Genomic DNA, 115,343 nt, shown 5'->3' on the forward strand with positions numbered 1-115,343 from the left:
GCTGGTACTGCTTTTTGGATCCGTAGTCGGATCGCTGGTCCTCAACCCAGGAAGGCTTGCAGACGGCACGTGTGATGCTGATCCGGACTGCGTTCGCTTCAAGCCACATATCCGCGACAGCTGGGAGTGGCGGATTTCCAAGGGGCGTGACGGTCAGGGTCGGCCCAACCCGCCAGATCCACCTGTGCCGCCGGGCCCGCCAGCGCCGCCGGGCCCGCCGCCGATGCCTGGTGGCAGTGGGTGTGGAAACTGCTGGGGCGTTCTCGATGACGCGGCCGCCATTGCGGCCAACGAAGCCACTGAGAACGTGATCAACTGGACTCGGATCATCGATGATCGCGCCACCACCAAGGCTGAGCGTCCCGACCTCAGCATTACCATCCGCGAGGCCGCCAAGGACCTCTGGGAGAAGGCCAACGACGTCGTCAACGACATCCACCTCGGCGTCGTCGGAGACGACGGCAGCGAAGACCAGCCCTATCAGCCTGATGAGGTACCTACAGAAATTGCTGCGCCGGCACCGACGCGTGACGATAGAGACGAGGATCAAGTCCAAATCTTCCGAAACGTCGATGAAGTAGAGTTCAATGACATCGCTGCAACGCAGCGTTTCAATATTGCTCCAGGCATGATGGTGGGTAAGTGGTTCGCTCTTACGGGACCTGATGCCGAAGAGTGGGGACGTCGGCTCAATAAGGGGAACGGGATAACTGTTGAAACTAGGATTCCAAGATCTACATTCGACACGCTGCTATACCATGAGCGATGGGATGGAATAGGTCCAGCGGTGTGGGCAGAGCCGCCGCAGCTCGAATTAATAAACCAGACTATGGACGGAATACGAGTTTGGCCATGAAGGATAGTGTCGAACCCGCTATAGCACATATGAGAGTCGAATGGCGAAAGACCTATGAGGATGGAAGGGGGTTCACGCCTCCGAGCGCCCGAGTGTTCACTGCTGGATGTAGGTTTACGGGCGGGAAAGAGTCTGAACCGATGGGTGTGATCCTAGAACTGTTGGATTCGAACTTTGGCAACCGATGCTTGTACAAGGTCGACTTTCCGGATCGGCGACTCGCATACTCCTATCTTGAAGTGGGTGCCGAAGTAACAATAACTGAAGGGCCAGTTTCAATAGTAGGACGAGGAATAGTTACTAAAGTTCTTAAAGATGAAGCATACATCAGAGAATTCCCCTACCATATGTCGGACTAACATCGCGCTTTCACGCAGCATCAGCGTGAAGGCTCGAAGCCTGACGGTGAATCGATTGCAACACGGTACACGTCATCTGACTAAGGCTGGGATCTCTCCTGTATGGAGGGCAAGACGGGCCCTGCTCTGCGGCAGGCGAGGAGGTCCGGGATGACGATCCGCGATTAGTGCGGCGAGACAAGGCCCGTCGGCGTCGGGTGTGGGCGCCTCCAGCAGTGGTAATCGTGATTGGGCTGGTGATGGCGGCGGGTGCGGACTACCGGGAGATCCATTCGACGACGGCCTTCACCGACGCCGGACTACCGAACGGCACGGACCGCGCCGGTCTGGTGAATGTGACGCCGTTCGCGGCTACGGGCGGGGGCCTGCTGCGCACCCTTGCCGGACTGCTGTGGTTGGTCCCGGCGCTCTTCTGGCTCCGCCGAAAGAGGATGCAGAAGCGAGCGAGCACTGAATAGCTCCCCGACCAAGGCCGGGCGGTTCCATTCTCGTTGCTGATGATAGAAAAATCTATACAATGTTGATGGTCTGCCGTACAATGTCGTGTCTCAAGAACGATTCGATGAACTTTACCGGGACGGAATGACGGAAGTTGTACGCATGTGGGCGGAGGTTGGGCCGAACAGAATTCATAATCCGTATCGAAAGGGGTCAGGTTATCGATGATCCTCGACCCTGCCGGGGAAGTGAAAGAATTTTTGCGTGCATTATACCATGTACGTTCGGTCGTCTTCGAGGAGATTCCCGGTCTCCATGGGAGCGTCCCGTCGATGAGGTGGATGTATCACTCCAAAGCTCTGGATAAATCTGGTTCAGTAGGCGGTCGGATAGATTACAATATGCATGGAATCGGCTGCTGGTTTATCGACGAAAGTGGCGCCTTAATTGATGTCGACTTCGATTATTCAGTTGATGAGAAGGGTGTCGAGATATTCGATTGCTGGAGGGTTAAACGCTACTCTGAAAGTATTGGTTCTGAAGCGTCTCCAGTCCTGAAGAAATTATTGACGCTTGCAGGGGGCTTGTTTCTCTTGAGTGGATAACTGAGTTGCGTAATGGATGGTTTACTCCGGTCTGGGAAAAATTCGATTCCGATAGAGATGTCTGCGTGTAGCGCAAAAGGGTTCAAGGTGGAACGAAGCGCTGTTCGACCCCTCGGTCTCTAGTCTTTTATGCGCGCCAGGTGTTCACGAAGTTTTCATATCCGAGCGAGTTGGTTCGGGTCGTCGAACTGGGGCTCACTGATCTAGCATTCTGGTTGATCCTAGAGAGAGGTCAGTTGGCGGGTCGCTATCGCGGACTGCAAAATGATTCCCGTCACGCGCCGCCAGGATAACGACGATGTCGCGTGCCGGGAATTAGAGCGAAGTCGCGGGTGCGTGGTGATCGTGCGCGACTATGCCTCGCCAGAATGGGAACAGTGTTCGGAATTCGCTACTCTCAACGTCTGACGCCGATATTTTGTAGGGATCTGCATGCGTGCTGAGAAGTTGAGCAAGGTGGTGTCGTACGCGTTGCGTCATGCGCCGTGGTTGTATGAGCTGGAGCTTGATGCCGAGGGGTGGGCTCCGGTTGATCAGTTGTTGGATGCGTTGCGTGCTAAGGGGGGCGTGGGAGGCGGTGGACGGCGAGGCGCTGGCCGTCATGATCGAGTCGTCTGCCAAGCGGCGTTTCGAACTTGTCGGTGATCGCATCCGCGCTTTGTATGGCCATTCGCTGCCCGGGCGGGTTGAGCGGCAGGTGGCTAAGCCTCCGGAGGTTTTTTATCACGGCACTGCTCCCGGGACGTGGGAGGCGATCCGCGGCGAGGGGCTCCAGCCCATACGTCGTCAGTACGTGCATTTGTCTGTCGACACGGCGACGGCTGTGGCCGTTGGCAAGCGCAAGAGCACGTCGCCCGTCCTTCTCAGCGTTGCCGCATCCGAGGCGGCGGCCGACGGCATCGAGTTCTACGTCGGTAACGAGGCAACCTGGCTCGCGCTGCAGATTCCGGCCAGGTTCATTCGGCCCTGCACGTAGTGGCAGCGGTAGTGCGGCTCAGCGCTCCCAGGTCTTGCCCGTGATCCGCTCGTAGACGTCGATGTAGCGCTGCCGGGTCGCCTGCACGATGTCGTCGGGGATCTCTGGGCCTGGCGGGAATCTGGTGGTTACCGGAACGGCCGCCGTCATCGGGATCGCCGCTGTCGGGGCTGCGGCGTGGACTGCATACGCTTCGAGTCCAGCCCGGCTGGTCGGGAGGCGGCATCTGATCTCGAGGCTAGCCTGTCGTCGGTGGCTGGCGACGTGGCCGACGGGGTGGCTGATGCGTGGGACAACATCACAACAACCACTGTCGCGGGCACGGCGGTGGCTGCTCCTCCGAGGCCGGACCTGAGCGATTACGACGCGGCGAAGGCGTGGCTGTGGCGGTCCATGGCCACCGCCGCAGGTACAGCAGCGGCCGTCGATGCTATTTCCAGTTCTGGTGGTTCGCCCGGTTCTGGAAGTGGACCCGGCAACTACCTGCCACAGTGTGGATACGCCTGTGTGGCCACTCTGGGCACCGGCGCCGGTGGTGTGGCTACCGTGACCGCTACCCCCGAACAACTGCGCCAGCAGTATTGGAGTCAGGAGGTCAACGAACGCGCCAACACCAAGGCGCCACGCCCCGATCTCAATACGACCGTCCGTGAGGCCGCTAAGAGCCTTTGGAAAGCCGCCAACGACCCCGGCAACGACATCGACCTGGGCACCGTTGGAGGCGGTGATAATCAACAGGATGAGCGGTACACACCTGAGCGGGGGCCTGATACATCTGCCGCCCCTGCGCCGGTGCCCCCTGGCACAACCCCCAAGAAGTTCCGCAAGCAAGGTTGCGGAAAGGGATGGAAAGACTACGGAGATGTCCTCAAGAACGGAAACCGGACCGGGGTCAGGGCATGCTTGACCTCAAGCGACATCGGCCAGGGGCAGAAAGTGCGTGAATGGATCAAGCCGCCAGGATATGGAGGCAGAGCGCAAAAACATGACAAGGGACATCTCCTTGCGAAGAAGCTTGGAGGTACTGGCGAAATGCCAGAGAACTTTGTCACCGTCTATCAAAGTCCCAACCGAGGTCGCATGAGAGTCGGGGAAAATGAAGTTGCTAACGCGTTGGAAACGCAGGATGTGTACTACACCTCGACGCCGATATATCGAAATGGTGATCCGATACCATATAAGATCATGATCACTGCGAGGGGAACGAAGGGTCTAGCGTTTACGATTCCTGTAGAGAATACGCCATCGTAACAGGAAGGGTTCGAGATGAGTGCGCTTGATCGATTGATTTCTCTTGTGCCACCGTATTCGTACAAAGACGATAGGAGTATCGATTGGGCGGCGGTGGAATCTCAGTTGGATTCGCCGTTGCCGTCGGACTACAAGCGCCTGGTCGAGCGGTATGGTGCTGGTGTTTTCGACGACTTTATTTGGGTATATCAGCCAATGTATCCGACCGAGGCTTTGGATATAGGGTGGCGTAATCGAAATGCATTAGAAACTCTCAGGGTTATAGGTGCGGATCAAATTCCGTATTCGATTGAGGCTGGCGCTGAGGAACTTCTGGTCTGGGGTGGAACCGAGACAAGAGAAGAGTGTTATTGGGTGAAGAGCGACGCCGATCCTGAGAGGTGGACGGTAGTTCTGAATGACGCGGGGGACGATGAGTGGTTTTCATTTGAAGGCTCGATGAGCGAGTTTCTAGTTGCGGCACTGTCGGGAGAATGCGGACGTGACTTTTTCGTGGATTTCCCGTCGCCTCGACCGATTTTTTCCCCCGACCCGCTACCGGTGATCGATTCGACCGATTAACGAACTGAAAGTTGTGGAGGAGATGTTTCGACCTGGCACGTTACCGATGACGGGCTACGCTTGACGGCTGTGATGTCGATAGCAGTGCCACGCTTACGTTGGGTGAGATTGCCGGATCCGCCAGTATCCGATGGCTTGAGAATGGCGATGAAAGGCTTGTGCTTAAGCGCGAGACCGTGTCAAAGGTTTCGGCCCGCGATGAGTATGGAGGCGTCCAGTTTCTAGTTTGGTCTTACTCCGAGGGTCTTAGCGGCAAGCTGATCGTACGAGTTGGCGAGCACGTGTCAGTGCGTGACGCATTGCTCCGCACCTAACTCCGTTGTGGGTGCTTGGCAGCTGGCGAATGGGAAGCGCCGGAGTTCGCTAAGGTCAACGACCGGCGCCGACATATAGGGGAGGGTCTGATTGCGTTTACGTACTGAGAAGCTGAGCAAGGTCGTGTCGCACGCGTTGCGGCATGCGCCGTGGCTTTATGAGCTGGAGCTCGATGGCGAGGGTTGGGCTCCGGTTGATCAGTTGGTGGATGCGCTGCGTGCTAAGGGTGGGGCGTGGGAGGCGGTGGACGGCGAGGCGTTGGCCGACATGATCGAGTCGTCTGCCAAGCGGCGTTTCGAACTTGTCGGTGACCGCATCCGCGCTTTGTATGGTCATTCGCTGCCTGGGCGGATCGAGCGGCAGCCTGCCACACCGCCTGACGTCCTTTACCACGGCACTGCTCCCGAGACCTGGGAGGCGATCCGCGTCGAGGGGCTCCAGCCCATACGCCGTCAGTACGTGCACCTGTCCGTCGACAAAGAGACCGCTGTGGCTGTTGGCAAGCGCAAGAGCACATCACCCGTCCTTCTCAGCGTCGCCGCCGCTGCAGCGGCGGCCGATGGTGTCGAGTTCTACATGGAAACGAGACAACCTGGCTCGCACAGCAGATTCCGGCTAAGTTCATCCGGCGGTGTACGTCGTAGCGAATAGACACATCACCGTGCATCCCTGCTGAGCTGTATGGAGTTCGAATCGACCCCTCATCCGGCATTCCAAGCACGGCGGACTGTACTTACTCGTCCGTGGGACCGATGCGTCGCAATTGGGCAGAAGACGTCAATTATCCTCATCTACTGACTCTGGAGGGGTGTAGTGGAGGACGACGCGGTAGTTGCGGCGATCCCGGAGGCTCCGGGGCCCCGCACCGACCGGCCTGGCGCGGAGGACCCGCATACGCGAGTGGTGATCAGATTTGTCTATCGAGGTTTATGGCGGGGTGTCGGCGGATGCGCGGGGATGTGTGCGCTCGCTGGCATCGTGGCATTCTTCGGCCGGGAGACACTGGCGGCGATTACGCTGTTCATCGGGCTCGCCTTGGCGCTGCTGTTCTTCCGCCAGTTGACGTTACTTCGCGCCGTTGACAAGGCCATGGCGGCGCAGACGTGGCGCCCGGTGATCGCGCGGCCCTTGCGGGCGACTGACTGTCGCGTTGAGGTCCGTGACGGGGCCAACCTGTTCTACCTGAAGGGCGGCGTGCTCGATCCGTTCGCGCAGGTTCTCGCGCGTCACCCACGCGCGTGGCTGGTCGGGCCCGACTCGCGGGGCAGGGTGGCGCTACGCCTGCCAGGAATCCATTCCCCGATTCCGCTGCGAAAGGCGAAGAACGCCGACGGTTATCGCGAGGTGCGGCCACGTCAAACGGACATCGACCCGGCCGCTCCGGCATCCGAGGACGAGGTCGCGATTCGCTGGGCCAAGGTGGTGCGCCGCAAGACTCGTCGATGGTTCTGTTGGCCCGCACTGCTCGCCCTCGCGGTTTCGGTCGGATTCCTCCGTGGAGCGTCCGACCAGACCGCTGCGGATGAGGCGAGTATGTCGGTAGCGATCGCGGCCGCGGCCGGTGTGCTGGTGCTGCTGATATGGGCGCTGTCGCGGTGGCAGAAGGGTCGGGACGCGGTAACGTTGCCGAAGCTGCTCGCCGCTGGCCCCTGGCAGCGTTATTCCATCCGACTCACGTCTCCCTACCGTCCTGGGAAGTTCGCGTTCGGTGATGTCTCCGTCGCGGTTGAGTTCGACGGCATGGAGCATCCGTTCACCCTGCACTACGCGTCGCCGGATGTGGTGGGCTACATCGAGAACACCGGCACGATCTGGTTCGCGGCCTCACCGCATTCCGGCGGACAGGCGATCGCTGTAGGCGTACCGGGATATCCCATCATCGGAATCGTTCGTCCTGCGGCGCCCGAATCCCGCTGAGCTTGCACTAATCCGCTGCTACTTCGAGTCGAGAGCAATGCATGAGGATAAATAGGCGAAGGACGATTTGTTGTTTGATGAGACAGCTAACTCTCCGACAAGAGGTCGTAGACTCGTTCACAGCGGTAGACACGGCCGTAGTTGCCGCCCGTCTGTTCGGTGAGATACCCGAGTTTTTCCAACTTGGTGACAGCGCCGTTCGCGGTCGGGTAGGAAACGCCGAGGTCTCGCTGCACCTGCGGCACCGTCATAACCGGGTAGCCGATCAGGTTTGCAGCCAGGTCCAAAACAATGCCGCGAGCACCGGTTGTCTTCAGGGCGTCTGTCACTTCTGCGGAGAAGTCCATCAATCGGTCGATCGTTTCAGACGCTGCGGTGGCGCGAGCTGCGACGGCCTCGCCAAAGAACTTGACCCAGGGGTCGAAGTTGCCCGTCTTGCTTACGGAGAGCAAGTGGTCGATGTAGTCGTCGCGCCGAGGCTCAAGCCAAGGAGACAAGTTCAGGACAGGAAATCCCAGGACTCCCTCTTCGATGAGTTGTAGCGTGATGACCAGTCGGCCGATTCGCCCGTTGCCGTCACTGAATGGATGCAACGTCTCGAACTGGTAATGCGCTAGTGCGAGCTTCACCAGGGTGGGCATTTCCTGCTCGTTGTTCACCCACTTTTCCCAGTCGCTCACGCCTTCCTCCAGCTGATGGCCCGGAGGAGGCGGGACGAAGCGTGACTGTTCGATCCCTCGGCCTCTGTCCCCTATGCACACCAGGCGTTCACGAAGGCGTCCGGCGTCATATGTGTCTCCCCGTGTGCCGTGCACGAGGATTGCTTGCAACTCGGCGATGACCTTGAGGCAAATCGGTAGTCTTTCGATGAGTTCGAGTCCGCGAAAGGCGGCCCGGATGTAGTTCTGGACCTCGCGTACTTCGGCCGACGACGCCCTGCCATCGGCGTACTCGGCTTCGAGAACGTCCGCGTATGGAGCGAACGTTCCTTCCAGCGCCGAGGTGCTGACGGCTTCCCGCGTCAGTGACGGTCGAACCAATAGGGCCGGATTGGGAAGTCGTTTCACCCGGGCCTCGAGTGCGCCGATCGCACGGTCAGCACCGCTGATGACCTTGTAGGTCGCGGCGGTGAGCTCGACGGTTCCGGGGAGGGGCCTCGGGGCGAAGGCGTAATGGCTGAACGTGCGTCGCATCCGGGCGTCACTGCCGCTGATGGGCACGAGGTCGCCAGCGGGCGACTCCACAAAGTCATCTAGCTGCACTTTTAAAGTATATCGCAACTTACTTTAAAAGCTCGTCTGGGTATGCAAGAAGTCGTTACATCTCGCGGGGGCTTTGTAAGCAAACCCGGAAATCCTTTAAATTACAGGTTCGTAATTTAAGGCTCAGTGCTCCCAGGTGTTGCCCGTGATGCGCTCGTAGACGTCGATGTAGCGCTGCCGCGTCGCCCGCACGATGTCGTCCGGGATCTCCGGCCCCGGCGGCGTCTTGTCCCAGCCGGTGCTGGTCGACCAGTCCCGCACGAACTGCTTGTCGAACGAGTGCTGCGTGCGCCCCGGCTGCCACTCGTCGGCGGGCCAGAACCGGGAGGAGTCCGAGGTCAGGATCTCGTCGGCCAGCGTCATGGTGCCGTCTGCGTCATAGCCGAACTCGAACTTGGTGTCGGCGATGATGATGCCGCGCGACGCCGCGTGCTCCGCGCCCCTGCGGTAGACCTCGATCGACGTCTCCCGTAGCCGTTCGGCGTCGTCCTTGCCGATCATCGCGACGACGTCGTCGAACGTGATGGGCTCGTCGTGTCCCTCGGACGCCTTCGTGGTTGGCGTGAAGATCGGCTCGGGCAGCTTGTCCGCCTCGACCAGCCCGTCCGGCAGCTTGACACCGGATACCGCGCCGGTGCGCTGGTAGTCCTTCAAGCCGGAGCCGCTGAGGTAGCCGCGCACGATGCACTCCACGCCGATCATGTCCAGCCGCTTGCACCGGACCGCCCTGCCGCGGAACTCGTCGGGCACGTCGGTCGTGGACAGCACGTGGTTCGGCACGACGTCGGCGAGCTGGTCGAACCACCACGCCGACAGCTGGGTGAGCAGCGCACCCTTGTCCGGGATCGGCGTCGGCAGCGAGACGTCGTAGACCGAGACCCGGTCGGACGCGACCAGTACCAGGTCGCCCCGGTCGGTGTAGACGTCGCGGACCTTGCCGGTGTGAACGAGCTCCATGCCTGACACCCAATCACGCCGCTGGTTGCCACGCGCGACGACTCCCGGTGTGCTGTGGTCTCCGCGACGCCGTGTCCCCCGTAGCCGACGCCGTGTTCCTCACTCCCGACGCCGTGTTCCACATTCCCGCGGCAGGTTTCTGTGACCGTGCCCCGCCCTCGGTGCTCCTAGGAGGTGACAGCCCACCAACAAAGGAGCCCATCATGACCATCTCGATCCGATCGCTGTTCCGGCTGACGATGTTCGCCGTCGCCGCCATCATCCTCGTCTTCGCGTTCAGCGGGATGGCGTTCGCCGCGCCCGGTGGCGACGACGCCGTCAGCCCGACGCCGCACACCTACCAGCCGGTCTACACCGTGCCACCCAGCTGGGAACCCACCGCGCCGGAGGGTGAGCCGGAGGAGCCGGCCGAGCCGCCAGCTGACCCCGAGGAGCCAGCGTCCCCGGAGCCTGAGCCGACGGAGGCCGCGCCGACAGAACCAGAGACGCCGACGCCGACCCAGCCGCCGACGTCCGAACCGACGTCGGAACCCGCATCGCAGCCCTTCGCGACCCCGGCCACCACGACGTCCAGCGTGCCGTCGAGCCCCGACACCCCGGCCGCCAGCCAGCCGGCCAACACCGGCGCCGTGCGGGTCGCCATCGGCGCTGGACTCGCGGCCGTGCTGCTCGGCGGTGGCTGGCTCGCGACCTCGCTCGCCCGCATGATCAGGCGGGAGCGTCACCCGTGACATGGAAAATGCGGACAAGTGGGGCACTTCGCCCTACCCTCATACCATGGAGGACGCCGAGCTGGCACGACGTGCGGTTGACGGCGATCAGCGTGCGTGGACCGAGATCTACGACACCTACGCCGACCGGCTGCACGACTACTGCCACTCCATCCTGCGCGACCGCCACGACGCGGCCGACGCGCTGCACGACGCGTTCGTCACGGCGGCGTCCAAGATCGGCCAGCTTCGCGACCCGAGCAGGCTGCGGCCCTGGCTGTACTCGATCTGCCGCACCCAGTGCCTCGCCGCGATCCGGAAGCGCTCCCGGGAACGTCCCGACGAGGATGTGGCCGCGATGACGCCGCCGGTCGTCGACCGCGACGAGTACGCCGACGCCGAGCTGCGGCAACTCGTCGCGGACGCCTCGCTCGGGCTGGCGGCCAAGGACAGGGCGGTGCTCGACCTGCACCTACGGCACGGCCTGGAAGGCAAGGACCTCGCCGTCGCGCTCGACGTGACCCCGCATCACGCCACCGTGCTGCTCGGCAGGGTGCGCGGTCACGTGGAACGCTCGCTCGCGGCGTTGCTCGTCGGCCGCACCGGCAGGCGCGACTGCCCCGAGCTGGACGCGCTCCTCAGCGGCTGGGACGGTTCGTTGTCGCCGTTGATCCGCAAGCGCGTCGCCCGGCACATCGACGCCTGCACGACGTGCGGCAGGCGGCGCGAACGCATGGTCAGCCCGCTCGCGCTGCTCGGCTCGCTGCCGATGATCCCGGCGCCGGACGACCTGCGGGAGCGGACGTTGGACGACATCGCGCTCGCCTCGGCGCAGCGTTCGATGGGTTCTCGCGCGCCAGGTGGCAGCAGGGCGCTCGGGCTCGCTGCGGGCTTCGCCGCGTTGCTGCTCATCGGCGGCGCGGTCGTCGCGCTGCAGTCGCCGCCCGCTACCCCCGGCGACCCCGCGGGTGCCATCGCGGGGCCGCAGACGACGTCGACGTTGCCCACGGAGGTGACACCGGAGACGACCACCACCACACCCGAGGAACCCTCCCCGGTGACCGCGACATCAACGACGACCACGCCGCCACCGACGTCGCCTGAGACATCGGAGCCGGACGCGGGCACCGCCACGACCCCTGAGACGGACCGGGATACCACCTCGCCGAGGGTGTTCGACCTGCGGACCGACCGGCAGGGGATCGGGCCGCGTGGCAGCGGCTGCGCGACGACCACGGTGGCTCGCGCCCGCGTCGTCGACGACGGGGAGCCGACCAGCGGCACCAGCGAGCCAGCAGGGACCACCACCAGCGAGCCCGCCGAGCCGCTCGACGTCACGCTGTTCTGGCAGCACAGCGAGGGTGCGGTGCATGACGTTGCCATGGCCCACGAGTCGGCGGACGTCTACCGCGCCGATATCGGTCCGCCCGAGAGTGGCGAGGACATCGTGTGGTGGGTAGTCGCGGCCGATGCCGCGGGCAACTCCACGCGGAGTGCCGATCAGCAGCTCGCGGTGTACGCGGCCTGCCCTCGGTGATGGCGCCACTGCCGAATACGGCGTTGGGAACGTCGGACACAGCGTTGGGAACGTCGGACACGGTGTCGGGAACGTCGGACACAGCGTCGGTTCAGAGCCGATAGGGTCACGGCGTGGACATCGACGTGTTCGTCGCGCAACACCGCGCGGAATGGGACCGGCTGCGGTACCTGGTGCGGCATGCGCGGAAACTACGCGGGCCGGAGGCCGACGAGCTGGTGGCGCTGTACCAGCGTGCCGCGACGCACCTGTCGATCGTGCGCTCCACCGCGCCGGACCCTGCGCTGCTCAGCAAGCTGTCGACGCTGGTCGCGCAGGGCCGCGCCGCCGTCGCCGGTTCGCACAACCCGAGCTGGCGCGAGTTCGGACTGTTCTTCTCCCGGCGGTTCCCCGCCGCGATCTACCGCGCGCGGGCGTGGTGGATCCCGGTCGCCGTAGCGTTCCTGCTGGTCAGCGGTGCGCTCGCGGCGTGGATCGCCACGGACACCGGGGTGCGCGGCCAGCTCGCCACGCCGTCGGAGATCGAGCAGCTCACCGCGCCTGGCGGGCAGTTCGAGAGCTACTACTCCTCGGCTCCTGCCGCATCGTTCGCCTTCGACGTCTGGACCAACAACGTCTGGGTCAGCGCGGGCGCGCTGACGCTCGGGGTGCTGTTCGGACTGCCGGTCATCGTGATGCTGCTGGCCAACGCGGTCAACGTCGCGGTTGCCTGCGGCATGATGGCATCGGTGGGCAGGCTCGACATCTTCTTCGGGCTGATCACGCCGCACGGCTTGCTTGAGTTGACCGCCGTGTTCGTCGCGGCGGGCCTCGGCCTCAAACTCGGCTGGACGGTCATCGACCCTGGCCGACGCAGCAGATCGGCCGCGCTCGCGCAGGAGGGCCGCGCCGTGGTCGGGGTCGCACTCGGCCTCGTCGTCGTGCTGCTGATCTCTGGCGTGATCGAGGCGTTCGTGACGCCGTCGGGGCTGCCGACCGCCGCGCGCATCGGCATCGGCGTGCTCGCCGAGGTGGTGTTCCTGGCCTACGTCTTCGTGCTGGGCCGCCGCGCCGCGCAGGCAGGGGAGACCGGCGACATCGAGGCGAGCCACGCGGGCGCGAGCGCCCCGGCAACGGGTTGAGGCGCACGGGTCGATCGCGCCGGTCGGGAGTTGGCTGGCACCGTGCGGGCCGGGATGTGGATCAACTTGCCCTGTGCTGTGACCAAAAACGTGTCCGTTTTGCCGGATCTAGCTGGTAACAGTGCAGGGTAAGCTGATCAACTTGGGCACGAATGCTCCGAGGCGCCATACCATCACGGAATGAGCGAGCAGATTACTGAGAGCGACGCGGAGATCCTTGCCGCTTCGGGCCCAGACCTGGACCTAGATGAACTTGCCGAGTACGCGGTCGAGGTGCCTATGAGTGACCTCGGCTGAGCGCTACAACCGTCCCTCGGACTTCAGTGCCAAATATCGGTCCGCCAGCGCGGGTGGCAGGTGCTCCGGGGTCGCGTCCACGACGCTCACGCCGTGCCGGGCCAGCAGCGCGGTCGCGTGACGGCGTTCGGCCGTGGTGCGCTCCGCGGCGGCCGCCTCGTACACCGCTTGCGCGTCGCCCCTGCCTGCCGTCATCTCCGCTACCCGAGGATCGGCGATCCCCGCCACCAGCAGTTCATGCCGTGCGGTCAGCGACGACAGCACGGGCAGCAGTCCGTGCTCGATCGGCGCGGCGTCCAGTCCGGTCAGCAGCACAACCAGGCTGCGCTGCCGCACGCGGCGCAGGACCTCAGCGACCATGCCGCGCGCGTCCAGTTCGACAAGCTCCGGCTCCACCGGCGCCATCGCGTTCACCAGCGGTGGCAGCAGGTCCGTCGACGACGTGCCGGACACCGAGGCCTTCACCCGCCGGTCGTAGGCGACGAGGTCCACCCGGTCCCCGGCATGCGAAGCGAGCGTGGCCAGCAACAACGCCGCGTCCATCGCCGCGTCCAGTCTTGGCACGTCACCAACCCGCCCGGCAGACGTCCTGCCGGTGTCCAGCACGATCAGGATGCGGCGGTCTCGCTCCGGCCGCCAGGTCCGCACCATCATGTCGGCCGCGCGGGCCGACGCCCGCCAGTCGATGGACCGGACGTCGTCGCCGACGACGTATTCCCGCAGCGAGTCGAACTCGGTGCCCTGCCCCCTGATCAGCACCGCCTGCCTGCCGTCGAGCTGTTGCAACCTGGCCAGCCGCGAGGGCAGGTGCTTGCGGCTCTCGAACGGCGGCAGTGAACGCACCGTCCACGGCACATCGTGCGAGCACTGCCGCGCCGCCAACCCGAGCGGGCCGACCGAGCGCACCGTCACCCGCACCGCCTTCCGGTCACCTCGCCGCGTCGGCCGCAACGTCGTCGTCACCTGACCGCGCTGACGAGCGCCGACGTCGACGCGATGCCGGTCGGCCACCGCGCCCGCGCTCGGTTGCCATGCGTCCCGGAGTACGCCTCGCACTCGACGTCCCGGATTCTCGATGTGCAGCGTGACGTCGGCCTGCTCACCGAGCCGCACCGACGTCGCCCCGGTGCGGCTGAACCGCAACGCACGGGGGCTGCCCGCGAACACGACGTCGACAACGACCCCGAGCAGCAGCACCACGACGACCACCGCGATACCGGTAGCCGATGGCGCGGCGAGGCCGACGATGACGGCGCCGATGCCCGCGAGCAGCGGGGTCCTTCCGGTGAGCGCCATCGTCAGCGGGGGACGGGCACGGCGGCCAGCACCCGGTCGAGCACGCCATCCGAGGTCGCGCCCTCGAGCTCCGCCTCGGGGCGCAGCTCGATGCGGTGCCGCAGCGCGGGCCGCGAAACGGTCTTGACGTCGTCCGGCGTGACGTAGTCCTTTCCGGACAGCCACGCCCAGGCTCGCGACGCCGCCATCAACGCCGTCGCGCCGCGCGGCGACACCCCGAGCCGCACCGCGCCCGCCGAGCGGGTCGCGCGGCAGAGGTCCACGATGTAGCTGATGACGTGCTGGTCCAGCGTGACGTTGGCGACGGCGGAGCGGGCGGCCGCGAGCTGCTCCGCAGTGGCGACCGGCCGCACACCCGCCGCGTCAAGGTCACGCGGGTCGAATCCGGCCGCGTGCCGCGTCAGCACGCCGATCTCGTCGTCACGCGAGGGCAGCGGCATGGTCAGTTTGAGCAGGAACCGGTCCAGCTGCGCCTCCGGCAGCGGGTAGGTGCCCTCGTACTCGACCGGGTTCTGCGTCGCGATCACCACGAACGGGTCCGGCAGCGGCTTCGGCTTGCCATCCACCGACACCTGCCGCTCCTCCATCGCCTCGAGCAGCGAGGACTGCGTTTTCGGTGGGGTGCGGTTGATCTCGTCGGCAAGCAGCAGGTTGGTGAACACCGGGCCCTGCTTGAAGGAGAACTCGGCGCTGCGCGCGTCGTAGACCAGCGAGCCGGTGACGTCACCTGGCATCAAGTCCGGCGTGAACTGGATCCGGCCGGAGTCGAGGTCGAGCGCTTTCGCCAGCGCGCGGACCAGCAGCGTCTTCGCCACGCCTGGCACGCCTTCGAGCAGCACGTGGCCCCGGCACAGCAGTGCGACGATCAGCCCGGTCACCGCGGCGTCGTTGCCGACGATCGCCTTGCCGACCTCGGTGCGCAGCGCCACGAGCGCGGCACGGGTGTCGTCCACTCTGGATGGTTCGGTCATGCCTGTCGTACCTCGTTCTCCAGCCGGTCGAGTTCTGCCGCGAGCCGCACAAGGGCCGCGTCGTCGGATGGTGCCGGACCGTACAGCAGCCAGTGCACCTCGTCGGCGGGCCTGCCACTCCGGCACCCCGCCGCGACGATGGCCTCGCGGGTTTCGTGACCCGCGTCGGCGGTGAGTCCGGCACTGGCGGCGATCCGATGCCGGGCCGCGTCCCGCAACGCCTCCGCCGCGTGGTCGGCCGCGCCTGCCCGCCGGTACAGCCGGGCGCGCCCTTCGGTGGTCTCCGCCGCGTGCACGACGACCGGCAGCGGCTCGGTGACCACTGGCCCGAGGCGGCGCGCCCGCCACAACGCCAGCAGCACGGCGGCGATGGCCAGTGTGGCGATGCCGTAATGCCAGCCGCGCGGCAACAGCGACAGCAGCGATGACGTGCCGTCTCGCAGCGCGGGGTCGTTCGGCGACGGCACGTACCAGACCAGCCGCTCTCGCTCGCCGAGCAGCCGCATCGTGAGCGCCGCGTTGCCCTCCTCGGCCAACGCCTCGTTGGTCAGCGGGGTCGCGGTGCCGAGCAGTGTCACCGGCGTGCCGTCGTGGTCGTATCGCACCAGTGCCGCGCCCGCCGTCGTGGGGTAGCACAGCTCGCCGTTCGGTGTCCGGTAGCCGATGCCACCAGTTGTCGCGTCGCCCGCTTCGTCGGCCAGCGCGCAGTCCGGCGCGTGCGTGGCATCGGCGGTATGGCCGGTGACGTCGATGTCCGGGTCCACCGCGCGCGCGAGCGTCTGGTTCGGCGCGATGACGACAAGGCCCTCGGCGATCGTGCTGAGACGTTTCAGGTCGGCGGGATCGAGCGTGTTCGGATGGGTGATGAGCACGGTCGCATCGTGGGCCGCCCTGCTGGTGGCGGCGAGGGTGTGCATCGGTCTGACGTCCACGCCGTAATCGCCGAGCATCTGCGCCAGCGCGCGCGAACCGTTCGGGTCGGCCGAGCGCGGATCGAGTCTGCCGCCTTCGCTGTGGCCGCGTACCAGGGTGAGCACGATCGCCGCCGCGATGATCACCAGCAGGATCGCGAGCGGGCCGCGCGCGGCGAGCCACATGCGGCGGGTGTCCGGGCTGACCGGAGTCGTCGCGGCCGTCATGAGGCGGTCCCAGCCAACGCGGGTCGCCCGGTACGCACCGCGTCGTCGGTCTCCGCCACCACGCCGTAGGCATCCGCCGTGGCCGGTTTGCCGCCGTAGTAGACGTCGTCGAAGATCCGCGCCGCCGCGCGCAGGGCGTCGGCGCAGTCCGGGAGGGCGTCCGCCGCCTGTGCGGCGAGTTCGTCCGCGGTGCGTCCAGTCTGGACGTCCAGCACGCCTCGCTGCTCCAATTCCCGCGCCAGCGCGCGGAATCGCGCCACCACCGCGCCGTGCAGGTCGGCCGCCGCCAGTGCCGCCGCCGCCTCCTCCCGGTGCGTGCTTGCGGGGACCGTCGCGTCGCCGAGCGGGGTGTGCCTCGCGTGCGGCGACGTCGCCAGCTTGCCGGTGCGCAGCCGGATCGCCACCGCCACGATGAGCAGCACTCCCAGCACCACGAGCAGGCCGGTGACGCCGCCAGGGCCGAGCTGGGACGCGGCCTCGAACAGCTCGTTCAGCCGGTCGTTGAGCCAGCTGATCAGCCGCTCGAACCAGGACGGTTCCGCCGCGCGGTAGATCGGGTCGGACAGCTCATCCTTGGCCGCATCCCGCGCCTCGTCCCTGCCGGGTTCGACCGGGACCGCGGCGAGCCCCAGCGTCACGCTCACTGTGGCGGCGGGTTACCCGCGTTGCGTGCCAGCTCGATGTCGAGGCCTTCGCGGCGCATCCGCTGATCGGTGTAGAGCAGCGCGACGACAGCCGCGAAGAACGGCTGCGTGATCGTGGCCGCGATGATCGCTCCGATGGCGGCGATGACGAGGCCGAAGAACGTGATCCCGCCGGGATCGCCCGCGAAAGCGCTGGCGCCGCCGCCAATGATGCCGAACGGGATCTGGATGATCCCGCTGATCACGACGACGAGGATCCCGGTCAGCAGCAGGATGCCGAAGATTCGCCACCACGACCGCTGCACCAGCACTCGGGACCGCTTGACCGACTCGATCACACCGCAGCGTTCCAGCACCAGTGCCGGAGCGGCGAGCCCGAAGTACAGCACGTACAGCCAGAAGCCGACGACGATCGCGGCGGGAATGACGAGGAGCAGCAGCGGTGGCAGCACCAGTCCGACGGCGACGACGACGAGCACGAGACCCAGCGCGGGCACGATGGAGAACAGGGCGAGCCCGATCAGCCTGCCGAGCTGTGGTTTGACCTCGGCCCACACCGTCGAGAAGGGAGCCTGCCTGCCGAGCACGGCTTTGCCGACGACCGTGGTCAGGACGCCGGTCAGGAAGGCGCCCGCCACGAGTCCGAGGATGCCTCCGACACCGGTGCCGAGCGCGAGCGGCTCCAACGTCTCGGCGACGTCCGTCGGAGTCGGGTTGGGCCCGAGATCGGAGGTGGGGTCACCGATGCTCGCCTGGAACGGGAGCTCGATGATCGCGGTGATCGTGGCGACGATGGCGGCGACGCCCAGCATGACGCCCGGGTACGAGCGCATGGTCTTCACGGCGGCGTCGATGATCTCGGTCAAGCTCAGCGGGCGCAGCGCGATGACGCCGGGCTTCTGCGGCGCCTGCCAGCTCGGTGGGGGCGGCATGGGTGGCTGCTGCTGGTTGCGGTCGTTGGGCTGGTCGGGTTGGTGCCAACCGGTATCGCTCATAGGGAAGTCCTGGTCGTCGTTGGTGTGTTGTGTCCGGTTTGGAGTCTATTCAGCTCGGCGGTGTGAACCGTGTGTCACCGGGTGAGCCGGGCGTGGTGGGCTGCGACGGTTGCACGTCGTGTCGCGGAGGTTGGTGCGGCGGCGCGGGTGGTTGCTGGACCCCAGTCGCCGGTGCCGCCGTCGGCATACCCACCTTGGCGGCTTCCCGCCTGCGGCGTTCCGCGACGACCGCGGACAGATACGCCCACGGCGGAACTCCTGGCGGGCACGGCGTGCCGGTGCAGTCGGTGACCTCGGCTACCAGCCTCGAGCCGAGGATGGCGCGCGATTCGGGGGCGAGGGTGTGGAACCGGCCCAGGTATTGGCGGATGGCGAGCGCGAGCCCGTCCGGGACCCGGGACAGGTCCAGCTGCGTCGCCCATTCGGCCAGCTGCGGTGGCATTCCGATCTCGCCGACGTGCGGTTGCGGCGACCGCACGTTGATCACGACGGTGCCCGCGAGGTAGTCACCGACCCGTTTGCCGGTCTTCGAGAACAGCGACACGACCACCGCGACGAACCCGCCGAGGCCGAGTGCCCAGAAATCGACGAAGAACCCGGCCAGCCCGCGCACCAGCGCGTGGCGGAATCGGACGGGGCCGCCGTCGTCGCGCACGACCTGCAGGCCGAGGGCGAGCTTGCCCAGGGTGCGGCCCCGAGTCAGTGACTCGCACGTGACGGGGTAGCCCACCAGGACGAACACGGCGATCACGAAGATGATCGTCAGCAGTAAGGAGGTGTCGACGTCGGCACCGGTGAACACGATCGCGTACAGCACGACGAGCGCGAGGAACTGGAGTACGGCGTCGATCGCGAACGCCAGCCCTCTGCTCGCCAGCCGGGCGTGTTGCAGTTCGAGTTCAACGGCTTCTCCGGTGACGAGGTCAGACACGCGCTTCACCCTATCGCGCCGCATTGCGTACGTCCGGTTCGTCTGTAAGGTTCTTCGATTCGGCGGCGGTGGTGTTATGGCGCTGTGATGCCAGCGCGTGTCAGCGCCCTGCGCAGACGTCGTAGGCAGCGCGTCCGCAGCTGACCGACGCTGGCCGGGGTGACGCCGAGTTTCGTCGCGATATCGGCGTAGCTCATCCCTGGTGACCGTGCGATGAGGTGCGCGATGAGCCGGTCCCTGATGGGCAGGGTGGCGACGACTCGCCACAGCGTCCGATCGCGGTCGCGCAGGGAGATGTCGTCGCTTGGGCTCATGGCAGCGTCCGGCGTCATTCCGTTGGTGACGTCATCCGACGGGCTCTCGGTGCGGTGGTGGCGCAGCGCCCGCATCGCCTCGCGGATGGCGATGGTGCGCAGCCAGCCCGCCGCGCGTTCCGGGTGCCGGATGGTGTCGCGGTGCTCCAGGAACCGCAGCCACACCTCCTGCAGGACGTCCTCGACATCGGCGTCGGCGAGCTTGCAGCGCCGCAGCACGGTGCGGAGCCGGGGCGTGAGCCCGCTGACGAAGTCGTCCACTGGCTCGCCCGCCCTGGGAAGCGGTGGTGGCTGACTCGCGTCATCGTTGCTCATGTCCCTGTGACGGGGCTTACAGCCGGACGGCTCCGTCCAGGATCGCGAGTCCCCCGTTCCGGTACCGCGAGTCCCGCGTTGCGGTGCCGCGAGTTCTCCGATCTGGTGCCGCGAGTTCCGTGTTGCGGTATCAGTCGAGCTGGGCGAGCACCGTCTCCGAGATCGCGCGGAGGGCCCGCACCTGCTCCGGAGTGAGCTGGTCGAAGATCAACCGGCGCACGGTCTCGACGTGCCCGGGTGCCGCGTGTTCGATAGCGCGCCTGCCCTCGGGAGTCAGTTCGATGTAGGAGCCGCGGGCGTCCTCATCGCACTCAACGCGGTCGATCAGGCCACGACGTTTCATACGCGCCAGGTGATGCGACAGCCGACTCTTCTCCCACTGCATCTCCTTGGCCAGCTCGAAGGCCCGCACCCGCCCGTCATCGCGGTCAGTGAGGTGCACCAGTACTTCGAAGTCAGCCAGCGAGAGATCCGACTCCGCCTGGAGCTCCCGGTTGAGCTGCGCGTTCAACTTCGCCTGCAGGGAGACGAAGGCGCGCCAGGCGCGCTGTTCGTCATCGGAGAGCCATCGTGTCACGCCCTCAGTGTAGCGGAATAGTTGACGCGTCAACCATGTTGTGTAGGATTAAGATGACACGTCAACCAACTGGAGGTCTACCATGACGACAAGCGCACCGGCTTTCACTGGTGAGGTCACCGGCACGTACGAGCTGGACCCCACTCACACCCGGATCGGATTCGTTGCGAGGCACGCGATGGTCACCAAGGTGCGGGGAGCGTTCAACGAGTTCAGCGGCACCGCCGTGATCAACGGCGATGACCCGAGCCAGTCGAGCGCCACCGTTGCCATCAAGGTCGACAGCATCGACACGCGCAACGCCGACCGCGACGCGCACCTGCGCAACAACGACTTCTTGCAGGTTGAGGACTACCCGGAGATCACCTTCTCCTCGACGAGCATCACCCAGACCGGTGAGAACACCTTCGACGTCACCGGTGACCTGACGATCAAGGGCACCACCCAGCAGGTGACCGTGCCGTTCGAGTACCAGGGTGCCGCCAAGGACCCGTTCGGCTACGACCGCGTCGGCTTCGAGGGCTCGACGGTCATCAACCGCAAGGACTTCGGCGTCACGTGGAACGCTCCGCTGGAGACCGGTGGCGTGCTGGTGGGCGACAAGGTCACCCTCGAGTTCGAGGTGTCGGCGGTCAAGGTCAGCTGAGGCGTTGGTGCCGGGATCGACGAGAAGGGAGCACGACATGGCGATCAGAACCTCGGGGCTGCACCACGTCACGGCGATCGGTGGCGATCCGCAGCGCAACGCCGACTTTTACCTGCGGACCCTTGGGTTGCGCCTGGTGAAGACCACGGTGAACTTCGACGATCCCGGCACGTACCACCTCTACTACGGGGATGAATCTGGCAACCCTGGCTCGCTGCTCACGTTCTTTCCGTGGCGCAACGTCCCCGGTGGGCGGCAGGGCAACGGTCAGGCCACGACAACGTCGTTCTCGGTCCCGCCGAACTCGATCGGGTGGTGGCACCAGCACCTCGCCGACGCTGGGGTCGAGACCAGCCGCATCACCAGCACGGACAACGAGGACACGCTGTCCTTCCGAGACCCGGATGGCCTGGAGATCGCACTGGTCGCGCACCCACAAGGGGATCCGCGCGATCCGTGGGACACGCCGTTCGTGCCAGCCGAACACGCGATCAGGGGGCTGCACTCGGTGACGCTGTCCGTCGCCAAGGAGGACGCGACCGCGTCGATGCTCGCCGAGAACCTCGGCCTGACGTTCCACAGCCAGCACGGCAACCGACTGCGGTTCGAGGCCGCGGACGGCGGGCCAGGCGCGCTGGTCGATGTTCTGGTCACGCCCGACGCGCCGGACGGCCTCGTCGCCGGCGGCACCGTGCACCACGTCGCGTGGCGCGTTCCCGACGACGCGACGCAACGTGCGTGGCGGGAGGAACTGGTCGGCAAGGGCGTCCAGGTCACCGCGATCATGGACCGGCAGTACTTCCACTCGATCTACTTCCGCGAGCCGGGTGGCACGTTGCTGGAGATCGCGACCGAGGACATCGGCTTCAACTACGACGAGCCGCTGCTCGAACTGGGCCAGGCGCTCAAGCTGCCGCCGTGGCTTGAGCCGAACCGGGACCAGATCCAGGCGGCGCTGCCGAAGCTGAACCTGCCAGACGAGAACAATCCCGAGGTCGCGGAAAGGCTGCGGGCATGACGGCGGCGGAGCTGAGCCTGCGGCATTCCTACACCGAAGGCGACGCCGACACGCCGGTGCTGTTGCTGCTGCACGGCACCGGCGGCTCGCCACAGGATCTGCTGGGCGTCGCCCGTGAGCTGGAACCGGCTGCCGGGGTGCTCGCGCCCTCCGGCCCGGTGTCGGAGAACGGCATGGCGCGCTGGTTCCGGCGGCTGGCCGAGGGCGTGTTCGATCACGAGGACGTCGTCGTGCGCGCCAACCAGCTGGCGGATTTCCTGGTCGACGCACGGGAGAAGTACGGCTTCGGTGGGCGGCGGCTCGTCGCGGTCGGATTCTCCAACGGCGCGAACATCGCGGTGGCCACGGCGTTGCTGCGGCCGGACGCACTGCGCGAGGTGGTGGCGTTCGCGGCGATGCGGCCGTTGCCCGATCCGCCGGAGGGTGACCTGACCGGCACGCGGGTGCTGTTGTCCAACGGTGAGCAGGACCCGATGGCGCCGCTGCCTTCCACGGAGCAGCTCATCGCGGACCTCCGGTCGCGTATGGCCGAAGTGCGGGTTCACCGCCACCCCGGTGGCCACCAGCTGACTGTCGACGGCGTCCGGGAGGCGCGGGCCTGGCTCCGGGCGTGACGGCCGAGGTGACCATTGCCCGATGACACCGGGCCAGTGGGCGGCGAACCGCGACCGGCCCGGCGTGATCGGTGTCCACGTAGTCGCTCGTCGACGTTGTGCGGTTCCCAACGCGGGCACGATCACCCGATGGAGAGGCCGAGGCTGCCAGGATTTGTCGGTTTGCCACAGGTGATGCCGGGAAAGTTGCACACGGCGTCGGGAACGCAGGACACGGCGTCCTGAATGTCGGACACGGCGTCGGGAGCGTCGGACACGACGCACCGGAGGCTGGGGCGCGCGCCGTGGCGTGGGAGGCTCGGGGTATGTCGCTGTTCACGGTGGAGGAAGCGCGTGCGGAGCTGCGCCAGCTCCGGCCGGTGGTCGACGAGGTCGTCACGTTGCGGGCGGACGCGGCGGAGCTCGCGGTGGCGACGTCATCCGGCGGCACGCCGTCCGACCTCGGTGGGCTGCCTGAACTCAAGGCCAAACAGGCGCGCCTCGACGAGTTGATCACGCTCGTCCAGGAGGCAGGCGTGGAGATCAAGGGGTTCGCGCCGCTGCTGCTGGACTTTCCGTCCGAACTGAACGGTGAGCAGGTGCTGCTGTGCTGGCTGGAAGGCGAGGACGACATCGACTGGTACCACCGGCGTGATCTGGGTTTCGCCGGTCGCCGTCGCCTGCCGGAGTGAACCGGCTGCCCCGTACAGTTGGGCCCGTGGCGGCAGCACGTTCGACATTCCGGGAGTCCGTGCGGTCGCTGCTGCGCGAACAGCTGCTCGACGCGGCATCCGAATCCCTCGTGGCTGGCGGCTGGAACCAGCTCAAGATGGCCGACGTCGCCCGCGCCGTCGGCGTCAGCAGACAGACCGTCTACAACGAATTCGGCAACAAGACCCAGCTCGGCGAAGCGCTAGCCATGCGCGAGGCGGAGCGGTTCCTTGACGGCATCGCGACCACACTGGACGAGCACCCGGACGATCTGCTCACCGCCATCACAGCCGCCGTGGAGTTCACGCTCTCGGAAGCCGAGGTCAACCCGCTGCTCAAGGCGATCCTGACCGCCACGCGCGGCGGCGCGACCGAGCTGTTGCCGTTCGTCACCACGCGCTCCGGTCCGATCCTGGCCGCCGCGACGCGCGTGCTGCTGACCTACCTCAACGACCACTGGCCCGAGATCGAGCTCGACGAGGCCGAGCGCACGCTCGTCGTCGAGTCGATCGTCCGGCTGGTGGTCAGCCACCTCGTCATGCCGCTCGCGCCCGCCACCGAGGTGGCGCGGCAGATTTCCTGGCTGGCGAGCCGCATCCTGCACCACCCCACGCCCGAAGCCTGAGAATTTTCGCGGCGAACGCCGAGATTTCCAGGCCATCGTGGAATCCGTACCGGGGGTCTCGTACGAATAGGGTGTAACGAGCTATCACACGCGCGAGGAGTAGGACGCACCATGCCGCAGGAACAGTCCAGCACGGAAACCAACGGAACAGCGATCCCGCGCAGGGCGGCCGTCGCGGGAGTGGGTGCGCTCGCGGTCGCCGGCGTCGCGGGGGTGGCTGCTTGCGGCAACGGAGATGGCGGTAACGGCGGCGGCACCGGTGGTGACGGCCCGGACCCGGGCACCGTGGTCGGCAAGGCCAGCGACGTCCAGGTCGGCGGTGGCGCGGTGTTCGAGGACGCCGAGGTCGTCGTCACCCAGCCGAGCGAAGGCGAGTACCAGGGCTTCAGCGCGGTGTGCACCCATCAGGGCTGCATCGTGGACAAGGTCGAGGGCGGTACGATCAACTGCGCCTGCCACGGCAGCAAATTCAACGTCGCGGACGGCTCGGTCGCGCAGGGGCCAGCCTCGGATCCGCTGCCGAAGCAGCAGGTCAAGGTCAATTCGGCGGGGGAGATCGTCGTCGCCTGAGTTGTCGACGGAACCAGACGTCGCCCGCGTCACACGTCGCCCGCGTCACACGTCGATCGCCGTCTCCCGGAAGCTGTCGAGCACCCGCCGGATCACCGGTCGCGCCTTGCTGGCGTGTGACGGCGTCGTGACGCCGATGACCTGGTAGAAGGCCTTCTGGCCGTGCACGGCGGTGTCCCAGAAAACGAAGCGAATGCCGTCGCCGTTTCCCGTGTAGTGCCAGCGTATGGCGGGCATGCCGTTCACTTTCAGCGTGCGTTTGCCGTTGACCTTGACCTTCTTCAGGTCGGACCGTCCAGCGTCGCGCACCAGCTTGGCGAACGCGGGGAACCCGGCGAAATTCCGCTTGTTGGCGGTGACCACGATGACGAACTGACGCTGGGACGCGTCGCCGATCTCGAGCACCGCGTTCTTCACACCGCGGTCCTTGCCTGGCTTGCGCCAATGCTTCGGCACGGTTAGCTCGCTCTTGCCGTCCTTGGCTGTGACAACCCGAGTGTGCGGCGATGGCGGCTTCGTGGAGGCGGGCGGCTTGCTGGTCGGTGTCTGTTCGGGGCGTGCGGTCGCCGTGCTCGAGGGGAGCGAGAAGTGCGGTGACACGCTCGCCTCACCCGCCGTGGTCGGCGGCGGGATCAGCAGCGCGGCCGCGGCGACCGCGCCACCGAGCGCCAGCACGGGCACCAACGTCAGGACCAGCAGCCGGACCCGCTTGCGGCGAGGCCTTGGCGCCGGAGCCGGTGGTGGAGCCATTCCGCTGGGCGGTACCCAGCCGCTGGATCCTGGCGTGGGCATCATGAACCGTGCGTCCCCCTCTTAGGTGATCGACCCAGGGGCGGATGGTAGCGCATTGACCCTATAGGGCGAATACGAGGCGCAGGGGCCGTTCAGTCCACCGGCTGCAGGAATCCGGTCAACTCGATAGTCCCTGGCCCATACTTGTCAGCGAGCTCGTCCCGTAGCTCGTCCGTGGCGACATACACCTCGAGCCGCACGACGTTGCCTGGCTCATCGATCCCACCCGAGATGAAGCCGGGGACATCGCTGATCTCCTGCTGGACCTCCTGCAACCGCGCGTAACTGCGCTCGGCCTTGCTCACGCAGAGCGGTCCGCCCCAGACCTCGCGGATCCACTTCCGCTTGGCGGGGAGGTCGTCGGTGAAGCTCACGTTGAGCACCGCTTCCCGCGGCGGGCCGAGCGGGTCGAGCCACGCACCGCCGAACTCCGGCGCGGACCGCGCGCGGCTGATCGCGCGCTGCTGGTCTTCGGGGTTGGCCTTGTCGGGATCGACGTCGTGCCAGCCGCCATCGGGTTCGTCGCAGGGCGTCGTGCTCTCGTCGGCGGGATCAGCAGGTGGTTCCGACGGCGGCTTGGGTGCCGACGGTGGCTCGGTGAGGTGCAGCCGTTCGCCGTCCCAGGTGCCGACGACCGTGTACTCGCCCCATTGGACATCGCCTTGCGTCTGCGATTCGACCGCATCCCAGTCCCAGCCGACGAGGTCGAGGCCACCGCACTGCGGCGGGTACGACGTCGCCACGACACCGCAGAGCTGCGGGCCGTGCGACTCGTTCGCCAGCACCGTGCCGGTCGCGGTGTAGCGCTGGTCGTCGTCGCCAGCGCGGCTGACGCTGTCAGCGGGGTCGCCGCTGGTGTTGGTGTTGCCGTTCGCGGCGGGCGCTGGTGGCGTCCCGCACGCCGTGAGGGCAAGCGCACCGGCGAGGCTCGCCGCGAGGATCGCTCGGGCCGGATGTTCGATCATGGTGTCGCTCCCGTCTCGTGAGGATTGTCGCCTCCTGGACGGAGCCGCGCGAGTCATCGGTTGCACGCGGCACCGATAGAGCTACACAGCGGCACCGATAGGACCACGTCGGAAACTCGCCAGCATGGGAAGCGCCGCCCGGCAGAGTCGCCTGCTACCCGGACGTATGCGCTCGCGCGCACGACGGCGGGCAAGATGGGGGGCGACGACGTACATCGCCCCCGCGCCGACCCCGGAGCTCGCGCGGACAGGTGACTGAGGAGGTGCGGATGACGGTCGCGGGGGTGCTGCTGGCGGCGGGTGAGGGTTCCCGCCTCGGACGGCCGAAGGCGCTGGTCGAGCTGGGCGGGACGTCGCTGGTCGCACGCGGCGTCGAGATGCTGGCCCAAGCTGGCTGCGCCCCGGTGCACGTCGTCACCGGCGCGGCCGACGTCGAACTGCCCGGCGTCACACTGGTGGCCAACCCGGACTGGCGCACCGGCATGGCGTCCTCGCTGCTGGCGGGGCTGGCGTCGCTCCCAGCTGACGTCGACGCCGTCGTACTCGCCCTCGTCGACCAGCCACTGATCGGTCCGGACGCGGTGCGCCGCCTCATCGCCGCCTACCGAGACGGCGCGCTGGCCGTCGTCGCCACGTACGACGGCAGGCAGCGCAACCCGGTGCTGCTGCGTCGGGACCTCTGGGCCGCGGCCGCCGACGCGGCGCACGACGACGTCGGCGCGAGGGCCTACCTGCGCGCGCATCCCGACGTCGTCACCGAGGTGGAGTGCGGCGACATCGCGGATCCCGCCGACATCGACACCGCGGCCGACCTCGCCGCGCTGGAACGCCGCCTCAGCGCTCGCTGACCGCGCGCCCCGCGACCAGCCGCATCACGTCGGTGAGCACGCTGACCGGGATGGTCGGGTCGATGGCGCGCTGGATGCCGAGTCCGATGCCCAGGCTGAGCAGCGCGGTCGCCGCGTCGTCCGCCGACAGCGGCAGGTCGATGCCGAACTCCGCCGAGTTTGCGGCGACCAGCCCCGCGATGATGTCGCGGATGCCCTTGTCGCGGCTGGCCAGTTCGCCGCGCAGCCGCTCATCGCGGCGCGCGTTGACGGCGAACTCCACTTCGAGCGCGGTCCATGCCTGATCGCCGATGTTGCGTTCCGCCCAGCCTTGAATCCGGGCGATGCGCTCCTCGACGGTCGTCGAGCCGGTGATCACCTCGGCGATGCGGGCTGCCTGTTCCGCGTGGATGTCGTCGAGGACCGCGAGGCAGAGCTCGTCTTTGTTACGGAAGTTGGAGTACACCGCGCCCTTGGAATAACCAGCGGCGTCGGCGACTTTATCCAACGAGGTCGGGCCGTAGCCATCCCGCAGGAACAGTTCCTTCGCGGTCGCGACGAGCTGCTCGCGGGTACGCGCCTGGCTCTCAGATCGGCTGAGTCTGGGCATGGCACCTACCCTATCGACGCCGCGCGCCGACGTGACGATCACGACAGCACGTCGACGTTGACGGGCGGGAAAGACACTGCGAGGTTCAGCAAGTGAGCGATTTTGACGTAGCGACAACAGTTCGGCCCCGTTCCGACGGCGGCTTCGACGCCGAACTGGACGGCCGGTGGAGCGCTGGCGGCGTCCCGCACGGCGGTTATCTGCTCGGGGTGCTGGGCAGGGCGGCGGCTGCGGCGTCGGCCGAGCACCCGCACCTGACGTCGGTGAGCGCGTCGTTCCTGCGTACTCCGCAGCCAGGTCCGGCGCGGGTGGACGTCGATGTGCTGCGGGTCGGCCGCTCCACGACGCAACTGCGCGCCGCGCTGCGGCAGGACGATGCGCTCGTGCTGGATGCGCTGCTCACCCAAGGTGTGCTGGACGACGCGGACCCGTGGTGGTCCGCCGTTTCCCCGGCTGAGATGCCGGACGAGGCGGACTGCGTGCGGATCCCGGTTGAGGCGCCGGGCGCTGGCTTCCGGGTGGAGCTGATGGAGTTCGTCGACCAGCGGCTCGACCCAGGTGTGCTCGGGTTCGCCATGGGAAAGCCGACCGGCAGGGGCGTTATCGCGGGCTACAATCGCTTCGCCGACGGCACGGACTGGACGCCGTTGAGCTTGCTCATTCCGCTTGACGCCGGTCCGCCCGCGTCGTTCGACGTCGGCGCTGGCCGCTTGCTCACCCAGCAGTTCACCGCCTACATCCGGAGCCTGCCCGCGCCTGGCCCGGTGCGGTTCGAGCTGCGAGCGCGGCAGGTGTCCGGCGGCCGCATCGACCAGGATGCCCTCGTCTGGGACAGCAAGGGACGTCTCGTGGGGCAGTCGACGCAGCTCGCGGCCGTGCGGGTGCCGGAATGAGCGGGAAACTCGTCGCCGTTCCGCCGTGTGTCCGGCATCATCGGGGCAGCATGGTCTCGTGGCCCCGAGGGGAAGTATGTCGGCGACCGACGACGCGGCACCCGATGGGTCGGCAGCACCCGATGGGCCGGTATCGCACGACGGGCTGAGTGCCGAACCGGCACCGCGATCCCGTTGGGTCGCGCTCGTGGTGCTGTGCGCCGGGATGTTGATGATCGTCCTGGATGCCACCGTGGTGAACGTGGCGCTGCCGGTGATCAAGGCGGAGCTCGGATTCAGCCAGGCAAGCCTCGCGTGGGTGTTCAACGCCTACATGATCGCGTTCGGTGGGCTGCTGCTGCTCGCCGGACGGCTCGGCGACCTCGTCTCGCGCCGGGGGATGTTCCTCGCTGGCCAGGCGGTGTTCGCGGCGGCTTCGCTGGCGTGCGGGCTCGCGGGGTCGCCGGAGATGCTGGTCGTGGCGCGGTTCGTGCAGGGGATCGGCGGCGCGATGACGGCCGCGGTGATTCTCGGCATGATCGTCACGCTGTTCCCGGAAGGGCGGGAGCAGGCGAAGGCGATCGGCGTCTACAGCTTCGCGGCCGTCTCCGGTGGTGCCATCGGCCTGCTGGCGGGCGGGGTGCTGACGCACGTGCTCAACTGGCACTGGATCTTCTTCATCAACGTCCCGATCGGAATCGCGGCCATCCTGCTCACGCTGCGGTTCGTCGACCCGGACACCGGGATCGGGCTGCGCGGCGGCACCGACGTCTCCGGCGCGGTGCTGATCACCAGCGCGCTGATGCTCGGCGTCTACACCATCGTGGAACCCGCATCGCGCTACGGCTGGGCGGACATCGTCACGCTGCTGCTCGGCGGGCTGGCGCTGGTGCTGCTCGCTCTGTTCGTCGCACGGGAGGCCACCGCGCGCACCCCGCTGATCCCGCTGCGGATCTTCCGCTCGCGCATAGTGGTCGGGGCGAACGTGGTGCAGGCGCTCGCGGTGTCCGGGATGTTCGCGATGTTCTTCCTCGGTGTGCTGTATCTGCAGCAGGTGCTCGGCTACAACCCGCTGCAAGCCGGGCTGGCGTTCCTGCCGAGTTCTGCGGTGATGGGCGTGCTGTCGCTGCGCTATGTCGAGAAGCTGATCATGCGGTTCGGCGCACGGGCGCTGGCACTGCCCGGTCTCGGCGCGCTGGGGTGCGGGCTGGCGTTGTTCGCGCGGGTGCCGGTGGACGGCCGCTACGTCGTCGACGTCCTGCCCGGCGTGCTGCTGGTCGGCGTCGGGGTCGGCACGCTGTTCCCCGCGCTGGCGTCGCTCGCGATGTCCGGTGCGACGAAGGAGGACGCCGGGCTGGCGTCCGGACTGATCAACACGACGAACCGGATCGGCTCCTCGCTGGGGCTTGCCGTGCTCGCCACGCTGTCAGCCACCCGCACCGAGGAACTGGCCGCCACCGGTGCCGCCAGGGACGCGGCGCTGACCGGCGGCTTCCGCGCGGGCTTCCTGCTCGCCGTCGGCATCGTCGTCGTGGCGATGGTGGTCGTGCTGGTGGTGTTGCGGCCGTTCCGGCGGTGACCCTGTCACCCGAACCGGCGAGCGGCGCGCTCCTTGGCCTTCGCGGCCTCCACCTCGCGGTCCTTCGGCGGCGCGGTGGTCACCAGGGAGTCGAGCAGCGTGCGGGTGGCATCCTCGATGGCGGCGACGGCGTTGTCGAACGCGGCGGCGTTCGCGGCGGACGGCTTCGACGCCCCGCTGATCTTGCGGACGTACTGCAGCGCGGAAGCGTGGATCTCGTCGTCGGTGGCTGGCGGGTCGAAGTTGTGCAGGACCTTGATATTGCGGCACATACGGCCAGTTTTCCAGCGTTCGCCCGCCGATTCCAGGGCCGCGTCAGCCGCTGAACCCGCGCTTCGGCCGGCGCAGGCTCTGTACCCCGGTCGTCGCGAAGTACTGCGCGAGGTTGCGCAGCGGATGCCGGTGTGGCGCGGGGTCCTTGCCGTCGCCCATTCGCCAGAGCTGCACGGTGTGCCACGACAGTTCGGCCGCGCTGTCCAGCACGCGGATGCCGATGCGGCGGGGTTGGACGTCGCTGGCAGCGGTCGTGCCGGACAGCAGCCTCGCGGGCAGGTCCGGTTCCAGCGCGAGCGGCCTGCCGAGGCCAACGACGTCGACCGCGCCAGACGACAGCGCGCTGGCCATGCCCTCGGCGGTGCGAAAGCCGCCGGTCAGCATCAGGGGCAGCGACGTCGCCGCCCGGACGCGTTCGGCGTAGTCCAGGAAGTACGCCTCGCGTTTCCGCGTGCTTTCCTTCACCGGCTCGGCCGACACGCCCATCATCGCGGCGGATTCGTAGGTGCCGCCGGAGATTTCCAGCAGGTCGATACCCGCCTCGGCGAGGTCGAGCACGACCTGCAACGACTCGTCCTCGGTCATGCCGCCGCGCTGGAAATCAGCCGAGTTGAGCTTGACACCGAGCGGGACGTCGGACCCGATCGCCGCCCTGACCTCGTGGACGATCTCCAGCAGGAACCGGCGTCGCTTCTCCGGCGTGCCGCCCCAGCCGTCGGTGCGGTGATTGGACAGCGGCGAGAGGAACTGGCTGATCAGGTAGCCGTGCGCCGCGTGGATCTGCACGCCGGTGAACCCGGCGGCGACCACGGTCTTCGCGGTGGCGGCGAAGCGGCGGATGATGTCGGCGATCTCGTCGTGCTCCAGCGCCCTCGGCGTCGCGAAGGTCCCGCCGGGCAGGTCGAGGCCGACCGCGGATGGCGCCACCGGCGTGGCGTTGAGGGTGCGCGGCACCTGGCGTCCCGCGTGGTTGATCTGCACCCAGGCGTGTGCGCCGTTCGCGGTCGTCGCGGCGGCCCACTCGGACAGCGCGGCGCTGTCGCGGTCATCGGTGACGACCACGTTGCCCGGCTCGCCGACGGCCTCGTAGTCGACCATGACGTTGCCGGTGATCAGCAGCCCAGCACCAGACGTCGACCAGCGCTCATACAGCCTGCGCAGCCGGGGGCTCGGGGCGTTGCGTTTATCGCCAAGGCCCTCGCTGAGCGCGGCCTTCGCGATGCGGTTCGGCAGCGTGACCCCGCACGGCAGGGTGAACGGCTCAGCCAGCACGGACTGCGTCGACGTCGTCATGGGCACCTCTCGCGGTTTGGTTTAGACGGGCGTCTAGCAGGAAAGCTACTCAGAAGTAGAGTGGCTGGTCAACGCGGTGCACCTGTCGGGACCGCGGCGCGCGGCCGGTTGGGCGTGATGAGCACGACGAATGACCCAATGGTGATCTGGATTACTCCGTGCTATTCGTGGCACCATGATTACCTGTAACTTGCCGTTACAGGTACGACGGGTAACAGCGCTTGCGCTGACCCGCGGGCCGTTGTCACCGCATCACCCGGAGAGGAACGCCGATGTTCATCGCGCAACAGCCGCTACCCGCGCCACCGGCCGGTGGCGCCGCGATTGGCGAGGTGCTGATCGCACTCTTGCTCAGCCTCGGCGTGATGCTGCCCGTCGGGTGGTTCCTGGTGCGCGAGCGCGCGGGGAAGCCGACGGTGATCGGCCGCGCCGCCGACTGGGTCGCCAGCAAGGACGGCCTGCCGCGCTGGGCGGGCTTGCCCTCGTATCTGACCGTCACGGCGCTGCTCACCGCTGGCTTCGGCGTGTGGTGGGACGTCGCGACCCACATGCAGAACGGCCGCGACGAGGGCCCGCTCGCCAACCCGTCGCACTACCCGATCTTCCTGGCGATCCTCGGCTTCTTCAGCGCGGGCATCATCAGCATGACGCTGGCCAAGGGCGACCTGCCGCGCCGCAGCTTCCGCATCGCGCCCGGCTGGCACGCCCCGATGGGCGCCATGATCATCACGGCGGCTGGTGCGATCGCGCTGGTCGGCTTCCCCGCTGACGACGTCTGGCACCGGCTGTTCGGTCAAGACGTCACCGAGTGGGGCCCGACCCACATCATGATGATCGGTGGTGCGGTCACCTGCGTGCTCGGCATCCCACTGCTGTTCGCCGAGGCGCGCCAGCTCGGCTATCCCGGCGCGCTCGGCTTCGCGGGCAAGCTCCGTAGCGCTATCGCGCTGAGCGTGTGCATCGTGCCGTTCGCGTTCCTGATGGAGTTCGACCTCGGTGTCCCGCAGTTCCCCGCCGCGACGCAGTTCATCATCGCCGGGTTCCTGGTCGGCTGGATCTTCACCGCCGTCCGCGCGTACTTCGGCCCCGGCGGCGCGCTGCTCGCCTGGGGCATCTACATCGGCGCGCACCTGTTCCTGCTCGGCACCACCGCACTGCTGGACGACGTCCTGCTCGCGCGGTTCCTGCTGTTCCTCCCGTCGGCGGTGCTGATCGAGCTGGTCGCGTTCGTTGTCTCGCCGCGCAGGGGCATCGCCTTCGGCGTGACGTCCGGTGTGCTGGTGGGCACGGTCGGCATGCTGGCCGAGTGGCAGTGGAGCAAGGTCTTCATGCCGCTGCCGCAGCCGCTGCCCGCGTCGGCGCTGCCGCTGATGCTGGCCGTGGGCACGGCCGCCGCGATCGGCGGCGGGCTGCTCGCTGGGTGGCACGTTCGGATGCTGGCGCGCGTCGGCGCCCGCGACGGCGTCAGCCACGAGACGTCGTTCGATGGTTTCGAGTCCGGGCTGCGCAGGGGGCGGCTCGGGTTCGCGGTCGCGCCTGGCAGGGCGCTGTTCGGTTTCTGGCAGCGCCGCCAGGTCGCGCTGACCTCGCCGGACAACGGCGGCGTGCTCCGCAAGCACGGCGCTGGGCTGGCCGGTGTGCTGGTGTTCATCGCGCTGATGGCGGTGTTCGCGCCGCCGACGGCGAACGAGGGGCTCACCGGCACTGTCCAGCTCAGCGACGTCACGTATGAGGACGGCCGCCAGGCCGAGGAGTGCGACGGCGAGGCGAAATGCCTCGCACGGGTCACCGTCACCATGGCGCCCGCCGCTGCCGCCGAGGACGCGGTGTGGTTCTACGCGCTGGCCTGGCAGGGTCGGCACGAGAACGCCGAGCCGGACCTGCCGCGCGACCCCATGGGCGACGCGCCCGGCGTGCTGCGGGTCGCGTTGCGGCCGACCGGCACGCCCGGCGAGTACGTCTCCGAGCACAAGCTGCCGTTCTACGGCAACTGGAAGACGTTGATCCGGGTGCACCAGGCGCCCACGGTGCACATGGCGCTGCCGCTGCACGCACCGAACGACCCCGCGATCGAATCGGCCAAGGGGCGGCAGATCGTGACCGGCGACGGCGAGACCGTCGAGCTGATCACCGAGCACGAGTTCCTGCAGCGCGAGATCAAGGACGACGTGCCCGGCTGGCTGTGGGCCGCCGCGTACGGCGTCGTCAACACCTCGTGGCTGGTGCTGATCGGCTTCTACGGCTGGTGCTACGCGATGGCCGCCTACGGCGCGCCGAACGGGCGTCGGCGCGCGACGTCCGGTGGGGCATCTGGCGGCGCGTCCGGTGGTGCGAAGCGCCACGTGAGCAGCGGGGCCTGACGCTGCGTGCGGCGCGCGGACCAGCAGGACTGTACGCGCTGACCTAGTGGATCTTGAGACGTCGTGGCGAAATAGATCGCTGCCGTGTGTCTTGAGATGTCGGACGGTGGTGTGTCGGGACATGGCTGACACCTGAGTGCTGTGGCCAGACTTGCTGGTCATGGCGGAACAGGTGGTTGCTATGGAGATCCGGCTGTTGGTGGCGCTGGCCGGACGCCCAGGACAGGAACGGGTCAATGTCACCGCGTTGTGTGCCGAGCTCGGGATCTCGCGGGACACGTTCTACCGGTATCGACGCCGCTTCGACGGCCGTGGCCTGGAGGGGGTGCTGCCCCGGTCGCGGCGCCCACACCACTCGCCGGGCCAGACCCCGGACTGGCTGGAGGAGTTGATCGTGGCCACGCGCCACGAACTCGACAGGCAGGGCTGGGACTGTGGGGCACGCTCGATCCGCTACCGGCTGCTGCGGCGCGGCATCAGCCCCTCGCCCACGGCGCGCACGATCCATCGAGTGCTGGTGCGCCGCGGTGAGATCACCCCGGCGCCGCAGAAACGGCCCCGCTCGTCGTGGCGGCGGTTCGAGTTCGCCGAGCCGAACGGCTGCTGGCAGATCGACGGCACCGAATGGCACCTGGCCGACGGCACTCCCGCGGTGATCCTGCGGGTGCTCGACGACTGTTCCCGCAAAACGCTGGCCAGCAGGGCAGCAGTGAGCGAGAACGCCGCCGACGCCTGGGGCTGCATGCTCACCGCGCTGACCCGCCACGGACGCCCGGCGATCCTGCTCTCCGACGGCGGCGCGGCGTTCACCGCCCGCCACCGTGGCGGGTGGGCGGCATTCGAGGCCAACCTGCGCGCCCTGGCCATCACCCCCGCGGTCGCCAGCCCGCACCACCCACAAACCTGCGGCAAGAAGGAACGCGAATGGCAAACCCTGAAACGCTGGCTGCGTGCCCGCCCCACCGCGGCCAACCTGACCGAACTACAGCAGCAACTCGACCTCTACGACGCCGCCTACAACGCGCTCCGACCCCACCAAGCCCTCGACGGACACACCCCCGACGAACGCTACGCCCAACGCCACACCACCAGCGACAACAACGACGACACCCCACCCGCACCTCTGCCCCCACTACCAGTGGTGCGCGACGTCAAAGCCAGCACGACCGGCACGGTCGCCATCGGCCGCCACCAACAAGCCCAAGTCGGCATCCAATGGCAACACGCCCAGCTCACCGTATTCCGCGACGGCAACCGCGTCGCGATCTTCCACCGCGACCACCTCGTCCGCGCCCTCGACGCCGACCCCAACCGCCGCTACCAACCCCTCGGCAGCCGACCCGGCCCACCACGACGACCACGCCTGGCCCTACCCAACTCCCCACTGCCCCACCCCCAACTAGCCGAAGCGAGAAACCAACCCAACCACAAATGATCAGCGTACTGTCAGACATGTCCGGACACACGTGTCAGACATGTCCCGCCACACCACAGCGAAATAGATCGCCACGACGTCTCAAGATCCACTTTCTGCTCGGACGAAGTGTGCGTTTCGGGCGTGCGTGGGCCGGAGTCGTCGCGTGGTGCTGTGCCCGGTCCCGTGTGATTCCGCCCGTTCCGATGTTGATCAACATCGCGGAGTTCGCGCCACCAGCATCGCGGGCGAGGCCCGCGTGACCGCCGGGAAGGTGGAACCTATGCAACTAGTTGCTATGCGCCTAGTTGCATAGTAACTTGCTCCGCATGGCGCTGGAGCACGCGATTCTGGTCTCGCTGGAGGAGCGAGCCGGGTCCGGCTATGAGCTGGCACGCCGGTTCGACCGGTCGTTCGGCTTCTTCTGGGCGGCCAGTCACCAGCAGATCTACCGCACGCTCAAGCGCATGGTGGAGCGCGATTGGGTCACCGTTACCGACGTCGCGCAGGAGGGTAGGCCGGACAAGAAGGTCTACCGTGTCACCGATGGCGGCAGGGCGGAGCTGTCTCGCTGGCTCGCGGAGCCGACCGAGCCGGTCACGGTGCGCAGCGAACTCGCCGTCAAGATCAGGGGCGCGTCACTCGGCGACTCCGGCGTCGTGATCGAGGAGATCGCCCGGCATCGCTCGCACCACGCCGAACGACTCGGCGTCTATCGCATGATCGAGAAGCGCGACTTCGCCGACCCCGACAGCCTGCGTGGGCAGCGCCTGCACCAGTACCTCGTCCTGCGCGGCGGTATCAGGGCCGAACAGGGCCAGCTCGATTGGTGCGATGAACTGCTCGACGCCCTCCATCGCGACCGTGCCCGTGGCAAGGCCGACACCGAAGGATGACCATGACCGAGTACCCAACCCTGCTGCAGCCGCTCGACCTCGGCTTCACCACACTGCGCAACCGCGTGCTGATGGGCTCGATGCACACCGGGCTGGAGGACCGCGCGTCGGATTTCGACAAGCTCGGTGCGTACTTCGCTGAGCGGGCGCGTGGCGGCGTCGGGCTGATGGTCACCGGCGGCTTCTCCCCGAACCGCACCGGCTGGTTCTACCCGCTTGCCTCCAAACTCAGCACGCGGGCCGAGGCCCGGAACCACCGCACCGTCACCGACGCCGTGCACGAGGCGGGCGGCACAATCGCGCTGCAACTGCTGCACGCGGGCCGCTACTCGTACCACCCGCTGTCGGTGTCCGCGTCGTCGATCAAGTCCCCGATCAACCCGTTCCGGCCGAGGGCGTTGTCCGGCCGGGGCGTGCGCGGGCAGATCGCTGACTTCGCCAGCTCCGCCGCGCTCGCCCGCGAGGCTGGCTACGACGGCGTCGAGATCATGGGCTCCGAGGGCTACTTCATCAACCAGTTCCTCGCACCGCGCACCAACAAGCGCACCGACGCCTGGGGCGGCTCACCGGAGAACCGGCGCAGGCTCGCCGTCGAGATCGTGCGCGAGACCCGCGATGCGGTGGGTGACGACTTCATCATCATCTATCGGCTGTCGATGTTGGACCTCGTCGATGGCGGCCAGACCTGGGAGGAGGTCGTCGCGCTCGCCAAGGAGGTCGAGGCGGCAGGGGCGACGATCATCAACACCGGTATCGGCTGGCACGAGGCGCGGGTACCGACCATCGTGACGTCGGTGCCGAGGGCGGCGTTCACCAACGTCACCGCCAAGCTCAAGCCGCACGTCGACGTCCCCGTGGTGACGTCGAACCGGATCAACATGCCGCAGGTGGCCGAGGAGGTCCTGGCGCGCGGCGACGCCGACATGGTGTCGATGGCGCGGCCGTTCCTGGCCGATCCGGAGTGGGTGCTCAAGGCGGAGTCCGGGCGCTCTGACGAGATCAACACCTGCATCGCGTGCAACCAGGCGTGCCTCGACCACACCTTCTCGCTGAAGAAGGCCACCTGCTTGGTCAACCCGCGCGCTGTCAACGAGACCACGTTGAACCTGCTGCCTACCCGGCGTGCGAAGCGGATCGCGGTGGTCGGCGCTGGTCCCGCCGGGCTATCGGCGGCGACCGGGCTGGCAGAACGCGGCCACGACGTCGAACTCTTCGAGGCCGAAGCCGAGATCGGCGGGCAGTTCGACATCGCGAGCAAGATCCCCGGCAAGGAGGAGTTCGCCGAGACCATCCGCTACTACACCCGGCGGATCGAGCGCACCGGCGTCAAGCTGCGGGCAGGCACGCGTGCGACGGTCGACCAGCTGGCGAACGGCGGCTACGACGAGGTGATCGTGGCGACCGGCGTGACACCGAGGGTGCCGTCGATTCCCGGTATCGACCACTCGTCCGTTCTGTCCTATGTGGACGCCGTGCGGCACGGCAAGCCGGTCGGCGAGCGGGTCGCGGTGATCGGCGCGGGCGGCATCGGCGTCGACGTCAGCGAGTTCCTGACCCACGCTGACTCACCGACGCTGGACGTCGACGCCTGGCGCGCCGAGTGGGGCGTCACCGACCCCGCTGCCTCGCGTGGCGGGCTGGCCAAGCCTGCGCCGGAGCCATCGCCGCGCACGGTCTATCTGCTGCAGCGCAAGACGTCGAAGATCGGCAAGGGGCTCGGCAAGACCACCGGCTGGGTGCACCGGGCGGCACTGAAAGCGAAGCGGGTCGAGCAGGTCAGCGGAGTGCGCTACGACCGCATCGACGACGCTGGCCTGCACATCTCGTACGGCAAGAACCACGACGAGAGCCGCGTGCTCGACGTCGACACCATCGTGGTGTGCGCGGGGCAGGAGTCGCAGCGGGAGCTGGCGGACGCGCTGACCGAGCGGGGCGTGAGCACCCATGTGATCGGCGGTGCGGACGTGGCCGCCGAACTGGACGCCAAGCGCGCCATCGACCAGGGCACCCGGCTGGCCGCCCGGCTCTGACACCGGCGCGACCGGCCGGTGCACGGCTGGGGGTGTGCACCGGCCGGTCGCCGGTCAGTCGCCGTAGACCGTGAGGACGTCCGGGAGCTCGAGGGCACGGGTGGCGCCTTCGGCCACACAGGTCAGCGGGCGCTCCGCCGTCTTGACCGGGAAGCCGAACGACTCCTCGAGCAGCTGCGTGAATCCGCGCAGCATCGACCCGCCGCCCATGGCGAGCAGGCCCTCCGACATGACGTCGCCGACCGCCTGTGCCGGCAGGTCTTCCAGACACGCCGTCAGGGTGTGCACGATCTCCATCGTCGTCGGCCGCAGCGCGTCGACGACCTCTTCGGTCTCCAGCGTCACCAGCCGAGCGCGCCCGCTCGCGGCGTCGCGGCCCTCGACGACCAGCGGCTCGTCCTCGTCGCCCTCGTGCAGCCGCTTCTTGAGATCCTCCGCGGTCAGCTCACCGACGACGAGCTGGTGTTCCACCCGCAGGTACTGATACAGCGCGTTGGTCAGCTCGTCCCCTGCGACGCGGCAGCTGCGGTGGGTCAGGATGCCGCCGAAGCAGAAGCCGGTGATCTCGGCGGTGCCGCCACCGAGGTCGACGACGAGGTGCGCACGCGGTTCGAGCGGATCGATGCCGGAGCCGAGCGCGCCCGCGACCGGTTCCGGGATCAGCGCGACCTTGCGCAAGCCCGCCTCGTGCGCCACTTCGAGCAGCGCGCGCCGTTCCAGCGCGGTGGCGCCCGCGGGCACCGCGATCACTCCGCGCGGCCGGAGCCCGAGCCACCAGCGGTGGGCGACCTTGCGGATGATGGCGCCGATGAAGGAGCGCGCTGACTCCAGATCGACGATCACGCCATCGCGCAGCGGACGTTGCGTTTCGTAGCCGTTCGGCGTGCGCCCGATCAGCTCCCGAGCCTGCGAACCGACCAGCACCGCCTTGGTCGGTGCGGTGCGTTTCACCAGCATGACCGACGGCTCGTTGAGGACGATCCCTCGTTCCGGCTCACCGACGACCGTGTTCGCCGTACCGAGGTCGATGCCAAAACCACCCATTACGCGCTCCCCGACTTGTGTTTCATGGACTTCTTCATTTCTCTGATCCTCAATCCCGGTTCTTCAGATAGTGCTCCAAGATCCGCGTCACGACCGGGCCGGACACCGCGGAGCCGTAGCCACCGCTGCGCACCATCACGGTCACGACCAGCTGAGGGTTGTCCGCGGGGACCAGCGCGGAGAACCAGGCGTGCGTGCCGCCGTTCGGGGCGCTGGGGTCCTGCGCGGTGCCGGTCTTGGACATCGCGGTGATCGGCAGCTTGGCGAGCTGCCCGCCGGTGCCCTCCGCCGCTGACTTCCGCATGCCCTTGCGCACTGGTCCCAGTTTGTTCGCGAACGGCAGCCGCTTCGGCTCGGTGCTCGCGATCGGGATGTTCTGCGCGCCGCCATAGGACCCCGCGAGCTGCGGGGTGATCATCTTCCCGGTGCCGACGCCGACGGTCCAGCGAGACAGCTGCAACGGCGTCGCCGTGACGGTGCCCTGCCCGATACCCATCAGTACCGTCGAGCCTGGATACCAGTGCCCGCCGATCTCCGAGACCGTCTTCGGCGTGCCGAGGAAACCGGACGCCTCGCCGGGCAGGTCGATCCCGGTCGGCGAGCCGACGCCGAGGTGCCGGGCGACGTTGGCGATCTTCTGCGGCCCGAGCTGGGCGGCGAGCTTGTAGAAGTAGACGTTGTCCGACCACTGGATCGCCTGGAACATGTTGTGCGGCCCCATCGGCTTCCAGTTGTTGAACGTGTGGCCGCCGTAGGTGTAGGCCCCGCCGGTCGGGATGACCTGTCCCGGCGGCAGCGCGCCGTACTTCATGTTCGCCGAGGCCACGACGATCTTGAACGTCGAGCCGGGCGGCGCCGCGACCTGCGTTGCGTGGTTGAACATCGGCAGGCCCGGCCCTTTGCCCACGTTTCGCAGCTCGTCCATGTCGACCGGCGGGCTGTAGACGTTGTTGTCGTATGACGGCACGCTCGCCATCGTCTTCACCGCGCCGGTGCGGGCGTCCATCACGATCGCGGCGCCCAGATCACCGGGGCTGGTGCGCACCGCCTTCGCCAGTGCCTTGGTCGCCACCCGCTGCATGGACAGGTCCAGGTTGAGCCGCAGGTCGTGCCCGGCGATCGGGTCGACGCGCTCGGCCGCGGCGACCGGCCGTCCGCCGGGGTCGACGTAGACGCACTGCTTGCCGTCGACGCCGCGCAGCACGGCGTCGTACTGCCGCTCGAGGCCGGACTTGCCGACGGTCGCGCCGAGCGCGATGTTCGGCCAGCGCTCCATGTCGCCCTCATCGGCGACGCCGACGAAGCCGAGCATGGTGGACAGCATTTCCCCGTAGGGATACGACCTGCGCTCGGACGGCACCACGAGCACACCGGGCAGTTTCGCCTCGGCGACCTGCCGTGCCACGTTCGGCGGGATCCTGCCGACCCGCACCGACAACTCGGTGCCCTCCCGGATCGCCTTGTCCACTTCGGCGCGCTTGACGCCGACGACGTCCGCGAGCTGCTCGCGGGCACGTTCGTCCTTGTCGGGGAACAGCCCTGGCACGACGCGTGCCTCGTATTCGGTGCCGTTGCGCACCAGCGGCACGCCGCTCGTGTCGGTGATGACGCCGCGCTCGGCTGGCAGCCGGATGCAGCGGGTCATCTGATGCTCGCCCTGCAGCCGCAGCTCATCGCCACGGGCGACCTGCAACTGCCATGCCGTCATCGACATGCCGATCAAGCCGACGGTGAGCCCGAACGCACCAGAGCGCACCAGCCGTGGGTGTTGCCTGCGCTTGGGCGGCGGTGCCCACAGGGGGCGTTGGACGCCGTCCCGGCGGGCGGCGAGCACGAAGCCGAGTGCGGCGAGGTGCACGACCGCTGTCGAGCCGCCGTAGCTGAGCAGCGGGATCGGCAGTCCGGTGTGCGGCATGAGGCTGAGGTTGACCGCGATCGAGACGACGGCGTGCAGACCGAACAGCACCGCGACACCGGACGAGATCAACGCTGCCTCGCGGGACCGCGCCAGTCGTGCGGCGGTAGCGCAGCGCCAGACCAGCACCAGGATCGCCGCGATGGCAACGATCGCCGCGACCAGGCCCCAGCCGTGCACGAGGCTGGCGAACGCCAGGTCGTGCTCGCGTTCCGGCAGGTAGCTCGCCCGCAGCCCGTACAGTGGCTCGCGGGCCATGCCGAACAGCCCGCCCTCTCCGATGGCGATGTCGGCCTGCATCGCGGCCCAGCCTGGGCCGTCGGCGTCTCGCGCTCCGGTGAGGAAGGCGTGCACCCTGCTCAGCTGGTACGGCCGCAGTACGAGCACGGCGAGCGGCAGCGCGGCGACGCCGAGGCCGAACAGCGGCAGCAACGGCAGCAGCGGCACCCTGGCCAGCACCAGCATCAACCCGGCCGTCGCGCCGATGACGATCGCCGACGACAGGTTCGGCTGCAGCGCGACGATCACGGCAGGCACGGCCGCGATAACGAGTCCGAGCAGGAATCGGCCGATGCGATAGCTACGGGCGAGCAGTGTCGCCAGAGCGAGCACGACCGCGATCTTGGCCAGCTCGGCGGGCTGCACGGTGAACAGCCCGAAGTCGAGCCAGCGTCGCGCCCCGTTGATGGTCACGCCAAGCACCGGAACGGCGAGCAGCAGCCCGATCGCGATCCCGTAGACGGTCCATGCGATCCGTGGCAGCTCTGTCAGCCTGACCCTGCTCACCACGAACAGCAGGCCGATGCCGAGCACGACGAACATGCCGTGCCGGACCGCGAGATCGGCCATGCCGAGCGAGACCAGGTTCAGCAGGCCGAGCCCACCGAGAACGGCGGCAGCGAGGATCAGCCACGGATCTGTTACGCGGTGGTCCTGTTGCGCGCGCATGACGGCCTCAGCACAGTGCTCGGTTGGCGGACACGAGCAACGGCGCTGAGGCGGCCTTCGCCGGGGTGTCGGTCACCGCGACGACCGCGAGCGAGCGCGAGTCTGGCAGCGTCGGACGGCTGATGCCGTACACCTGCTGCCACCCCGGCGCGGCGGCCATGGTGACCCCTTCGCGTTTGCGAATTTTGTCGGTACAGCGATCAACAATGCGCAGTGACCAGCTGATCTCCCGATGCGAGGCCGACGGGTCGAGTCGCACGTCGACTCGTACCGGGCACACTTCGCCGCGAGTGCATTCACCTTCCGCGCGTTCGATCGTCACACCGTTGATCGGACCGGCCTCCTTCGGGGCGAGCCGGGGAACCGGCCCTGGTTTGTCGTCGTCCTTGTTCGTTTTCTTGTCCGCGGCCGCAGTGCTGTCGCTCTTGCCGGTGGTCTTGCCGCCGCTGCTCTCGTCCTCGGGCGGAGCTACCGGTGGCAGTTGCTGCGACGGCTGGCTTGTGGTGAACACCGCTTCCCAGCCACGGCGCAGTTCGGACCACGCGCGCGGCACGGCCCACCAGCCCGCGACCGCGACCATCGCCACGATCAGCGTGATCACCACGGCCTTGCGGCGGGGCAGCCGCCGCTTGCGGTACCAGGCCCTGCGCCGTGCGCCGCGCAGGTCACCCCTTGCGAGGCTGAACGAGCTGCTAGACGTCGCTGCGCTGGACGTCTCCGCCGCGTCGGTAGTGGTTTCCGAGTCGCCTTCCGAACCTTCGTGACCGCCGTCCGCGCCATCCGCGTTGTCCGCCGCGCCGCTACCGTGCTGCGCTGACCCGCTCACCGGCGTCGTGTCGCGCAGTGCCTTGCGGCCTTCGGTCGCGGTGACCAGCGCGATGATCTGCCTGCGGGTCGTCGTCGTCCAGTCCTGCCAGCTCGCGCCATCGCCAGCCGCGAGTTCGTTGACCGCGCCCCGCACCTTGTCGCGGAGTTCGGACAGATCGGTGCTGGTGCCGGTGAGCCGATCGGTCAGCAGCGCGGCGTCCACCTTGCGGCGCGCACTGCCGCCTCTGGTGTGGGCGGCGAGCAGCCGTACGAGCGAGTTCGCCGTGGTCGCCGCGACCGGCAGCCGCTCGAGGCCACGCTCCGCCGCGCGTGCGCTGCCGTTCGCGGAGCCGTTGCGGCGGCGGGCGGTCGTGCCGCCGGACTTCGTGCCACTTCTCGATCGAGACCCCGTACCGCGAGCTCCCGTACTCTTCTTGGTTCTGCCTTTGCCGCCATTCGAGCTCGCCTTGGTACTCGCGCTGCCACCCGCTGCGGCCTCACCCGTGTCATCGCCGCCGCTGTCCTCTTCGGAGTCGGATGCCGTGCCTGACGCGGTGTCGTTCGCGCCAGCGGCGTCCGTTGTCGCGGTTGACGCCGAAGATGCGGTGCCGATCGCCGCCTCGAGCGAGGGAGCGACCACCACGGTGCCGTCCCGCCGCACGAGTACCGAACGATCGTTCACCTGGTCCGGGCACTCGCCACGCTCCTCAAGAGTGACAAGTGTGTCCATCAGGTCAACCGCGAGTAGTCCAGCCTGCGCGGGCGTCAGCGTGGCGACCGCGAGCAGCCTGCGCAATGCGATGGTGCCCTGAAGGTCCTTACCGGTGTCCTCGGCGGCGTGATCGGGTGGCTGGCCGTTGGCAGCCGCGGCACCAGGTTCCAGCTCGCGTCGCGTGTCCTCCTCGGCGTCGCGTTGCTGTGACTGGTGAACTACGGCTTCTGCCATTGCGCATCCCTTTGCCCCGACTGTGATGTGCACCACCTATTGTCGCGCGATCGGGGGCACTTTGTGCAGGTCCAATCGTGCCCAGCCGATGATCGCTATGGGTGATCACCCTAGCCGCCGTTTGGTTCCGGGGAACCCACAATCTGATTGAGATGCGGACAAGATTCGGGTATGCGCACATATCTGGGCTTGTCCGGTAGGCTTTCCCCGCACAATGTCTCGCCGAGGTGGAGGATGCGGTGGCAGCCAAGCGACCATCCTGGGCGCCAGAGGGTGTCGACATGGAGGTGCCTAGTCCGGCACGCATGTACGACGCGCTGCTCGGCGGTTCCCACAATTTCGACATCGACCGCAAGGCCGCTGCCAACGCGGCTGGGCTGGTCCCCGATCTGCCCAAGGTAGCGCTGAGTAACCGGGCTTTCCTGCGCCGGTCAGTGCGGTACCTCGTCGACATGGGCGTGCGGCAGTTCCTCGACATCGGCTCCGGTATCCCGACCGTCGGCAACGCGCATGAGGTCGCGCAGCGCGCCGCGTCGGACAGCAGAGTGCTCTACGTCGACATCGACCCGGTCGCCGTCGCGCATTCCGAGGTCATCCTCGCCGGAAACGAGCGGGCGTCCGCCATCGAAGGCGATCTGCGTTCCCCAGCCGACCTGCTCACCGATGTCCGGGTGCGCAACATCATCGACTTCGACAAGCCAGTCGGCGTGCTGCTCGTCGCGGTGCTGCATCTGCTCGCCGATGCCGACCGGCCACACGAGGTGGTGGCTACGCTGCGTGACGCCATGCCCGAGGGAAGCTACTTCGTGATCTCGCACCTGTCGAGCGCCAGCCGGCCTGACGACGCGGCTCAACTCGGCGAGCAGGCACGCAACAAGACCGGGGTGCCCATCATCTTCCGGACACGTGAGGAGATCACGCCGTTCTTCGACGGTCTTACGGTCATTGACCCAGGTGTGGTGGAATTGCCGTTGTGGCGGCCGGAATCGGAGGCCGACATCGATGAGGAACCCGGCCGATCCCTGGGGCTCGCGGGGGTCGGGCGAAAAGACACCCCCGCGAGCTGAACGCCATGACTACAGCGCACTCGGTCGAACGGTTCGCCACGAGGTGGGCCTCCTCGCTCAAGGGCGCTGTCGCACCGGCGATGACGCGCGCCGAACTCGAGGACTTCCTGCGGGAACTGACTGAGCAGCTCGCCGAGGCGATGCGGTCGGTGCCGTTCCGTCCCGAGCTGGGCAGGGCGGTGGGCAAGGCGCTCATCGACGCACATTATCGCGACACCTCGGTGCTCAACCGCACGCTCGCGCTGCTCAGCGACGAGTTCGTCGCCGAGATCGGCAGTGAGCTGGGCAGCGAGCTCGGCAACGGGGCACTCATGTCCCGGGTCTCGCAGTTGCACGGCGCGGTCGCGGAAGGCTTCGCGATCGCGCTGCGGGATACGGTGCTCGCCGAACAGGAAACGACCCAGCGGGCCGCGCTCGCCGCCGCCCGTGCCGCCGAGGAACGCCGCCGCGCCAGCGAGGCCCGGTTCCAGGCGGTGTTCGCGGGAGCAGCCGTCGGCATCGGCGTCGTCGACCTGTCTGGTGCCGTCCTCGAGGTCAACGAGGCGATGGCAGGCATGCTCGGCCGCGCGACGGATGACATCAGGGGTCGCACCATCGGTGATGTCATCGGACCGGACAACATCGGCCACGCCTACGGCGAGTTCAAGAAGTTGATCGCGGGCGACATCGACCAGTTCCGGCTGGAGACCGCGCATCTGCGCCCTGATGGCAGAGTCGCCAATGTCGACCTGTCCATGACGGCGGTGCGCGACCGCACCGGCGCCCCGGACTTCTTCATCGGCGTCGCCGTCGACGTCACCGAGCGGCGCAGGCTACAGAACCGGCTGTGGCACGAGTCCCGGCACGATTCACTGACGGGGCTGCCCAACCGCACGTTGTTCTTCGAGCGGCTGGAGGCCGCTGAGCAGCCGCTCGGGCTGTGCTACCTGGACCTCGACGGGTTCAAGAACATCAATGACAGCCTCGGCCACGACGCGGGCGACTACGTGTTGCGGGCGGTCGCGAACCGGCTGCGCAAGGCCGTCGAGCCGGATGGTTGCACCGTGGCACGGCTCGGCGGCGACGAGTTCGTCGTCCTGATCGAGCGCTGCGGCAGTCCGGACTGGGTCGCGCGGGAAGCCGAGAAGATGCTTGCCGTGTTCGGCAGGCCGATCGAGTTCGACGATGAGCAGCTCAGCGTCACCGGCAGCATCGGCGTCGTCCACTCGGCGCTGGTCGGCCGCGATCCGGGACGGCTGATGCGCGCTGCCGACGTCACGCTGTACCAGGCCAAGGCCAATGGGAGCGGCCGCTGGGAGCGTTACGACCCCGCACGCGGTGAGCAAGAGCTGACCAGGCACAGCCTCGCCACCGCCATGCCAGCCGCGCTGGCGCACAACGAGTTCCTGCTGCACTACCAGCCGCTCGTCTCGCTCGCCGATTCAACGGTGCGCGGGTTCGAGGCGCTGGTGCGCTGGGACCACCCCCGGCTCGGCCGGGTCTCGCCGGGACAGTTCATCCCGGTCGCCGAGGAGACCGGCAACATCAACGCGCTCGGGCAGTGGGTGCTCGAGCAAGGATGCCTGCAGGCACGGCGCTGGTTCGACGAGTTCGGCGTCGACGACCTCTACGTCAGCGTCAACGTCGCCGCGACGCAGCTGCGCCAGCCCACCTTCGTCGCCGACGTGCTCGGCACGCTGGACCAGGTCGGGCTACCCGCGATGTGCCTGCAGCTCGAACTCACCGAGAGCGCCGTCGCGGGCGACACCCACGGTGCGCTGGTCGCGCTGCGGGAATTGGCCGCGGCGGGCGTCCGGCTGGCCATTGACGACTTCGGTACCGGCTACTCCAACCTCGCGCACCTCGGCAGGCTGCCGGTGCACCAGCTCAAGATCGACCGCTCGCTGCTGTCGTCCTCCCGCAAGGGCGAGGTGGTCGACCCCGCCCACGACAAGATCATCGCCGCCACGATCTCGCTGGCTCACTCACTCGGGCTGGACGTCCTTGCCGAGGGCGTCGAGACCACGCCGCAGGCCGATCGGCTGCGGCTACTGCAGTGCGACGGCGTGCAGGGAATGCTCTTCGGTGGACCCGTTCCGGTCAGTGAGGCGGCCGAGGTGCTCGCCTGCCAAACCCGGCGTGCCAATTCCGCGTAGGGCAGGGCGTAACTTTCCGCCGCGCGACGACGAATAGCCAGGCATTTAGGACATATGGGCGTGCTGTCTCCGGCAGCGAGCCCAGCCGTCACGTCGTCCGCCATCCGGCGTAACCGGTGGCGGCTGCTCAGAAGGAGTCTTCGTCGTGGTCAAACTAGCTAAACTAGCCGTAATCGGCGTATTCGCGGCCGTGCTCGCACTGTTCGGCGGGACGCTCAGTGCCTCAGCGGGGCACTGGACCAGTGTTGAAGAGATCAGTGGCAACCCGAGCTGCGATGGTGGGCTCAAGATCGAGCCAGTCGAGAGTGGCACCTATGACGGCGTCACCATCACCGTCGACGGAACGTCGTTCAGTTTCAGTTCGTCGACAGAAGTCACCTCGGTCATCGTCAAGGGCGGGCCGAACGCACTCCTGTACACCTACGACCCCGGCGTCTTCAGTGACAGCGGGCTCACCGCTCCGGTGAACGCCAGGAACGGCAAGCCGTACGGCCTGAGCCACCTGTGCTTCTTCTTCGGCGACAAGAAGAACCCCGACCCGAAGAAGTAGTTGTTTCCCACTCCCAGCCGGCCGGGCGCGCGCCGCGTGTCCGGCCTAGCGCCTTTCACTCGAGGAGGTACCGGTGTCCCGTCGTCATTGGGCAAGCGCGGCAGCGGTCGTGCTGGCGAGCGCGCTCGTCGCCCCAGCGCAGGCCGCGGCCGAACCAACACCACAACACGCCGACCTTGGCATGGCCCATCTGTCTGACCTGTACGTCGCGACGACGACGGACGGCCGGGAATTGCTGCGGTTCTCCGCCATGATCGTCAACGTCGGATCAGGGCCGTTTGAGATCGTCGCGTCCAGAGCGGACCAGTTGTCCTCGTTCGATGTCATGCAGCGGATCAGTCAGTCGGACGGATCGACAACAGACGTCCCCACGGATGCTGAGTTGGTTTACGGCGGCGATGGCCACGACCACTGGCACGTGCGGGACCTAGAAAACTACGAACTGCTGCGGCTGGACAACGGCGTCAAGGTCGGCACGGGCGCCAAGAGCGGGTTCTGCTTCTTCGACACCGACCCATACGAGCTGAGCCTGCCCGGCGCGCCAAGTGACCCGGTGTACAGCCATGAGACATGTGGTCACCTCGACTCGCTCGACGTCTCGATGGGGTTGTCGATCGGGTGGGGCGACGAGTACCCGTGGAACCTGCCTGACCAGTACATCGAGATCACCTCGGTCGACAACGGCAAGTACCGGCTGCGCGCCACTGCCGACCAGGGCGAACTGTTCACCGAGGCCAGCGAGTCCAACAACGTCACCTGGGTCGACATCCGGCTGTCCCGGCGCGGCGGCAAGACGTCGGTGAAGATCCTCGACTACGGCCCCGATGCCCTCAGCTCCGGCGATGACGATGGCTCCGGTGGCGATGACGGCGGCGGGCCCGGTAACGGCAACGGCAACGGCAACGACAACGGCGTTGGCAACGGCGGCACCCCGCCTGGCCACGAGTAAACCGCCCGGGTGTCGCGAGGGGCTTCTGTGGGACGCGAGGTGTCCCGGAGAAGCCCCTCGCGCTGCCTCACCCATTCCCTGTCTCACCGCGATGACGGATAATCATCGTTTCGTCGACAGCATGGACATTTTTCTGTGACTACCGGCCTTAGTCATGCATCACAGGAGTATCCAACGTGATGCGATAGGGACGGTGATCATATGCGCATGGCAGGTCGTGTAACAGGCACGGTGGCGGTGCTCGTGACGCTCGTGGCAGGGGCCTGCACGGCGGGTGAGCCGGTCGCGGGCGACGCGACCGGCGCGACAAGCCCGACGACCGCGACCACCGGCACGACAAGCCCGACGACCAAGTCGGAACCCACCGCGACGACGGCGGAGTCGACCACGACCACACCGGAACGGGCAGGGGCAGGGCCGTCGTCGTGCAAGCGGGTCACGACGTGGGACTTCCGGCCGGACCGAGAGCCAGGCAGCTCGTCCGACCGGCTGTTCCAGGCCCGAATCGGGCAGCACAAGTGCTTCGATCGGGTGGTCTTCGACATCGACGGCACCGACAAGCCGGGCGCGCTGGTGCGCTACGTCGATGTCGTGCGCGCCGACGGCTCCGGCGAGCCGTACCCGGTCGCGGGTGACGCCGCGCTTGAGGTGATCGTCCGGGCGTCGATCAGCGGCTACCCGGAGAGCACCGGCACGTTTGGCAGGCCGGGCAACCGGCTCTACACCGCCGAGGATCTGCGCGACTGGCGCACCCTGCGTGAGGTCCGGTTCGCGGGGTTCTTCGAGGGGCAGTCCACGATCGCACTCGGCGTGCGGGAGAACCTGCCGTTTCGCGCGTTCACTCTCGTCGACGCCGATGCGGGCATCAGCAAGCTGGTCGTCGACATCGCACACAAGTAAACGGCCACACGAATAACCGGGGGTGTTGCCATGGCATCATCACGCTGAATCGCGGGACGAGAGCTGGAGGAGCATGTCCGAGGACGTACTCGCCCACGGCAGCGGTGGGCGAGAGGACCTGCTGCTGCCGTTCGCCGTGGTCGTGATGGGTGCGCTGCTCGTCGTCGCGGTGACGTTCGTGGCGCTGAGCTATACCTGGCGGCGGCCACGACTCCGCGGTGCCGCCGCGGGCACGCCGTTGCCGACGCCGCTGGCCGCCGCGCTCGACTCCGCCGCGCTGCACTGGGTGATGCGGGCGTTTGGTCTGCTCGCCGCCGCGGGGCTGGTGCTGATGCTGCTGTTCGGACCGGAAACCGCCCGGTCCAACCCGGCTGGCGGCATGGTATACGGGCTGCTCTGGGTCTGGCTGCCGCTGATCTCGGCGGTGGTCGGGCCGGTGTGGCGGCGGATCAACCCGCTGCGCACGGTCCACGCCGCCATCGCGCGGCTCAACCGCACTGACCCGGCGAGCGGCCACCTTGACTTGCCTGAGCGGTGGGGCTACTGGCCAGCCGCCGCGCTGCTGTTCGGGTTCGTCTGGCTGGAACTGGTGCCGGACGCGCGGGCCGATCCGCCGCTGCTGTTGCTCGGGGTTACCTGTTACGCGGTGGCGATGCTGATCGGGGCGTTGCTGTTCGGCGCTCGCTGGTTCGACCAGGCTGATCCGTTCGAGGCCTACTCCGGCCTCGCCGCGCACCTGGCTCCGCTGGGACGTCGTGAGGACGGCACGCTCGTGGTGCGCAACCCGCTCGACGGCCTTGCCGCGCTGCGCCAGCGGCCTGGCGTGGTCGCGGTGCTGGCGATCCTGCTCGGGTCGACCGCGTTCGACAGCATCACCGACACAGTGTTCTGGCTGGAGTTCACCCGAGCCACCGCGTATCCCGGCCTGGTCGCCGTTCTTGCGTTGCTCGTGGTTGTCGTCGTGATCGCCATGGTCTACGTGCTCGCGGCCCGCACGACAGGGCGTGGCGAGGGGCTGCCTGGCCGGTTCGCCGCCGCGTTGATCCCGCTGACGCTCGGCTACATGATCGCGCACTATTACACCGTCGCGGTTTACGAGAACCAGCGGACCGTGCTCCGCACCCTGGCGACGATCAGCGACGGCGGTCTGTTCGGCGCGAGCGCGTCCGATGCCAGTGCGGTCATCGCCACGCCGACGATCGTCGCCAGCGTCAAGGTGATCGCCGTTGTCGTGGCGCACGCCCTCGCCGTCGTGGTCGCGCACGATCGCGCGGTACGGCTCCGCGCGCGCGAACGCGGCGCACTCGGCGAAGCTCCGCTGCTGGTGTTCCTCGTCGGCTATCTGGTCGCCGGGTTGTGGCTGTTGTTCCCATGACGGCGGGCCCGGGTCGGTGCGCTGCTCGTCGTCGCCCGCTTGGCTGGCGTCGTCGCGTTTGGACGTTGAAGCTGGCTGTCGGAGTGTCGATCTTGAGGCGTTGAGGCGACACATATCGCCACAACGCCTCAAGATCGACACCTCGGAGGTCGCTCGGTGCGGTGTAACGTACGCTGCCGTAGCCGCCGTTCTCACCCCAGCATCACGGGCAGCGATTCCACGCTGTAGACGATCGACGTCTCGCGGAAGTCCAGCTCGTCCTCCGGCGTGGCGAGCCGCATGTCAGGAAACCGTCGCAGCAGCGCGGGAAACGCGGCGCGCAGCTCCATCCGCGCCAACTCCGCGCCGATGCAGCGGTGCACGCCGTGGCCGAACGCGAAGTGCTGCGTCGGCTGCCTGCTGGCGTCGAAGCCCTCCATGCTCGGTCCGAGCGCGGCGTCGCGGTTCGCGCCGCTGAGCGAGCACACCACGACATCGCCCTCCTCGATCCGCGTGTCGCCGATCTGGATGTCGCGCCGGGCGAACCGGGGGAACGCCACCTGCACCACCGTGAGGTAGCGCAGCAGCTCCTCCACCAGGTCGCGCACCGAGTCCTCGTCGTGCGTCGCGCGTTTGCGCGCGTCCGCGTCGCGCAGTAGCACGAGCGCGCCGAGCGCGAGCATGCTCGCCGTCGTCTCGAATCCGCCGGTGAGCACGCCGTCGGCGAGCCCGGCCAGCTCGCGGTCGCTGACCTCATCGCCATGCTCGCGGATGATCATGCCGATCAGGCCGTCACCCGGCTGTTCACGTTCCTGCTCGACGATGCGCTGCAGGAACTCCAGCGACTGCGAGATCGCGCCGAGCGAGGCGTCCGCACCGCCGAACAGGTCGAACCGGCGCATGCTGAGCTGCTGGAACTCGTGCCGGTGCTCGTAAGGGACGCCGAGCAGCTCGCAGATCACCAGCGAGGGGATGGGTAGCGCGAACGACTCGACCAGGTCGACTGGGCCGTCCGCTGCCGCCATGGCGTCGAGCTGTTCGGTGACGATCCGATCGATGCCGGGCGTCAGGCGCGCGAGGCGACGCATGGTGAACTCCGGCGTCAGCAGCTTGCGCAGCCGCGTGTGGTGCGGTGGGTCGGCGAATCCGAGCCCGCCCGGGTTCTGCTCCGCGTGCGCGCCCGCCTTGCCGACGACGTTGCCGAAGTCGTTGCTGAAGTTCTTCGCGTCCGCGAGCACCGCCTTGGCCTCGGCGTGTCCGGTGACCAGCCAGACATTGACGTCGAACGGGATGTCCAGCTTGCTCACCGGCGCCTGTTCGCGCGTCGCGCGCAGCTCGGGGATCGGATCGAGGCCGTGACGTCGCAACGGGCGCAGCGCTGTCTCCGGCAGGAACGGCAACTTCGCGAGGTCGAAGCCCCGCTTGCGCGCTCGGTGGAGGTAGACGCGTGCCAGCGCCGACCTCAGCCACGATCTGATATCCAACACGCGCGTGACCGTATCGATCGCGGCTGAACACGTGCTGAGATATCGCCGCGATGTGAGCAAACTCAAGGCGTCGAGCCGCACGGAAATGGCCCCCTCGATACCCCCATGGGTATAGTACGGTTGAGTGGCAACATGGAGGTGGACGTCGTGGAGATCAAGCCGGAGTCGATCGGGGATGCGCTTGTGCGGCTGCGCCGTGCGAAGGGTCAGTTGACCGGAGTGATCGAGGCAATCGAAGAAGGCAGGGATTGCTCGGAGGTGCTGACGCAACTCGCGGCGGTGTCGCGCGCACTTGACCGTGCCGGGTTCAAGATCGTGGCGAGCGGAATGCGGCACTGCCAGCAGGCCCGCGACGACGGTGATGAGCCCGAGATGACCGAGCAGGAACTGGAGCGGTTGTTCCTCGCCCTGGCGTGACTCGTGTTGCGGACCCGTAGTTTCCGAGAATACCCCTGCGGGTAACCCTCGCGGGGTCGAAGGGAGTGGGAACGGTGACGTCGAATGTGGTGTCAGGCCAGGGCGGAGACCCCGCTGGCGGACTCACTGTCGAGGTGATCGAGACGTCCTCGCTGGGGGACCGCAGTTATCTCGCGACAGACGGCGAGGTCGCCGTCCTCGTCGACCCGCAACGCGACATCGACCGGGTGATCGCCGCGGCGGGTAGGCACGACGTCCGGATCGTGGCCATCGTCGAGACCCACGTGCACAACGACTACGTCTCCGGTGGACTCGAGCTATCGCGGGTGACCGGCGCGGAGTACGGCGTCGCGGCGGCGGACAACGCACCGTTCCGGCATCGCCCGCTTGCCGACGGCGAGGTCATGACGTTGTCGGACCAGATGCGACTGCGTGCGGTCGCCACACCGGGCCACACCTTCCATCATCTGTCCTATGTGCTCGAAGGCGGGCAGGGCGCCGTCGGGGTGTTCACCGGTGGCTCGCTGCTCTACGGCACCACCGGCCGCACCGACCTGCTCGGCGAGGATCACAGCGAGGAACTGGCCCGCCACCAGCACGCCTCGGCGCGCAAACTCGCCGACATGCTGCCGGATGGCGCGCGGATCTGGCCGACGCACGGCTTCGGCAGCTTCTGCGCGGCGACGCCGTCCTCCGGCGAGTCGGCCACCATGGGCGAGCAGCGCGTGGTCAACCCCGCGCTGACCCTCGGCGAGCACGAGTTTGTCGAGCAGACCCTCGCCGGGCTGGACGCCTATCCGGCGTACTACGCGCATATGGGCGTGAAGAACCTGGCAGGGCCGGAGCCGATCGACCTGCGCGAGCCCGACAGGGCGGACAAGCACGAGCTGGCCAAGCGGCTGGACGCTGGCGAGTGGGTGATCGACCTGCGTTCCCGCAAGGCGTACGTCATCTCGCACCTCGCGGGCATCATCAGTCTCGGTCTCGACGGCGCCATGGTGACGTGGCTCGGCTGGCTGATCGACTGGGGCACGCCGATCACGCTGGTCGGCGAGACCCGCGATGAGGTCGCCGAGGCACAGCGTGAGCTGGCGCGCATCGGCATCGACAAGTTCGCCGCGGCGGCGACAGGCAAACCGGAGGAACTCGCCGCCGACCCTGCCCAGCTGCGTAGCACCGCCACCGCGAGCTTCACCGACCTTGCCGCCGCGCAGTCCGGTCAGCAGCTCAGCGGCCTGCCGCTGCCCGAGGTCATCCTCGACGTGCGCACCAACAACGAGTACCGCACCAGCCACGTCGACAGTGCCGTGCATATCCCGCTGTACGAGCTGACACGCAGGGTGGAAGAACTTCCGCCCGGCACGATCTGGGTGCACTGCGGCAGTGGCTACCGGGCCGCTGTCGCCGCGTCCCTGCTTGAGCGCACCGGGCGTACCGACGTCATCGTGGTGGACGACTACTTCGATGACGCCGCCGACTCCGGCGTGCGTATGGCTGACGCGTGACTGGGATCGCGCTGGGCTGAGCCGTCAGCGCTGGCTCAACGCGTCAGGTTCGCTGCCCGCCGACCACCCACGCCGCGATCTGCGCCCGGTTAGTGAAGCCCAGCTTGGTCAGGATGTGCTCGACGTGGGTCTCGGCGGTGCGCTGCGCTATGACCAGCGTCGACGCGATCTGGCGGTTGGTCATGCCCTTGGCGACCAGCTCCGCGATCTCCGATTCGCGCTTGGTCAGCGGGGTCTGCGGGGCGTGCTGCTCGGCCGGTTCCTCGCCGAGCGCGTAGCCGATCGCGGCGTCGGTCGGCAGTGCGGCGCCGACGGTGAATTCCGCGCCTGCCCGCTCGCTGCCCAGCTCGCCGGTGACCCGCTCGGTGTCCCGGTACAGCGGATCGACGAACGCCCCGTAGTGCGTCGGCGACGCGCCGAGCGTGTGCCACACCGTCGTCGCGGCGCCGAGCAGCCTCGCGGCCCTGACCGGGTCGTCGTGGTGGGTGGCGCAGCCGGCCATCACGGTCAGCGCGAACGCGATGATCACCTGGTCGTCGACCCATTGCTGCAACCGCAGCACCTCGAGGCCCGCTTTCTTGGCCGCGTCGATGTCGCCGCGCAGGTACTCGACGGCGGAACGAGACCACAACGCCCATGACCGCCAGAACACCTCGCCGCGTGCGACGAACGTGTCGATGCAGTCGCCGAGCACCGTGCGTCCGCCGTCGAGGTCGCCATCCAGCCCGAGCGCGAGGCCGTAGTTGAACGTCGACCACAGCTCGGCGCTGAGATCGCCCTGTTCCCGGAACATACTCCCCGCCGTGCGGAATAGCTCGACGGCGGTGGACACGTCGTTGCTGATCAACGCGGCGTAGGCGCGCACGTGGCGCACATAGGCGCGAGCGCTGTCGTCGTCGGTCGCCTCCGCGACATCGGATGCCTTGGCCAGCGCGGTTTCGTAGGCGGCGAGGTCGTTCTGTACCAGCGCGAAGAAGGCGTAGATCCACAGCGCGTGCCCTCTGCCAGCGGCATTGGCTGGGGCGGCGTCGATCAGCTTGGTCAGCCAGATCCTGCCCTCGCAGATGCCGCAGATGATCCAGTACTCCTTGAACGCGAACACCATCCGCAGCCCGATGACGGCCTCGGTGGGGTCGGTGGCGCAGAAGTCGAGCGCCACCCGCAGGTTGGCGTTCTCGCGGCGGAACCGGTTGATCCAGTACACCTGGTTCGGCCCGATCCAGTCGGCCTCGAAGCGTTCGCTGAGCGCGAGGTAGTAGTCCCGGTGCCTCCGCTTGAAACGCAGCAGCGCGCTTGCTTGTCGCAGGCGGTCCTCACCGTACTGGCGCATCATCTCCAGCATCCGGTAGCGGACCTCGCCGTCGCGTTCCTCACGGAGCAGGATCGACTTGTCCAGTAAGCCGTCGATGACGTCGAGAATGGCGGCGCTGTCCAGGCCGTCGCCGGCACAGACCTGCTCGGCGGCGTCCAGGTCGAAGCTGCCGGAGAACACCGACGCCCGCCCCCAGAGCAGTCGTTCCGGCTCGGTGCAGAGGTCGTAGCTCCAGTCGATCAGCGCCCGCAGCGTCTCGTGGCGACTTGGCGCGCTGCGGTTGTTGCCGGTGAGTAGCGCGAACTGGGCGTCGAGCCGGTCGGCGAGCTGGCGCACCGACAGTGCCCGCAACCGCACGGCCGCCAGCTCGATCGCAAGCGGCAGCCCGTCCAGTCTGCGGCACAGGCTGATCACGTCGTCCACGTTGTCCTGGGTGATCTCGAACGACGGCACCACGGCGGTGGCGCGGTCGACGAATAGCCGCACCGCGTCGTAGCGTTCCAGCGCCTGTGGCCGCTCGCCGTGCTCTGGGACCGCAAGCGGCGGCACCGACAGCACGCGTTCACCAGCGACGCCGAGTGACTGTCTACTCGTCGCGAGCACGACGAGGTGATGGCAGGCGGTCACCAGCGTGCCGACGAGCCTCGCGCAGGCGGCTACCAGGTGCTCGCAGTTGTCCAGCACAAGCAGCATCCGTTTGCTGCGCAGTGCGTCGACGATGACGTCGACGGTCGGCCGCGCCGACCGGTCGCCGGGTGCCAGCTGATTGGCGATCGTGTTGACAAGCAGGTTCTCGTCGCGCAGTTCGGCGAGCGGGACGAACAGGATGCCGTCGCGAAACGTCGTGCTTGCCGTCGCGGCGACCCGCAGTGCCAGCCGTGTCTTGCCGACGCCGCCTGGCCCGGTCAGCGTTACGACGGATGCCGCGCCGAGTAGCCGTTTGACCTCGCGTATCTCGGTGTCGCGGCCGACGTAGGTCGTCACCTCAACGGGGAGGGGATCGACCGGCGATCGGTGCGCCGTCGGACTCAGCGCCGTCACGTCATCACCAGTCCCGTTCGCGCGTGCAGCTGTCCGCAGGTGCACGGTGGGTCCTCATTGTGCCTCATTATTTCGGAATCGATACATCGCGCCAACGAAGAAGGTTCGGTTCTCCTGGCGGGTCGCCGCTCAGCGGATCGGGGCTGACGTCGTGGTGCGGTGGGGCCAGCCTGCCACGATGGCGGGGATCGCGAGTACAAGCAGCGTCGCGGGGAGCAGAAATCCGAGCACGGGATCGGCGCGATACAGCCCGGTGAACGCCGCGGGTGCCGCGGCCATGCCGAGGAACCGCGCCGAGGTGACCACCGAGATCGCCGAACTGCGGGTGGTGCCGTCGCCGGTGAGCGCGGTGGTGTTGACGCCGACGAGCACGAGTTGCGTGGCAAGCCCCGAGAGCGCCCACGCCGCGATGATCAGCGGGAGCGAGTCGGACAGGGCGATGCCGCCGATGGTGAGCCCGCCGAGCAGCAGGCCGCCGCTGACCGCGGCCCGGGCCCCGAACCGGTCGGCCGCCCCACCGACGAACCGCGCGCCGAGGATGCCCGCGACGCCGTAGGCGGTCAGGATCGTGCCGCGCAGCGACGGGCTCAGCGCGAAGGCGTCGTCCAGCCGGAACGCGACAAGGAACGGCAGCCCCGCCAGGCAGGTGCCCAGCAGCAGTGCCGCTCCGATCGGCCACCGCACCACCGGGCGGAGCATGCTGCGCAGCGTCGCCGCGATCGAGGTCGGGGCGGCGGGTGTGTCGCCGGGCAGCGGGCTCGCGGTGAGTGCGAGGGCGACCACGGCGATCCCGGCGAACGCCCAGCGCCACGACGCCTCGGCGGCGAGCCCGCCGATCAGCGGGGCGGACGTCTGCCCGATGGCCTGCATGGCGCCGAACGTGCCGACCGTGCGGCCGAGCCGGTGCGCTGGGGTGATCGCGGCGAGCTTGGTCAGCAGCAGCGGCGTGGTGAAGGCGTTCGCCGCCCCCTGTAGGCCTCTGCTGACCTGGAATAGCCAGAACCACGGCGCGATGACCGACAGCAGTGCGGCGAGCACGTAGACCAGGTAGGCGACGCGGATCGAGCGGCTGAGTCCCCACCGTTCGCCCAGCGTGCCGGAGACCAGCATGACCAGTGCGAACGGCAGCAGGTACGTCGTCAGCGACGACGCGGCGAGCGCGGGTGAGACGCCGAAGCTGGCGCCGAGTTCCGGCAGCATGGCCGCGACGACGCCCCCGCCGAACGGGCCGAGCAGTCCACCGATGTACAGCGCGGCCTTGGTGTTCACCGAACACCCCGCTGCGTCATCGCGTTCGCTCCCGTCGCTGTTCCGCTGCTAAAAAGTTCGCGTTGCTAACTAGGTAGCCGCTCATACGGTAATGGCGTCGGGCTGGCCTGGCAGCGCAGCCGTCCGTCGGTGGTGCGTCGGGTCATGCTCTTGCACATCTCGCGGCAATCGGTAAGGGTGTTCACTCACTCGGATGACGTGATCGCAGGGCTACCCGCCGTGCGAACTGGAGTCCGACCCGACGGAATCGACACAAGGAGCACAGATGTCGCACTCGCGCCGGAAGTCATACGCCGCCGTTGCCGCGCTGGCCGCCGCTGGCGGTCTGCTGCTCGGGGTCGCCCCCGCCGCGGCGCACGGTGGTTCTGTCACCCCGCCGAGCGAGCAGCAGGACTGCCGCAACCTCTCGCTGCACGAGAAGGGCGAGGGCAGCAACGCGCAGGACGGTACCAACACGGCAGGCGAGAACGGTGCTGCCGTCGAGGGTGGTCACTGCGACTGACCGATCTCTCGTAACGCTGTCCGGGTGAGCGCGTCCGTTCGCCCGGACAGCGTGCCGTGACCCAGCCGCGTCGTCTCCGGCGCGCCGGGATCATGCCTGCCCCAACGAGCATCCCGATTGGACGCGCCACCAGACTGGGGCCGTCGCCGGGATGTCGCTCGGTGTCGTCACCGTCCTGCTCGCGACCGGCCTCGCGGGGTGGCCGGGTGTTGTTCACGCTCAGGATGGGTACACCCGGAGGAGGCCATCGGCCTAGTCCGGCGGGACGAGAGACACCCGTTCGGCGCAGCGCACACGGTCGATGACCCGTTTAAGCGGCACACATCGATCATCTAGGCATATCCTGGACGTCATGGGCGGGAGCAGGGCATCGTCGACCTACGGTGACGCGGTACGCGACCTGCGGCAGCAGCTCGCGTCCGCACCGTCGGACGCGCCACCCAGGCTGGCCAAACGCACCTCGAATCTGTTCCGCTTCCGCGAACCGCCAACCGGGCCCACGCTCGACGTCAGCGCGTTCAGCCGCGTGTTCAACGTAGACCCAGACGCCCGCACGGCCGACGTCGGCGGCATGACGACCTATGAGGACCTGGTCGACGCCACGTTGCCGCACGGGCTGATGCCGCTGGTCGTGCCGCAGCTCAAGACGATCACGCTCGGTGGGGCCGTCGCGGGGCTTGGTATCGAGTCGACGTCGTTCCGCAACGGCCTGCCGCACGAGTCGGTGCTGGAGATGGACGTTCTCACCGGCGACGGCGAGGTGGTGCTCGCCAGGCCGGACAACGAGCACAGCGACCTGTTCTTCGGCTTCCCGAACTCCTACGGCACCCTCGGCTACGCGGTGCGGCTGCGGATCGAGCTGGAACCGGTGCGGCCAACGGTGGCGCTGCGGCACCTGCGGTTCGCCAACGCAGCCGAATGCGCCGAGGCGATCGCCGAGATCAGTAAGCGGCACGCCCACGGCGACGACGCCGCGCCGGTCGACTTCATCGACGGCACGGTGTTCGGGCCGGACGAGTACTACCTGACGCTCGGCCGGTTCACCGACGACGACGTCCCGCACAGCGACTACACCGGCACCCGCATCTACTACCGCTCGATTCACGAACGCACCACCGATGCGTTGAGCGTTCGGGACTATCTGTGGCGCTGGGACACCGACTGGTTCTGGTGTTCGCGGGCGCTCGGCGCGCAGCATCCGCTGATCCGTCCACTGTGGCCCAAGCGGTATCTGCGTTCGGACGTCTACCGCCGCATCGTCGCGCTGGACCGCCGGTACCGGCTCAGCGATCGGCTGCGCGCGCTGACCCGATCACCACGGCAGGAACCGGTGATCCAGGACATCGAGGTGCCGGTCGACCGGCTCGCCGAGTTCATGGAGTTCTTCCATCGCGAGGTCGGCATCACGCCGATCTGGCTGTGCCCGTTGCGGCTGCGCGGCACGCGGACCTGGCCGCTGTACCCGCTCGAACCGGACACGCTCTACGTCAACGTCGGATTCTGGTCCGCTGTGGACCTGCGCGACGACGAACGGGTAGGCGACCGCAATGCCGAGATTGAGCGGGTGGTGACCGCGCTCGACGGGCACAAATCGCTGTACTCGACGTCGTTCTACTCCGAAGATGAGTTCCGCAAACTCTACAACGGAGCTGAACACGACCAGCTCAAACGCCGCTACGACCGGGATGGACGGTTGCCCGGGTGGTACGACAAATGCGTACGAGGGAGGTAGGCAATGCGGCTTGCCGAACTGTTCATGCGAGCCATCGGGGACAGCGAGCTGTCCGAAGTGCACGCCTATGACGGCAGCCATGCCGGAACCGATGGTGCCCCTGTCCGGTTCGAGGTGCGTTCGCCGTACGCGGTGTCGTACCTGGCGTCCGCGCCGGGCGAACTCGGGCTGACCCGCGCCTACATCACCGGCCATCTCGATATCGCCGGTGACCTGCACGGCGCGCTGACCAGGATGCACACGCTGCGGGTCTCGGACCTCTCGCCAGCGCTGCGCGCGCGGATGATGGTGCGGCTGCTCGCGACGCGGTTGCGATGGCCGGTCAAACGGCCCGCGCTTGAGGCGCGGCTGCGCGGACGTAAACATTCACCGGAACGCGACCAGGCCGCCATCGCGCACCACTACGACGTCTCGAACCGCTTCTACGAGTGGATCCTCGGTCCGTCGATGACCTACACCTGTGCGGTGTATCCCCGTGAGGACGCCACGCTGGAGGAAGCGCAGTACACGAAGCACGACCTTGTCGCGCGCAAGCTCGGGCTGAGTTCCGGGATGCGGCTGCTCGACGTCGGTTGCGGCTGGGGCGGCATGGTCATGCACGCGGCCAAGGAGTACGGCGTGCGTGCGCTGGGCGTGACGCTCTCGCGCAAACAGGCGGAGTGGGCGCAGAAGGCCATCGCGCAACGCGGGCTCGGTGACCTCGCCGAGGTGCACCACCTCGACTACCGCGACGTCGCGGAGAGTGGCTTCGACGCGATCAGCTCGATCGGGCTGACCGAGCATATCGGTAAGTCGCAGTTGCCCAGCTACTTCCAGTCGTTGTACGAGAAACTACGGCCTGGCGGCAGGCTGCTCAACCACTGCATCACGCGGGCGGACAACTCGCGGCCATCGAGCGTGAAGGGCTTTTTCGACCGCTACATCTTCCCGGACGGCGAACTGCTCAGCCCCGGCTTCATCATGTCGACGATGCACGACACCGGTTTCGAACTGCGCCACGACGAGAACGTGCGTGAGCACTACGCCAAGACGCTGACCGCCTGGGCGGACAATCTCGACGCGCACTGGGACGATGCGGTGTCCGAGGTAGGCGAGCAGCGCGCGCGGACGTGGCGGCTGTATCTGGTCGCGTCCCGGATCGGGTTCGAGACCAACAACATCCAGCTGCACCAGTCGCTCGGCGTGAAGCTGGACGGGGCACGCTCCGGCATGGCACGCTCCGGCATGCCGCTGCGGCCGGACTGGGACTGAGCTGGCGCGCCGCCACCGGCGGAACCGCCTGTGGTCGATCCGGAGTGCCACTAGCGTGCGCTGCTGTCCAGACATGTGATCTTGAGGCGTTTTGGTCGCTATGACGACCACATCGCCTCAAGATCCACCGAACATGTGGGCAGTATCGCGTTGCCGATGCCTGGAGAACATCAGCGCCGCATGGGACGGTGGAACGCGTTCTCTTCGAGGAGGTGCCGTGGATCGAGAACATGATCGCGAGCGTGACGTCGAGGAGTCCACCGATGTGCTGGCTGATCGGCGCGCTGCGGTCGCCGAGCTCGGCGCGGAGCTGCGCGCGCTGGTCGAGGCAGCCGTGCGCACCGAGGTCGCGCCCGATGAGTTGCGGCACGTCGCGAAGGAAACGCGGCGGCTGACCGAGCGGCTCGGCGAACGGCAGCGCGAGGTCACCGAGGTGGCGGCGGTCGACGACCTGAGTAGCAGGGTGCGGATGTACAACCCGGTGATCGGGGACGGTCATCCTGTCGCGCCGCCGATCGATTTCGTGCGCGACGGCGACGAGGTCACTGGCCACTTCACGCTGGGTGCGATGCATGAGGGGCCGCCGTCGTGCAGTCACGGCGGCATGAGCGCGCTGTTTCTGGACCAGGCGCTCGGCCACGCGGCGGCGACCATCGGCGCGCCCGGGGTCACGACCGATCTGAAGGTTCGCTACCTGCGGCCGGTACCGCTCGGGGAGCCGCTGCGCATCTGGTCGAAGGTGACCGAGGCGAGCGGCAATCGCACGCACGTCAGGGGTGTCATCACCACGGCAGCCGAACCGGGCACCGCGCTGGTTGAGTCCGAGGGACGCTTCATGCGGCTCAGCCGCGCGCAACTGGAGCGCATCTTCCCGGACCTGGTCGGCAAGCACGTGTCGCCGGGCAGCGTGCACGACTGAGCGCCGCCTAGGCGAACGGGTGCGGCAGCAGCAGTTCCGTGTTGCGGTCGGCAGCAGAGCCGGTTCCGGTGCCGAAACCCTTCTGCGGGTCGTTGGCCATCAGCTCCCGCGCGAATGACGCGACGTCGTCGTCCGCGTGGTCGACCATGGTCGTGAATAGCGACACTGTCCCGTCGTGGTTGTCCAGCACGTCGATCAGCCGTGCCTGTGATGGCCAGTCGATGTGCGCCGCGGAGCCGATGTCCCAGAACGGCCCTTGCCTCGGCGTGATCACGTTGTTGTGGGTGTGGCCGTTGACCCAGCCGATCACGCTCGGGTGTGCCGAGACGACGGCGAGCACGTCGTCAGCGGTGTGGCGGGGGAGGTCGTTGCCGTCCGCTTTCGCGAACGGGTCCGGTGCCTGGTTGGGGTTGGTCAGCGAGCGCGGGCCGTGGTGGCTGAACAGCAGCACCAGTGTGCGCTCGGCGTCGGCTTCATCGAGCCGGTCGTCCAGCCAGGCCAGTTGCCGATCTCCGACGGAACCGTCGGCCAATCCACCCGGATTGACGGTGTCCAGCACGATCCAGCGCACCGCGCCGACGTCTCGCACGTAATAGGCCACGTTCTCGTCGACGTTGCGCTGCGCGAACCCGTGCCCGGACGGCGCGCCTGGCGAGTCGAGGTGTGCTCGCATCCACCCGCGTTTGCGCACGTACTGCCGCTGCTGGTCGGCGGTCACCGGCAGAGCGGGTGCGCCAGGCGTGGTCAGCTGCCCCAGTGCGGCGGCCGGGTCGGTGAGGCTGTGGCAGGTCGCGTGCTCCGGCGTGCCGACCACCTTCACTCCGCCCTCGGCGATCACCCGGTACGGGAGCAGCACCGGCGAGTTGCCCTGGGCGAGGCCATCGTGGTTGCCGTAGCAGCTGAACCACGGCATGCCAGCGCCCGCCGCGTCGAACGGCGCGAGCGCTCGCTCCAACCAGCCGGGCGCGTCCGGGAAGCCGAACAACTCCTTGTACTGGTCGGGCGTCCCGGTGACACCGGGGTCGGGATGCCAGTACGCGCGGTCGCCGGACCGCTGCACCCCCTCGTAACGGGCCAGGTCACCGGACTGCGCCACCAGCGGACGCCCGGTGAGCGCGGAGCCGTCCATCAGATCGAGGAACGTCTTGAGCTCGTTGCCCTGCTGGTTGTCGGTGTTGTCGCCGGTGCAGATCGCGGCCTGCAGTGGGGCGCCACTGACTGGAGACGTACCGATCGCGCGGATACGGCGCAGCATCGCGTCACCGATGCGGGCGCTCGCGGCCTCCTGCGGGCGATGCGCCGACGACAACGGCGTGATCGCGCCGCACTCGCCGTCGGCGTAGCGGTCGGTGAACTCCACCCGCGTCGTGGACTGGGCATCGATGATGTGCTGGTCGGTGAGGTGCACGAACGACACCAGGCTGCTGCGTCGTCCCCTGCGGCCGGGTAGCGCGCTGGCCAGCTCCTCGCGGAGCAGATGCGGCTCGCCCCGGTCCGGTGTGACGGCGCGGTAGTCGCCGATCTGGCCCTCGCGCAGCACCCTGCCGGGACGCAGCGTGCGGGCGAGCGTGGTCAGTCTTCGCGCTCGCCTCGCGGCGTTCCTGCCCGGCGTGACCTGCGCGGACGCGGCGTCCGGTAGCCCAGCCGTGACCGCGGCGGTGCCGATGATGCCGAGGAAGGCTCGGCGGCCGATGCTCACAGCCGGAGAGCGTAGACCTTGGCGCAACCCCGCACTACCGATCAGCCCGGCCGTACCTTCCGAGCGGCTTCGTCGTTAACGCCAGCAAGAGAACACGACACGTATTCAGCTCCTGCCGCCGGGAGGTGCCGCGATGCGTCGCATCATCGCGTTGATCGGATCAGTCGTCGTTGTCGCCGCCGCACTGACGCTCGTTGGCGCACCGCAGAGCGCGGCCACCCCGGTCGCCACGACCGAGGAAACCTATCAGCAGTTCAAGCGGGCATTCCCCGATCCGCAAGGGTGTCTCGACGGCGAGGCGGGCACCAGCCCGTGGGCCAAGGGCGACGTCTGTGCGGCCCAGTTCATCCAATACCAGGAAGCGCTCGACGGGCTGAAGTTCCTGGAGAACCGCTTCCCCCGGTACTTGCGGCTGTTCAACCTGCGCGAGCAGTTCGGCGACCAGTTCCGTGAGGAGATGCGTAGCGCGGGGCTGCCGCAAGAGGACCTGTCGCGGCTGCGTAGCGACCTGCGGGTGGTGAAGGTGACCGACAGGGAGTCGCCGGTGCCAGAGCCCGACCGCAAGCACTTCGCATACGTGCTCTCCATCCACGGCATCGAGAAGGCAGGCCTCGAAGGTGGCATCAGGGCAGCCGAGGAGTTGGTGACCTGGGCTTCCTGCGAACAGGACGCGGATTCCGCGCCCGCCTGCGCCGAGGAGGGGCCGTTCCCCAAGCCGATCCTGGAACCATCCAACTCGGGCCCGACGGCGACCGAGACGTTGCGCGAATCCGTCATCTACTTCGTGCTGGCGAACCCGGACGGCTGGCGGCGCGGCGACGTCACCGACGGCGGCGTGTCCTATCAGCGCTACAACGGCAACGGCATGGACCTGAACCGGGACTGGCCCACCATGGGCTACACCGAGCAGCAGTACACCCCGGGGAGCGAACCGGAGACCAGGAGTTTCGCCGAGTACCTGACGGCGGTGAAGGACCGCACGTCGGCGGGCAGGTTCGCGGGTGCGATCGACCTGCATGGCATGGTGACGGCGCCGTCGTTCTCCTTCACGCTGCTCGGTGCTGGTCAGCGCGACTACCAGCGCAACGAGCTCACCGTGGACACCGCGATTCGCACCTTCCGGGACTCCGAGAAGCGGCTGTCCTGGTCGAACCTGATCGCCACCCAGGAGGAGGGCTGTCCCGGCGACATCGAGGAGCCCGTGTTCGGTGGCGGCATGCCGATGTGCTCCGACCAGTGGGGCACCGTGTGGGACACCATCAACTACCAGATCACCGGCGGGTTCGCCGACTGGATGGAGTCGCCACTCGGCCTTGACGCCGTCGGTATCGACAACGAGATGGCGTTGTCACACCTCGCGCCGAATACCGTCTACGACCCCGAGCTGGAGCAGCTGCACATCGACGGCAACAAGGGCCTTATCTACTCGCAGATCGCCTCCATGCTGGAAGAACGCTCCGCCGAGTTCCAGCCGGACGGCAAGGTCGGCTATATCTTCGACCCGGAGCGCATCACCAACCCGGGCGGCGAGCCCGTCGACGGTCCGGAAGGGATGCCGACCCAGGACACGATCACGCACATCTCGCCGACCGGTATCCAGGAGTTCCAGTTCGACGTCAAGGGCGTGCCGGACGGGTTCTTCAACGGCGGGCTGACCGTCGAGGCCACATTCGGCAACCTCGACGGCATCTCCACCAACTCCGCCGCCGAGCTGATCTTGGATTACTGCGGCCCGCCGCTGCACCCCGGCGGTGAGGAAGGCTGCCGTGAGGTGGCGCGGTACTTCAACCAGAGCCCGATCTACCTGCAGGCGGGCGCGCGGATCGACCTGAACAGCCCGCCTGCCGGGCCGTACCGGATCCGCGCCAACCCGACGCGGGCGCTGCCGACGAGCTACGAGATCTCGTTCAGCTCGGATCAGGCCTATGACCAGCCGGATCAGGCTGGCTACGACGTGTCCAGGATGGACTTCTTCCGCGATCTGAACGAGTACGTGCCCGATGGCAGCGACTTGACGGCGATCCCGGTGGACGACGTCCTGAAGGGCAAGGGCAGGAAGCTGGACCGGTTCGACACCGTCGTCGTCGCCGGTGACCTGATGCCTGGTTTCGTCAGCAACGGCGAGCAGGACCAGGGTGAGCCGCAGCCGTCGGAGTCGTTCAGCTTCGGCCCGGACGCCGCTCCGTTGCCGGGGACGTCGAGCCCCGCTTACGAGTTCACCGTGGCGGATGGTTTCGACAACGACCGCATGGTGGTCGAGGCCAGCTGGGCGAACACCAGCGACTACGACCTGCGCGTTGAGCGGCTGAACCCGGCCACCGGTGAGTGGGAGGATCGCGGCTGCGAGTGCGTGTTCGTCAACACGGGTGAACAGGTGACGGTGTTCGGCCCTGAGCCGGGCGACTGGCGAGTGCGGGTGGAGAACTTCCTCGCCGCCCCGCAGCAGGTCGACGGCACGATCGAGTTCGTGTCCGATCCGGCGCCGGAGGCGGGTGGCGACAGCGAGTACAGCACGCGGCAGTTCGAGCGGTATGCGTCCGGGCTCTCCCGGTTCGCCGCGCGCGGCGGCAACCTGGTGCTGACCGACTCGAGCATCTCGGGCCTGCCCGCACTGGGTACCGGCATCGACCAGGATGCGGTCACCGGCGGGTTCTTCTACGCGGGGTGGATGGACTTCCACGACGGCTCCGATGGTGAAGGCCCCACCTACGACCGGCACCCGCTTGCCGAAGGTGTCAACAAGGAAGGCACCGCGGAGGGACAGGCCACTGTGGACGGTCACGAGTTCAACAACCGGCACCAGACGTACGAGCCGGTGCCGATCGGGTACTACGTGAGCCCGTCCGGATCGGGTAACGCCGACTGCGACAGTGACCGGTGCGACTCGCCGAACTGGATCGTGTCGCAGGAGGCGTGGGAGTCTGCTGGTGGCAGCACGGCCGCGCGGACGCTGGTCCGCACCAGTAAGGGGCCGGGGCCGTCCGAGGTCGGGGTGTCGCTTGGCGAGTTGCCGGTGGGGCAGGGGCGCATCCGAATCGCCGGTGCGCTGCTGCCGGAACCGACCGAGCAGAACCCGCACCCGTACGGCCTGCGCTCCTACGCGCTGACCTACACCGGCTACCAGCTCGTGGAGAACCTCCTCGACCTGCCCTAGCCCGCCCCGGATACGTCGTGTCCGACGCTCAGGACGTCGTGTCTGGCGCTCAGGACGTCGTGTCCGACGCTCAGGACGCCGTGTCCGACGCTCAGGACGTCGTGTCTGGCGTTGTGGACAGGCTTCGCGTCTAGTCGCAAGCCGGTCACAGGACGTTGCAGGATGGTATAGGCGGCCGTCCGAGTGGGGCAGTCTCATTAGCATCGCCCAGTCGCACTATCGGATGACGACAATGGAGTAGGCATGGCCCACCCCGAATACCCGCCGCCCGCGACCCGCCCGGGATCCGTGCCGATGGGCCTGGCCATGAAACGCCGTAACCCGATCACCGTGTGGCTGGTGTGGCCGCTTCTGGCGCTGGGTATCTACCACCTGGTGTGGTACTACAAGATCCACCGCGAGATGGCCGAGTTCGACCGTCGCCGTGAAGTGCCGGTCGGGCCAATGCTGGGTGCTCCTGCTGCTGAGCTGGACGCTCATCGCGCCGCTGATCTCGTTCTACAACACCGGTAACCGAATCAGGAACGCTCAGCACGCCGCCGGACTCGCCCCGACCTGCAGCCCCGTCGTCGGCTTGTTGCTGTGTTTCGTGTTCGGCGCGAAGGTCATTTATTACCAGGCCGAGCTGAACAAGATCGCGGACCGCTACGGCGTCGAGCCGGGCACACAGATTCGGCTCGCTGCCTGATCGCAACTGGGTCGGCGTGAAGGACACGACGTCGCCAGCGCAGAACACGACGTCCTGAATGTCGAACACAACGTCCTGAACGTCAGACACAGCGTCGGGAATGCCGGACACAGCGTCGGGAATGCCGGACACGGCGTCCTGAGTGTCGGACACGGCGCTGGGTTCACCCCAGCGCCGTGTCCCACCTCCCGCGCCGCGGTTAGCTAATCGGGTCGGGGATGCCGTCCTCAGGTGGCGAGTCGTTGCCCGCACCAGAGTTGTCCTCGGTGATCGGGGTGTCGCCGATGTCGGTGACCAGCACCGGTGTCAGCGGGTCCGCCTTACCGTCCTTCAATTCCGACACTCGCAGCCCGGAGATACCCATGTGGCTGTCGCCGGAATAGCGGAACGGTGCCAGCGCGGGCCCATCGAACTCCGTGCCCGCCTGCTCGATCGCCTCGACGATGCCCTCCCGGGTCGGGTTCGGTCCCGCCGCCTGCAGCGCCTGCACGAACGTGTAAGCCTGCGACATGCCGTACACGCGGTAGTTGGTCAGCTTGGCGTCGCCGCCGTGCTCATCCCACACTTGCTGCCACAGCTCCATCCATGGATCGTCCGGCGTGTCGACGCCGGGGATGTACTCCGTGGTCAGCACGCCGTCGAGCAGGCTGCTGCCATCCTTGACCGCGCCTTCGGAGAACCGCGCGAGCAGTGAGCCGACCAGTTCGGGATCGGAGCCGACGTTGCTGTAGAACCACTTCGGGTCGAAGTTGAGCTTCTTCGCGGTGAGCTGCGTCAGTGCGGTGTACGACGGCGTGTTGAAGCCGAGCACGACGTCCACATCGGCCGCTTGCAGCGCTGCGATCTGGGGTGCGACGTCGGTGTTGCCCGAGGTGTAGCGCTCGGTGGCGACGATCTGCTTGTCGAGATACTGCCGCAGGCCCTTCTCGCCGTCCTCACCGAAGTCGTCGTCCTGCAGGAACAGTCCAACGCGGGCGTCCGGCATGTTCTGCTTGACCCACTGGCCGACGATCTTGCCTTCGGTCTCGTAGTCTGGTTGCCATCCGAAGGTGTAGGGCTTGGACTCGACGTCGTCACCCCACTGCAGCGAACCGGACGAGACAAAGAGGTCCGGCACCTTCTCGCCGTTCAGGAAGTCGACGACGGCGCTGTGCGTCGGAGTGCCGAGGCCGCCAACCATCGCGAAGATCTCGTCTGAGAGCACAAGTTCGTTCGTGACCTGGCTGGTCTGCGTTGGGTTGTAGGCGTCGTCGCGCACGACGAACTCGATCTTGCGCCCATGGATGCCGCCGTTGGCGTTGACGTATTCGTAGTACGCCTTGTGTCCGCTGGGAATCTCGCTGTATCCAGGCGCGGCGACGCCGGTGAGCGGGAAGTGCGCCCCGATCTTGATGGAGTCCTCTGTGACGCCGACGACGTCCGCCGAACCGCCTTCGCTGTCGTCCGGCCTGCCGCCAGCGCCGCACGCCGCGAGCACCGCTCCGGCTGTGAGCACGCTGGTGAACACCGTGACGCGCCGTGACCACGTCCTCATATGTTCGCCCTTTCTGTTGGTGATCTGTTGTCCGCCTGACGAGTTAGGTATGCGCACGACGCTTGCGCCATGCGATCCGCGCCGTGCCGACGATGCCCGCTGGCGCGAGAATGACGACGAGCATCGTGGTGAGGCCGTAGACCAACGGCGCGAGCTCCGCGGCCTGCAAGTCGGACAGCCCCGCGTCCAGCCCGATGCCGGTGACGACCTGGGGCAGGAACGTCAGCAAGGCCGCGCCGACCAGCGCACCGAGCAGGCTGCCGAGGCCGCCGAGCACCACCGCGCTGAGCAGCGCGAGCGAGAGTACGAGCGTGAACCCGCTTGGCGCGGCGAGCCGCACCGCGAGCGCGAGGACCGCACCGGCAAGCCCCGCGCACGCGGTGCTGACGACGAACGCGAGCACCCGCGCCCTGCCCAGGTTGATGCCCGCGAGTTCGGCCGCGACGTCGTCGTCGCGCACCGCGCGCCAGGTACGGCCGACCCGGCTCCGGGACAGGTTGGCCAGCAGTACGAAGGTGACGATCAGGCTGATCCAGCCGATGTAGGCGACGTACTTGCTGCTGCTGATGTCGTTCCCGGTGATGAAATAGGCGACGTCGGCGAACCAGTCGGGGACAGCGGGCACCGCGACGGTCAGCCCCTGCTCGCCGCCGAGGGTGCCCTGGAAGTAGAGCGCGATGCCGGGGACGGCGATCGCCAATGCCAGCGTCGCGCCAGCGATGTAGGGACCGTGTAGCCGGGCGGCGGCGACCCCGACACCCGCGCCGATCACGAGCGTTACCAGCGTGGCGGCGAGTAGCACCACAAGCAGCGGTGGCGCACTGTCCCAGTCGGACAGCAGCAACGCCGTGGTGTAGGCGCCGATGGCCATGAACGCACCATGACCGAGCGACAACTGTCCATTCAGGCCGGTTAGCACCGTCAAACCGCCAGCTGCGATCCCCATGTACGCCATCACGGCGAACTGTCCATTGCGGAACGCACTGGTGCTTTCCAGCACCAGTATCACCGCGACCAAGCCGGCTGCTGCCAGCAGCACGTGGCGCGCCAGGGTGGAGGACCAGATGCGCTGTGCGAACTCCGTCATGTCAGACCCTCCTTGCCGGTGCGTGGGAGAACAAGCCGCCTGGCCGGAGCAGCAGCACCACCATCAAGATGACCAGGGCCGCCAGCGCGACGACCTCGGAGCCGATGTAGCCGCTCACGAAACTGAGCGAGAGGCCGAGAATGAGACCGCCGACGACCGCGCCGATCGGACTGTCCAGTCCACCGAGGACGGCGGCGACGAAGCCGAACACCACGACGGAGTCCATGTAGGCCGGATGCACCAGGTTGCCGCCCGCGATCAGCAGTCCGGACAGCGACCCGACCATGGCGGCCAGCGCCCAGCCCTGGGTGAGCATGCGAGTCACCCGGACCCCCAGTAGCCGGGCGACCTCCTGGTTGAACGCGGAAGCTCGCATCATCAGGCCGACATTGGTGAACCTGAACAGCAACACCAGCAACAACATCACCGCGAGCACGGCGAGGATGGAGAACACGCCGAAGCCTGTCAGCGCGATGTTCATGTCACCAACTTTGAAGCCGCTCAGCCCGAACGGCGCCGGAAACGACCGGTACCGGGAACCGAAGATGACCGCGGCGAGCGCGTGGAGGACGATGAACAGTCCTAGCGTCAGGATCACCGCGTTGATGTGCGGCTTGTCTTCGACCGGCCGGATCGCGACGCGCTCGACCACCGCGCCGAGCAGTAAGCCGGAGAGCAACGCCGCCGCGAAACCGAGCCAGTAGGAGTACCCGGCGTCGATAATGACCAGCGCGACGTAGACGGTGATCATCGCCATCGGCGCCTGCGCGAAGTTGACGATCCGGGTCGAGCGCCAGATCAGCACCAGGGCCAGTGCGAACGCGGCGAAGATCATGCCTTGCGTCAGGCCGTTCAACGCCGTTGTGAGGAACTGCTGCACGAGGTCTCCCGTGGTCGCGAGGGGTCGGAAACCAGATCAAAAACCGAGGTAGGCGTGGCGGAGCTTGTCGTCGGCGGCGAGCACGGCCGCGTCGTCGTGGACGACGAGCTTGCCGAGGTTGAGGACGACGCCGTAGTCCGCGATGGACAGTGCGCTTCTTGCGTTCTGCTCGACGAGCACGATGGTGAGCCCGTCCGACTCCACCAAGGACTTGAGCAGGTCGAAGATCTGCGCGACGATGCGCGGCGCCAGCCCGAGCGACGGCTCGTCAAGCAGCAGCACCTTCGGCGTCGCCAGCAACGCCCTGCCGATGACCAGCATCTGCCGCTCGCCGCCGGAGAGCACGTGCGCTGTTTTGTGCCTGCGGTCGGCCAGCTTCGGGAACAGGGTGTAGATCCGTTCCATGTCAGCGGGCTTGGCGCGATCGGCCCGGCCGAGCCCGCCAAGGCGGAGGTTCTCCTCGACGGTGAGTTCGGTGATCACGCCGCGTCCCTCGGGCACATGCGAGAGGCCGAGCCGGGCCATCCGCTCGACCGGAACCCGGCTCAGGTCCTTATCGGCCAGGTAGGCGCTGCCCCGTGTGGGGCGCAGCAGTCCCGAGATCGTGCGCAGCAACGACGTCTTGCCCGCGCCGTTGGCGCCGAGCACCGCGGTGATCTTGCCCTCAGGGGCGGTGAAGGACACCCCGTCGAGCGCGGTGACCGGCCCGTAGGCCGCGGTGAGGTCACGGATATCGAGCATGTCCTCAGCTCCTCGTCGTCGCGGGGTGGTCGTGCTCGACCTCGTCGCCGAGGTAGGCGGCGAGCACGGCGGGGTCCTCCTTGACCTGCTGAGGTGGCCCGCTCGCGATGTTCTTGCCGAAGTCGAGGACGACGATGTGGTCGCAGACGCTCATCACGAGGTCCATGTGGTGCTCGACGAGCATCACCGACATCCGCCGCGACAGGCCCCTGATCAGCTCGCCGAGCTCAGCCATGTCGTCCCCGGACAGGCCTGCGGCGGGCTCGTCGAGCAGCAGCAGGTCGGGCTCGCTGACCAACGCGCGAGCTAGCGCGACCCGCTTACGCACCGGATACGGCAGGCTGGACGGCAGCTGACCGGCGTGCTTGGCCGCGCCCAGCTCGTCGAGCAGTGCCATCGCGCGGTCTCGCAGCGCACGCTCTTCCTTGGCGCTGCGCGGCAGCCCGAGCAGACCTGAGAAGAACCCCGCACGGGCGTGCCGGTCGGCGCCGACGATCACGTTTTCCAGCACGGTCATCCGGTCGAACAGCCCGAGACCTTGCAGCGTGCGACCGATGCCCAGCCCGGCGAGCTGGTGCGGTCGCAGCCGCTTCAGCTCGCGATCGCGCCAGGTCAGCGTGCCGGTATCGGGCTGGACGAACCCGCAGGCGACGTTGAACAACGTGGTCTTGCCTGCTCCGTTCGGCCCGATGACGCCGAGCACCTGGTTCGGCGCGACGTCGAGCGAGACGTCGGAAAGCGCGGCGATCCCGCCGAAGTTGACGTTGATGCCCGCCATACGAAACGTGCTGACCGCTCGATCCGTGGTGGAATGCTCCGCCGGTCCGGTCACGTGACCTCCCTCGGGACGTGCTGTGGTGCACACCACGGTGGGCTACGCGCACACATTTGGAAACGGGCGCAGTGCACAAGATGTCTCGTGCTGATCGCCCGATTTCCTGGTCAGGGCTTGGCTGGACTGTGCACTGAGTGCGATCGTGGCCTAATGAGCCTGTCTGGATCGCCGTCCGCCACCGACACCGACGACGTACGCGACGGTGCCGTCGTGGAGGAGCGCGTCGCGCGTGCGTGGGCGTCGCTGCTCGACCAGGCCGACGCGATCGCTGACAGCATCACGCTGACCCTGCTGGAAAAGGACAGGGACTTCTACGAGACGGCGCCGCCCGAACTGCGCGCCGACGTCAGGGACAACACCCGTGAGCACGTCCGGCGGGGTATCCGCACGATGGCGGGACTGGCCAGCCCCGACGAGAAGGCGGTGCACGTCTGGCGGGAGACCGGCCGCAGGCGGGCGCGGCAGGGTGTGCCGATGGAACTGGTGCTCAACGCCTACAGCCTCGGCACCAGGGTGTTGTGGGAGGCGCTGCTGCATCAGCGGGGCAACGCGGCGGTGGACATCGACGACCACGTGCTGCTGCTCGCCGGCCAGCGGATCTGGCACGCGCTCGACGTTCAGAACGCGACGCTCGTCGAGTCCTACCGGCGGGAGAGCGCCCGGCTGCAACGTCGTGACCTGCAACGACAGCAGAGCATCCTCGATGGTCTCGCGGAGGGGCGTGGGGCCGACCCGGAGTTCGCGGGCGAGGCCCGCGAGGTGCTCGCGATCGACGCTGACGAGCCGCTGGTCTGCGTCGTCGCGGCGTTCGACGATCTGTCCGGTGAGCCGCTGCACGCGCCGGAGGACAAGCTGGAACGCGCGGGCGCCACCTCGCATTGGCATGTGCGGGCTGGCACGCATTTCGGGCTGGTCGCGCTGGGCGAGCTCGCGGTGTCCGACCTGGTCGAGCTGCTGCGGCCCGCCGTGGCGGGCCGGGTCGGGGTGGCGCTGTCGGCGGACGGGTTCGCCGGGTTCGCCACTGCCTACCTGCTCGCGGCGCGGGCGGCCGACACCGTGGCACGCGGAAGCACGGAGATCGTCGCCGTCACCGATCGACTGCCCGAGGTGTTGCTTGCGGGGAATCCGGAGGTCACCTCACTGGTCGTCGATCAGACGCTCGGCCCGCTGCTCGCGCAGCCGTCGCACACTCGCGAGGTACTGGTGACGACGTTGACCGCGCTGCTCGCCCATGACGGCTCACCGACGCATGCCGCCGAGGACCTGTACTGCCATCGCAACACCGTGATCTACCGGCTCAAACAGATCGAGTCGCTCACCGGACGAAGCCTGCAGAACCCACAGGACAAGCTGCTGTTCTCGCTCGGCCTCGCCGCGACTGGGCGTTGGCGGGCGGGCTGAGTGCTGGTGCGTTGAATGACGCTGTGCCCGCGCCGCGCTGTCCCTGCCGCACGACACGAGTTCGTCTATCTGTTCACACCGCAGTACGCCGAGGGCGCGACGGCCGCGAACAGCGCTCCCGCCGCCATGGCGCAGCCGGGACGAGGACGGTCGGGGCGCTGACTGAGTTTGTCGTCCGCGTGGCGACCGGGCGGGGTGACCCATACCGGTAGGTGAGGCACTGAGTTGATCAGCTTCCCCTGCGGTGCAACCAAGTTGTATCCGATTTGTCGCGAATTGATGGTCACAGGCCAGGGTAAGTTGATCAACTAGGCGGTGGCGGCATGAGGTGAACACTTCACCACACCAGATCGCTCATGCTGCTAATATGTTTTTATGCGCACCACGGTTCAGCTGCCTACCGAGCTGCTGCGGGCAGCCAAGGCGGAAGCGGCGGCGCGAGGTGAGACGCTGAAAGAGTTCCTCACCCGCGCGGTCACCCATGAGCTCGGTGGGTCAGCGCCGCCCGGTGAGCACAAACGGGTGCGGCTTCCGCTTGTCGGTAGCTCGAAGCCGGGTGCGGTGGATATCACTAACGCCGGTATCGAGGCGATCTTCGCCGCTGAGGACGCAGAGAAGCACGCCGGTCGCTGATGCTGCTCGACGTCGGGGTATGGCTGGCTGCGGTATGGAGCGGCCATGCGCACCACCCGCGAGTGGCGGAGTGGTTCGACGACCAGCCAGATGCGCTTGTGCTGTGCCGGGTGACTCAGATGGGGCTGCTCCGCTTGTTGTCCAACCCCGCTGTCATGGGCGCTGACGTACTCAGCCGGGCTGACGCGTGGCGTGTCGCGGATGCGCTCCGTGCGGATGACCGCATTCAGTGGGCGAGCGAACCGGTGCAGTTGGAGCAGGCGTGGCGGGCAGTGTCGGCGCGCGATGACAACAGCCACAAGCTCTGGACCGACGACTATCTCGCCGCCTTCGCACAGACGGCTGGGCTCTCGCTGGTCACGCTGGACATTGGATTCCAACGCCGTTATCCAGCCATCACCGTGATCACCGTGCGGTGAATGCGGTCTTACCTGCGTTGGGCGACGTGAATGACGCTTTCGCCGCACCCAACGCGGCGAAAGCGTCATTCACCGCGGTCAGCCCTCGTCGCCCTCGGACTCCGGCTTCTCCGACGCCGCTGACTCCGACGCCGCTGACTCCGGCATCGCGCCGACGAGGCGGTCGGCCAGCAGCCGGGTGAACCGCGCCGGGTCGGCCAGCTCGCCGCCTTCGGCCAGCAGCGCCATGCCGTGCAGCAGCTCAGCGGTGTCGACAAGGCCGGCGTCGCCAGGGTGCTTGGCGTGCGCGTCGCGCAGCGACGTCACCAGCGGGTGGTCCGGGTTCAGCTCCAGGGTGCGCTTGACGGTGGGGATCTCCTGGCCCATCGCCCGGTACATCTTCTCCAGCGTCGGCGTGATGTCGTACTCCTCGCCGACGAGGCACGCGGGCGACGTCGTGAGCCGCGAGGACAGGCGCACTTCCTTGACCTGCTCGCTCAACGTCGAGTTGAGCCAAGACAGCAGGTCGGCGTAGCCCTCCCGCTGCTCGGACTTCGTGTCGTCGGACTCGGACTCGTCCTTGTCGTCGAGGTCGACGGCGCCCTTGGCGATCGACTGGAACTTCTTGCCGTCGAACTCCGGCACCGCGCCGACCCACATCTCGTCGACCGGGTCGGTCAGCAGCAGGACCTCGTACCCCTTGGCCCGGAACGCCTCGATGTGCGGCGAGTTCTCCACGATGGACCGCGACTCGCCGGTCACATAGTAGATGTGCTCCTGGCCTTCCTTCATGCGTTCCACATAGGACCGTAGTGTGGTCTGCTCCTGTGAGGAGTGTGTTGAGTCGAACGAGCAGATCTCAAGCAGCGTCTCTTGGTTGTCGAAGTCGGACAGCAGTCCTTCCTTGACCGCGCGGCCGAACTCGGCCCAGAACGTCTTGTAGCGCTCCGGGTTGTTGGCCTGCATGTCCTTGATGGTCGACAACACCTTCTTCGCGAGCCGCTTGCGGATCATCTGGATCTGGCGGTCCTGTTGCAGCAGCTCACGGGAGACGTTGAGCGTCAGGTCCTGCGAGTCGACGACACCCTTGACGAACCGCAGGTACTCCGGCATGAGCGCGTCGCAGTCGTCCATCACGTGCACGCGCTTCACGTAGAGCTGCACGCCGTGCTTCGCATCGCGCATGAACAGGTCGAGCGGGGCGTGCGAGGGGATGAACAGCAACGCCTGGTACTCGAAGGTGCCCTCCGCCTGCATGCGGATGACTTCGAGCGGGTCCTGCCAGTCGTGGCTGACGTGCTTGTAGAACTCGTTGTACTCCTCGTCGGTGACCTGGCCCTTCGGCCGCGCCCACAGCGCCTTCATCGAGTTGACCGTCTCGATCTCGGTGGTGGCCTCGGCGTCGTCGGTCGCGGGCTTGGTCACCGCCATCCTGATCGGCCAGGTGATGAAGTCGGAGTACTTGGTCACCAGCTCGCGGATCTTCCACTCCGCGGTGTAGTCGTGCAGCTGGTCCTCGGCGTCCTCCGGCTTGAGGTGCAGCGTGATGGCCGTGCCCTGTGGCGCGTCCTCGACGGTCTCGATGGTGTAGGTGCCGGTGCCTTCCGACGCCCAGCGCGTGCCCGTGGCCTCGCCCGCGCGCCGGGTCACCATGCTGACTTCGTCCGCGACCATGAAACTGGAGTAGAAGCCGACGCCGAACTGCCCGATCAGGTCGGCCGACTCCGCGTCACCCGCGTCCTTGAGCTTGCGCAGCAGCTCAGCCGTGCCCGACTTGGCGATGGTGCCGATGACCTCGACGACCTCGTCGCGCGACATGCCGATGCCGTTGTCCCGGATGGTCAGGGTGCGCTGCTCTGGGTCCCGCTCGATGGCGATGTGCAGGTCGGAGGTGTCGACCTCGAGGTCCTTGTCGAGCATCGCCTCCAGCTTCACCTTGTCAAGGGCGTCGGAGGCGTTGGAGATCAGCTCGCGCAGGAAGACGTCCTTGTTCGAGTACACCGAGTGGATCATCAGCTGCAGCAGTTGCCGCGCTTCTGCCTGGAACTCGAATGTCTCGGTCTGCGTACTCACGCGCAACTCCCTTCCCTGCGGTTTGTGCCGGTCCGCACTGTAGTAAAGCGAACCCGAACCACTATGTCTCCCGCCGGGTGCTGCTATCACCGAGCAGCCTGGCGGCGGTGTTACGGGCGTGACGAACAGCGTCGGGAACGCAGCCGGTGGCTGCCGTCACGGCGATGCCTTCGTGTAGCAACATCAACGTGGTGCCTGTCTCATCCGGCGCGGTGGCCCCGGCCGCGGTCGCCAGGCCGGTGAGGTAGTCCCGCAGCCACCGCTTCTGTTCGATGACGACCGCGTGGCCCGGATGCTCGGCCGATGGCAGCTCGGCGAGCGCGTTGATGAACCCGCAGCCACGCGAATCCTCCCGCTCGATCCAGGCGCCCATGGCGTCGAAGGTGGCCAGCACCCGCTCTCCGGCGGACGATGCGTGCTCGTCGACCCACTCGGTCAGCCAGCGTCGCCAGCGCTCGTCGCGTTCGGCCAGGTAGGCAGCCACCAGCTGGTCCTTGGAACCGAAGCAGACATACAGCGTCTTCTTGGTGACACCAGCGGTCGCGGCGATCGCCTCGACACCGACCGCGTGGATGCCCTCGTCGTAGAACAGCTGGGACGCGACGTCGAGCACTCGGCGTCCCGCCGGGGTCAGCGTGTCGGCTGCACTCATGGCGCTCCTTCCGTCCCCACGAAGTATACCGACCGGTGAGTTGACTTCGCTCACCCATGATGTAACCATACCGGTCGGTATACATTGAGGAGGCGATCATGCGAGCGGTGGTACTGACCGGATTCGGCGGGTTGGACACGCTGGACTATCGGGAGGACGTGCCGGATCCGGAGCCGGGACCGGGCGAAGTGCGGGTGTGCGTCGGAGCTGCTGGAATCAACAACACGGATATCTGGACGCGGCAAGGTGCGTATGGTGCGGCCGACGATCCGGACGCGAGCACGGGCTGGCGGCGAGAGCCGCTGAGGTTCCCGCGAATTCAGGGCGCCGACGTCGCGGGCCGGATCGACCAGGTAGGGCCAGGCGTCAGTGAATCGCGGATCGGTGAGCGCGTACTGGTCGATCCGATGCTCTACGACGGCGACGAGCGCGCGCTGGTGACCACCGAGTACCTCGGCAGCGAGCGCGACGGCGGGTTCGCGGAGTACGTCACTGTGCCAGCGGCGAACGCGCACCCGCGCGAAGGCGCATTGACCGACGCCGAGCTCGCGACGTTTCCCACCGCATACGCGACCGCCATGCGGATGCTGAACCGCGCCGACGTCGGGCAGAGCGAGACGGTGCTGGTCACCGGCGCGTCCGGTGGCGTCGGCTCGGCGCTGATCCAGCTCGCTACCCTCCGAGGTGCCGGCGTGATCGCCGTGGTGGGCAAGGGTAAGGAGGTGCGGGCGCGCGAACTGGGCGCCGCCGAAGTGATCGGCCGTGACGAGCTGACCGACGCCGTATCCGACGACGCGGTGGACGTGGTCGCGGACGTCGTCGCAGGCCCCAGTTTTCCGGTGCTGCTGCGGGCGTTGCGGCCGCTGGGGCGGTACGTAGTAGCGGGTGCGATCGCCGGGCCGTTGGTGGAGACCGATCTGCGCACGGTGTACTTGAAACAGGTGCAGCTGATCGGCTCGTCGTTCGGCAGTCACGACGACTTCGCGCAACTGGTAGCGCACATCAGGAACGGCGAACTGAGTCCGCTGCTCGCCGGGACCTACCCATTGCGCGAGTTGCGCGCCGCGCAGGAGGCATTCATGGCGAAGGATTTCTTCGGCAAGCTCGTCGTTGTCCCGGAGATCGCATCATGATCCCCGGTGGCGTCCGGCTGCTGACGTTCGACGTCGTCGGCACGCTCATCGACTTCGAAACCGGAATCCTGAACTGCCTCCGGCCGCTCACCGACGTCGACGACGCGGCGTTGTTGGCGAGCTTCGGGCGTGCCGAAGGTGTCCAGCAGCAGCTGACGCCGGAGAAGCCGTTCACGCAGATGCTTGAACCGATCTACGCACGGATGGTTGACGAGCTTGGGTTGCCTGACGGCGCACGGTTACGGGAGTCGATCCCGCACTGGCCCGCCTTTCCTGACGCTGTCGAGGGACTGCGTGTCCTCGGGCAGCGATACCGGCTGGTCGCGTTGACCAACACGGACAACTGGGCGCTCACCCACATGGCCGTCACGCTGGGCTCGCCGTTCGATGACACGGTCACCGTCGAGGACGTCGGGGTGAACAAGCCCGATCCGCAGATGTTCGCGTATTGTCTTGGCAGACAAAGCATGTACGGCTACACGAAGAGCGCCTTCCTCCACGTCGCGCAGAGCCAGTACCACGACATCGGTGCCGCACATCGGCTCGGCTACCGCACCTGCTGGGTGGAGCGACGTCACGGGAAGTCGGGTAGCGGGGCGACACCGGCCCCGGAGGTGGTGACCGCGCCGGACTATCACGTGACGTCGCTGGCCGAGTTGACGAGTCGGATCACATCCTGCTGAGCACGACGCCTTCCAGGAGCAGTTGTCATCGGTGTCCTTTTCGGTGAGCGCGGTGAGCCCTATCCGATCGAATCTCATGATCCCTGCGTATACAAGGGAATTATTTCAATGCATTCGTCCGGCGACGCGACTTTGGCGATGAAGAAATCGAGCTAGGAAAAGCGGTAATGTGTTGGCGTGAGGTGCATGAGCGATACCGTTTCAAGCGGCGCACGAGGCTGCTGTAGGCCCTCGCGGTTGCTGTTTTCCTGAGTCGCTGATTCTCGCGCTGCCGCATTCGGTGGCGATGGTAGCGTCACGATCATCTCTGCACGAACGTGCTGGAGCATGAACTGCCGACACCGCCTGCGTCACCGGTCCTGGCTGGTGCGCTGTTCGATGAGCTTCTTGTCCCTGGGTATCTCGTAGAACAGGTGGTAGCTGAGCTTGGCGACGAAGATCAGCACGACGACCGCGAAGATCCCATAGTGCAATAGGTTCATCAGTCGCCTCCCAACGGGCGTGCGGTGGTGATCGCAAGGTGTAATGCGAAATGGGGGTAGATACACAATGTTACGTCGTAGTTGTCCCCAATTCAACGACGTCGACAGTCGTTATTGATCCACATCGAAAATCTATACAGCTGAAACGCGGAAAGCAATAGGAGAATTGATCTCCTGGTGGGAGGCGGAGATGGCTGTCGGTGCCCGTCAGTAGCCTCCGGCCGCGTGATCGTCGTCTCGGCCCCGAAGCCCGCGCAGCGTAACCGCCTACCCAGCTCGTACCTCGTCTGGCTTGGCGGCGCGTTGACGTCCCAACTCGGCAGTGCGGCGATGTTCTTCGCGCTGACCTGGGCCGCGACCGCGCATGGCGGTACGGCCGCTGGATTGGTGCTGTCCTCGATCGTGGCCCCGAGCGTGTTGTTCGTGTTGGTCGGCGGCGCGGTGGGCGACCGTGCTGGCGCACGGCGGGTAATGCTGACCTGCGACGCCGTCATGGTGATCGTGGCGGTCGCGGTCGCCGTCACGGCCGGTGCGATCGGCACACCTGTCGCGTTGCTGCTCATCGCGGGTGTGCTCACGGGCGTCAACGACGCGTTCTACTATCCATCGTCCGGGTCGATGCCACGACGCATGGTCGAGCCAAAGCACCTGGGCAGGGCGGTCGCGTTACGGCAGAGCGGCGTGCACCTCGTCAGGACCGTAGGCGCCCCGGTGGGCGGAGCGCTCGTCGCTTTCGGCGGTCTTTCATTCGTGGCTTGGGTCGACGCGGGAACGTTCCTTGTCGCCTTCACCGTGCTGCTGCTGATACGGCCACGGTTCACTCCGCCGGCGCCCGAGGTGCGCAGGCACATCGCGCGGGAGACGCTCGACGGTGTGCTGGTGGTGTTCCGAACACCCGGGCTCGGCACTGTGTTGCTGCTCATCGCGGCTGTGGCTGGTGTGTTCCTGCCGGTCGGCTCGTTGCTGGTTCCACTGCTCGCGCGCGAGCACACCTGGGGTGCGCACGCGGCTGGCATCCTCGTCGGCGCACTCGGGCTCGGAACCGTGCTGGTGACGCTGGTAGTCGCACGGGTCGGCACGTACCGGCTGCCCGGGTTGGCGGCTTCCGGTGCCTGCGCGGTCACCGGGTTCGGCGTGGCGGCCATCGGAGTCGCGCCGAGCCTGCCGGTCGCGGTCGCCGGGGCGTTCGTCGCGGGCGCTGGTGTCGGCACGTTCGTCAGCCACTTGGCGCCGGTCCTGCTCAGCGCGGCACCAGAAAGTCATCTCGCGCGCGTCCAGGCAGTGTTCTCGCTGATACAGAGTGTGTCGTTGCTGGTGATGAGCGCCGGTCTGGGCGCTATCGCGCACGCGCTCGGCCCCGTGGCGACGGTCGGCTTGTGCGCCACCGTGCTCACTCTGTGTGCCGTCACGGGGTTCGCCAGCCGACAAGTACGCCACCTGAGGTGACTTTGAATTGTGGTCTAGATCATGTCGGCGCTCGGGAGTACGGTCTCGGTTGAACCGCAGGAGGTGGGCTATGACCTTCGAAATAGACCCATGGACGCGACGTAGGTTTTTCCAGCTCGCGGGCTTGGCCGGGGCTGGTGTCACGCTGGGGGCCTGCGCCAGTGAGCCGGAGAGCCCCGCGGAACAAGGCGGGGGCAAGGCTCCGAGTCCAGTATTCAACGAACCAGCAACGCAACTGTCCGGCGAATTGAGCATTTTGCTCTGGAGCCACTTCGTGCCCAGCCACGACACGTGGTTCGACTCCTTCGCCAAGGAATGGGGCAAGAAGGTCGGCGTCAACGTCCGGGTCGATCACGTCGACGTCGGCAACGTTCCGACCCAGATCGCCTCCGAGATTCAGGCGGGCCAGGGGCACGACATCCTCCAGTACATCGCGACGCTGTCCGAGTTCGAGGAGGGCGTGCTCGACCTGACCGACGTCAACGACGAGGTCGCCAACCGGCACGGTGAACAGCTCGCGATGTGCCGGGAGTCCAGCTACAACCCGCATACCGACAAGTTCTACGCGCTGGCGCCCGGCTGGGTGCCCGATCCCGGCAACTTCCGCAAGAGTCTCTGGGAGCCGGTCGGATTCCCGGATGGACCGTCCACATGGGACGAACTGTTGCAGGGATCAAGCGAGATCAAGAAGAGTCAGAATGTCCCGGTTGGACTGGGCATGTCCCAGGAGATCGACTCCAATATGGCTGGGCACGCCTTGCTCTGGTCGCACGGCGCGTCGGTGCAGGATGCGAACGAGAATGTCGTGCTCGACTCGCCGGAGACCATCGCCGCCGTCGAGTTCATGCAGAAGCTGTTCAAGAACTCGATGACCGACGAGGTGTTCTCGTGGAACGCGTCCAGCAACAACGAGGGCCTGATCGCCGGCGAGCTGAGCTACATCCTCAACTCGATCTCGGCGTGGCGGTCCTCGCAGGAGGCCAACCCGGAAGTCGCGAACGACACGTTCTTCGTGCCCGCGCTGGAAGGCCCGGAGACCGCGCTGGCGGCGCAGCACGTGATGTACAACTACGTCGTTCCGAAACACGCCAAGAACCCGGACGCCGCCAAGGAGTTCTTGCTGCACTTCACGGACAACTTCGGGCTGGCGACGTATCACTCACGGCTGTACGACTTCCCGTCGTGGTCGAGCCTGTCGCCCCAGCTTGGTGATTGGCTCAGCAGCGACCCGTTCGGCGCGAAGCCAGCCGACAAGCTGTCGTTCCTCGGCGACGTCGACACGGCGGCGGAGTGGAGTGCCAGCATCGGTCACCCTGGCCCATCGAGCCCTGCGATCGGCGAGGTCATCGGCACCTTCGTCATCCCGAATATGTTCGCGCGGGCAGCGCGCGGCGGCATGTCGCCTGAGCAGACGGTGAAGCGAGCGCACGAGGAGTGCCAACGGATCTTCAGCAGGTGGCGCAAGCGGGATCTCATCGGTGGTGGCTGAGGTCGCGGCAGCCGAACCAGTCACGGCAGCGAGGGAGTTGGGGTGTCGGTAACTGTCGAGGTCAGCAACCTCGTCAAGCAGTTCGACGGCGGCCATGTGCGCGCCATTGACGACGTGAGCCTGGCGATCGAGGAGGGCGAGTACCTCGTCCTCCTCGGGCCGTCCGGGTGCGGCAAGACCACGCTGCTGCGCACCATCGCGGGGCTGGAACAGCCGACGTCGGGCGACGTGCTCATCGCTGGGTCCGTCGTGAATGGACTGCCGCCTCGGGTGCGCAAGGTGGCTATGGTGTTCCAGAGCTACGCCTTGTATCCACACAAGACGGTACTCGCGAACATCGTGTTCCCGCTCAAGCCGGAGAAACTGCCGAAGCAGGAGCGAGAAGCCAAAGCTCGCTGGGCGGCGGAACTGCTTGGTATCGACAACCTGCTTGACCGCAAGCCACGGCAACTGTCCGGTGGGGAACGTCAGCGGGTGGCGCTCGCGCGGGCGCTGGTGCGGGCACCGCACGTCTTCCTGCTCGACGAGCCTCTGTCCAATCTGGATGCGAAGCTGCGAGCGTCCGCCCGCGACGAGCTGAAGCAATTCCAGCAGCGGGTCGGCACAACGACCGTCTACGTCACCCACGATCAGGCTGAGGCGATGGGCCTCGGCGACCGGATCGCCGTGATGGACCACGGCAAGCTGCGCCAGCTCGGCCCGCCCGTCGAGGTCTACGACGACCCCGCTGACACCTTCGTCGCGACGTTCATCGGTTCGCCGCCGATGAACCTCATCCCGCGCGACGGCACGTTGGTCGGTTTCCGGCCGGAACACCTGCTGCCCGTCGAGCACGTCGTTGGCGAGCGAGTCGACGCGTCGTTCCACGTTGATCGGATCGAGTACCTGTCCGGTGACCGGCACGTCTACGGCACGGTGAGCGGGATCGGCAAGGACACTCGCGTCATCGCGCGGCTGCCCGCCACGGTGACCGACTCGGTGACGCCGGGGGAGTCGCACGCCTTCGGCGTCAGCGTCACCCGGCTCCGGTTCTTCGATGCCGAGAGCGGCCTTCGCAGCGAACCGATCCAGGTGAATGCCGAACATGGCTGAGACACTCACGGAGACACCGCCTCGGCAGAAGCTTGACGGCGCGCGGCAGCGGCTGAGCGACCGGGACGGCTTTCTCGCGTGGATCTTCCTCGTGCCGACGGTGGTCTACATCGTCGTGCTGGTCGCGATCCCGTTCTTCCTGGCGATCGCGTTCGCGTTCAGCGACGTCACCTCGGGCAACCCGTCCTACGACTGGGTGGGGCTGGAGAACTTCTACCGGGTGTTCGACGACGCGGTGTTCTGGCAGGCGCTGCGCAACACCTTCGTGTTCACCGTGATCTCCATGCTGCTGATCGTGGTGCTCGGCAAGGTGCTGGCGATGGTCCTGGTGGCCGATTTCAAGGGCAAGTGGATCGTCCGGTTCCTGGTGCTGCTGCCCTGGACGACGCCGGTCGCGCTGTCCAGCGTGACGTGGCTGTGGCTGCTGCACTCGATCTACAGCCCGATCGACTGGGTACTGCGCAACGTCGGCCTGATCGAGGAGAACTCCTACTTCCTGGGACGTCCAGCGCTGGCGATGGGCTCGATCATCGCGGTGCACGTGTGGCGGCTGGTGCCGCTCGCCGCCGTGATCATGATGGTGGGGATCCTGTCGATCCCGGACGACATCACCGAGGCGTCTCGCATCGATGGAGCCGGGTTCTGGCGGCGGATGTTCGAGGTCACCATCCCGCTGACGTTCCCGCTCATCGCCGTGGCCGCGCTGTTCGGTGCGATCTTCACGTTCACCGACATGGCGGTGGTGTACGTGCTCACCGGCGGCGGGCCGACCAACTCGACACATGTGCTGGCGAGTTGGTCGTTCGTCAGAGGTATCGGCGGTGGTGACATCGGGCAGGGCGCGGTGATCGCGTTGTTCTTGTTCCCGCTGCTGCTGGCCGCGGCGATCTTGATCCTGCGCGCGGTTCGCAAGATGGAGACGATCTGATGGCGGCGCCGGTAGCGACCGATGCCCCGTCGGCGGCCGAGACCGCGCGGCTGCGACGTCGTTACGCGATGCGCGGGGTGTTGAGCAGGGTGAGCCTCTACCTTGTCGCGATCCTGGCCGCGCTGCTCTGCGCCGGGCCGTTCGTGTGGAGCACGCTGACCGCGACAAAGCTCAACGCCGACCTCTACAACCCGCAGCACAACCCGTTCCTCTACAACAAGCCGCCGACCGCGGACCACGTGATGTTCCTGTTCACCGACACCGCGTTCGCGACGTTCGCCTGGAACACGTTGTGGGTGGGCCTCCTGGTCGTGCTGATCACGCTGGTGCTCGGCGTGCCGGCGGCGTACTCCATCGCACGGCTGAACCGGCCATGGTCGACGCCGATGGGCATCGGGATCTTCTTCGTGTACCTGGTGCCGCCGAGCCTGCTGTTCCTGTCGCTGTCGCGGGTGGTGGTCTGGAGCGGGTTGCAGGACTCGACGTGGTCGCTGGTGCTGATCTACCCGACCATCACCGTGCCGGTGTCGACCTGGCTGCTGATCGGCTTCCTCAAGGCGCTGCCGCGTGACATCGAGGAACAGGCGATGGTGGACGGCTACAGCAGGCTGGGTGCGGTGCTGCGTACCGTCCTGCCGCTGCTGTTCCCCGGCGTCGTCGCGGTGGTCGTGTTCGCGTTCACCCTGACCGCCAGCGAGTTCATCTACGCGCTGACGTTCATCTCACCCACCAGCGAGAAGGTGGTCAGCACGGGCGTGCCGACCGAGCTGATCCGCGGCGACGTGTTCTTCTGGCAGTCACTGCAGGCGGCGAACATCTTGATCGCGGTGCCGATCGCCTTCGTGTTCAACCTGTTCCTCGCCCGGTTCATCTCCGGGTTCACGATGGGCGCGGTGAAGGGTTAGTCACCCTCCCACGGGGCGGGGCCGTCGCCGGTCCAGCGGAAGACGTCGAAGCCACGGCCGATGTCGCCCGCGTAGACGTACGGTCCGGTGTGGAACTTCGCCGCCCAGGTGTTGGCCTCCGGCATGACGGCGCTGGCGACCTCGACTGGATTCGCGGGATCGGACCAGTCGACGATCCGGGTGCCCGCGATGTACCAGCCCATCGACAGGATCTTGGTGTCCGGTGCGAACCGGCCGAAGTGCGAGGTGCACGGCCGGTCGCCAGACGGTCCGGTCACGTCGGGTGTGTAGTACGCCAGCGGCCCCCGCGGTGAGGTCTCGTCGGTGGTGTCGTAGGACGCAAGGCCCTCACCAGGGCAGACGCCGGTGCCATCGACGAGGAACCCGCCGATGACCAGGCTCTCGTTGTTGGTCACCATCAGCTTCTTGTCGGAGCTGGGGAACACGCCGTGCGCGTAGGACCCGACGTTCGGCGTCCGCGACAGCAGCTCTGGCCGCCACGGCTTGGACGAGTCGTAGATGCGGTAGTTGTTCTCCGACGCGGCGTAGGCGCGGTCACCGTCTGGGCTGAATTCGATGTCGTGCACGCCGCCCTCGGTGTCCGGTCCGCGCAGGATCTTCGGGTCGTCCAGCTCGGTGAAGTCCACGATTGGGATTTCGTTGATCCCGCCGGGCAGCGCGCCGTTGGACGCGTACCCGTATGGCTCGGTCGGGTGGAAGATGAAGTTGTGCACGCCGCCGAACCCGGTGCGCAGCCGGTACATCGATGACCACTCGTACGGGTCGGTGATGTCGAAGACGCCGATGCCACCGGAGCCCTCGCCGAGCAGCGGCGTCTCGGCGGGCGCGGTCTCGATCGTTGCGTCGACCGTGGTGCCGTCGATGACGGCATCCCTGACGTCGACCACGTGCTCGGTGCGGAACAGTTCGATCGCCGGGATGTCGGTGGTGATGGTGGTGGCGTTTCCGTTGGGCTGGGTTTCCGGGTCGGGGATCTGGATGAAGCCGACGGCGCCCGCCTCCTGCGCGGTGCGCACCTTCTGGAAGAACGTGTAGATCGGGCATGTGTCGGCTGGGTTCGTGGCGCTCTGCGAGTCGTCGACCAGTGCGATGTTGCCCTGGATGCGGTCGGCCACCGGCGCGTAGCTCGCCGCACTGCAGCCGGTACCCGCGTAGACCAGCTCGCCGGACTGCCCGTCGACGTCGCCGCTCGCGCCCCACTGCACGCCATCGAGGAACGCGCTCAGCTCAGCCGGTGCGTCGACGTTGACGCCGACACCGCCGTAGTTCGGGCACGGGTTACCGCTCTGCTGGCTCAGCGCGAGCACCACTCGCTGTTTGCCGGTCTCGGGGTCGGTGAACTTCTTGATGCCGACGTCGTTGCGGTCCTGGCGGCAGGTCACTTGGCTGACGAACTGCGGGTTCTCCGGGTCGGTGATGTCGAAGACGTAGCCGCCGCGCTGGTAGGAGCCCATGACGGCGAAGTCCCGCGTGGCCATGACCGGCTTGGCCTGCGCTTGGTTCGGCAGCGGCTCGCCAGCGCGGTTGATCAGGTTGCCTGTCTCGTAGTCGCGCAGCGGCACGCGGTGAGTGAAGAACTCGACGTCCGAGCCCGCGAACGGCTCCTCGGCCGGGTCTTCGGCGCGCGGATCGTGCTCGCGCGGATTGAAGTTGTAGACGTGTTCGAGGTTGACCAGGCTCACGTCGCCCGGCGCGGCCTGGGGCTGCGCTCCGGCGGTGGACGCCCCCACCAGGGACGCCATGGCCAGCGCAACCGCGCCCGCCGCTGCCGTGATCTGCTTCCGGCTCCGTTTCGACATCGTTGTCGCCTCCACCAGCAGAGGTCAGCACGTTCGTGATTGAAATAACGATTGTCTGACTGATCCGATGCGCGAAAGTTCACGGCGTTGGATACCGCGTTCACGACATCCGCGCGTCGTGAGCAGTGCCTCGGCAGGTCGGTTGTCGACGTGGCTTTGAGGTGGAGAACTGAGGCGGGGCCTGCGATCGTGGGGCCATGATGTCGGAACCAGCCATCGAGACCGCACTGGAGTGGGTCGAGCGGGGACAACGCCAGCTGGAGGATGCCGTCGCCGCGCTGCGACCCGCGGCGGTCACCGAACCCTCCGCGTTGTCAGGCTGGACGCGCGGGCACGTGATCACGCACATCGCGCGCAACGCTGACGCGCTGGTCAACCTGCTCACGTGGGCGCGGACCGGGACGCCGACGCCGATGTACGCCACGCCCACACAGCGAGACGCCGACATCGAGGCGGGCGCGGGCCGCGCGCTCGACGAGCAGCTGGACGACCTGCGTGAATCGGGACGGCGCTTCGCCGCGACGGCCGCCGCACTGTCCGCGGACGCCTGGCAGGCACCGGTGCGGAACGCGCAGGGCGTGGCGATGCCCGCGAGCACGGTGCCGTGGTTTCGCACGCGGGAGGTGTGGCTGCACCTGGTCGATCTCGACGTCGGCGCTGGGGTCGACGTCATTCCGGACGACGTCGCCGCCGAGCTGGTGCGAGATGTCGCGCGCTGGATGTCACCGAAGCTGGAGCAGGCGGTCTCACTCCGGCCCGAGGGTCATCGGCCGGTGCCGCTCGGCCCCGATGTCGACACGCCCACCACCATCGCGGGCCCCGCGAGCCACATCGCCGGGTGGCTGACCGGCCGCGCGGACGCGAGCCGGTTGCGGTGCGAGGGCACGGTCCCTGAGTTGCCACGCTGGCTGTAACCCAGAACTCGCGGTACCAGAAGTCGGGACTCGGGGCACCACAACGCGGGACTCGCGATGCCAGTGGCCGTCACTCCGGGGCGAGGAAGATCGGGTTGGTCAGGGCGACCATGCCGGAGCGGCCGTTGAGCGGGTCCTCGGTGTCGGGCTCCGGCGCCCCGCGCAACTCGGCGCGCAGGTAGCCACCTGGCCCGATCGGCTGGTCCAGCGTCACGGTCTGCTCGTCGGCGGTGACCGGTTCCGTCCGGACCACGAGGCCATCCCGCAGTAGCGTCAGCACCCGCTCGGTGCCGCCTCGCACCAGCACGGACACCGTGACTACGTCCGCGGGTCCGCCGGTCACCGTGCCACCGACCATGGCGTGCTGTCCGGCGGGGCCCTCTGCGGTCAGGTACAGCTCTGGCCCTGACGGACCCGACGTGACGTAGCTGCGGCCCGCTTTGAGCGCCGCCACCACCGCGTCCCGGGACAGCGAACCCGCGTAGACCACGGTCGTCGGCGCACCCAGCGCGGACGCCTCCGGGTTCGCGGTGCCGTGCAGGTCACTGCCGCCGCTGGCGAACACCCGGTGTCCCGCGGCGAGCAGCCGGTCCCAGATGGCGATCGCATCGTCGTCGTCCGGCTGGTATGGCCCGTTCCACACCTCGAGCCCGTCGGGCAGCAGCGCTGGATCGGCCAGCCCGTCCGCGAGGAACTGCCAGGACAAGTGCGCGCTCGCCGGATGCGCCGCGGACACGTAGGCGCCGTGCCGCCGTGCGGCGTCGAAGAACGCGTCGATCCGGCGTTCGTAGCGCTGCAGCGGGATCCCGTTCGGCCGTTGCCGCCAGTCGAGCCACGCGCCCGGCGGCAGCCCGCTGACCGTCGCGTGACCGTGGAACCAGTTGGTCATCTCCACGCCGCCGATCAGCAGTACCCCAGTGTCTCCCGCGATGCGCGCGAGGTCGTCGTTGCTCGTGGTCACGTTGTGATCGGTGAAGACGACCCAATCCAGCCCCGCGCGCCGCATGGCGTCCGGGTACTCGTCCGGTTGGAGCGCGCTGCCGGACGCGAACGCATCCGAGGAGTGCGTGGTGTGATTGTGCAGGTCACCGCGATACCAGCCAGGTTCGGCGCGGACGACGTCTTGCTCACGCCCGAGCGGTCGCTCGCCGCGCTGCGGCCCGAAGCTCAGCCGCACCGTCACGGTCAGTTCTGTCGGCGTCGGCGCACGGAACACGGGGATGATCACCGTCCAGGTGCCTGGTTCGATCCTCCCGGCACGGAACGCCCGTGACGCGGCGTGCGCCGCGACGAAAAAGGAGTTCTCCTCCTCGCCGTAGACACCCCGGAAACCGGGGGATCCGTAGCCGGGACCGCGCTCGTCGAACAGGCCAATGCCGACGGCGGTGTGCTCCGCCCCGGCACCGGACTTCGTCAGCGACGCCGCCACTCGGTTCACCCCAGCTGGCACGGGGAACGGCAAGTAGAGGTAGGTGCCCGCGCCAGCGGCGGTCGCGGTGAGCGTGAGTTCGGAGGCCGCGACGGCAGGGGATGCCGTGGTGATGCCGAGGCCGGCGACCCCGGTGGTCAGCACCGCGCCGCGTCGCAACATCGCGCGTCGGGACAGCTCATCGGACATCGAGCATCACTCCTCTCGCGATGCGGGAAGGCCGTAGCGTAACCCTCATGGCCGCTGGTGCGGCACCTCTGATCGACGAACTCACCACGAATAACGACTGAATCGGAGAAACGTCGTATCTCGCATCGGACGCGGCCGTTGACATCAACGTGAAGATGACTCGTGGCACTTCCTGAGGTGATCAGTGTGGCGCTGTCTCGACGCGAGGTCCTCGCGGCGTCGGTGGCATCCGGAGCGGTGCTGCTGTCCCGGCCGTCCGGCGCGGCGGCGGCACGCCTCGGGCCGGATGCGGACACCTCGGCGTCGCGGACGTCCAAACTAGACCCAAACGTCCGGCTGGCGCACGCGGACCTGCACAACCACACGCTGCTGTCGGATGGCGACGGACGTGCGGACGCCGCCTTCGAGACCATGCGTTCGCACGGCCTCGATGTGGCCGCGCTGACCGATCATTCCGGTGTCGGCAAGGTGCTCGGGCCGACATGCCAAGGCTGTGACGCCGCGATCGGCATCGACGAGTCCGAATGGGACCGCCTCAAGTCCTATGCGGACGCGGCGAACGCGGATGGTGAGTTCGTCGCGCTGCGCGGGTTCGAGTGGTCTTCGCCCGTACTTGGCCACATGAACGTCTGGTTCTCCGCGACCTGGACCGACCCGCTCGCCACCGCTGGTGTCAACGCCAGTTCAACGGCCGGGTTCCTGCTGCACGAGGACGACACCCTGATCGGTCCGGACACCGAGGCGTTGCTGAACGACGTGCTTCGCGGTGCGCCCGACCGGCCGGTGTCCATGGCCGGGTTCTACGACTGGCTCGACGCCGATCCGGAGCGCGCGATCGTTGGTGGTGGGCTGGACGGTATCGCCGGGTTCAACCACCCCGGCAGGGAAGGTGGCAGGTTCGGCTACTTCACCTACGACCCGCGCATCGCCGACCGTGTGGTCAGCATCGAGATGTTCAACCGCCGTGAGGATTACCTGTTCGAGGGCGTCGCGGAGGGCAATCCGTCGCCGCTGGTCGAATGCCTCGACGCTGGGTGGCGCGTCGGCATCCTCGGCGTGACCGACGAGCACGGCGACGACTGGGGTGGCCCGCTCGGCAAGGGGCGCACCGGTCTGTGGGTGCCCCGCCTGAGCAGGGACACCGTGCGCGACGCGATGGAAAGCCGACGGTTCTTCGCCACCAGGGAGCGTGGCTTGCGGCTGGACGCCACCGCGAACGGCACGCCCATGGGTGGCAGGCTCGCGCACCGCGACGGCGAGGTCAGGTTCGCGCTCGACATCGACAAGGGCCGCGAATGGCAGGGTCGCACGCTGCTGATGCAGGTCATGCAGACCGGCGACCCGCTGCCGACGCTGACTCACCAGGTTGAGTTCCGGGTTCCTGGTCCCGACGAGCCCGCCGTCGCGGTGACGGTGCCGGTGAGCAGGGACGACGGCGACTGGGTCGTCCTGCGTGTCACCGACCCCAGCAGGTCGGCTGACGACCGTGCGCAGCCGTACCCCGCCTATCGCGCGGCGGGCAGGGCCGTCGCCTACGCCAGCCCATTCTTTCTCGTCGAGAACGACGAACCGCCGACGTCGCCTGATGCCGTGTCCCTTACCGCGAGTTCGCTCGGCGTCGCGGGTGCGGCTAGCCTGCGCCGTGCCGAGCATGCGCATGATCATGACCGACCCCGCATGGGCGATCTTGGCAAATCGTTGTGGTAATCATTTCTATGAGCAAATTGTCCAGGTACGGTGTGAGGGCGTTGTGGAACGGATGACACGCGGCCCACACGGGTCACGCGGTGACGACGTGACCCACGAACCGAGGTGGCGCGAATGACGGACTCGCTGGCCATGCGCAGCGCTAATGCGGCGACAGGGTTCGTGCTCTCGTCGCTGTTGGTATGCGGGGTGATCGTGGTGTCGGAACCCGGCACCTACGCACTGCCCATAGGCAGTCATGGCGCCCCGGTGGCGGAGGATGCGCGGCCCGGCGGGCTCGGCGATCCGGGAGCGGACACACCACGTCCGACGACCGGGCAGTCGATCACTGTGCCGGTGAAGCTGCGTGCGCCGCGTGACGCCAACGCGCGCGGCGCTGCGGTGGCGTTGCCCGCGTCGGCCGAGTCGGCAGCGGCGCGACCGGATCAGCGACGCACCACGAACCGGAGCGGCGAACCCGATCCCGGGCGGGAATCGTTCACCAGCGACGTGAACAAGGACCAGCCGGAGCGCGACGAGCGCGGCTCGCGGACGTCGTCACGGCGTGGTGCCACATCGTCAGCGCGTACGTCGAACTCGCGCGACACCTCCCAGGAACGGGACACCTCGCCTGACCGGCGAACCAGGACGTCCCAGTCGGCTGACTTCCGCGAGAGGTCCGGCAGGGGAGCCTGAACCACACCGTGGCGGTGGTCCGGACGGCTCCCCGCGGCGCTCCGGTCGTGAGTGCTCATCAGAGTTCTAACTCTGATCGGCACTCACGACCCCGCCGGTGCGAATCGCTAGTGTCGTGACCATGGCGAGTCACATGTCAGCGGAGGAGTTCCGCAAACACGGCAAGCAGGTGATCGACTGGATCGCGGACTACATGGCCGGGATCGAGTCCTACCCGGTGCGCTCGCAGGTGCGGCCAGGTGAGATCAGGGCCGCGCTGCCGGACCGTGCCCCCGAGCAGGGCGAACCCTTCGACCGCGTGCTCGCCGACCTGGACCGGATCATCCTGCCCGGTGTGACGCACTGGCAGCACCCGAACTTCTTCGCCTACTTCCCCGCCAACGCCAGCGGCCCGGCGATCCTCGGCGACCTGCTCTCGTCCGGTCTCGGCGTACAGGGCATGATCTGGGCGACCAGCCCCGCATGCACCGAGCTGGAGACGGTCGTCGTCGACTGGCTCGCTGACCTGCTCGGCCTGCCGGAGCACTGGCGCACCGACGCGCGCGGCGGTGGCGTCATCGAGGACTCCGCGTCCAGCGGCAGCCTGGTCGCGCTGCTCGCCGCGCTACACCGTGCTGGCAGGGCGCGCAACACGCTGTACGTGTCCTCGCAGACGCACTCCTCGCTGGAGAAGGCCGCCGTCATCGCCGGGGTCGCGACGGAGAACGTGCGGATCGTCGACGTCGACCCTGACACGCTGGCCATGCGCCCGGAGCACCTCGCGACGCTGATCGCGCAGGACCTGGCCGACGGGGCGACACCGACCATGGTGTGCGCGACCATTGGCACGACGTCGACCACCGCGATTGACCCGGTGCGGCGCATCGGTGAGATCTGCGCCGAGCACGGGATCTGGCTGCACGTCGACGCCGCCTACGCCGGGGTTGCCGCGATCCGCGACGAGCTGCGCTGGATCAACGACGGTGTCGCGGAGTTCGCGGACTCCTACGTCACCGACCCGCACAAGTGGCTGCTGACCAACTTCGACTGCACCGTGTTGTGGGTTGCCGACCGTGTGCCACTCATCGACGCGCTGTCGATCCTGCCGGAGTACCTGCGCAACGCGGCGACCGAGTCCGGCGAGGTGATCGACTACCGCGACTGGCAGATCCCGCTCGGCAGGCGGTTCCGAGCGCTGAAGCTGTGGGCGGTGTTGCGTTGGTACGGCGCCGATGGCCTGCGCGAGCACATCCGCACCGGCATCGCGCTGGCCGATGATCTGGCGGGCTTGGTGCGCGAGCACGACGACTTCACGCTGCTCGAGCATCACCCGTTCGGACTGGTGTGCCTCCGGCCGCTCTGGAGAGGTCTGTCCGATGTGGACTCCGAGGATGCCACGGCCGCGTTGCTGGCACGGCTCAACGACTCCGGCGATCTCTACCTCAGTCACACCAAGATCGGCGCTCGCACGATGCTGCGGGTGGCCATCGGCGCGCCCGCGACCACGCGCGAGCATGTGCGGGCCGCCTGGCAGCGCATCGAAGCGGAGTATCGAGCAGTGCTGGCGGAAAGGGTGGAGTAGGTCGCCGGCAGCGGCTCCGTTGTCAGGACACGGCCAGCAAGGGGAGGAACCATGATCATTGTGTCCGGGTCACTGTACGTCGATGCCGACGTGCGTGACGCCTACGTCAAGGACTGCGTCAGCGTGGTCGAGCAGGCGCGCGAGTCGCCGGGATGTCTCGACTTCGTCATCGCCGCCGATCCGATCGAGCCTGGCCGGGTCAACGTCTACGAGCGGTGGGACTCCGACGAGAACCTGATGCGGTTCCGTGGCTCCGGGCCGTCGTCGGAGCAGACGGCCCAGATTCGGGACGCCTCCGTCGCGAAGTACCGCATCTCCGCGACCGAAGACCCGTAGCCCGAGGGCGCTGGGCCGCACCGGGCATGGCTTCGTCCGTGTGGCCCAGCTCATGGCGTTCGGTCTCGGCGGGCGTTGACAAGGCGCCGCCGCACCAGAGAAGCTAAGCAAGCGCTTAGTTACCTGTTGCCCTGCCGCGTCTGGGCGCACCGGTTCGGCCGGTGAGGACTGCGAAGGAACGCCGATGACATCGAGTGACCCGCGTGGCGGATGGCTGCCGCCCGTCGCGGAACTGCTGAACCTCCCCGCCGAGCTGAAGCAGGCCATCCCGCCTGAGTACGAAGACCTCAACGGTCACATGAACATCAAGCACTACTTCGAGCTGCAGTCGTTCGCGGCGTGGGGCGTGTTCCGCAGGGTCGGCTACGAGGACGAGCGGCGGCCGGACGAGGGAGCGTTCACGCTGGAACAGCACCTGCGGTATCACAACGAGGTGCTGGTCGGGCAGGAAGTCTCGGCGCACGTCGTGTTGCTCGATCGCTCCGACAAGGTGGTGCACGGCATCTCGTTCCTGGTCAACCGCACTACCGACCAGGTGGCAAACACCCTGGAGTTCGTCTCGGCGCACGTTGATCTTACCCAGCGCCGCATCAGCCCGTTCCCCACACGGATCGCGGACGCGCTCGACGCCGAGCTGGCCCGGTGTGCCCATCTCGGCGACGTCGAATCGCCCGGACCCGCCCGGCTGCGGTCCTGAAGCGGGCGGGCCGGCACCCGCGATGCCGGCCCACCCAATCAGTACGTCACGCCGTCAGGCGCTCACCCGTCTCGGCGTCGAACACCAGCACCCGCGCTGGGTCGCACGCGAGCCGCAGCGACTGCCCCTTGCGCGGCGGATCGCGTGGATCGATGCGCGCCACGACCTCGGCGAGCTCGCTCTGCTCGGTGTCGGTGGCGCTGCCGTAGAGGAAGGCATCCGCGCCCAGCTCCTCGATCAGCGTCACCTCGACGGGCAGGCCGGGATCGTCGTCGGCCACGATGCGCCAGTGTTCCGGCCGGACGCCTACCTTCAGCGCCCGTCCCGGCGTCCGCGCCTGCGTGTCGCGGTCGAGTGGCACGATGTAGCCGCCGACGTCGGCGCCGCCCTCGGTGGGCTTGCCGTCGAGCAGGTTCATCGCAGGTGAGCCGATGAATCCCGCCACGAACAGGTTGGCTGGCTTGTCGTACAGGCTCAAGGGGACGTCGACCTGCTGCAGCACGCCGTCCTTGAGCACCGCCACCCTGTCGCCCATCGTCATCGCCTCCACCTGGTCGTGGGTGACGTAGACGGTGGTGATGCCGAGCCTGCGCTGCAGCGACGCGATCTGACTGCGGGTGGACACCCGGAGTTTCGCGTCCAGGTTCGACAGCGGTTCGTCCATGCAGAACACCTGCGGCTGGCGCACGATGGCGCGTCCCATCGCGACGCGCTGCCGCTGGCCACCGGAGAGTTCCTTCGGCTTGCGATCGAGGTAGTCCTGCAGGCCAAGCAGCTCAGCCACATCCTTGACCTGCGCCAGCCGTCCGTCCTTCGACACGCCCTGCATCTTGAGTGCGAACGCCATGTTGTCGGCGACGCTCATGTGCGGATACAACGCGTAGTTCTGGAAGACCATGGCGATGTCGCGGTCTTTCGGGGCCACGTCGGAGACGTCGCGATCGCCGATGTAGATCGCGCCCGACGTCGTCTCCTCAAGACCGGCGAGCATTCGCAGCGAGGTGGATTTCCCGCAACCGGATGGGCCGACGAGCACCATGAACTCGCCGTCGGAGATCTCAAGGTCGAGCGCGTCGACCGCAGGCGTGTCCGACCCCGGGTACACCCGGCTGGCCTTCTCGAAACGTACAGAACTCATAACACAGGTTCCCTTCACCGGCAGGTACGTGCCGGACGATCCGTAGTAAAGGTGATGGTGAGCGGGTGCCGGTCGGGATGGCCCGACCGGCACCCGCCGCGTCAGAACGAACCGCTCGTGACGCCGCCATAACCGCTGGCGGGCGTCGTGAACGCGTTGTTCGAACCCGGCTGCCACTCGTCAGCCGTGTCCGGGTAGTTGTCCTCCTGTCGCTTGATGCACTTCCACTCCACCGCCGTGCTCGGCGGTAGCTTGCTGATGGTGCCCGTCCAGGTCGGGTAGTTCGTCGGCTCCAGCTTGACCGCGCTGGCGACCGACCACTCACCGAGTTGGGGGACATTGCCGACAGCATAGACGGACTGACCCGTCACCGTGTTGCCGTTGTCACACTGGAATTCCATCGACACTGGCTCCTGGCCGAGCGTGAACTCGAACGTCGTGCCGTTCGAAACGGACAGCGAGTCCGATTTCGCCACGATCAGGTTGCCGCCCGCGTTGTACCAGCCGCTGGTCGCGGCATCGAACTCCGCTTTGTTGGCGTGCTGGGTCAGCGCGGTGCCGTTCAGCGTGACGGCTGACGCCTGGGTGTCGGCGACCAGCTCGACGACGTTGGCCCTGCTGGCGGGCGCGCCGTCGTAGCTGCCGGACGCCGCCCCGACGGTCACGGTGGCGGTGGAGCCGGACAGCTGCTGGCTGATCACCGTGCTGCGCTTCGCACCCGACTGGTAGCTCACCGTAGCGCCGTCGTCTTCCACCAGCGTGAAGTCCGACGCCGTCTCGTCGGCGTAGACCCGCGTGATCAGCTCGTCGCGGGTGCTGCCGTCGGAGCGCTTGCCCATGACGTTCAACGTCTTGTCGTCGACGTGCATCTTCGGCACGATCGCGCCCGCCTTGGCGTAGGCGGGCAACTGGAACTCGCCGTTGCGCCACAGCGGAACGTCGGTCAGCCACTCGCCGGTACTGACGTGCTTCGTGTTGGTGTGATAGTCGAACCACGTGCCTGCTGGCAGGTACATATCGCGCTTGCGCTCACCGGCACCGGCCACTATCCCGACAAGCAGGTCGGATCCGACCATTTTCTGGTGGCCCATTTCCCGGACGTTCGGATCGTCCTGGAAGTGATACACCAGCGGCGGGACAAGCGGCTCACCCTCGGTGTGCGCACGATGCGCCAGCGAGTAGTAGTACGGCGTCAGCTCGTAGCGTTGCCGCAGGTTCTCCCGGTTGCTCGCCGCATCGCCAATCCGGTTGGGCTTGGTCTCGTGGCACTCGCACAGATCCTCGGTGTGCGGGCGCACCGGAACGTCGAACCACGCCGAGTTCGCGAACCACTGGGTGTAGAGCTCGTCCAGATCGGTGTCCAGCATCTCCCTGCGGAACCCGCCGATGTCCGAACCGTAATAGTCCACACCGGACATCGACATGTGCATCTGGACGTTCTGTTGCGCCGCGAGCGCGGTCAGCTTCGATCCGATGTCGCCGGACCACATCGCGGCACCGGTGCGTTGGATGCCCGCTGCACCGGAACGGGTGAGCAGGAACGGCCGAGCCGTCTCGCCGTTCGCCGCATACTGGTCGGCGATACCTTCGGCCCACTTCAGGTTGTAGACGTTGTGGTAGTCGGCGTGTGCGTGCTTGCCAGGTAACACACCCGCCGTCCAATCCGCACTGTCGTACATCTCCGGCTCGCCAAGATCGAGCCAGTGACCGAGCACGCCCTCGTCCAGCAGGTGCTGGCGTTGGTTGTTGTGCCAGCGTGCGCTCGCGGCGTCCTGGGTCCAGTCGATCATGCCGCCCCGGCCCCACCAGTCGTTCTCGGTGAGATACACCGGGTCGCAGGTCGAGCAGCCCGCTCGCACCAGATAGCCGTTGGACGCCATGTCGCTGTGCTCGGGCAGGTTCTTCCCGACGTAGGACTCCTCGATCGGGATCACGCCCACCCCGTCGTCATTGGCCAACGACGCGATCTTGGCCGCGGGGCTGGGGAAGTTCGTCGTGTCCCAGTCCAGTGTGCCCATGCGGGTGTCGTCAGAACCCGCGGTTACGCCGCCGAACCAGGGGACGTCGAGCATCATGCCGTCGACAGGGAAGTTCGCCCCGCGCACGTCGGCGAGCGTGCTGTCGACCTCGGACCAGCTGTCGTAGCCGTACTCCGACATCCACAGCCCGAACGCCTTTTTCGGCGGCACCGGCGGGTGCCCGGTCAGCTCGAGGTAGTCCGAGCGCAGATCCGGCAGGTCGGGACCGCTCATGACGTACCAGCGGATCTGGTCACCCCAGGTGTCCATGGTCCATGGATCACCCGTGAGGTCCCATTCCTGCTTGTAGATCTGGTCGACGAACAGCCCGTACCCGGTGGTGCCAGCGCCGACGGCGAACAGCACCGGGATCTGCGCGTTGCCGACCGGGCCGTTGTCGTCGTCGTAGACCATGGCGTTGCCGAAGTTGTCCCCCGGCGTGCGGGTGCGGCCCACCCAGTCACCGTCTGAGCTGCCGCCCATGAAGAACTGCTCACCGAGCCCGTAGGCGTTCTCCATGCTCGACTTGGTGAACGACAGGCCCTTCCACCCCTGCGACAAGTTGCGCGGACACGACGTGTGCAGCAGCAAGTCCGTCGTGCGGGCGGTGTCGTACACCGTCGCGCACAACGTCGTCGTGTCCACCTCGACCCGCAGCTCCGGCGTGGTCAGGATGCCACCGTCCTGGGTGAGGCTGGACGGGCCGGGATAGTCCGTCTTGGCCACCTGGTCCGTCGTGAACAGCGGATCCGCTGTGCCTGGACCGCTGCCCGCGCCGGTCTCGAAGTGAACAAGGTCGTCGTCGAGGAACTCCACCACCAAGTAGTTGCCGTTCGCGGTGAAGTCCACCCGCTGCTGCGCGGCCTGCGCCGAGGGAGCGAACCCGGCGAGCCCGGTGAGCACCAGCGCCGGTGCGATGAGGAACGCGGTGAGTCGGGCCAATCTGCCGCGTCCTGGTGTGTGTCTCGGTCGTATGTACCGTCGTTTCATGGCCGCCCCACGGTGAGGTTGTCGAGGTTGATCGCCCCGTAGTCGTCGCTGTCGAAGGACAGCCGGATGGAGTGCCTGCCAGCACTGAGCGAGGTGCTCAGCGTCGCGGTGCCCCAGGTGTCCCAGTCCGCCAGCGTTGGCAGTGACACCGTGCCCACCGCGGTTCCGTCGACGTAGACGGTGCGGCGCGCTTCGGACAGCGCGTTGGCGTAGCGGAACCGCAGCTCGTGCGTGCCGCTGCCGTCGGCGTTGACGTCGAAGGCGACCGAGTCACCCGCCGCGTCGAACTGGTCGACGAAGCCGAGGCCGGTGTAGCCGGTGTGGTCGGTGTCGGTCGCGGTGCCGGTCTGGTCACCGAACTCGGCCTCGTAAGCCGCCTTGTCGACACCGTTCAGCACGACGGTGCGGCTCGCGATGTCCGAGGGCAGCTTCACCATGGTGAGCTGCTGTTCCGGGTCCCAGTACCAGCCCTGTGTCGCGGTGTTCAGGTCCGCCGCGCTGGCCACCTCGGTGAGCGTGACGCCGTCGTTGGTCACCGAGCTCGGCTTGCTCGATGCCACCTGGAGCGTGCTCGCCGTCGTCAACGCCGGAGCGTCCACAGTGACCGTATGGTTTGCCCAGTCCGCGGTGGACGTCACCGTGCGCGTCTGACCCGCCGAGTCCTCGAAGTAGTCGTAGCTGGAGGTGCCGGACGGGTAGATGCGGAACGCGAGGTTGGTGTAATCGGTGACGCTGTTGCTGATGTTGCCACCGAGCTGGTAGTTCGCGTTCAGGTTCAGCGGCACGATCGCGCCGGCGCGGGCGTACACCGGGATGCTGTCGGTGCCCGCGAAGTACGTCTTCGTGCCAGCGCCCTGTGCCCTGCCGCCGTTGAAGAAGTCATACCACTCGCCCCGCGGTAGGTAGACGTCCTTGCTGGTGTCGCCCTCGGTGGTGATCGGGGCGACCAGCAGCTGGCGGCCGAACATGTACTGCTGCTCCTTGGCGGCGGCCGTGGCGTCGCCGGGGTAGGCGATGCTCATGGCCTGCATCATCGGCAAGCCGGTCTCGGAGCTGTTCTTCGCTTCGGTGTAGAGGTACGGAATCAGGTTCATCCTGATGTTGGCGAACTTGCGGAACGTCGGGATCACGCTGGTGTCGCCGGTGCGCGCCTGCACGTTCCACGGCGTCCGTGCCTCCGATGTGGCGGGGTCCGCCTTCTCCGAGTGGTACTGCATGATCGGCGAGAACGTCGCCTGCGCGGTCGAGCGCAGGTACAGCTCACTGGTCGGGAACGAGCCGGTGAACCCTGCCAGGTCCCATGCCCAGAACGGAACGCCGGACTGACCAGCGCTGATCCCGGCCCGCACGGCCTCCCGGAACGCTTCGAACGTCGATGCCTGGTCACCCGCCCAGAAGATCGAGTTCGTCTGCGCGCCGGTGGTGCCGGCCCGGCTGAAGATGGTGCCGTCGCCGCCGGTCTTGCTGCTCACGTAGTCGTCGTAGGCTCCGGTGTAATCGTTTGGGTAGCCGTTGTGCAGCTCATCGCCCTTGCGGCCGTCCGCTCCCGTGACATCGCGGCCGAACACGGCCTCGCTGCCGTCGGTCTTGAAGCCGTCGATCCCAACCTCGTCGAACAGGTAGGACCGTTTGCTCATCCACCAGTCGGTCGCGTTCTGGCTCGTGAAGTCCGGCACCGTGCTGTCACCGAACCACCGTCCACTTGGGATTCGGTAGTGGCCGCCGTTGCCGTCGCCGAGCACGTAGCCCTGCTGCATCGCGTAGTCACGGTCGTTGATGTGCTGCTGTGGAGCCGTCGACGGGTTGCTGTCGAAGTTCTCCTTCAGCACAGGGATCTGCCACAGCAATACCTTGATGTCCTGGTTGTGGGCGGCGTTGACCATCGCTTTTGGATCACGCCACGCCGTGCCGTCCGGGAACGTCAGGTCGCTGTAGGACAGTGAGCCACTTCCCGATGTCGGCTCGTAATCCGCGCCGTGCCAGATGTAGAACGTGGCTTCGTCGCTCCACTGTTCCAGCACCATCGCGGAGTGCGGGATGTTGTAGTTGGTGACGTTGGCCAGTTCGGACTCGATTTCGTCCTGTGTGTTCCATTCGTTGGCCGACATCCACAACCCGAACGCCCACTTCGGCGGCAGCTTCGGCCTACCGGTCTCGGCGGTGTAGTCGTCCAGGATGTTCTTTCGGCTGCCGGTGTAGAAGTGGTAATCCACTGTGGAGTTCAGATCGCCACCGGTGTCCACCGTGAACCCGGCCATGTCGCTGAGGTGCGTGCCGAGGTTGAAGATGGAGTACCGGTCGCTCGGGATCGAGACGCCGTACCCGGCGGAGTTGGTGAAGAACGGCACCGACAAGTACGTCCGGTGCGTCGATCCCTGGTTCTGGTACTGGTTGTAGACGTAGTTGTGCACGTCCTGGCCGCGCTGGTTCAGGTAGTCGTAGCGCTCACCGAAACCCTCGAAGCGTTCGCCGGACGGCGTGTACCAATGGTCCTCGATCTTGGTGACGGTGCCGTTGCCGTCGCTGGCCCAGCCAACGTTGCGGAACGTGGCGGGATCGTACTGCCGCGCGATCAGGCTGCCATCGGATCTGTGCACCGCGGCCCGGTACGGCGATTTCTGGATGCGCAGTTCGATGTCCGATGTGGCGATGCGCAGCTCACTCGCGCCGTCGGTGACGGTGTACGGCGCTGATCCCGCGATGTCCAGACCGTTGCCATTGGGTGCTATCTGAGTGTGGAACCGGTCGGGTTCCGGGAACGCGTACCGGATCTTCGGCGTGAGTTCGCCCGCGCTGTCGCCGGTCGAGATGTCGACAGAGTTGCCATTGTCGACATAGCCAGTGACATCGGTGGTGCCGCTCCACGACGTCACCGAGAAGCTGAACGGGCCGCTGGACTGCTGGTTCGTACCATCCACATCGGCATGCACGGTGTAGCTGATCTGGTCGCCGCGTGCGAAACTGCCGAGGTTGAGCTTCCAGTAGCTGTTGTCGCCGCTGTTGTAGTCCCATGCCGCGCCGATGGGTGTTTGGTCGACGCCGTTCTTGGTCCAGGTCACCCACACCGACTGTCCATCTGAGACCGGCCAGGTCGTCGCGTTGATCTCGACGTTCTGGCCCGCCATGGGATCGCGTGGGGCGCGTTCGGTCGGCTGGGTGCCATAAAGCTCGTCGTAGCCGTATGGGTCGTGGTGCACTCCGTTCAGCTCACCGGCCATCGCGGACGGTATCGCTCCTAATTGGAGTACTAGCATCGCGAGTACTAAACCGAGGGTGGCGCTCACCCGTCGTCGCGATCGGAACTGACCTCTTCTCATTACACTTCCTCCCGGTGGGGATCGGAAACTCGGGTGGATCAGTCGGATTCGGCTGCCGGACGTGTCGTGAGGGAGGGGCGGCCCGCCTCGTTGGGCCGCAGCTTCGGCTGGAACAGCTCGCCGAGGAAGAGCCCGGCGGCGCCCTGTGCCCAGGTCTCGTCGTCGCAGGTGTCGACGACGACGTCGAGGTCCTGCTGCAAGCCGTCGAACACGGCGTCGCCGAGCCCGGTGTCGAAGCCGTCGCGGAACAGGTCGGCGGCGCGCGTGCCCTCGCCGGTGAGGATGACGAGCTTCGGGTTCAGCAGGTTGACCAGGTTGCCGACCGCCCTGCCGAGCGTGCGGCCGAGGTCGGTGAAGATCGCGCGCAGTGCCTCGTGGCCGCCGCGGGCGAGGTCGATCGCCTCGTCGATCGTGACGTCGGTGCCCAGGTGTTCGGCGGCTTTCGCACGGATCGCGGGTTCACCGACCAGCGTCTCAAGGCAGCCGATGCCACCGCAGGCGCAGCGTGGCCCGTCGGCGGCGACCTTGGTGTGCCCGAACTCGCCCGCGCCGCCGGACGCGCCTCGGTACAGCCTGCCGTCGAGCACCATGCCGAGGCCGACACCACGGCCGATGCTGACCACGGCGAAGTCGGTGGCGTCCCGGCCAGTGCCGAACCACTGCTCACTCGCGACCAGCGTGTTGACGTCGTTGTCCACCACCACCGGCAGGCCCATGCGCTCGGTCAGCAGCCGGGGAAGGTCGACGTCATGCCAGCTCGCGTACGTCGCGTGCCGGACGACCCCCGCCGCGGGGTCGACCACGCCCGCTAGCCCGACGCCAGCGCCGAACACCGGACGAGAGCCTGCCTTGGGAAGCAGTTCGCGCACCGCCGTGACGACTGCCTCGGTGACGGCATCCACGCTGGTCTCGGCGATCGGCGTGACCGTGCGCTCGACGATGACCGAGTCCAGGTCGGTAAGCACCGCGACCGCGCGGGTCTCGGTGAGCTTGATGCCGACGACGTAGCCCGCGTCCGGGCGCACCGCCAGCAGTACGGGCTTGCGACCGCCCGCTGACCTGCCGGTTTCGCGTTCCTCGATGATCCCGCTGCCGAGTAGTCCTGCCACGATCTCGGACACCGTCGACAGGCTGAGCCCGGTATGCCGAGCGAGGTCGGTGCGGGATTGCAGCGGCGCGGCGCGCAGCTCACGGAACACCAGCGAAGCGTTGATCTCGCGGATCAACTCCTTGCTGCCCGTGCGCATCGGCTGCATCGCCGCTCCCTTACTAGGGTCACCGAAGAAAGTGCGTCGAACCGTAACCCTGCCGTAAAACCCCGGTCAACGCCTCGCCTGCTGGTTGCCCCATTCAGCCCAGCCCGCGTGCCGCCCGTGCGCCGTGTCCGACACTCCCGCACGCGTGTCCTGCGCTCCCGACGTTGTGTTTGGCACCCGGTGCGTCGTGTCCCCCATTCCCGACGCTGTGTCCCTCGCTCAGAACGTTGTGTTCTGCATCTGTGCACGCGTGTTCGTTGCTCCTGCATCGGACGAGGCGAATGGTCGCGAGTGTCGAACACAACCTCTGAACGCGAGACACGACGTCGTCAGCGCGGGACACGACGTCGGGAACGAGCAACATGCCGTCGGGAACGAGGAACACAACGTCCTGAGCGCAGGACACGGCGTCCTGAACGTCGGACACAACGTCCTGGGTGCAGGACACGGCGTCCTGAACGTCGGACACAACGTCCTGGGTGCAGGACACGGCGGGGTAACTGTCTGGGCATCCGGTGTTGACACCGTGGTCGAGGTCACTTAGTTTATCGCTAATTTTAGTAGCAAACAAAGGAGTGGCCTGGTGGTGAGCACACACAGCTCCACCCCGCGCGGCGACCTCGTGCCAGCCGCGATCGTCGGCCTGCTCGGTACGCGTGGGCCGTCGTCACGGGTCGACGTCGCCCGCTCGCTCGGGCTGAGCCCGGCCACGGTCACGCAGGTGACCAAGGACCTCATCGCGCGCGGCGTCCTCGAGGAGCAGGCGTCCGTCCCTTCGCGGGGCGGCAGACCCGCCAAGCTGCTCGGCCTGGTCGCCCGCGCCGGTGTCGCGCTGGGTGCGAAGGTCACCGCGGACCACGTCGCGGTGGTGACCGTCGAACTGGACGGCTCGGTGCGGACGTCGACCGAGCACCCGTTTTCCCCGCACACACCGGACGCCGTGCACAAGCTCGCCGAGATCCTCGCCGCGCAGGCGAACAGTGTGGACGAACGACTGCTGGGCGTCGGTGTCGGCGTACCGGGCTCGGTCGATTCGCAGGACTCGGGCTTCGTGCACGCTCCGACGCTCGGTTGGCAGGCCGCGCCCGTCGGACCCGTGCTGCGTAGCGCGCTCGGCGCCCCAGTGCTGGTGGACAACGACGTCAATACGCTCGCCGCAGCCGAACAGGTCTATGGCATCGGGCGCGAGCACTCGTCGTATCTCGTCGTCACCATCGGCAGGGGCATCGGCTGCGCGATCGTGCTGGACAAGGCGATCTACCGGGGCGCGACCAGCGCGGCGGGCGAGATCGGGCACATCCCAGTCACACCGGACGGCCCGGTCTGCGGCTGCGGCAACACCGGCTGTCTTGAAGCGCACATCGGAGCGGCGGGGCTGCTGCGCACCGCCCGGGAGCGCGGCTTGGTGGGAGCACGCGGCAGGCTCGCCACCCTGTTGCGCGCCGCGCGCGACGGCGACCAGCAGGCACAAGACGTTTACCGCGAGGCGGGTGAGCTGCTCGGCAGGACGCTGGCCGGGATCGTGCTCACCGTCGACCCCGAGGTCATCGTGCTCATGGGGGAGGGCATGGACGCCTGGGAGCACTGGCGGCCTGGCTTCGACCCAGCGCTACGCCGGTGCCTCGCGCCGACCAGGGGCGAGCTGCCCGTCGTCGTCGAGCCGTGGAGCGAGGATCAGTGGGCACGCGGCGCGGCGTCGCTGGTGCTGGCCTCGCCGTTCGATGCCACTGGCAACGGCGGCGAGCAGAGCCACTTGGTGCGGGCCCGGCTCGGCAAGCGTGCCGCGGAGGTGGCGCGATGACGCAGGCATCCGTGACCGAAACCGCGGTCGAGCCTCGTAGTGAGGCGACCGAAACACCTCCACCGCCACCACTGAGACGCAAGGCGAGCAAACGCCGCAGACGTCGGCAAGCGCTGTGGGCGCTGGTGTTCCTGCTGCCCAGCGCCGTTCCGCTGGTGCTGTTCACGATCACGCCGATGGTCTCGTCCGCGTGGGTGAGCCTGCATGAGTGGAACCTCATCTCGCCGATGGAGTGGGTGGGGCTGGACAACTACCGCAACCTGCTCACCGACCCGCAAACCGGCACCGTCTTCCTGCACACGCTGATGTACGTCGCCGGGTACCTGCCGCTGGTCTACGTCGGCGGGCTCGGCCTCGCGCTGCTGCTGAACCAGAAACTCAAGGGCAGGGCGTTCCTGCGCGCGACGTACTTCCTGCCGGTCGTGACCAGCTGGGTCGTCGTCGCGCTGGTGTGGCAGTGGCTGCTCAACCCGGCCAACGGCATTGTCAACGAGGTGCTCGGCACGCTCGGTCTGCCGCAACCAGGCTGGTGGACCGATCCGGACTGGGCGCTGCCCTCGGTCATCCTCGCGTCGGCGTGGAAGGACCTCGGTTTCGTGATGGTCATCCTGTTGGCTGGGTTGCAGGCCATCCCATCGGACTACTACGAGGCGGCCCGCGTGGACGGCGCGAGCGCCTGGCAGCGGTTTTACCGGATCACGCTGCCGCTGCTGTCGCCGTCGACGTTCTTCGTCGTTGTCATCTCGCTGATCAACGGCTTCCAAGTGTTCGACCAGGTCTACGTGATGACCGGCGGTGGTCCGTCCGGGGCGAGCCAGGTGGTCGTCGGGCAGATCTACGACCTGACGTTCCGCTACGGCCGCGCCGCCGAGGCGTCCGCGTTGTCGTGGATCTTGTTCGTGGTGCTGCTCGTGGTCACCGTGATCCAGATCCGGGTGCAGCGGAAGTGGGTGCACTATGCCTGAGACACGCTCCCGAATCGCGCGGATCGCCTTCTACGCCGCGGTGATCCTCGGCGCGGTGATCATGCTGTTCCCGTTCCTGTGGACCGTGATCACGTCGATCACCCCGGATGGCTCGCTGTCCAAGGGCCCGACGCTGTTCGTCGAGGACCCGACACTGGACGCCTACCGCACGCTGTTCGACACGCTGCCGATGTGGCGGATCGTGCTGAACTCGCTGGGCGTCGCGATCGTGTCCACGGCATTGCAGCTCGTGACCGGTTCGATGGCCGCGTACGCGTTCGGCAGGCTGCACTTCCCTGGCAAGAACATCGTTTTCGGCGCCTATCTGGCGACGTTGATGGTGCCGCTGCAGGTGCTGGTCGTCCCGCTGTTCATCGAGATGCGAGCGCTGCAACTGCAGGACACCTACTTCGCGCTGCTCGCGCCGGGCATCGCGTCGGCGTTCGGCGTGTTCCTGCTGCGTCAGGCGGTGTCGGCGGTGCCGACCGAACTGGACGAGGCCGCCGTGCTGGACGGCGCGGGCCACCTGCGGATCTTCGCGACCATCGTGCTGCCGCAGATCCGGCCAGCGCTCGCCACGGTCGCGGTGTTCGCGTTCATGTACAGCTGGAACAACTTCCTCTGGCCGCTCGTGGTGATCCGTTCACCCGAGCTGATGACCCTTCCTCTCGGCCTTTCCACCCTGCAAGGCCAATTCACCACGCAATGGGACGTCGTCATGGCGGGATCCGTCGTGTCCATTGTGCCCATCGCGATGGTGTACCTCCTCGCGCAACGCCACATCATCGCTGGCATCGCGCACACCGGTATCAAGTGAAAGGAATCCGATGCGTTCAATGACGAACGGGCTGCGGGCGATCGCCCTCGCGGGGGCCGCGGCTTTAGCACTCGGCGCATGCACTCAGGGCTCGGCCACCCGCCAAGCCGACTCGCCCGACGGCGAAGCCACCGTGCGCTACATGAACTTCTCCGCCAATGACGGCCATGAGAACGACCTCAAGGCCATTGTGGACGCCTTCGAGAAGTCCAATCCGAACATCAACGTGCAGGTGGAGACCGTCCCGTTCGATGACTACTTCACCAAGTTGCAGACAGCGGTCGCCGGTGGCACCGCGCCGGACAGCTTCGAACTCAACTACGAGAACTTCGTGATCTACGCCGACAACGGTTCGCTCGCCGAACTGACCGATGTGGATTCGTCGGCGTACAAGGCGTCGCTGTTGGACGCGTTCAATCACGAAGGCACGCAGTACGGCCTGCCGGAGTCGTTCTCCAATGTGGTGCTGTTCTACAACAAGACGCTGTTCGAGGAGGCGGGCGTCGAGCCGCCGACCGACGACTGGACCTGGGAAGACGAGCAGGCCGCCGCGAAGAAGCTCACCGACAAGGACAAGGGCGTCTGGGGCGACTACCAGCCGTTCACGTTCCACGAGTTCTACAAGACGCTCGCCCAGGCTGGCGGCGAGTTCCTGAACGACGACCGCACCGAGGCCGTCTTCGACTCGCCGGAGGGCGTCGAGGCCGCGCGGTTCCTGGTCGACAAGGTCGGTAACACCATGCCCACCGAGGCCGACGGTGCGGGTACGCCGGACTTCGACACCGACCTTTTCAAGTCGGGCAAGCTCGCGATGTGGCACAACGGCATCTGGATGTTCAGCCAGCTGGAGGAGGTCGACTTCGAGTGGGACGTCGTCGTCGAGCCGGGCGGTGCGCGGAAGGCGTCCGCGATGTTCACCAACGGCCTCGCCGTCTCGGCCGCGTCGGAGAACCAGGACGCCGCGCAGAAGTGGATTTCGTTCCTCGCCTCGTCCGACAAGACCGCCGAGGTGCGGCTGGACACCTCGTGGGAGCTGCCGCCTGTCGCCGACGAGACCAAGCTCGCGTCCTACCTGGACCAGCCGAAGCCGGACAACCGCGAGGCCGTGTTCACCTCGCTTGATGCCGCGGTGCTGCCGCCCGTCATCGAGCGGCAGCAGGAGATGCAGGACGTGGTGACGCAGGAACTGTCCGACGCCGCGGCCGGCCGCAAGACCGTCAAGCAAGCGCTGGCCGACGCACAGGCCGCCGTGAATGAACTGCTGGAGAAATGACCGAATCTGACAAGAGCAATCCGACCTGCTCGGCGGTGGTGTCTCTTGATGCCACTCTCGGCACGGACGAGCGCGCGCGGATCCGTGCGCTCGCCAAGCACAGCCACGCCGTGATCACCCGCTACCAGGACGACGGCGGTGCGTATCCCGCGTCGCCGACGTTCTCCGCGTACCGGGGTTATGCCTGGCTGCGCGACGGCTCGTTCACCGCGGAAGGGATATCCCGGTACGGCGACATCGAGTCGGCGAACCGCTTCCACGACTGGGTGGACGGCGTGCTGCGTGGTCGCCGGGAGCAGGTCGATCGGCTGGTGGCGGCCGCCCTGCGGGGTGAGCCGCCACCAGCGGACGAGATGCTGCCGACCCGCTACACCTTCGACGGCGCCGACGGCTCTGACCCGTGGTGGGACTTCCAGACCGACGGCTACGGCATGTGGTTGTGGTCGGTCGTCACCCACGCCGACAGGCATGGTGTCGACATCGGACGGTGGCGAGCCGGCATCACCGTCGCCGTCGACTACCTGCTGTCCTGTTGGGATCGGTGCTGCTACGACTGGTGGGAGGAACACGTCGAGCAGCGCCACGTGTCCACATTGGCCGCGATCTACGGCGGGTTCATCACCGTCGCGCCGCTGCTCGACACCCGTCGTGCCGATGCGGTTCGCTCAGCGACCGAGGACATCTACGACCTGGTGCGTGAAGCAGGCATCCAGGAGGGCCACCTGACCAAGTGGCTCGGTAACTCCGCGGTGGACGGTTCGCTGCCTGCCTGCATCGTCCCGTTCGGACTGATCGAACCCGACAGCGAGCTCGCCGAAGCCACCCTCAAAGCGGTCGCGCACGATCTCGACGTCGACGGTGGGGTGCACCGCTTCACCGCCGACGTCTTCTACGGCGGCGGGCAGTGGATCCTGCTTGCCGCGCTGCTCGGCTGGAACCTCGCCGCGCGCGGGGACACCGACGGCGCGCTGCGGCACCTGCGCTGGATCGTGGCGCAGGCCAACGCCGACGGCGACCTGCCGGAACAGGTCGACCACCACCTGCTGCACCCCGAGACCAAGGCGGAGTGGGTGGCGCGCTGGGGTGAGGTCGCCAGTCCGCTGTTGTGGTCGCACGGTATGTACCTGATCCTCGCCGACGAACTCGGCCTCATCGAGCAGGAGGAGCCATGATCCGGCACCGCCCGCACGGCATCGAACATCCCTACGCCGCGTCTCCAGACCAGCGCGTTCCCGTCCTGCCGCTGGCGGGGGAGCGGGTGCGGCTCGGCGTGGTCGCCGACCCGGAGGTGACGTCGGTGACCTGCGAGTTCGGCGACGCCACGCTGACGCTGGCCCCCGCGGAGACGTCGGACGCCGACGCGGCGGCGCTCGCGGGCGGCGAGGGTCATCTAGCCGAGGCACAGGCGTCGGCACTCGGCAGCGGCGGTTGGTCGGTGGCCTCCCCGCCGCTCGCGGCCGACATCACCTACCGGTACCGCTTCCATGCCGCGGCGTCCGACGGCAGTACGGAGACAACCGACTGGTTCGAGGTGTCCCCCGCGCGCTGGACCACCGATCCCGTCGGGACCCTGACCGGCGGGGGCGAGCGGATCGTGCCGGGCAGCGTGGAGTGGCTGGTATCCGATGCGGGCGTGCATCGTGTCCGGTTCGCGTTCGCGCTGGAACCTGACGACCACGTCGTCGGGTTCGGTGAGCGTTACGACGCGCTTGACCAGCGGGGGCGTGTGCTGGACGCGGTGGTGTTCGAGCAGTACAAGCAGCAGGGCGAGCACGGCAGGACCTACCTGCCAATGCCGTTCGCGCACGTGGTCGGCGCCGACGGCGACGGCTGGGGGTTCCACGTGCGCACCAGCAGGCGCACCTGGTTCGACGTCGGCACGAGCACGCAGGACCAACTGGTCGTCGAGGTCGCGCTCGGCCCGGACCCCGTGGTGGACCTCGGTATGTACGAGGGCGGTCCCGGCGCGGTGTTGTCAGCGTTCCTGGACGAGGTCGGGCGTGCCGATGAGCTGCCGGAGTGGGTGTTCCGGCTGTGGGCGTCGGGTAACGAGTGGAACACCCAGGACGTCGTGATGTCCCGAATGGACAGTCACAGGGACCTCGGCATCCCGGTGGGCGCCATCGTGATCGAGGCGTGGAGCGATGAGGAAGGCATTACGATCTTCCGCGACGCGGAGTACGCCGTCACCGAGGATGGCAGCGCGCACAAGGCCAGCGACTTCCATTACCCGGCTGGTGGTGCGTGGCCGGATCCGAAGGCGATGATCGACGAGCTGCACGCACGCGGCATCAAGGTGTTGCTGTGGCAGATCCCGCTGCTCAAGACCGACGACGACCTTGGTCGTCAGGCGAAGGCCGACGCCGAGGCGATGGTGCGCGAGGGCCACGCGGTGCTGGAGGCTGACGGCAGTCCGTACCACAACCGGGGCTGGTGGTTCCCGAACGCGCTGATGCCGGATTTGTCGGTGTCGCGCTCCCGCGAGTGGTGGGCGGCGAAGCGGAGGTATCTGGTCGAGGACCTGGACGTCGACGGGTTCAAGACCGATGGTGGCGAGCACGGTTGGGGTCATGACCTCCGCTACAGCGACGGCACACGCGGCGACGAGGGCAACAACCTGTTTCCGGTGCACTACGCCAGGACGTTCGGTGACCTGCTGCGCTCGGCGGGCAAGGCGCCGGTGACGTTCTCCCGCGCCGGGTTCACCGGCTCGCAGGCGCACGGGGTGTTCTGGGCGGGCGACGAAGACTCCACCTGGGAGGCCTTCCGCAACTCGGTCACCGCGGGCGTGACGGCGGCGTCGTGCGGGATCGTGTACTGGGGCTGGGATCTGGCCGGGTTCTCGGGGCCGGTGCCGGACGCCGAGTTGTACCTGCGGGCGGCGGCTGCGTCGGCGTTCATGCCGATCATGCAGTACCACTCGGAGTTCAACCATCATCAGCGTCCGCTGCGGGACCGCACGCCGTGGCACGTCGCTGAGATGACCGGCGATGAGCGGGTGGTGCCGGTGTTCCGGGCGTTCGCGCTGCTGCGGGAGCGGCTGGTCGGCTACCTCGCCGAGCAGGCGCGGATCGCCGTCACGACGGACCGGCCGCTGATGCGTCCGCTGTTCTTCGACTACGGCTCGTGCCCGGCGGTGTGGAAGTACCCGGGGCAGTACCTGCTCGGCGACGACCTGCTGGTGCACCCGGTGACCGAGCCCGGTGCGACGGAGTGGACGACCTATCTGCCCCCTGGCGACTGGGTCGACGTCTTCTCTGGTGAGACGGTTTCTGGCGAGCCGGTTTCTGGCGGGTCGGTTTCCGGCGATTCGGTGGCTGGCGGCCAGGTGGTGCGCCGCGCGGTGCCTATCGACGAGGTCCCGGTCTACTGCCGCGTCGAGCGCTGGCCGAACCTGACCGACGTCTTCCACCCCTAACGTCGTGTCCTGCACTCACGACGCCGTGTCCTGCACTCACGACGTCGTGTCCTGCACTCACGACGTCGTGTCCTGCACTCACGACGTCGTGTCCCGCACTCACGACGCTGTGTTCGGCATTCCGGACCCGTAGTCCCCGTTCCCGCCGCCGTGTTCGCCATTCGCGAGATGCCTTGCCGCCTGTGCGGGGGCGGGGCAGGGTATCGGCATGCTCGACTCCGTCGCGGTGCTCTCCGACATCCACGGCGTTCTCCCCGCGCTCGACGCTGTCTTAGCTGAGCCCGACGTGGCGGCCGCGGGGCGGATCGTGCTCACCGGCGACATCGCGGCGGGGCCACAGCCCGTTGCGGTGATCGAGCGGCTCCTCGAGCTGGGCGATCGGGTGGTGTGGGTTCGAGGGAACGCCGACCGGGAACTCGCCGCCCTGGCGCGGGGCGGTCACACCGACATTCCCGACCCGATCGTCCCGTGGGCGGCGGACCAGCTCAGCGCCAGACACGTCGAACTGCTCGCCGGACTGCCGCATCCGGTGACCCTGCCGGTCGCCGGGTTCGGGGATGTCTTGTTCTGCCATGGGACGCCACGCGATGACGACGAAGTGGTGTTGGTCGACACTCGGCTGGATCGGTGGGATGAGGTGCTGTCCGGTCTGCCCGCCGCGGTGACCACTGTGGTCTGCGGGCATACGCATATGCCGTTCCTCCGGCTGGCCCACGGCCGACACGTTGTCAATCCGGGTAGTATCGGCATGCCGTACGGCCGCGCGGGTGCGCACTGGGCGCTGCTCACCGGCGGTGCGGTGACGTTGCGCCGTACCGAATTCGACATTGACGCGGCGTGCGCGGCCATCAGCGCTGCCTCGTCCTATCCGGATGTCGGCGACTGGGTCGATTACTTCCTGCGTGCTCGCGCCAGCGACGCGGAGGCCATGGCTGTCTTCGCGCCGCGTGACGGCCGCGCGGCCGGTCCGCACGCTTAGACGTCGCTCACCATCTTCCAGACGCGTGCACTACAGCGTCCGCTAAGGGGACACGACGTCATGGCAGCGCCGACTTTCGTCGGATGCCGGTTAGCGCATCAGCGCTAAGGCAAATGGAGTAACAGGCTAACCAGCTTGGCGTCTACTTTGTCATTTTTCTCCACGCTTCGTTTCTCCTGGTTGTGCCCTGCGTTGTGCAGCACAAGTTAGCGGAGGTGAAACCGGCTCGGGTAGTCGGACACTTCGCCGTATCGACGCATGGGAGACGAAGATGAGAAGAAGGATGGGTGTCGTGGTCGCCGCGTGTGCGGTGGCAGGCGCGACAGTGGCTCCGGCGCAGGTCGCCGCGGCGGACACGCTCGGCGGTGAGCTCGACAGCTACATCGTCGTACTCAAGGACGGCATCGACGCCGCGTCGGTGGCGCAGCAGCAGGTCGGGGCGCTGGGCGGCACGGTGGGCCACGTCTACAGCTCGGCGTTGAACGGATACTCGGCGGAGTTGACCAGCCTCGCGCGGCAGCAGCTCGCGGCCAACCCGGCTGTCGACTACATCCAGGCCGACACGCCGGTGCGGTCCACCGCGCAGAGCACGCCGACCGGCATCGACCGCGCCGACGCGGACGAGAGTCCGACCGCGGCCATCGACGGCGTCGACGAGCGGGTCGACGTCGACGTCGCGGTGATTGACACCGGTGCCGACCTCGACCACCCAGACCTCAACATCTACCGGGAGGGCGCGAAGAACTGTTCGCTGCTGAGCTTGAGCGCCAACGACGAACACGGGCACGGCACGCACGTCGCTGGCACCGTCGGCGCGATCGATGACGCTAACGGCGTCGTCGGCATGGCACCCGGTGCGCGGATCTGGCCGGTCAAGGTACTCAACGCCCTCGGTGCGGGCTTTACGTCCGACGTGATCTGCGGGATCGACTACGTCGCGGCCAACGCCGACCAGATCGAGGTCGCGAACATGAGCCTCGGCGGCAGCGGCAGTGACGACGGCAACTGTGGCAACACCGACGGCGACGCTCAGCACCAGGCCATCTGCGATGCGGTCGACGCGGGCGTGACGTTCGTGGTGGCCGCTGGCAACGACGCTGAGGATGCCAAGGACTTCGTGCCCGCCGCCTACGACGAGGTCATCACCGTCAGCGCGCTCGCTGACTTCAATGGGCAGCCGGGCGGTGGCGCCGAGCCGACCTGCCGTTCCGATGTCGACGACACGTTCGCCGACTTCTCCAACTACGGCGAGGACGTCGACCTCATCGCGCCCGGTGTGTGCATCGAGTCGACCTGGCTCTATGGCGACTACAACACCATCTCCGGCACGTCGATGGCCAGCCCGCACGTCGCGGGTGGTGCGGCGCTGTACAAGGCGAACAACCCGTCCGCCAGTCCGGAGCAGGTCAAGCAGGCCTTGCAGGACGCGGGCACGACGGACTGGACGTGGCCGAGCGAGGATCAGGACGGCATCCAGGAGAAGCTGCTGAACGTCAGCACCTTCTGACGCACATCACGCACGACCGCAGGGTGCGTCCTGCCGTTGCACGGCCACGGCGGGGCGCACCCTGCGTGTGGGTGCGTCTGACGACTACCGGCCGCGCGGCGTCACGGTCGCTCCGCGATAGGAGCCGTGTTCGCG

The 115,343-nt window shown here is 67.4% G+C and carries 102 protein-coding genes and 1 pseudogene (2 of these 103 cut by a window edge); 65 read left to right on the forward strand and 38 right to left on the reverse strand.

The window, feature by feature from the left end:
* The 6 genes from AMYHA_RS06805 to AMYHA_RS06815 form a co-directional block, all read left to right on the forward strand.
* On the forward strand, positions 1-75 hold the final stretch of the coding sequence (locus AMYHA_RS06805; protein ID WP_034269119.1) for an RHS repeat-associated core domain-containing protein. The gene continues 819 nt to the left of window position 1, outside the view; only the last 75 of its 894 coding nucleotides appear in the window; the start codon falls outside the window, past its left edge; its stop codon occupies positions 73-75.
* Between the two features lie 232 nt (positions 76-307).
* Positions 308-856, forward strand: a complete 549-nt coding sequence (locus AMYHA_RS26855) for a hypothetical protein (protein ID WP_157361869.1) — start codon at positions 308-310, stop codon at positions 854-856.
* 583 nt (positions 857-1,439) lie between these two features.
* Positions 1,440-1,673 (forward strand): hypothetical protein, encoded by a 234-nt coding sequence (locus AMYHA_RS06810; protein WP_157361871.1) that lies wholly within the window; start codon positions 1,440-1,442, stop codon positions 1,671-1,673.
* 204 nt (positions 1,674-1,877) lie between these two features.
* Positions 1,878-2,258 carry a DUF6896 domain-containing protein gene (locus AMYHA_RS26860; protein WP_157361873.1) on the forward strand — a complete coding sequence of 127 codons (381 nt, stop codon included), beginning with the start codon at positions 1,878-1,880 and terminating at the stop codon, positions 2,256-2,258.
* Between the two features lie 432 nt (positions 2,259-2,690).
* Positions 2,691-2,903: an RNA 2'-phosphotransferase gene (locus AMYHA_RS28355; RefSeq protein ID WP_196776849.1), complete on the forward strand. Its 213-nt coding sequence runs from the start codon at positions 2,691-2,693 to the stop codon at positions 2,901-2,903.
* Positions 2,836-3,234, forward strand: coding sequence for an RNA 2'-phosphotransferase (locus AMYHA_RS06815; protein WP_269189733.1), 399 nt, complete (start codon positions 2,836-2,838; stop codon positions 3,232-3,234). The genes AMYHA_RS28355 and AMYHA_RS06815 overlap by 68 nt, the downstream gene beginning before the upstream one ends.
* An 18-nt stretch (positions 3,235-3,252) precedes the next feature.
* On the opposite strand, the pseudogene AMYHA_RS26865 reads toward AMYHA_RS06815, so the two are convergent.
* Positions 3,253-3,351, reverse strand: a pseudogene (locus tag AMYHA_RS26865) (phosphoribosylaminoimidazolesuccinocarboxamide synthase); the annotation flags it as partial.
* A gap of 135 nt (positions 3,352-3,486) precedes the next feature.
* Here AMYHA_RS26865 and AMYHA_RS26290 point away from each other — a divergent pair.
* From AMYHA_RS26290 to AMYHA_RS06825, 4 genes are all read left to right on the forward strand, one after another.
* The gene (locus AMYHA_RS26290) at positions 3,487-4,485 is read left to right on the forward strand and encodes a DNA/RNA non-specific endonuclease (protein ID WP_157361875.1); all 999 of its coding nucleotides are present in this window, start codon (positions 3,487-3,489) and stop codon (positions 4,483-4,485) included.
* A 15-nt stretch (positions 4,486-4,500) separates the two neighbouring features.
* Positions 4,501-5,046, forward strand: a complete 546-nt coding sequence (locus AMYHA_RS26870) for an SMI1/KNR4 family protein (RefSeq protein WP_157361877.1) — start codon at positions 4,501-4,503, stop codon at positions 5,044-5,046.
* Positions 5,047-5,484: 438 nt separating this feature from the next.
* Positions 5,485-6,012 (forward strand): RNA 2'-phosphotransferase, encoded by a 528-nt coding sequence (locus tag AMYHA_RS06820; protein ID WP_196776851.1) that lies wholly within the window; start codon positions 5,485-5,487, stop codon positions 6,010-6,012.
* Between the two features lie 327 nt (positions 6,013-6,339).
* A complete protein-coding gene (locus tag AMYHA_RS06825) occupies positions 6,340-7,278 on the forward strand; it encodes a hypothetical protein (protein WP_157361880.1) in 939 nt (312 codons plus the stop codon).
* A gap of 86 nt (positions 7,279-7,364) precedes the next feature.
* On the opposite strand, the gene AMYHA_RS06830 is transcribed toward AMYHA_RS06825, so the two are convergent.
* Both AMYHA_RS06830 and AMYHA_RS06835 read right to left on the reverse strand, forming a co-directional pair.
* Complete coding sequence (locus tag AMYHA_RS06830; RefSeq protein WP_034269128.1) at positions 7,365-8,540, reverse strand: Fic family protein; 1,176 nt, start codon at positions 8,538-8,540, stop codon at positions 7,365-7,367.
* A gap of 123 nt (positions 8,541-8,663) precedes the next feature.
* Positions 8,664-9,497, reverse strand: coding sequence for a phosphoribosylaminoimidazolesuccinocarboxamide synthase (locus AMYHA_RS06835; protein ID WP_034269131.1), 834 nt, complete (start codon positions 9,495-9,497; stop codon positions 8,664-8,666).
* 203 nt (positions 9,498-9,700) lie between these two features.
* Here AMYHA_RS06835 and AMYHA_RS06840 point away from each other — a divergent pair, with 203 nt between their 5' ends.
* From AMYHA_RS06840 to AMYHA_RS06850, 3 genes are all read left to right on the forward strand, one after another.
* Positions 9,701-10,228 (forward strand): hypothetical protein, encoded by a 528-nt coding sequence (locus tag AMYHA_RS06840; RefSeq protein ID WP_051399611.1) that lies wholly within the window; start codon positions 9,701-9,703, stop codon positions 10,226-10,228.
* 46 nt (positions 10,229-10,274) lie between these two features.
* Positions 10,275-11,744: a sigma-70 family RNA polymerase sigma factor gene (locus AMYHA_RS25575; RefSeq protein ID WP_051399612.1), complete on the forward strand. Its 1,470-nt coding sequence runs from the start codon at positions 10,275-10,277 to the stop codon at positions 11,742-11,744.
* A 113-nt stretch (positions 11,745-11,857) separates the two neighbouring features.
* The gene (locus AMYHA_RS06850) at positions 11,858-12,865 is read left to right on the forward strand and encodes a stage II sporulation protein M (protein WP_034269133.1); all 1,008 of its coding nucleotides are present in this window, start codon (positions 11,858-11,860) and stop codon (positions 12,863-12,865) included.
* A 300-nt stretch (positions 12,866-13,165) separates the two neighbouring features.
* On the opposite strand, the gene AMYHA_RS28165 is transcribed toward AMYHA_RS06850, so the two are convergent.
* From AMYHA_RS28165 to AMYHA_RS06890, 8 genes are all read right to left on the reverse strand, one after another.
* Positions 13,166-14,458 (reverse strand): DUF58 domain-containing protein, encoded by a 1,293-nt coding sequence (locus AMYHA_RS28165; protein ID WP_034269135.1) that lies wholly within the window; start codon positions 14,456-14,458, stop codon positions 13,166-13,168.
* A 2-nt stretch (positions 14,459-14,460) separates the two neighbouring features.
* Positions 14,461-15,429: an AAA family ATPase gene (locus AMYHA_RS06860; protein ID WP_034269138.1), complete on the reverse strand. Its 969-nt coding sequence runs from the start codon at positions 15,427-15,429 to the stop codon at positions 14,461-14,463.
* On the reverse strand, positions 15,426-16,568 hold the full coding sequence (locus AMYHA_RS06865; RefSeq protein ID WP_034269141.1) for a DUF4350 domain-containing protein: 1,143 nt from the start codon (positions 16,566-16,568) through the stop codon (positions 15,426-15,428). The genes AMYHA_RS06860 and AMYHA_RS06865 overlap by 4 nt, the downstream gene beginning before the upstream one ends.
* Complete coding sequence (locus AMYHA_RS06870; protein ID WP_231104642.1) at positions 16,565-17,212, reverse strand: DUF4129 domain-containing protein; 648 nt, start codon at positions 17,210-17,212, stop codon at positions 16,565-16,567. The genes AMYHA_RS06865 and AMYHA_RS06870 overlap by 4 nt, the downstream gene beginning before the upstream one ends.
* Positions 17,209-18,207 (reverse strand): hypothetical protein, encoded by a 999-nt coding sequence (locus AMYHA_RS06875; RefSeq protein WP_034269144.1) that lies wholly within the window; start codon positions 18,205-18,207, stop codon positions 17,209-17,211. Before AMYHA_RS06875 ends, AMYHA_RS06870 begins: the two co-directional genes overlap by 4 nt.
* Positions 18,208-18,256: 49 nt before the next feature.
* Positions 18,257-19,138 (reverse strand): RDD family protein, encoded by an 882-nt coding sequence (locus tag AMYHA_RS06880; RefSeq protein ID WP_330759435.1) that lies wholly within the window; start codon positions 19,136-19,138, stop codon positions 18,257-18,259.
* A gap of 74 nt (positions 19,139-19,212) precedes the next feature.
* Positions 19,213-19,767 (reverse strand): RNA polymerase sigma factor, encoded by a 555-nt coding sequence (locus AMYHA_RS06885; RefSeq protein ID WP_034269148.1) that lies wholly within the window; start codon positions 19,765-19,767, stop codon positions 19,213-19,215.
* A gap of 130 nt (positions 19,768-19,897) precedes the next feature.
* On the reverse strand, positions 19,898-20,344 hold the full coding sequence (locus AMYHA_RS06890; protein ID WP_034269151.1) for a MarR family winged helix-turn-helix transcriptional regulator: 447 nt from the start codon (positions 20,342-20,344) through the stop codon (positions 19,898-19,900).
* Positions 20,345-20,426: 82 nt separating this feature from the next.
* On the opposite strand from AMYHA_RS06890, the gene AMYHA_RS06895 reads away from it, so the two are divergent.
* The 6 genes from AMYHA_RS06895 to AMYHA_RS06920 all read left to right on the forward strand — a co-directional run bounded on the left by AMYHA_RS06895 (position 20,427) and on the right by AMYHA_RS06920 (position 24,507).
* Entirely contained in the window at positions 20,427-20,990 is a 564-nt protein-coding gene (locus AMYHA_RS06895; protein ID WP_034269153.1) for a YceI family protein, read from the forward strand.
* Between the two features lie 37 nt (positions 20,991-21,027).
* A complete protein-coding gene (locus tag AMYHA_RS06900) occupies positions 21,028-22,008 on the forward strand; it encodes a ring-cleaving dioxygenase (RefSeq protein WP_034269155.1) in 981 nt (326 codons plus the stop codon).
* Complete coding sequence (locus AMYHA_RS06905; RefSeq protein ID WP_034269158.1) at positions 22,005-22,622, forward strand: alpha/beta hydrolase; 618 nt, start codon at positions 22,005-22,007, stop codon at positions 22,620-22,622. Before AMYHA_RS06900 ends, AMYHA_RS06905 begins: the two co-directional genes overlap by 4 nt.
* 305 nt (positions 22,623-22,927) lie before the next feature.
* A complete protein-coding gene (locus AMYHA_RS06910; RefSeq protein WP_034269161.1) occupies positions 22,928-23,293 on the forward strand; it encodes a DUF2203 domain-containing protein in 366 nt (121 codons plus the stop codon).
* A gap of 26 nt (positions 23,294-23,319) precedes the next feature.
* The gene (locus AMYHA_RS06915) at positions 23,320-23,937 is read left to right on the forward strand and encodes a TetR/AcrR family transcriptional regulator (RefSeq protein WP_051399614.1); all 618 of its coding nucleotides are present in this window, start codon (positions 23,320-23,322) and stop codon (positions 23,935-23,937) included.
* Positions 23,938-24,048: 111 nt separating this feature from the next.
* Positions 24,049-24,507 carry a Rieske (2Fe-2S) protein gene (locus AMYHA_RS06920; protein ID WP_034269164.1) on the forward strand — a complete coding sequence of 153 codons (459 nt, stop codon included), beginning with the start codon at positions 24,049-24,051 and terminating at the stop codon, positions 24,505-24,507.
* A gap of 45 nt (positions 24,508-24,552) precedes the next feature.
* Here AMYHA_RS06920 and AMYHA_RS06925 read toward each other — a convergent pair whose 3' ends face one another.
* Together AMYHA_RS06925 and AMYHA_RS25580 are read right to left on the reverse strand one after the other, a co-directional pair.
* Entirely contained in the window at positions 24,553-25,257 is a 705-nt protein-coding gene (locus tag AMYHA_RS06925) for a superantigen-like protein SSL4 (protein WP_034269167.1), read from the reverse strand.
* Between the two features lie 134 nt (positions 25,258-25,391).
* Positions 25,392-26,264, reverse strand: coding sequence for a hypothetical protein (locus tag AMYHA_RS25580; RefSeq protein ID WP_051399615.1), 873 nt, complete (start codon positions 26,262-26,264; stop codon positions 25,392-25,394).
* 269 nt (positions 26,265-26,533) lie between these two features.
* On the opposite strand from AMYHA_RS25580, the gene AMYHA_RS06935 reads away from it, so the two are divergent.
* Entirely contained in the window at positions 26,534-27,112 is a 579-nt protein-coding gene (locus AMYHA_RS06935; protein ID WP_034269169.1) for a nucleotidyltransferase family protein, read from the forward strand.
* Here AMYHA_RS06935 and AMYHA_RS06940 read toward each other — a convergent pair.
* A complete protein-coding gene (locus tag AMYHA_RS06940) occupies positions 27,099-27,701 on the reverse strand; it encodes a TetR/AcrR family transcriptional regulator (protein WP_034276182.1) in 603 nt (200 codons plus the stop codon). The genes AMYHA_RS06935 and AMYHA_RS06940 overlap by 14 nt on opposite strands.
* A gap of 92 nt (positions 27,702-27,793) precedes the next feature.
* On the opposite strand from AMYHA_RS06940, the gene AMYHA_RS06945 reads away from it, so the two are divergent.
* A complete protein-coding gene (locus AMYHA_RS06945; RefSeq protein ID WP_034269171.1) occupies positions 27,794-28,594 on the forward strand; it encodes a thioesterase family protein in 801 nt (266 codons plus the stop codon).
* Between the two features lie 76 nt (positions 28,595-28,670).
* The gene (locus tag AMYHA_RS06950) at positions 28,671-30,152 is read left to right on the forward strand and encodes a DHA2 family efflux MFS transporter permease subunit (RefSeq protein WP_084036899.1); all 1,482 of its coding nucleotides are present in this window, start codon (positions 28,671-28,673) and stop codon (positions 30,150-30,152) included.
* A 5-nt stretch (positions 30,153-30,157) separates the two neighbouring features.
* Here AMYHA_RS06950 and AMYHA_RS06955 read toward each other — a convergent pair whose 3' ends face one another.
* Positions 30,158-30,424: a DUF2277 domain-containing protein gene (locus AMYHA_RS06955; RefSeq protein WP_034269174.1), complete on the reverse strand. Its 267-nt coding sequence runs from the start codon at positions 30,422-30,424 to the stop codon at positions 30,158-30,160.
* Between the two features lie 43 nt (positions 30,425-30,467).
* Positions 30,468-31,718 carry an NADH:flavin oxidoreductase/NADH oxidase family protein gene (locus AMYHA_RS06960; protein ID WP_034269177.1) on the reverse strand — a complete coding sequence of 417 codons (1,251 nt, stop codon included), beginning with the start codon at positions 31,716-31,718 and terminating at the stop codon, positions 30,468-30,470.
* A 272-nt stretch (positions 31,719-31,990) separates the two neighbouring features.
* Here AMYHA_RS06960 and AMYHA_RS06965 point away from each other — a divergent pair, with 272 nt between their 5' ends.
* From AMYHA_RS06965 to AMYHA_RS06980, 4 genes are all read left to right on the forward strand, one after another.
* Positions 31,991-34,078: a hypothetical protein gene (locus tag AMYHA_RS06965; RefSeq protein ID WP_034269180.1), complete on the forward strand. Its 2,088-nt coding sequence runs from the start codon at positions 31,991-31,993 to the stop codon at positions 34,076-34,078.
* 160 nt (positions 34,079-34,238) lie between these two features.
* The gene (locus AMYHA_RS06970; RefSeq protein WP_157361786.1) at positions 34,239-35,513 is read left to right on the forward strand and encodes a DDE-type integrase/transposase/recombinase; all 1,275 of its coding nucleotides are present in this window, start codon (positions 34,239-34,241) and stop codon (positions 35,511-35,513) included.
* A gap of 308 nt (positions 35,514-35,821) precedes the next feature.
* Positions 35,822-36,388, forward strand: coding sequence for a PadR family transcriptional regulator (locus AMYHA_RS06975; RefSeq protein WP_034269183.1), 567 nt, complete (start codon positions 35,822-35,824; stop codon positions 36,386-36,388).
* A gap of 2 nt (positions 36,389-36,390) precedes the next feature.
* Complete coding sequence (locus AMYHA_RS06980; protein WP_034269186.1) at positions 36,391-38,418, forward strand: NADPH-dependent 2,4-dienoyl-CoA reductase; 2,028 nt, start codon at positions 36,391-36,393, stop codon at positions 38,416-38,418.
* Positions 38,419-38,472: 54 nt separating this feature from the next.
* On the opposite strand, the gene mreB is transcribed toward AMYHA_RS06980, so the two are convergent.
* From mreB to AMYHA_RS25585, 3 genes are read right to left on the reverse strand one after another with little or no spacing between them, the layout of a single operon-like run.
* The gene (mreB, locus tag AMYHA_RS06985) at positions 38,473-39,462 is read right to left on the reverse strand and encodes a rod shape-determining protein (RefSeq protein WP_034269189.1); all 990 of its coding nucleotides are present in this window, start codon (positions 39,460-39,462) and stop codon (positions 38,473-38,475) included.
* A 49-nt stretch (positions 39,463-39,511) separates the two neighbouring features.
* Complete coding sequence (locus AMYHA_RS06990) at positions 39,512-42,325, reverse strand: FtsW/RodA/SpoVE family cell cycle protein (protein WP_034269192.1); 2,814 nt, start codon at positions 42,323-42,325, stop codon at positions 39,512-39,514.
* 7 nt (positions 42,326-42,332) lie between these two features.
* Positions 42,333-44,078, reverse strand: a complete 1,746-nt coding sequence (locus tag AMYHA_RS25585) for a hypothetical protein (RefSeq protein WP_051399616.1) — start codon at positions 44,076-44,078, stop codon at positions 42,333-42,335.
* A gap of 239 nt (positions 44,079-44,317) precedes the next feature.
* Here AMYHA_RS25585 and AMYHA_RS07000 point away from each other — a divergent pair, with 239 nt between their 5' ends.
* The 6 genes from AMYHA_RS07000 to AMYHA_RS07025 all read left to right on the forward strand — a co-directional run bounded on the left by AMYHA_RS07000 (position 44,318) and on the right by AMYHA_RS07025 (position 51,054).
* The gene (locus AMYHA_RS07000) at positions 44,318-45,145 is read left to right on the forward strand and encodes an SAM-dependent methyltransferase (protein WP_231104643.1); all 828 of its coding nucleotides are present in this window, start codon (positions 44,318-44,320) and stop codon (positions 45,143-45,145) included.
* A 5-nt stretch (positions 45,146-45,150) separates the two neighbouring features.
* A complete protein-coding gene (locus tag AMYHA_RS07005; RefSeq protein ID WP_034269198.1) occupies positions 45,151-47,280 on the forward strand; it encodes a putative bifunctional diguanylate cyclase/phosphodiesterase in 2,130 nt (709 codons plus the stop codon).
* Positions 47,281-47,425: 145 nt separating this feature from the next.
* The gene (locus AMYHA_RS07010; RefSeq protein WP_034269201.1) at positions 47,426-47,830 is read left to right on the forward strand and encodes a hypothetical protein; all 405 of its coding nucleotides are present in this window, start codon (positions 47,426-47,428) and stop codon (positions 47,828-47,830) included.
* A 73-nt stretch (positions 47,831-47,903) separates the two neighbouring features.
* Entirely contained in the window at positions 47,904-48,779 is an 876-nt protein-coding gene (locus AMYHA_RS07015) for a lysyl oxidase family protein (protein WP_231104644.1), read from the forward strand.
* Positions 48,780-48,986: 207 nt separating this feature from the next.
* Positions 48,987-49,679, forward strand: coding sequence for an AMIN-like domain-containing (lipo)protein (locus tag AMYHA_RS25590; protein WP_157361882.1), 693 nt, complete (start codon positions 48,987-48,989; stop codon positions 49,677-49,679).
* 73 nt (positions 49,680-49,752) lie between these two features.
* A complete protein-coding gene (locus AMYHA_RS07025) occupies positions 49,753-51,054 on the forward strand; it encodes a hypothetical protein (protein ID WP_034269203.1) in 1,302 nt (433 codons plus the stop codon).
* 191 nt (positions 51,055-51,245) lie between these two features.
* Here AMYHA_RS07025 and AMYHA_RS07030 read toward each other — a convergent pair whose 3' ends face one another.
* Positions 51,246-52,520, reverse strand: a complete 1,275-nt coding sequence (locus AMYHA_RS07030; RefSeq protein WP_051400348.1) for a cytochrome P450 — start codon at positions 52,518-52,520, stop codon at positions 51,246-51,248.
* Between the two features lie 147 nt (positions 52,521-52,667).
* Between AMYHA_RS07030 and AMYHA_RS07035 the strand changes: the two genes are divergently transcribed.
* Positions 52,668-52,937: a metal-sensitive transcriptional regulator gene (locus AMYHA_RS07035; protein ID WP_034276196.1), complete on the forward strand. Its 270-nt coding sequence runs from the start codon at positions 52,668-52,670 to the stop codon at positions 52,935-52,937.
* 74 nt (positions 52,938-53,011) lie between these two features.
* Positions 53,012-54,442 carry an MBL fold metallo-hydrolase gene (locus tag AMYHA_RS07040; protein WP_051399619.1) on the forward strand — a complete coding sequence of 477 codons (1,431 nt, stop codon included), beginning with the start codon at positions 53,012-53,014 and terminating at the stop codon, positions 54,440-54,442.
* A gap of 43 nt (positions 54,443-54,485) precedes the next feature.
* Here AMYHA_RS07040 and AMYHA_RS07045 read toward each other — a convergent pair whose 3' ends face one another.
* Positions 54,486-56,795 (reverse strand): LuxR C-terminal-related transcriptional regulator, encoded by a 2,310-nt coding sequence (locus AMYHA_RS07045; RefSeq protein ID WP_231104645.1) that lies wholly within the window; start codon positions 56,793-56,795, stop codon positions 54,486-54,488.
* Between the two features lie 129 nt (positions 56,796-56,924).
* Entirely contained in the window at positions 56,925-58,064 is a 1,140-nt protein-coding gene (locus AMYHA_RS07050; protein ID WP_034269206.1) for an MFS transporter, read from the reverse strand.
* A 265-nt stretch (positions 58,065-58,329) separates the two neighbouring features.
* Between AMYHA_RS07050 and AMYHA_RS07055 the strand changes: the two genes are divergently transcribed.
* From AMYHA_RS07055 to AMYHA_RS07070, 4 genes are all read left to right on the forward strand, one after another.
* The gene (locus AMYHA_RS07055) at positions 58,330-58,566 is read left to right on the forward strand and encodes a hypothetical protein (RefSeq protein WP_034269208.1); all 237 of its coding nucleotides are present in this window, start codon (positions 58,330-58,332) and stop codon (positions 58,564-58,566) included.
* Positions 58,567-58,918: 352 nt separating this feature from the next.
* Entirely contained in the window at positions 58,919-60,298 is a 1,380-nt protein-coding gene (locus AMYHA_RS07060; protein WP_034269211.1) for an FAD-binding protein, read from the forward strand.
* Positions 60,299-60,301: 3 nt separating this feature from the next.
* Positions 60,302-61,549 (forward strand): class I SAM-dependent methyltransferase, encoded by a 1,248-nt coding sequence (locus AMYHA_RS07065; protein WP_034269214.1) that lies wholly within the window; start codon positions 60,302-60,304, stop codon positions 61,547-61,549.
* A 217-nt stretch (positions 61,550-61,766) separates the two neighbouring features.
* On the forward strand, positions 61,767-62,468 hold the full coding sequence (locus AMYHA_RS07070; protein ID WP_051399620.1) for a PaaI family thioesterase: 702 nt from the start codon (positions 61,767-61,769) through the stop codon (positions 62,466-62,468).
* A gap of 7 nt (positions 62,469-62,475) precedes the next feature.
* On the opposite strand, the gene AMYHA_RS07075 is transcribed toward AMYHA_RS07070, so the two are convergent.
* Positions 62,476-64,167 (reverse strand): TIGR03767 family metallophosphoesterase, encoded by a 1,692-nt coding sequence (locus tag AMYHA_RS07075; RefSeq protein WP_051399621.1) that lies wholly within the window; start codon positions 64,165-64,167, stop codon positions 62,476-62,478.
* A gap of 133 nt (positions 64,168-64,300) precedes the next feature.
* Between AMYHA_RS07075 and AMYHA_RS07080 the strand changes: the two genes are divergently transcribed.
* A complete protein-coding gene (locus AMYHA_RS07080) occupies positions 64,301-67,321 on the forward strand; it encodes a M14 family zinc carboxypeptidase (protein WP_034269216.1) in 3,021 nt (1,006 codons plus the stop codon).
* A gap of 243 nt (positions 67,322-67,564) precedes the next feature.
* Positions 67,565-67,834 carry a DUF4234 domain-containing protein gene (locus AMYHA_RS27800; protein WP_231104646.1) on the forward strand — a complete coding sequence of 90 codons (270 nt, stop codon included), beginning with the start codon at positions 67,565-67,567 and terminating at the stop codon, positions 67,832-67,834.
* Positions 67,835-68,208: 374 nt separating this feature from the next.
* Here AMYHA_RS27800 and AMYHA_RS07090 read toward each other — a convergent pair whose 3' ends face one another.
* The 5 genes from AMYHA_RS07090 to AMYHA_RS07110 are packed head-to-tail and all read right to left on the reverse strand — an operon-like array spanning position 68,209 to position 73,029.
* Positions 68,209-69,543 (reverse strand): ABC transporter substrate-binding protein, encoded by a 1,335-nt coding sequence (locus tag AMYHA_RS07090; protein WP_034269218.1) that lies wholly within the window; start codon positions 69,541-69,543, stop codon positions 68,209-68,211.
* Positions 69,544-69,586: 43 nt separating this feature from the next.
* Complete coding sequence (locus AMYHA_RS07095; RefSeq protein ID WP_034269221.1) at positions 69,587-70,630, reverse strand: branched-chain amino acid ABC transporter permease; 1,044 nt, start codon at positions 70,628-70,630, stop codon at positions 69,587-69,589.
* A 1-nt stretch (position 70,631) separates the two neighbouring features.
* The gene (locus AMYHA_RS07100; RefSeq protein ID WP_034269224.1) at positions 70,632-71,510 is read right to left on the reverse strand and encodes a branched-chain amino acid ABC transporter permease; all 879 of its coding nucleotides are present in this window, start codon (positions 71,508-71,510) and stop codon (positions 70,632-70,634) included.
* A gap of 36 nt (positions 71,511-71,546) precedes the next feature.
* The gene (locus tag AMYHA_RS07105; protein WP_034269227.1) at positions 71,547-72,251 is read right to left on the reverse strand and encodes an ABC transporter ATP-binding protein; all 705 of its coding nucleotides are present in this window, start codon (positions 72,249-72,251) and stop codon (positions 71,547-71,549) included.
* A gap of 4 nt (positions 72,252-72,255) precedes the next feature.
* Complete coding sequence (locus AMYHA_RS07110; protein ID WP_034276209.1) at positions 72,256-73,029, reverse strand: ABC transporter ATP-binding protein; 774 nt, start codon at positions 73,027-73,029, stop codon at positions 72,256-72,258.
* A 207-nt stretch (positions 73,030-73,236) separates the two neighbouring features.
* Between AMYHA_RS07110 and AMYHA_RS07115 the strand changes: the two genes are divergently transcribed.
* The 4 genes from AMYHA_RS07115 (at position 73,237) to AMYHA_RS07125 (ending at position 75,539) form a co-directional block, all read left to right on the forward strand.
* Positions 73,237-74,487 carry a PucR family transcriptional regulator gene (locus AMYHA_RS07115; protein ID WP_051399622.1) on the forward strand — a complete coding sequence of 417 codons (1,251 nt, stop codon included), beginning with the start codon at positions 73,237-73,239 and terminating at the stop codon, positions 74,485-74,487.
* A 15-nt stretch (positions 74,488-74,502) separates the two neighbouring features.
* On the forward strand, positions 74,503-74,649 hold the full coding sequence (locus AMYHA_RS26875; protein WP_157361884.1) for a hypothetical protein: 147 nt from the start codon (positions 74,503-74,505) through the stop codon (positions 74,647-74,649).
* Positions 74,650-74,862: 213 nt separating this feature from the next.
* Complete coding sequence (locus AMYHA_RS07120) at positions 74,863-75,120, forward strand: hypothetical protein (protein ID WP_084036902.1); 258 nt, start codon at positions 74,863-74,865, stop codon at positions 75,118-75,120.
* Positions 75,120-75,539 (forward strand): TA system VapC family ribonuclease toxin, encoded by a 420-nt coding sequence (locus tag AMYHA_RS07125; RefSeq protein ID WP_084036903.1) that lies wholly within the window; start codon positions 75,120-75,122, stop codon positions 75,537-75,539. The genes AMYHA_RS07120 and AMYHA_RS07125 overlap by 1 nt, the downstream gene beginning before the upstream one ends.
* A 78-nt stretch (positions 75,540-75,617) precedes the next feature.
* Here the strand turns inward: AMYHA_RS07125 and htpG are convergent, their stop codons facing one another.
* A complete protein-coding gene (gene htpG, locus AMYHA_RS07130) occupies positions 75,618-77,591 on the reverse strand; it encodes a molecular chaperone HtpG (RefSeq protein ID WP_084036904.1) in 1,974 nt (657 codons plus the stop codon).
* Between the two features lie 61 nt (positions 77,592-77,652).
* A complete protein-coding gene (locus AMYHA_RS07135) occupies positions 77,653-78,243 on the reverse strand; it encodes a TetR/AcrR family transcriptional regulator (RefSeq protein WP_034269232.1) in 591 nt (196 codons plus the stop codon).
* Between the two features lie 98 nt (positions 78,244-78,341).
* Here AMYHA_RS07135 and AMYHA_RS07140 point away from each other — a divergent pair, with 98 nt between their 5' ends.
* Together AMYHA_RS07140 and AMYHA_RS07145 are read left to right on the forward strand one after the other, a co-directional pair.
* A complete protein-coding gene (locus AMYHA_RS07140; protein ID WP_034269234.1) occupies positions 78,342-79,376 on the forward strand; it encodes an alcohol dehydrogenase family protein in 1,035 nt (344 codons plus the stop codon).
* Positions 79,373-80,059, forward strand: a complete 687-nt coding sequence (locus tag AMYHA_RS07145) for an HAD-IA family hydrolase (protein WP_034269236.1) — start codon at positions 79,373-79,375, stop codon at positions 80,057-80,059. The genes AMYHA_RS07140 and AMYHA_RS07145 overlap by 4 nt, the downstream gene beginning before the upstream one ends.
* Positions 80,060-80,409: 350 nt before the next feature.
* Here AMYHA_RS07145 and AMYHA_RS28170 read toward each other — a convergent pair whose 3' ends face one another.
* The gene (locus AMYHA_RS28170; protein WP_269189734.1) at positions 80,410-80,541 is read right to left on the reverse strand and encodes a hypothetical protein; all 132 of its coding nucleotides are present in this window, start codon (positions 80,539-80,541) and stop codon (positions 80,410-80,412) included.
* A gap of 225 nt (positions 80,542-80,766) precedes the next feature.
* Here AMYHA_RS28170 and AMYHA_RS07150 point away from each other — a divergent pair, with 225 nt between their 5' ends.
* From AMYHA_RS07150 to AMYHA_RS07170, 5 genes are all read left to right on the forward strand, one after another.
* On the forward strand, positions 80,767-81,987 hold the full coding sequence (locus AMYHA_RS07150) for an MFS transporter (protein ID WP_051399623.1): 1,221 nt from the start codon (positions 80,767-80,769) through the stop codon (positions 81,985-81,987).
* Between the two features lie 70 nt (positions 81,988-82,057).
* Positions 82,058-83,476: an ABC transporter substrate-binding protein gene (locus AMYHA_RS07155; RefSeq protein ID WP_051399624.1), complete on the forward strand. Its 1,419-nt coding sequence runs from the start codon at positions 82,058-82,060 to the stop codon at positions 83,474-83,476.
* Between the two features lie 42 nt (positions 83,477-83,518).
* Positions 83,519-84,568, forward strand: coding sequence for an ABC transporter ATP-binding protein (locus AMYHA_RS07160; RefSeq protein ID WP_034269239.1), 1,050 nt, complete (start codon positions 83,519-83,521; stop codon positions 84,566-84,568).
* Complete coding sequence (locus AMYHA_RS07165) at positions 84,561-85,496, forward strand: carbohydrate ABC transporter permease (protein ID WP_034269242.1); 936 nt, start codon at positions 84,561-84,563, stop codon at positions 85,494-85,496. The genes AMYHA_RS07160 and AMYHA_RS07165 overlap by 8 nt, the downstream gene beginning before the upstream one ends.
* Positions 85,496-86,401: a carbohydrate ABC transporter permease gene (locus AMYHA_RS07170; protein ID WP_084036905.1), complete on the forward strand. Its 906-nt coding sequence runs from the start codon at positions 85,496-85,498 to the stop codon at positions 86,399-86,401. Before AMYHA_RS07165 ends, AMYHA_RS07170 begins: the two co-directional genes overlap by 1 nt.
* On the opposite strand, the gene AMYHA_RS07175 is transcribed toward AMYHA_RS07170, so the two are convergent.
* Positions 86,398-88,221, reverse strand: coding sequence for a PA domain-containing protein (locus AMYHA_RS07175; RefSeq protein WP_034269245.1), 1,824 nt, complete (start codon positions 88,219-88,221; stop codon positions 86,398-86,400). The two genes, AMYHA_RS07170 and AMYHA_RS07175, sit on opposite strands and share 4 nt — an antisense overlap.
* Positions 88,222-88,418: 197 nt before the next feature.
* Between AMYHA_RS07175 and AMYHA_RS07180 the strand changes: the two genes are divergently transcribed.
* Positions 88,419-89,135, forward strand: coding sequence for a maleylpyruvate isomerase family mycothiol-dependent enzyme (locus AMYHA_RS07180; RefSeq protein WP_034269248.1), 717 nt, complete (start codon positions 88,419-88,421; stop codon positions 89,133-89,135).
* A 70-nt stretch (positions 89,136-89,205) separates the two neighbouring features.
* Here the strand turns inward: AMYHA_RS07180 and AMYHA_RS07185 are convergent, their stop codons facing one another.
* The gene (locus AMYHA_RS07185; RefSeq protein WP_034269250.1) at positions 89,206-90,753 is read right to left on the reverse strand and encodes a CehA/McbA family metallohydrolase; all 1,548 of its coding nucleotides are present in this window, start codon (positions 90,751-90,753) and stop codon (positions 89,206-89,208) included.
* 186 nt (positions 90,754-90,939) lie between these two features.
* Here AMYHA_RS07185 and AMYHA_RS07190 point away from each other — a divergent pair, with 186 nt between their 5' ends.
* From AMYHA_RS07190 to AMYHA_RS07210, 5 genes are all read left to right on the forward strand, one after another.
* On the forward strand, positions 90,940-92,460 hold the full coding sequence (locus tag AMYHA_RS07190) for a CehA/McbA family metallohydrolase domain-containing protein (protein WP_157361886.1): 1,521 nt from the start codon (positions 90,940-90,942) through the stop codon (positions 92,458-92,460).
* A gap of 114 nt (positions 92,461-92,574) precedes the next feature.
* Positions 92,575-93,135 (forward strand): hypothetical protein, encoded by a 561-nt coding sequence (locus tag AMYHA_RS07195; RefSeq protein ID WP_034269252.1) that lies wholly within the window; start codon positions 92,575-92,577, stop codon positions 93,133-93,135.
* Between the two features lie 133 nt (positions 93,136-93,268).
* Positions 93,269-94,696, forward strand: coding sequence for a pyridoxal-dependent decarboxylase (locus AMYHA_RS07200; protein WP_034269255.1), 1,428 nt, complete (start codon positions 93,269-93,271; stop codon positions 94,694-94,696).
* 51 nt (positions 94,697-94,747) lie between these two features.
* The gene (locus tag AMYHA_RS07205; RefSeq protein WP_034269258.1) at positions 94,748-95,032 is read left to right on the forward strand and encodes a putative quinol monooxygenase; all 285 of its coding nucleotides are present in this window, start codon (positions 94,748-94,750) and stop codon (positions 95,030-95,032) included.
* A gap of 184 nt (positions 95,033-95,216) precedes the next feature.
* Positions 95,217-95,729, forward strand: coding sequence for a thioesterase family protein (locus AMYHA_RS07210; RefSeq protein ID WP_034269261.1), 513 nt, complete (start codon positions 95,217-95,219; stop codon positions 95,727-95,729).
* A 46-nt stretch (positions 95,730-95,775) separates the two neighbouring features.
* Here the strand turns inward: AMYHA_RS07210 and AMYHA_RS07215 are convergent, their stop codons facing one another.
* From AMYHA_RS07215 to AMYHA_RS07230, 4 genes are all read right to left on the reverse strand, one after another.
* Entirely contained in the window at positions 95,776-96,867 is a 1,092-nt protein-coding gene (locus AMYHA_RS07215; RefSeq protein ID WP_034269263.1) for an ABC transporter ATP-binding protein, read from the reverse strand.
* Positions 96,868-96,968: 101 nt separating this feature from the next.
* Positions 96,969-99,827 carry a TIM-barrel domain-containing protein gene (locus AMYHA_RS07220; RefSeq protein WP_034269266.1) on the reverse strand — a complete coding sequence of 953 codons (2,859 nt, stop codon included), beginning with the start codon at positions 99,825-99,827 and terminating at the stop codon, positions 96,969-96,971.
* A gap of 44 nt (positions 99,828-99,871) precedes the next feature.
* The gene (locus AMYHA_RS07225; protein WP_196776854.1) at positions 99,872-103,093 is read right to left on the reverse strand and encodes a TIM-barrel domain-containing protein; all 3,222 of its coding nucleotides are present in this window, start codon (positions 103,091-103,093) and stop codon (positions 99,872-99,874) included.
* A gap of 137 nt (positions 103,094-103,230) precedes the next feature.
* Positions 103,231-104,448 (reverse strand): ROK family transcriptional regulator, encoded by a 1,218-nt coding sequence (locus AMYHA_RS07230; protein ID WP_034269272.1) that lies wholly within the window; start codon positions 104,446-104,448, stop codon positions 103,231-103,233.
* A gap of 586 nt (positions 104,449-105,034) precedes the next feature.
* Here AMYHA_RS07230 and AMYHA_RS07240 point away from each other — a divergent pair.
* The 8 genes from AMYHA_RS07240 to AMYHA_RS07275 all read left to right on the forward strand — a co-directional run bounded on the left by AMYHA_RS07240 (position 105,035) and on the right by AMYHA_RS07275 (position 115,208).
* Entirely contained in the window at positions 105,035-106,249 is a 1,215-nt protein-coding gene (locus AMYHA_RS07240; RefSeq protein ID WP_034276226.1) for an ROK family transcriptional regulator, read from the forward strand.
* A complete protein-coding gene (locus AMYHA_RS07245; RefSeq protein WP_084036906.1) occupies positions 106,246-107,214 on the forward strand; it encodes a carbohydrate ABC transporter permease in 969 nt (322 codons plus the stop codon). The genes AMYHA_RS07240 and AMYHA_RS07245 overlap by 4 nt, the downstream gene beginning before the upstream one ends.
* Positions 107,207-108,031, forward strand: a complete 825-nt coding sequence (locus AMYHA_RS07250; protein WP_034269278.1) for a carbohydrate ABC transporter permease — start codon at positions 107,207-107,209, stop codon at positions 108,029-108,031. The genes AMYHA_RS07245 and AMYHA_RS07250 overlap by 8 nt, the downstream gene beginning before the upstream one ends.
* 10 nt (positions 108,032-108,041) lie before the next feature.
* Positions 108,042-109,304 carry an ABC transporter substrate-binding protein gene (locus AMYHA_RS07255; RefSeq protein WP_051399626.1) on the forward strand — a complete coding sequence of 421 codons (1,263 nt, stop codon included), beginning with the start codon at positions 108,042-108,044 and terminating at the stop codon, positions 109,302-109,304.
* A complete protein-coding gene (locus AMYHA_RS07260; protein WP_051399627.1) occupies positions 109,301-110,476 on the forward strand; it encodes a glycoside hydrolase family 15 protein in 1,176 nt (391 codons plus the stop codon). Before AMYHA_RS07255 ends, AMYHA_RS07260 begins: the two co-directional genes overlap by 4 nt.
* On the forward strand, positions 110,473-112,722 hold the full coding sequence (locus AMYHA_RS07265; RefSeq protein ID WP_034269284.1) for a glycoside hydrolase family 31 protein: 2,250 nt from the start codon (positions 110,473-110,475) through the stop codon (positions 112,720-112,722). The genes AMYHA_RS07260 and AMYHA_RS07265 overlap by 4 nt, the downstream gene beginning before the upstream one ends.
* A gap of 208 nt (positions 112,723-112,930) precedes the next feature.
* Positions 112,931-113,701: a metallophosphoesterase family protein gene (locus AMYHA_RS07270; protein ID WP_034269287.1), complete on the forward strand. Its 771-nt coding sequence runs from the start codon at positions 112,931-112,933 to the stop codon at positions 113,699-113,701.
* A 271-nt stretch (positions 113,702-113,972) separates the two neighbouring features.
* A complete protein-coding gene (locus AMYHA_RS07275; RefSeq protein ID WP_034269290.1) occupies positions 113,973-115,208 on the forward strand; it encodes a S8 family peptidase in 1,236 nt (411 codons plus the stop codon).
* A gap of 84 nt (positions 115,209-115,292) precedes the next feature.
* Here the strand turns inward: AMYHA_RS07275 and AMYHA_RS07280 are convergent, their stop codons facing one another.
* Positions 115,293-115,343: the end of a C69 family dipeptidase gene (locus AMYHA_RS07280; RefSeq protein WP_231104647.1), read on the reverse strand. The gene runs 1,599 nt beyond the window's last position; 51 of the gene's 1,650 nt are visible here — the last part of the coding sequence; the start codon falls outside the window, past its right edge; it ends in the stop codon at positions 115,293-115,295.

Origin of the sequence: Haloechinothrix halophila YIM 93223, from assembly GCF_000504245.1 — a bacterium.
Classification (GTDB): domain Bacteria; phylum Actinomycetota; class Actinomycetes; order Mycobacteriales; family Pseudonocardiaceae; genus Haloechinothrix_A; species Haloechinothrix_A halophila.

Excerpts from the sequence above, each read along its gene's own strand:
- AMYHA_RS26860 (WP_157361873.1), top strand. The coding sequence starts at position 1,878 with ATGATCCTCGACCCTGCCGGGGAAGTGAAAGAATTTTTGCGTGCATTA.
- AMYHA_RS28355 (WP_196776849.1), top strand. The coding sequence starts at position 2,691 with ATGCGTGCTGAGAAGTTGAGCAAGGTGGTGTCGTACGCGTTGCGTCAT.
- AMYHA_RS26870 (WP_157361877.1), top strand. The coding sequence starts at position 4,501 with ATGAGTGCGCTTGATCGATTGATTTCTCTTGTGCCACCGTATTCGTAC.
- AMYHA_RS06835 (WP_034269131.1), bottom strand. The coding sequence starts at position 9,497 with ATGGAGCTCGTTCACACCGGCAAGGTCCGCGACGTCTACACCGACCGG.
- AMYHA_RS06840 (WP_051399611.1), top strand. The coding sequence starts at position 9,701 with ATGACCATCTCGATCCGATCGCTGTTCCGGCTGACGATGTTCGCCGTC.
- AMYHA_RS25575 (WP_051399612.1), top strand. The coding sequence starts at position 10,275 with ATGGAGGACGCCGAGCTGGCACGACGTGCGGTTGACGGCGATCAGCGT.
- AMYHA_RS28165 (WP_034269135.1), bottom strand. The coding sequence starts at position 14,458 with ATGGCGCTCACCGGAAGGACCCCGCTGCTCGCGGGCATCGGCGCCGTC.
- AMYHA_RS06860 (WP_034269138.1), bottom strand. The coding sequence starts at position 15,429 with ATGACCGAACCATCCAGAGTGGACGACACCCGTGCCGCGCTCGTGGCG.
- AMYHA_RS06865 (WP_034269141.1), bottom strand. The coding sequence starts at position 16,568 with ATGACGGCCGCGACGACTCCGGTCAGCCCGGACACCCGCCGCATGTGG.
- AMYHA_RS06875 (WP_034269144.1), bottom strand. The coding sequence starts at position 18,207 with ATGAGCGATACCGGTTGGCACCAACCCGACCAGCCCAACGACCGCAAC.
- AMYHA_RS06885 (WP_034269148.1), bottom strand. The coding sequence starts at position 19,767 with ATGAGCAACGATGACGCGAGTCAGCCACCACCGCTTCCCAGGGCGGGC.
- AMYHA_RS06895 (WP_034269153.1), top strand. The coding sequence starts at position 20,427 with ATGACGACAAGCGCACCGGCTTTCACTGGTGAGGTCACCGGCACGTAC.
- AMYHA_RS06900 (WP_034269155.1), top strand. The coding sequence starts at position 21,028 with ATGGCGATCAGAACCTCGGGGCTGCACCACGTCACGGCGATCGGTGGC.
- AMYHA_RS06905 (WP_034269158.1), top strand. The coding sequence starts at position 22,005 with ATGACGGCGGCGGAGCTGAGCCTGCGGCATTCCTACACCGAAGGCGAC.
- AMYHA_RS06910 (WP_034269161.1), top strand. The coding sequence starts at position 22,928 with ATGTCGCTGTTCACGGTGGAGGAAGCGCGTGCGGAGCTGCGCCAGCTC.
- AMYHA_RS06920 (WP_034269164.1), top strand. The coding sequence starts at position 24,049 with ATGCCGCAGGAACAGTCCAGCACGGAAACCAACGGAACAGCGATCCCG.
- AMYHA_RS06925 (WP_034269167.1), bottom strand. The coding sequence starts at position 25,257 with ATGGCTCCACCACCGGCTCCGGCGCCAAGGCCTCGCCGCAAGCGGGTC.
- AMYHA_RS25580 (WP_051399615.1), bottom strand. The coding sequence starts at position 26,264 with ATGATCGAACATCCGGCCCGAGCGATCCTCGCGGCGAGCCTCGCCGGT.
- AMYHA_RS06935 (WP_034269169.1), top strand. The coding sequence starts at position 26,534 with ATGACGGTCGCGGGGGTGCTGCTGGCGGCGGGTGAGGGTTCCCGCCTC.
- AMYHA_RS06940 (WP_034276182.1), bottom strand. The coding sequence starts at position 27,701 with ATGCCCAGACTCAGCCGATCTGAGAGCCAGGCGCGTACCCGCGAGCAG.
- AMYHA_RS06950 (WP_084036899.1), top strand. The coding sequence starts at position 28,671 with ATGTCGGCGACCGACGACGCGGCACCCGATGGGTCGGCAGCACCCGAT.
- AMYHA_RS06955 (WP_034269174.1), bottom strand. The coding sequence starts at position 30,424 with ATGTGCCGCAATATCAAGGTCCTGCACAACTTCGACCCGCCAGCCACC.
- AMYHA_RS06960 (WP_034269177.1), bottom strand. The coding sequence starts at position 31,718 with ATGACGACGTCGACGCAGTCCGTGCTGGCTGAGCCGTTCACCCTGCCG.
- AMYHA_RS06965 (WP_034269180.1), top strand. The coding sequence starts at position 31,991 with ATGTTCATCGCGCAACAGCCGCTACCCGCGCCACCGGCCGGTGGCGCC.
- AMYHA_RS06970 (WP_157361786.1), top strand. The coding sequence starts at position 34,239 with ATGGCGGAACAGGTGGTTGCTATGGAGATCCGGCTGTTGGTGGCGCTG.
- AMYHA_RS06975 (WP_034269183.1), top strand. The coding sequence starts at position 35,822 with ATGGCGCTGGAGCACGCGATTCTGGTCTCGCTGGAGGAGCGAGCCGGG.
- AMYHA_RS06980 (WP_034269186.1), top strand. The coding sequence starts at position 36,391 with ATGACCGAGTACCCAACCCTGCTGCAGCCGCTCGACCTCGGCTTCACC.
- mreB (WP_034269189.1), bottom strand. The coding sequence starts at position 39,462 with ATGGGTGGTTTTGGCATCGACCTCGGTACGGCGAACACGGTCGTCGGT.
- AMYHA_RS06990 (WP_034269192.1), bottom strand. The coding sequence starts at position 42,325 with ATGCGCGCGCAACAGGACCACCGCGTAACAGATCCGTGGCTGATCCTC.
- AMYHA_RS25585 (WP_051399616.1), bottom strand. The coding sequence starts at position 44,078 with ATGGCAGAAGCCGTAGTTCACCAGTCACAGCAACGCGACGCCGAGGAG.
- AMYHA_RS07005 (WP_034269198.1), top strand. The coding sequence starts at position 45,151 with ATGACTACAGCGCACTCGGTCGAACGGTTCGCCACGAGGTGGGCCTCC.
- AMYHA_RS25590 (WP_157361882.1), top strand. The coding sequence starts at position 48,987 with ATGGCAGGTCGTGTAACAGGCACGGTGGCGGTGCTCGTGACGCTCGTG.
- AMYHA_RS07025 (WP_034269203.1), top strand. The coding sequence starts at position 49,753 with ATGTCCGAGGACGTACTCGCCCACGGCAGCGGTGGGCGAGAGGACCTG.
- AMYHA_RS07055 (WP_034269208.1), top strand. The coding sequence starts at position 58,330 with ATGTCGCACTCGCGCCGGAAGTCATACGCCGCCGTTGCCGCGCTGGCC.
- AMYHA_RS07060 (WP_034269211.1), top strand. The coding sequence starts at position 58,919 with ATGGGCGGGAGCAGGGCATCGTCGACCTACGGTGACGCGGTACGCGAC.
- AMYHA_RS07065 (WP_034269214.1), top strand. The coding sequence starts at position 60,302 with ATGCGGCTTGCCGAACTGTTCATGCGAGCCATCGGGGACAGCGAGCTG.
- AMYHA_RS07080 (WP_034269216.1), top strand. The coding sequence starts at position 64,301 with ATGCGTCGCATCATCGCGTTGATCGGATCAGTCGTCGTTGTCGCCGCC.
- AMYHA_RS27800 (WP_231104646.1), top strand. The coding sequence starts at position 67,565 with ATGGCCCACCCCGAATACCCGCCGCCCGCGACCCGCCCGGGATCCGTG.
- AMYHA_RS07090 (WP_034269218.1), bottom strand. The coding sequence starts at position 69,543 with ATGAGGACGTGGTCACGGCGCGTCACGGTGTTCACCAGCGTGCTCACA.
- AMYHA_RS07095 (WP_034269221.1), bottom strand. The coding sequence starts at position 70,630 with ATGACGGAGTTCGCACAGCGCATCTGGTCCTCCACCCTGGCGCGCCAC.
- AMYHA_RS07105 (WP_034269227.1), bottom strand. The coding sequence starts at position 72,251 with ATGCTCGATATCCGTGACCTCACCGCGGCCTACGGGCCGGTCACCGCG.
- AMYHA_RS07110 (WP_034276209.1), bottom strand. The coding sequence starts at position 73,029 with ATGGCGGGCATCAACGTCAACTTCGGCGGGATCGCCGCGCTTTCCGAC.
- AMYHA_RS07115 (WP_051399622.1), top strand. The coding sequence starts at position 73,237 with ATGAGCCTGTCTGGATCGCCGTCCGCCACCGACACCGACGACGTACGC.
- AMYHA_RS26875 (WP_157361884.1), top strand. The coding sequence starts at position 74,503 with ATGACGCTGTGCCCGCGCCGCGCTGTCCCTGCCGCACGACACGAGTTC.
- AMYHA_RS07120 (WP_084036902.1), top strand. The coding sequence starts at position 74,863 with ATGCGCACCACGGTTCAGCTGCCTACCGAGCTGCTGCGGGCAGCCAAG.
- AMYHA_RS07125 (WP_084036903.1), top strand. The coding sequence starts at position 75,120 with ATGCTGCTCGACGTCGGGGTATGGCTGGCTGCGGTATGGAGCGGCCAT.
- AMYHA_RS07135 (WP_034269232.1), bottom strand. The coding sequence starts at position 78,243 with ATGAGTGCAGCCGACACGCTGACCCCGGCGGGACGCCGAGTGCTCGAC.
- AMYHA_RS07140 (WP_034269234.1), top strand. The coding sequence starts at position 78,342 with ATGCGAGCGGTGGTACTGACCGGATTCGGCGGGTTGGACACGCTGGAC.
- AMYHA_RS07145 (WP_034269236.1), top strand. The coding sequence starts at position 79,373 with ATGATCCCCGGTGGCGTCCGGCTGCTGACGTTCGACGTCGTCGGCACG.
- AMYHA_RS28170 (WP_269189734.1), bottom strand. The coding sequence starts at position 80,541 with ATGAACCTATTGCACTATGGGATCTTCGCGGTCGTCGTGCTGATCTTC.
- AMYHA_RS07155 (WP_051399624.1), top strand. The coding sequence starts at position 82,058 with ATGACCTTCGAAATAGACCCATGGACGCGACGTAGGTTTTTCCAGCTC.
- AMYHA_RS07165 (WP_034269242.1), top strand. The coding sequence starts at position 84,561 with ATGGCTGAGACACTCACGGAGACACCGCCTCGGCAGAAGCTTGACGGC.
- AMYHA_RS07170 (WP_084036905.1), top strand. The coding sequence starts at position 85,496 with ATGGCGGCGCCGGTAGCGACCGATGCCCCGTCGGCGGCCGAGACCGCG.
- AMYHA_RS07175 (WP_034269245.1), bottom strand. The coding sequence starts at position 88,221 with ATGTCGAAACGGAGCCGGAAGCAGATCACGGCAGCGGCGGGCGCGGTT.
- AMYHA_RS07180 (WP_034269248.1), top strand. The coding sequence starts at position 88,419 with ATGATGTCGGAACCAGCCATCGAGACCGCACTGGAGTGGGTCGAGCGG.
- AMYHA_RS07185 (WP_034269250.1), bottom strand. The coding sequence starts at position 90,753 with ATGTCCGATGAGCTGTCCCGACGCGCGATGTTGCGACGCGGCGCGGTG.
- AMYHA_RS07195 (WP_034269252.1), top strand. The coding sequence starts at position 92,575 with ATGACGGACTCGCTGGCCATGCGCAGCGCTAATGCGGCGACAGGGTTC.
- AMYHA_RS07200 (WP_034269255.1), top strand. The coding sequence starts at position 93,269 with ATGTCAGCGGAGGAGTTCCGCAAACACGGCAAGCAGGTGATCGACTGG.
- AMYHA_RS07205 (WP_034269258.1), top strand. The coding sequence starts at position 94,748 with ATGATCATTGTGTCCGGGTCACTGTACGTCGATGCCGACGTGCGTGAC.
- AMYHA_RS07210 (WP_034269261.1), top strand. The coding sequence starts at position 95,217 with ATGACATCGAGTGACCCGCGTGGCGGATGGCTGCCGCCCGTCGCGGAA.
- AMYHA_RS07215 (WP_034269263.1), bottom strand. The coding sequence starts at position 96,867 with ATGAGTTCTGTACGTTTCGAGAAGGCCAGCCGGGTGTACCCGGGGTCG.
- AMYHA_RS07225 (WP_196776854.1), bottom strand. The coding sequence starts at position 103,093 with ATGGCCGGTGAGCTGAACGGAGTGCACCACGACCCATACGGCTACGAC.
- AMYHA_RS07230 (WP_034269272.1), bottom strand. The coding sequence starts at position 104,448 with ATGCAGCCGATGCGCACGGGCAGCAAGGAGTTGATCCGCGAGATCAAC.
- AMYHA_RS07245 (WP_084036906.1), top strand. The coding sequence starts at position 106,246 with ATGACGCAGGCATCCGTGACCGAAACCGCGGTCGAGCCTCGTAGTGAG.
- AMYHA_RS07250 (WP_034269278.1), top strand. The coding sequence starts at position 107,207 with ATGCCTGAGACACGCTCCCGAATCGCGCGGATCGCCTTCTACGCCGCG.
- AMYHA_RS07255 (WP_051399626.1), top strand. The coding sequence starts at position 108,042 with ATGCGTTCAATGACGAACGGGCTGCGGGCGATCGCCCTCGCGGGGGCC.
- AMYHA_RS07260 (WP_051399627.1), top strand. The coding sequence starts at position 109,301 with ATGACCGAATCTGACAAGAGCAATCCGACCTGCTCGGCGGTGGTGTCT.
- AMYHA_RS07265 (WP_034269284.1), top strand. The coding sequence starts at position 110,473 with ATGATCCGGCACCGCCCGCACGGCATCGAACATCCCTACGCCGCGTCT.
- AMYHA_RS07270 (WP_034269287.1), top strand. The coding sequence starts at position 112,931 with ATGCTCGACTCCGTCGCGGTGCTCTCCGACATCCACGGCGTTCTCCCC.
- AMYHA_RS07275 (WP_034269290.1), top strand. The coding sequence starts at position 113,973 with ATGAGAAGAAGGATGGGTGTCGTGGTCGCCGCGTGTGCGGTGGCAGGC.